Origin of the sequence: Blautia sp. BCRC 81119 (assembly GCF_003184505.1) — a bacterium.
Taxonomy (GTDB): domain Bacteria; phylum Bacillota; class Clostridia; order Lachnospirales; family Lachnospiraceae; genus Blautia_A; species Blautia_A fusiformis.
The window spans coordinates 1-101551 of sequence record NZ_QJHD01000020.1; the positions used below are offsets into that span (position 1 = coordinate 1).

The 101551-nt window shown below is 41.9% G+C and carries 121 protein-coding genes, 3 pseudogenes, 2 riboswitches and 1 other annotated feature; of the genes and pseudogenes, 109 read left to right on the forward strand and 15 right to left on the reverse strand.

Annotated elements, in window-relative coordinates; translation table 11 throughout:
- Nucleotides 1-143: 143 nt before the first annotated feature.
- The 9 genes from DMI82_RS12275 (at nucleotide 144) to DMI82_RS12315 (ending at nucleotide 11208) form a co-directional block, all read left to right on the forward strand.
- On the forward strand, nucleotides 144-977 hold the full coding sequence (locus tag DMI82_RS12275) for a hypothetical protein (RefSeq protein ID WP_110103468.1): 834 nt from the start codon (nucleotides 144-146) through the stop codon (nucleotides 975-977).
- Nucleotides 968-1255, forward strand: a complete 288-nt coding sequence (locus DMI82_RS12280; protein WP_110103469.1) for a DUF1653 domain-containing protein — start codon at nucleotides 968-970, stop codon at nucleotides 1253-1255. The genes DMI82_RS12275 and DMI82_RS12280 overlap by 10 nt, the downstream gene beginning before the upstream one ends.
- A gap of 121 nt (nucleotides 1256-1376) precedes the next feature.
- Nucleotides 1377-1601: a hypothetical protein gene (locus tag DMI82_RS12285; protein ID WP_110103470.1), complete on the forward strand. Its 225-nt coding sequence runs from the start codon at nucleotides 1377-1379 to the stop codon at nucleotides 1599-1601.
- Nucleotides 1602-2003: 402 nt separating this feature from the next.
- Nucleotides 2004-3332, forward strand: coding sequence for an RNA-guided endonuclease IscB (gene iscB, locus DMI82_RS12290; protein ID WP_110103471.1), 1329 nt, complete (start codon nucleotides 2004-2006; stop codon nucleotides 3330-3332).
- A gap of 44 nt (nucleotides 3333-3376) precedes the next feature.
- Nucleotides 3377-4366 (forward strand): hypothetical protein, encoded by a 990-nt coding sequence (locus DMI82_RS12295; RefSeq protein ID WP_146207157.1) that lies wholly within the window; start codon nucleotides 3377-3379, stop codon nucleotides 4364-4366.
- Nucleotides 4367-4481: 115 nt separating this feature from the next.
- Complete coding sequence (locus DMI82_RS12300; protein WP_110103473.1) at nucleotides 4482-4847, forward strand: hypothetical protein; 366 nt, start codon at nucleotides 4482-4484, stop codon at nucleotides 4845-4847.
- 11 nt (nucleotides 4848-4858) lie between these two features.
- Entirely contained in the window at nucleotides 4859-9247 is a 4389-nt protein-coding gene (locus DMI82_RS12305) for a tail fiber domain-containing protein (RefSeq protein WP_110103474.1), read from the forward strand.
- Nucleotides 9247-9501 (forward strand): hypothetical protein, encoded by a 255-nt coding sequence (locus tag DMI82_RS12310; RefSeq protein WP_110103475.1) that lies wholly within the window; start codon nucleotides 9247-9249, stop codon nucleotides 9499-9501. The genes DMI82_RS12305 and DMI82_RS12310 overlap by 1 nt, the downstream gene beginning before the upstream one ends.
- Nucleotides 9502-9792: 291 nt before the next feature.
- The gene (locus DMI82_RS12315; RefSeq protein ID WP_158526462.1) at nucleotides 9793-11208 is read left to right on the forward strand and encodes a GH25 family lysozyme; all 1416 of its coding nucleotides are present in this window, start codon (nucleotides 9793-9795) and stop codon (nucleotides 11206-11208) included.
- A gap of 167 nt (nucleotides 11209-11375) precedes the next feature.
- Here the strand turns inward: DMI82_RS12315 and DMI82_RS12320 are convergent, their stop codons facing one another.
- Nucleotides 11376-12077, reverse strand: coding sequence for a LytR/AlgR family response regulator transcription factor (locus DMI82_RS12320; RefSeq protein WP_110103477.1), 702 nt, complete (start codon nucleotides 12075-12077; stop codon nucleotides 11376-11378).
- 243 nt (nucleotides 12078-12320) lie between these two features.
- Entirely contained in the window at nucleotides 12321-13151 is an 831-nt protein-coding gene (locus DMI82_RS12325) for a hypothetical protein (protein ID WP_110103478.1), read from the reverse strand.
- Nucleotides 13152-13780: 629 nt separating this feature from the next.
- Here DMI82_RS12325 and DMI82_RS12330 point away from each other — a divergent pair.
- Nucleotides 13781-13972 (forward strand): hypothetical protein, encoded by a 192-nt coding sequence (locus tag DMI82_RS12330; protein ID WP_110103479.1) that lies wholly within the window; start codon nucleotides 13781-13783, stop codon nucleotides 13970-13972.
- Here the strand turns inward: DMI82_RS12330 and DMI82_RS12335 are convergent.
- Nucleotides 13941-14315 carry a DUF6173 family protein gene (locus DMI82_RS12335; protein ID WP_110103480.1) on the reverse strand — a complete coding sequence of 125 codons (375 nt, stop codon included), beginning with the start codon at nucleotides 14313-14315 and terminating at the stop codon, nucleotides 13941-13943. The genes DMI82_RS12330 and DMI82_RS12335 overlap by 32 nt on opposite strands.
- 8 nt (nucleotides 14316-14323) lie before the next feature.
- Nucleotides 14324-14668, reverse strand: coding sequence for a helix-turn-helix domain-containing protein (locus DMI82_RS12340; RefSeq protein ID WP_110103481.1), 345 nt, complete (start codon nucleotides 14666-14668; stop codon nucleotides 14324-14326).
- A gap of 195 nt (nucleotides 14669-14863) precedes the next feature.
- Between DMI82_RS12340 and DMI82_RS12345 the strand changes: the two genes are divergently transcribed.
- From DMI82_RS12345 to DMI82_RS20335, 49 genes and pseudogenes are all read left to right on the forward strand, one after another.
- Nucleotides 14864-15079, forward strand: a complete 216-nt coding sequence (locus DMI82_RS12345; protein ID WP_199579970.1) for a helix-turn-helix domain-containing protein — start codon at nucleotides 14864-14866, stop codon at nucleotides 15077-15079.
- Nucleotides 15080-15090: 11 nt separating this feature from the next.
- Complete coding sequence (locus tag DMI82_RS12350) at nucleotides 15091-15831, forward strand: phage antirepressor KilAC domain-containing protein (protein ID WP_110103482.1); 741 nt, start codon at nucleotides 15091-15093, stop codon at nucleotides 15829-15831.
- A gap of 13 nt (nucleotides 15832-15844) precedes the next feature.
- Nucleotides 15845-16255, forward strand: coding sequence for a hypothetical protein (locus DMI82_RS12355; protein WP_110103483.1), 411 nt, complete (start codon nucleotides 15845-15847; stop codon nucleotides 16253-16255).
- A gap of 311 nt (nucleotides 16256-16566) precedes the next feature.
- The gene (locus DMI82_RS19800) at nucleotides 16567-16743 is read left to right on the forward strand and encodes a hypothetical protein (protein ID WP_158526463.1); all 177 of its coding nucleotides are present in this window, start codon (nucleotides 16567-16569) and stop codon (nucleotides 16741-16743) included.
- Complete coding sequence (locus DMI82_RS12360) at nucleotides 16740-17042, forward strand: hypothetical protein (protein WP_110103484.1); 303 nt, start codon at nucleotides 16740-16742, stop codon at nucleotides 17040-17042. The genes DMI82_RS19800 and DMI82_RS12360 overlap by 4 nt, the downstream gene beginning before the upstream one ends.
- Nucleotides 17042-17203, forward strand: a complete 162-nt coding sequence (locus DMI82_RS19805) for a hypothetical protein (protein ID WP_158526464.1) — start codon at nucleotides 17042-17044, stop codon at nucleotides 17201-17203. Before DMI82_RS12360 ends, DMI82_RS19805 begins: the two co-directional genes overlap by 1 nt.
- 134 nt (nucleotides 17204-17337) lie before the next feature.
- Nucleotides 17338-17484: a hypothetical protein gene (locus DMI82_RS19810; protein WP_158526465.1), complete on the forward strand. Its 147-nt coding sequence runs from the start codon at nucleotides 17338-17340 to the stop codon at nucleotides 17482-17484.
- On the forward strand, nucleotides 17484-17735 hold the full coding sequence (locus DMI82_RS19815) for a hypothetical protein (protein ID WP_158526466.1): 252 nt from the start codon (nucleotides 17484-17486) through the stop codon (nucleotides 17733-17735). The genes DMI82_RS19810 and DMI82_RS19815 overlap by 1 nt, the downstream gene beginning before the upstream one ends.
- Nucleotides 17692-18315, forward strand: coding sequence for a single-stranded DNA-binding protein (locus DMI82_RS12365; protein ID WP_158526467.1), 624 nt, complete (start codon nucleotides 17692-17694; stop codon nucleotides 18313-18315). Before DMI82_RS19815 ends, DMI82_RS12365 begins: the two co-directional genes overlap by 44 nt.
- Entirely contained in the window at nucleotides 18281-20275 is a 1995-nt protein-coding gene (locus DMI82_RS12370; RefSeq protein WP_110103486.1) for a hypothetical protein, read from the forward strand. Before DMI82_RS12365 ends, DMI82_RS12370 begins: the two co-directional genes overlap by 35 nt.
- 158 nt (nucleotides 20276-20433) lie before the next feature.
- Nucleotides 20434-21378 (forward strand): recombinase RecT, encoded by a 945-nt coding sequence (locus DMI82_RS12375; protein ID WP_110103487.1) that lies wholly within the window; start codon nucleotides 20434-20436, stop codon nucleotides 21376-21378.
- Nucleotides 21379-21826: 448 nt separating this feature from the next.
- A complete protein-coding gene (locus DMI82_RS19820; protein WP_158526468.1) occupies nucleotides 21827-21988 on the forward strand; it encodes a hypothetical protein in 162 nt (53 codons plus the stop codon).
- Between the two features lie 13 nt (nucleotides 21989-22001).
- Nucleotides 22002-22610 (forward strand): DUF6273 domain-containing protein, encoded by a 609-nt coding sequence (locus DMI82_RS12380; protein ID WP_110103488.1) that lies wholly within the window; start codon nucleotides 22002-22004, stop codon nucleotides 22608-22610.
- Between the two features lie 2 nt (nucleotides 22611-22612).
- On the forward strand, nucleotides 22613-23212 hold the full coding sequence (locus DMI82_RS12385; protein WP_110103489.1) for a hypothetical protein: 600 nt from the start codon (nucleotides 22613-22615) through the stop codon (nucleotides 23210-23212).
- Complete coding sequence (locus DMI82_RS12390) at nucleotides 23212-23583, forward strand: four helix bundle protein (protein WP_110103490.1); 372 nt, start codon at nucleotides 23212-23214, stop codon at nucleotides 23581-23583. Before DMI82_RS12385 ends, DMI82_RS12390 begins: the two co-directional genes overlap by 1 nt.
- A gap of 193 nt (nucleotides 23584-23776) precedes the next feature.
- The gene (locus tag DMI82_RS12395) at nucleotides 23777-24796 is read left to right on the forward strand and encodes a reverse transcriptase domain-containing protein (protein WP_110103548.1); all 1020 of its coding nucleotides are present in this window, start codon (nucleotides 23777-23779) and stop codon (nucleotides 24794-24796) included.
- Nucleotides 24793-25182 carry a hypothetical protein gene (locus tag DMI82_RS12400; protein WP_110103491.1) on the forward strand — a complete coding sequence of 130 codons (390 nt, stop codon included), beginning with the start codon at nucleotides 24793-24795 and terminating at the stop codon, nucleotides 25180-25182. The genes DMI82_RS12395 and DMI82_RS12400 overlap by 4 nt, the downstream gene beginning before the upstream one ends.
- Before the next feature lie 50 nt (nucleotides 25183-25232).
- Nucleotides 25233-25403, forward strand: coding sequence for an MBL fold metallo-hydrolase (locus tag DMI82_RS19825; RefSeq protein WP_158526469.1), 171 nt, complete (start codon nucleotides 25233-25235; stop codon nucleotides 25401-25403).
- Nucleotides 25404-25433: 30 nt separating this feature from the next.
- Complete coding sequence (locus DMI82_RS12405) at nucleotides 25434-25982, forward strand: hypothetical protein (RefSeq protein ID WP_110103492.1); 549 nt, start codon at nucleotides 25434-25436, stop codon at nucleotides 25980-25982.
- Nucleotides 25983-26097: 115 nt separating this feature from the next.
- Nucleotides 26098-26484 (forward strand): hypothetical protein, encoded by a 387-nt coding sequence (locus DMI82_RS12410; RefSeq protein ID WP_110103493.1) that lies wholly within the window; start codon nucleotides 26098-26100, stop codon nucleotides 26482-26484.
- 4 nt (nucleotides 26485-26488) lie between these two features.
- On the forward strand, nucleotides 26489-26839 hold the full coding sequence (locus DMI82_RS12415; protein WP_110103494.1) for a hypothetical protein: 351 nt from the start codon (nucleotides 26489-26491) through the stop codon (nucleotides 26837-26839).
- 1 nt (nucleotide 26840) lies between these two features.
- Nucleotides 26841-27257 (forward strand): single-stranded DNA-binding protein, encoded by a 417-nt coding sequence (locus tag DMI82_RS12420; RefSeq protein ID WP_110103495.1) that lies wholly within the window; start codon nucleotides 26841-26843, stop codon nucleotides 27255-27257.
- Between the two features lie 11 nt (nucleotides 27258-27268).
- Nucleotides 27269-27685: a hypothetical protein gene (locus DMI82_RS12425; RefSeq protein ID WP_110103496.1), complete on the forward strand. Its 417-nt coding sequence runs from the start codon at nucleotides 27269-27271 to the stop codon at nucleotides 27683-27685.
- Nucleotides 27686-27691: 6 nt separating this feature from the next.
- On the forward strand, nucleotides 27692-28273 hold the full coding sequence (locus DMI82_RS12430; protein ID WP_110103497.1) for a GIY-YIG nuclease family protein: 582 nt from the start codon (nucleotides 27692-27694) through the stop codon (nucleotides 28271-28273).
- Between the two features lie 29 nt (nucleotides 28274-28302).
- Entirely contained in the window at nucleotides 28303-28524 is a 222-nt protein-coding gene (locus DMI82_RS12435; protein WP_158526470.1) for a winged helix-turn-helix transcriptional regulator, read from the forward strand.
- The gene (locus tag DMI82_RS12440; protein ID WP_110103499.1) at nucleotides 28521-28781 is read left to right on the forward strand and encodes a hypothetical protein; all 261 of its coding nucleotides are present in this window, start codon (nucleotides 28521-28523) and stop codon (nucleotides 28779-28781) included. The genes DMI82_RS12435 and DMI82_RS12440 overlap by 4 nt, the downstream gene beginning before the upstream one ends.
- Nucleotides 28781-29143 (forward strand): hypothetical protein, encoded by a 363-nt coding sequence (locus DMI82_RS12445; RefSeq protein WP_110103500.1) that lies wholly within the window; start codon nucleotides 28781-28783, stop codon nucleotides 29141-29143. Before DMI82_RS12440 ends, DMI82_RS12445 begins: the two co-directional genes overlap by 1 nt.
- Nucleotides 29144-29151: 8 nt before the next feature.
- A complete protein-coding gene (locus DMI82_RS12450; protein ID WP_110103501.1) occupies nucleotides 29152-29403 on the forward strand; it encodes a hypothetical protein in 252 nt (83 codons plus the stop codon).
- Between the two features lie 92 nt (nucleotides 29404-29495).
- Nucleotides 29496-30002, forward strand: a complete 507-nt coding sequence (locus tag DMI82_RS20325; RefSeq protein ID WP_242981836.1) for a hypothetical protein — start codon at nucleotides 29496-29498, stop codon at nucleotides 30000-30002.
- 39 nt (nucleotides 30003-30041) lie between these two features.
- Nucleotides 30042-30329: a site-specific DNA-methyltransferase gene (locus tag DMI82_RS20330; protein WP_242981837.1), complete on the forward strand. Its 288-nt coding sequence runs from the start codon at nucleotides 30042-30044 to the stop codon at nucleotides 30327-30329.
- Between the two features lie 61 nt (nucleotides 30330-30390).
- Nucleotides 30391-30573, forward strand: coding sequence for a Lar family restriction alleviation protein (locus tag DMI82_RS12460; RefSeq protein WP_158526471.1), 183 nt, complete (start codon nucleotides 30391-30393; stop codon nucleotides 30571-30573).
- Entirely contained in the window at nucleotides 30566-31129 is a 564-nt protein-coding gene (locus tag DMI82_RS12465) for a hypothetical protein (protein WP_110103503.1), read from the forward strand. The genes DMI82_RS12460 and DMI82_RS12465 overlap by 8 nt, the downstream gene beginning before the upstream one ends.
- Before the next feature lie 12 nt (nucleotides 31130-31141).
- Complete coding sequence (locus tag DMI82_RS19830; RefSeq protein ID WP_158526472.1) at nucleotides 31142-31315, forward strand: hypothetical protein; 174 nt, start codon at nucleotides 31142-31144, stop codon at nucleotides 31313-31315.
- Between the two features lie 64 nt (nucleotides 31316-31379).
- Nucleotides 31380-31715, forward strand: a complete 336-nt coding sequence (locus DMI82_RS12470; protein WP_110103504.1) for a DUF551 domain-containing protein — start codon at nucleotides 31380-31382, stop codon at nucleotides 31713-31715.
- 2 nt (nucleotides 31716-31717) lie between these two features.
- Nucleotides 31718-31891, forward strand: coding sequence for a hypothetical protein (locus tag DMI82_RS20100; RefSeq protein WP_199579971.1), 174 nt, complete (start codon nucleotides 31718-31720; stop codon nucleotides 31889-31891).
- A 112-nt stretch (nucleotides 31892-32003) separates the two neighbouring features.
- Entirely contained in the window at nucleotides 32004-32315 is a 312-nt protein-coding gene (locus DMI82_RS12475; protein ID WP_110103505.1) for a hypothetical protein, read from the forward strand.
- A gap of 3 nt (nucleotides 32316-32318) precedes the next feature.
- On the forward strand, nucleotides 32319-32603 hold the full coding sequence (locus DMI82_RS12480; RefSeq protein WP_110103506.1) for a hypothetical protein: 285 nt from the start codon (nucleotides 32319-32321) through the stop codon (nucleotides 32601-32603).
- Nucleotides 32596-32976, forward strand: coding sequence for a hypothetical protein (locus DMI82_RS12485; RefSeq protein WP_110103507.1), 381 nt, complete (start codon nucleotides 32596-32598; stop codon nucleotides 32974-32976). Before DMI82_RS12480 ends, DMI82_RS12485 begins: the two co-directional genes overlap by 8 nt.
- Entirely contained in the window at nucleotides 32977-33411 is a 435-nt protein-coding gene (locus tag DMI82_RS12490; RefSeq protein ID WP_110103508.1) for an XF1762 family protein, read from the forward strand.
- Nucleotides 33412-33425: 14 nt separating this feature from the next.
- Nucleotides 33426-33863, forward strand: a complete 438-nt coding sequence (locus DMI82_RS12495; RefSeq protein ID WP_110103509.1) for a hypothetical protein — start codon at nucleotides 33426-33428, stop codon at nucleotides 33861-33863.
- Nucleotides 33853-34134, forward strand: a complete 282-nt coding sequence (locus tag DMI82_RS12500) for a hypothetical protein (RefSeq protein WP_110103510.1) — start codon at nucleotides 33853-33855, stop codon at nucleotides 34132-34134. Before DMI82_RS12495 ends, DMI82_RS12500 begins: the two co-directional genes overlap by 11 nt.
- Before the next feature lie 167 nt (nucleotides 34135-34301).
- The gene (locus DMI82_RS12505; RefSeq protein WP_110103511.1) at nucleotides 34302-34682 is read left to right on the forward strand and encodes a hypothetical protein; all 381 of its coding nucleotides are present in this window, start codon (nucleotides 34302-34304) and stop codon (nucleotides 34680-34682) included.
- Between the two features lie 4 nt (nucleotides 34683-34686).
- Nucleotides 34687-34914, forward strand: coding sequence for a hypothetical protein (locus DMI82_RS12510; protein ID WP_110103512.1), 228 nt, complete (start codon nucleotides 34687-34689; stop codon nucleotides 34912-34914).
- 115 nt (nucleotides 34915-35029) lie between these two features.
- Nucleotides 35030-35188, forward strand: a complete 159-nt coding sequence (locus DMI82_RS20805) for an HNH endonuclease (protein WP_442857650.1) — start codon at nucleotides 35030-35032, stop codon at nucleotides 35186-35188.
- Complete coding sequence (locus tag DMI82_RS12520) at nucleotides 35181-36083, forward strand: phage replisome organizer N-terminal domain-containing protein (protein WP_158526473.1); 903 nt, start codon at nucleotides 35181-35183, stop codon at nucleotides 36081-36083. The genes DMI82_RS20805 and DMI82_RS12520 overlap by 8 nt, the downstream gene beginning before the upstream one ends.
- Nucleotides 36049-36822 carry an ATP-binding protein gene (locus DMI82_RS12525; RefSeq protein ID WP_158526474.1) on the forward strand — a complete coding sequence of 258 codons (774 nt, stop codon included), beginning with the start codon at nucleotides 36049-36051 and terminating at the stop codon, nucleotides 36820-36822. Before DMI82_RS12520 ends, DMI82_RS12525 begins: the two co-directional genes overlap by 35 nt.
- Nucleotides 36819-37349 carry a hypothetical protein gene (locus DMI82_RS12530; RefSeq protein WP_110103516.1) on the forward strand — a complete coding sequence of 177 codons (531 nt, stop codon included), beginning with the start codon at nucleotides 36819-36821 and terminating at the stop codon, nucleotides 37347-37349. Before DMI82_RS12525 ends, DMI82_RS12530 begins: the two co-directional genes overlap by 4 nt.
- Entirely contained in the window at nucleotides 37342-37557 is a 216-nt protein-coding gene (locus tag DMI82_RS12535) for a hypothetical protein (protein ID WP_110103517.1), read from the forward strand. The genes DMI82_RS12530 and DMI82_RS12535 overlap by 8 nt, the downstream gene beginning before the upstream one ends.
- Before the next feature lie 308 nt (nucleotides 37558-37865).
- A pseudogene (locus tag DMI82_RS20335) lies at nucleotides 37866-38981 on the forward strand (recombinase family protein); the annotation flags it as partial.
- Between the two features lie 488 nt (nucleotides 38982-39469).
- On the opposite strand, the pseudogene DMI82_RS20700 reads toward DMI82_RS20335, so the two are convergent.
- Nucleotides 39470-39655 (reverse strand): annotated as a pseudogene (locus DMI82_RS20700) (small, acid-soluble spore protein, alpha/beta type); the annotation flags it as partial.
- Between the two features lie 475 nt (nucleotides 39656-40130).
- On the opposite strand from DMI82_RS20700, the pseudogene DMI82_RS12545 reads away from it, so the two are divergent.
- The 5 genes and pseudogenes from DMI82_RS12545 to DMI82_RS12565 all read left to right on the forward strand — a co-directional run.
- A pseudogene (locus tag DMI82_RS12545) lies at nucleotides 40131-40757 on the forward strand (DNA/RNA non-specific endonuclease); the annotation flags it as partial.
- A 175-nt stretch (nucleotides 40758-40932) separates the two neighbouring features.
- Nucleotides 40933-41328: a methylglyoxal synthase gene (locus DMI82_RS12550; protein WP_015524908.1), complete on the forward strand. Its 396-nt coding sequence runs from the start codon at nucleotides 40933-40935 to the stop codon at nucleotides 41326-41328.
- A complete protein-coding gene (gene rsmD / locus DMI82_RS12555) occupies nucleotides 41325-41873 on the forward strand; it encodes a 16S rRNA (guanine(966)-N(2))-methyltransferase RsmD (RefSeq protein ID WP_015524909.1) in 549 nt (182 codons plus the stop codon). The genes DMI82_RS12550 and rsmD overlap by 4 nt, the downstream gene beginning before the upstream one ends.
- A 15-nt stretch (nucleotides 41874-41888) precedes the next feature.
- The gene (gene coaD, locus DMI82_RS12560; protein WP_015524910.1) at nucleotides 41889-42383 is read left to right on the forward strand and encodes a pantetheine-phosphate adenylyltransferase; all 495 of its coding nucleotides are present in this window, start codon (nucleotides 41889-41891) and stop codon (nucleotides 42381-42383) included.
- 12 nt (nucleotides 42384-42395) lie between these two features.
- Nucleotides 42396-43034, forward strand: coding sequence for a hypothetical protein (locus DMI82_RS12565; RefSeq protein WP_015524911.1), 639 nt, complete (start codon nucleotides 42396-42398; stop codon nucleotides 43032-43034).
- Here DMI82_RS12565 and DMI82_RS12570 read toward each other — a convergent pair.
- Nucleotides 43011-43946, reverse strand: a complete 936-nt coding sequence (locus DMI82_RS12570) for a sporulation integral membrane protein YlbJ (protein WP_021651491.1) — start codon at nucleotides 43944-43946, stop codon at nucleotides 43011-43013. The genes DMI82_RS12565 and DMI82_RS12570 overlap by 24 nt on opposite strands.
- An 82-nt stretch (nucleotides 43947-44028) precedes the next feature.
- Here DMI82_RS12570 and DMI82_RS12575 point away from each other — a divergent pair, with 82 nt between their 5' ends.
- The 20 genes from DMI82_RS12575 to putP all read left to right on the forward strand — a co-directional run bounded on the left by DMI82_RS12575 (nucleotide 44029) and on the right by putP (nucleotide 65327).
- Entirely contained in the window at nucleotides 44029-45474 is a 1446-nt protein-coding gene (locus DMI82_RS12575; protein ID WP_110103519.1) for an aminoacyl-histidine dipeptidase, read from the forward strand.
- A gap of 279 nt (nucleotides 45475-45753) precedes the next feature.
- A complete protein-coding gene (locus DMI82_RS12580) occupies nucleotides 45754-46566 on the forward strand; it encodes a GTP pyrophosphokinase (protein WP_015524915.1) in 813 nt (270 codons plus the stop codon).
- 46 nt (nucleotides 46567-46612) lie between these two features.
- Entirely contained in the window at nucleotides 46613-48487 is a 1875-nt protein-coding gene (locus DMI82_RS12585) for a YgiQ family radical SAM protein (protein ID WP_110103520.1), read from the forward strand.
- Entirely contained in the window at nucleotides 48450-49070 is a 621-nt protein-coding gene (locus DMI82_RS12590) for a hypothetical protein (protein ID WP_110103521.1), read from the forward strand. Before DMI82_RS12585 ends, DMI82_RS12590 begins: the two co-directional genes overlap by 38 nt.
- 12 nt (nucleotides 49071-49082) lie before the next feature.
- Nucleotides 49083-50051, forward strand: a complete 969-nt coding sequence (locus DMI82_RS12595) for an RluA family pseudouridine synthase (protein ID WP_021651486.1) — start codon at nucleotides 49083-49085, stop codon at nucleotides 50049-50051.
- Complete coding sequence (lepB, locus tag DMI82_RS12600; protein WP_022426337.1) at nucleotides 50035-50592, forward strand: signal peptidase I; 558 nt, start codon at nucleotides 50035-50037, stop codon at nucleotides 50590-50592. The genes DMI82_RS12595 and lepB (DMI82_RS12600) overlap by 17 nt, the downstream gene beginning before the upstream one ends.
- 12 nt (nucleotides 50593-50604) lie before the next feature.
- The gene (locus DMI82_RS12605) at nucleotides 50605-51138 is read left to right on the forward strand and encodes a Holliday junction resolvase RecU (protein ID WP_015524919.1); all 534 of its coding nucleotides are present in this window, start codon (nucleotides 50605-50607) and stop codon (nucleotides 51136-51138) included.
- 110 nt (nucleotides 51139-51248) lie between these two features.
- Nucleotides 51249-52370 (forward strand): ATP phosphoribosyltransferase regulatory subunit, encoded by a 1122-nt coding sequence (hisZ, locus tag DMI82_RS12610; protein ID WP_110103522.1) that lies wholly within the window; start codon nucleotides 51249-51251, stop codon nucleotides 52368-52370.
- Nucleotides 52370-53008, forward strand: a complete 639-nt coding sequence (gene hisG, locus DMI82_RS12615) for an ATP phosphoribosyltransferase (RefSeq protein ID WP_015524921.1) — start codon at nucleotides 52370-52372, stop codon at nucleotides 53006-53008. The genes hisZ and hisG overlap by 1 nt, the downstream gene beginning before the upstream one ends.
- A 50-nt stretch (nucleotides 53009-53058) precedes the next feature.
- On the forward strand, nucleotides 53059-54369 hold the full coding sequence (gene hisD / locus DMI82_RS12620; RefSeq protein WP_015524922.1) for a histidinol dehydrogenase: 1311 nt from the start codon (nucleotides 53059-53061) through the stop codon (nucleotides 54367-54369).
- Complete coding sequence (gene hisB / locus DMI82_RS12625) at nucleotides 54369-54956, forward strand: imidazoleglycerol-phosphate dehydratase HisB (RefSeq protein ID WP_110103523.1); 588 nt, start codon at nucleotides 54369-54371, stop codon at nucleotides 54954-54956. The genes hisD and hisB overlap by 1 nt, the downstream gene beginning before the upstream one ends.
- 18 nt (nucleotides 54957-54974) lie before the next feature.
- The gene (hisIE, locus tag DMI82_RS12630; protein ID WP_092070566.1) at nucleotides 54975-56255 is read left to right on the forward strand and encodes a bifunctional phosphoribosyl-AMP cyclohydrolase/phosphoribosyl-ATP diphosphatase HisIE; all 1281 of its coding nucleotides are present in this window, start codon (nucleotides 54975-54977) and stop codon (nucleotides 56253-56255) included.
- Between the two features lie 171 nt (nucleotides 56256-56426).
- Nucleotides 56427-57386, forward strand: coding sequence for a M14 family metallopeptidase (locus DMI82_RS12635; protein ID WP_015524925.1), 960 nt, complete (start codon nucleotides 56427-56429; stop codon nucleotides 57384-57386).
- A 284-nt stretch (nucleotides 57387-57670) separates the two neighbouring features.
- Nucleotides 57671-57859, forward strand: a riboswitch (cobalamin riboswitch).
- A gap of 184 nt (nucleotides 57860-58043) precedes the next feature.
- On the forward strand, nucleotides 58044-58982 hold the full coding sequence (nikB, locus tag DMI82_RS12640; RefSeq protein WP_021651480.1) for a nickel ABC transporter permease: 939 nt from the start codon (nucleotides 58044-58046) through the stop codon (nucleotides 58980-58982).
- A complete protein-coding gene (gene nikC / locus DMI82_RS12645) occupies nucleotides 58983-59813 on the forward strand; it encodes a nickel transporter permease (protein ID WP_021651479.1) in 831 nt (276 codons plus the stop codon). It abuts the gene before it with no gap.
- Between the two features lie 58 nt (nucleotides 59814-59871).
- The gene (locus DMI82_RS12650; RefSeq protein WP_059085713.1) at nucleotides 59872-61440 is read left to right on the forward strand and encodes an ABC transporter substrate-binding protein; all 1569 of its coding nucleotides are present in this window, start codon (nucleotides 59872-59874) and stop codon (nucleotides 61438-61440) included.
- Between the two features lie 14 nt (nucleotides 61441-61454).
- A complete protein-coding gene (locus DMI82_RS12655; RefSeq protein WP_059085714.1) occupies nucleotides 61455-62240 on the forward strand; it encodes an ABC transporter ATP-binding protein in 786 nt (261 codons plus the stop codon).
- Nucleotides 62233-63198 (forward strand): ABC transporter ATP-binding protein, encoded by a 966-nt coding sequence (locus DMI82_RS12660; protein ID WP_110103524.1) that lies wholly within the window; start codon nucleotides 62233-62235, stop codon nucleotides 63196-63198. Before DMI82_RS12655 ends, DMI82_RS12660 begins: the two co-directional genes overlap by 8 nt.
- A 179-nt stretch (nucleotides 63199-63377) precedes the next feature.
- Nucleotides 63378-63575, forward strand: coding sequence for a hypothetical protein (locus DMI82_RS12665; RefSeq protein ID WP_146207159.1), 198 nt, complete (start codon nucleotides 63378-63380; stop codon nucleotides 63573-63575).
- A gap of 219 nt (nucleotides 63576-63794) precedes the next feature.
- A complete protein-coding gene (gene putP / locus DMI82_RS12670) occupies nucleotides 63795-65327 on the forward strand; it encodes a sodium/proline symporter PutP (RefSeq protein WP_110103526.1) in 1533 nt (510 codons plus the stop codon).
- Nucleotides 65328-65441: 114 nt separating this feature from the next.
- Here the strand turns inward: putP and folK are convergent, their stop codons facing one another.
- From folK to DMI82_RS12700, 6 genes are all read right to left on the reverse strand, one after another.
- Nucleotides 65442-66272, reverse strand: coding sequence for a 2-amino-4-hydroxy-6-hydroxymethyldihydropteridine diphosphokinase (gene folK, locus DMI82_RS12675; RefSeq protein WP_092070551.1), 831 nt, complete (start codon nucleotides 66270-66272; stop codon nucleotides 65442-65444).
- A 9-nt stretch (nucleotides 66273-66281) separates the two neighbouring features.
- Nucleotides 66282-67088: a dihydropteroate synthase gene (gene folP, locus DMI82_RS12680; RefSeq protein ID WP_015524933.1), complete on the reverse strand. Its 807-nt coding sequence runs from the start codon at nucleotides 67086-67088 to the stop codon at nucleotides 66282-66284.
- Nucleotides 67089-67099: 11 nt separating this feature from the next.
- Nucleotides 67100-67576 (reverse strand): HD domain-containing protein, encoded by a 477-nt coding sequence (locus DMI82_RS12685; RefSeq protein WP_021651470.1) that lies wholly within the window; start codon nucleotides 67574-67576, stop codon nucleotides 67100-67102.
- Nucleotides 67576-68133 carry a GTP cyclohydrolase I FolE gene (gene folE, locus DMI82_RS12690; RefSeq protein WP_015524935.1) on the reverse strand — a complete coding sequence of 186 codons (558 nt, stop codon included), beginning with the start codon at nucleotides 68131-68133 and terminating at the stop codon, nucleotides 67576-67578. The genes DMI82_RS12685 and folE overlap by 1 nt, the downstream gene beginning before the upstream one ends.
- Before the next feature lie 144 nt (nucleotides 68134-68277).
- A riboswitch (THF riboswitch) is annotated at nucleotides 68278-68374 on the reverse strand.
- 219 nt (nucleotides 68375-68593) lie between these two features.
- Nucleotides 68594-68869 (reverse strand): hypothetical protein, encoded by a 276-nt coding sequence (locus tag DMI82_RS12695; protein ID WP_015524936.1) that lies wholly within the window; start codon nucleotides 68867-68869, stop codon nucleotides 68594-68596.
- A complete protein-coding gene (locus DMI82_RS12700; RefSeq protein WP_022426549.1) occupies nucleotides 68866-69222 on the reverse strand; it encodes a hypothetical protein in 357 nt (118 codons plus the stop codon). Before DMI82_RS12700 ends, DMI82_RS12695 begins: the two co-directional genes overlap by 4 nt.
- 106 nt (nucleotides 69223-69328) lie before the next feature.
- On the opposite strand from DMI82_RS12700, the gene DMI82_RS20470 reads away from it, so the two are divergent.
- Nucleotides 69329-69463, forward strand: coding sequence for a hypothetical protein (locus DMI82_RS20470; RefSeq protein ID WP_022426548.1), 135 nt, complete (start codon nucleotides 69329-69331; stop codon nucleotides 69461-69463).
- Between the two features lie 19 nt (nucleotides 69464-69482).
- Here the strand turns inward: DMI82_RS20470 and DMI82_RS12705 are convergent, their stop codons facing one another.
- A complete protein-coding gene (locus tag DMI82_RS12705; protein ID WP_015524939.1) occupies nucleotides 69483-69782 on the reverse strand; it encodes a hypothetical protein in 300 nt (99 codons plus the stop codon).
- 174 nt (nucleotides 69783-69956) lie between these two features.
- On the opposite strand from DMI82_RS12705, the gene DMI82_RS12710 reads away from it, so the two are divergent.
- From DMI82_RS12710 to DMI82_RS12780, 15 genes are all read left to right on the forward strand, one after another.
- On the forward strand, nucleotides 69957-71225 hold the full coding sequence (locus tag DMI82_RS12710) for a cell wall hydrolase (RefSeq protein WP_022426547.1): 1269 nt from the start codon (nucleotides 69957-69959) through the stop codon (nucleotides 71223-71225).
- Nucleotides 71226-71302: 77 nt separating this feature from the next.
- On the forward strand, nucleotides 71303-71791 hold the full coding sequence (gene rnhA, locus DMI82_RS12715; protein WP_022426546.1) for a ribonuclease HI: 489 nt from the start codon (nucleotides 71303-71305) through the stop codon (nucleotides 71789-71791).
- A 194-nt stretch (nucleotides 71792-71985) separates the two neighbouring features.
- Nucleotides 71986-72306 (forward strand) — a binding site (T-box leader).
- 48 nt (nucleotides 72307-72354) lie between these two features.
- Nucleotides 72355-73581 carry a tyrosine--tRNA ligase gene (tyrS, locus tag DMI82_RS12720; RefSeq protein ID WP_015524942.1) on the forward strand — a complete coding sequence of 409 codons (1227 nt, stop codon included), beginning with the start codon at nucleotides 72355-72357 and terminating at the stop codon, nucleotides 73579-73581.
- An 86-nt stretch (nucleotides 73582-73667) separates the two neighbouring features.
- On the forward strand, nucleotides 73668-76310 hold the full coding sequence (gene alaS, locus DMI82_RS12725) for an alanine--tRNA ligase (RefSeq protein ID WP_110103527.1): 2643 nt from the start codon (nucleotides 73668-73670) through the stop codon (nucleotides 76308-76310).
- 165 nt (nucleotides 76311-76475) lie between these two features.
- Nucleotides 76476-76652 (forward strand): 30S ribosomal protein S21, encoded by a 177-nt coding sequence (gene rpsU, locus DMI82_RS12730; protein ID WP_004222305.1) that lies wholly within the window; start codon nucleotides 76476-76478, stop codon nucleotides 76650-76652.
- Nucleotides 76653-76733: 81 nt separating this feature from the next.
- The gene (gene cls, locus DMI82_RS12735; protein WP_110103528.1) at nucleotides 76734-78308 is read left to right on the forward strand and encodes a cardiolipin synthase; all 1575 of its coding nucleotides are present in this window, start codon (nucleotides 76734-76736) and stop codon (nucleotides 78306-78308) included.
- Between the two features lie 100 nt (nucleotides 78309-78408).
- Nucleotides 78409-79836 (forward strand): tRNA (N6-isopentenyl adenosine(37)-C2)-methylthiotransferase MiaB, encoded by a 1428-nt coding sequence (miaB, locus tag DMI82_RS12740; RefSeq protein ID WP_110103529.1) that lies wholly within the window; start codon nucleotides 78409-78411, stop codon nucleotides 79834-79836.
- Nucleotides 79837-80049: 213 nt separating this feature from the next.
- On the forward strand, nucleotides 80050-80382 hold the full coding sequence (locus DMI82_RS12745) for a metal-sensing transcriptional repressor (RefSeq protein ID WP_110103550.1): 333 nt from the start codon (nucleotides 80050-80052) through the stop codon (nucleotides 80380-80382).
- Between the two features lie 36 nt (nucleotides 80383-80418).
- The gene (locus DMI82_RS12750) at nucleotides 80419-82980 is read left to right on the forward strand and encodes a heavy metal translocating P-type ATPase (RefSeq protein ID WP_110103530.1); all 2562 of its coding nucleotides are present in this window, start codon (nucleotides 80419-80421) and stop codon (nucleotides 82978-82980) included.
- Between the two features lie 262 nt (nucleotides 82981-83242).
- Nucleotides 83243-84655, forward strand: coding sequence for an amidophosphoribosyltransferase (locus DMI82_RS12755; protein ID WP_110103531.1), 1413 nt, complete (start codon nucleotides 83243-83245; stop codon nucleotides 84653-84655).
- A gap of 205 nt (nucleotides 84656-84860) precedes the next feature.
- A complete protein-coding gene (locus DMI82_RS12760) occupies nucleotides 84861-85541 on the forward strand; it encodes an HAD family hydrolase (RefSeq protein ID WP_158293339.1) in 681 nt (226 codons plus the stop codon).
- Nucleotides 85538-86341 (forward strand): bifunctional hydroxymethylpyrimidine kinase/phosphomethylpyrimidine kinase, encoded by an 804-nt coding sequence (gene thiD / locus DMI82_RS12765; RefSeq protein WP_110103533.1) that lies wholly within the window; start codon nucleotides 85538-85540, stop codon nucleotides 86339-86341. Before DMI82_RS12760 ends, thiD begins: the two co-directional genes overlap by 4 nt.
- A 4-nt stretch (nucleotides 86342-86345) precedes the next feature.
- A complete protein-coding gene (locus DMI82_RS12770; protein ID WP_110103534.1) occupies nucleotides 86346-88136 on the forward strand; it encodes an aminopeptidase P family protein in 1791 nt (596 codons plus the stop codon).
- Nucleotides 88137-88237: 101 nt separating this feature from the next.
- Nucleotides 88238-89236 carry an adenosine deaminase gene (gene add, locus DMI82_RS12775; protein ID WP_110103535.1) on the forward strand — a complete coding sequence of 333 codons (999 nt, stop codon included), beginning with the start codon at nucleotides 88238-88240 and terminating at the stop codon, nucleotides 89234-89236.
- 212 nt (nucleotides 89237-89448) lie between these two features.
- On the forward strand, nucleotides 89449-89847 hold the full coding sequence (locus DMI82_RS12780) for an IS5 family transposase (RefSeq protein WP_227574064.1): 399 nt from the start codon (nucleotides 89449-89451) through the stop codon (nucleotides 89845-89847).
- A gap of 273 nt (nucleotides 89848-90120) precedes the next feature.
- Here DMI82_RS12780 and DMI82_RS12785 read toward each other — a convergent pair whose 3' ends face one another.
- A complete protein-coding gene (locus tag DMI82_RS12785) occupies nucleotides 90121-90915 on the reverse strand; it encodes a hypothetical protein (protein WP_110103536.1) in 795 nt (264 codons plus the stop codon).
- Nucleotides 90912-91451 carry an RNA polymerase sigma factor gene (locus DMI82_RS12790; protein WP_110103537.1) on the reverse strand — a complete coding sequence of 180 codons (540 nt, stop codon included), beginning with the start codon at nucleotides 91449-91451 and terminating at the stop codon, nucleotides 90912-90914. Before DMI82_RS12790 ends, DMI82_RS12785 begins: the two co-directional genes overlap by 4 nt.
- 745 nt (nucleotides 91452-92196) lie before the next feature.
- Between DMI82_RS12790 and DMI82_RS12800 the strand changes: the two genes are divergently transcribed.
- From DMI82_RS12800 to lepB (DMI82_RS12845), 9 genes are all read left to right on the forward strand, one after another.
- The gene (locus DMI82_RS12800; protein WP_110103538.1) at nucleotides 92197-92736 is read left to right on the forward strand and encodes an RNA polymerase sigma factor; all 540 of its coding nucleotides are present in this window, start codon (nucleotides 92197-92199) and stop codon (nucleotides 92734-92736) included.
- Nucleotides 92730-93836: a DUF4179 domain-containing protein gene (locus DMI82_RS12805; protein ID WP_110103539.1), complete on the forward strand. Its 1107-nt coding sequence runs from the start codon at nucleotides 92730-92732 to the stop codon at nucleotides 93834-93836. Before DMI82_RS12800 ends, DMI82_RS12805 begins: the two co-directional genes overlap by 7 nt.
- Before the next feature lie 521 nt (nucleotides 93837-94357).
- The gene (asnB, locus tag DMI82_RS12810; RefSeq protein ID WP_110103540.1) at nucleotides 94358-96217 is read left to right on the forward strand and encodes an asparagine synthase (glutamine-hydrolyzing); all 1860 of its coding nucleotides are present in this window, start codon (nucleotides 94358-94360) and stop codon (nucleotides 96215-96217) included.
- A 478-nt stretch (nucleotides 96218-96695) separates the two neighbouring features.
- Nucleotides 96696-96935: a hypothetical protein gene (locus tag DMI82_RS12820; RefSeq protein ID WP_110103542.1), complete on the forward strand. Its 240-nt coding sequence runs from the start codon at nucleotides 96696-96698 to the stop codon at nucleotides 96933-96935.
- 21 nt (nucleotides 96936-96956) lie between these two features.
- Nucleotides 96957-97508 (forward strand): hypothetical protein, encoded by a 552-nt coding sequence (locus DMI82_RS12825; RefSeq protein WP_110103543.1) that lies wholly within the window; start codon nucleotides 96957-96959, stop codon nucleotides 97506-97508.
- A 575-nt stretch (nucleotides 97509-98083) separates the two neighbouring features.
- The gene (locus DMI82_RS12830) at nucleotides 98084-98641 is read left to right on the forward strand and encodes an RNA polymerase sigma factor (protein WP_110103544.1); all 558 of its coding nucleotides are present in this window, start codon (nucleotides 98084-98086) and stop codon (nucleotides 98639-98641) included.
- Complete coding sequence (locus tag DMI82_RS12835; protein ID WP_110103545.1) at nucleotides 98638-100026, forward strand: DUF4179 domain-containing protein; 1389 nt, start codon at nucleotides 98638-98640, stop codon at nucleotides 100024-100026. Before DMI82_RS12830 ends, DMI82_RS12835 begins: the two co-directional genes overlap by 4 nt.
- A gap of 155 nt (nucleotides 100027-100181) precedes the next feature.
- The gene (locus DMI82_RS12840; protein WP_110103546.1) at nucleotides 100182-100619 is read left to right on the forward strand and encodes a helix-turn-helix transcriptional regulator; all 438 of its coding nucleotides are present in this window, start codon (nucleotides 100182-100184) and stop codon (nucleotides 100617-100619) included.
- 10 nt (nucleotides 100620-100629) lie between these two features.
- Nucleotides 100630-101187, forward strand: a complete 558-nt coding sequence (gene lepB / locus DMI82_RS12845; protein ID WP_110103551.1) for a signal peptidase I — start codon at nucleotides 100630-100632, stop codon at nucleotides 101185-101187.
- Nucleotides 101188-101551 lie beyond the last annotated feature (364 nt).

Consider the following 101551-nt stretch of genomic DNA (forward strand, 5'->3'; position numbering starts at 1 on the left):
ATAAGCCTGCTCCTTAGATTAGATTTAGAGTTTTTAGAGTCAACTCCCAAAACTCTAATCAATAGTTTACATGCAACAGCCAGAAATTTCGATACACCCTCTTATTGGACGCTTACGAATTAAAAGCGACAGGATATCTTGTTGTGGATAAGAAAAAACCTTGTAAAGAAGAGGGACGATCTAAGTTTGAGTACATTTATAATATTTACGAAACGCCGCAGGAAGTGCCAAACAATGATATTATTCAAGAGTCGCCTCAGCAAGGCATAGAAAACCTACCCCTAGAAACTCCAGGGGTAGAACATCACCCCCATAATAAAAGAACTGATATATCAACTACTGATAAATCAATTACTGATACATCTAAAGACTTTATTTTATCAAATAAAGAGACAAAGACTTTATCAAAGAATGATAAAGGTTCAAAGACTTCTGCTCCTAATAATATTAATATACTAGATATAAATAATATACTAGATATAAATAATATACCCTCACGGACAACTGAGCAGAAGGAAGCGTACCGCAAGCAAAAACAGAAAAATCGTTCTGAGAAGTACCGGGACGAAGATGTACCACAGATTTTGTACAATAAGTTTAATTCGCTGTATGGTGAACAGGAGAACATTCTGGAAGATCATGACATCTGTCTGGCCATGGCAGTTATCACTTATTACTTCAAGCAGTACCGGGAACACATGGGTGAACAGCATATAATGATTTCTGCCGAATACGCAGATCAGTTCATGGGTGTTATCATTGGCGATGATTCACCGCTTCTGAAAGCGGACGTGGAAGAAAAGGATGAGCTCCGGTTCTATCAGGACATGATAGACGAGTTTTTTAAATCAGACATTGGTCAGCGAAATGGAAAAGATTTTGACCGTCATATCTGGTTATTCTTCTCAGAGAGAAATCAAGACATTTTGTGTGAACGAGTAAAACAGAAATGGGAGGAGGAAGTTGAATGTCAGTAGACAGACCATTATTCATGCCAGGAGACATCGTAAAACATTTCAAGAGAGAAACAATCTGTGATCCGCAGAGCAATGATTATCTGTATGCCATCATTAGCGAAGCGACGCATACGGAGACTGGAGAACCACTGATGATTTATCAAGCCCTGTATGGCGAAAGGAAATTGTATGCCAGACCGCAAAAGATGTTCTACAGCCTGGTGGATAAAGAAAAATACCCGAATATTTTCCAGAAGTATCGATTTGAAAAATACAGAGGAACGATTTACATTGAATAAAACAGTTGAAAAAACGTCTGAAATACCGTAGGTGATAATTTCCTCACGCAAACGATTCAAATTGATTCAAGCCAAAAACATTACAGTAATTGATTACAAATTAAATATACAGGAGAAACGCATGGACTTTAAAACAAAATACTTTGCTATCTGGCAGGAAGTGTGGGGATTGCACAAGAAATACTGGCGGATTCCACTGGACGATTCCGGGCTGTGGGGACAATTCGCAGTTGAAGCAGAAGCCCTCAGAAGCAGATACGTGGGAACGCCGGAAGAACATTTTGTGGGAAAACTGATTCTTGCTGTGACAAATGAAGTAGAAAACGCTTCAAAAACACTTGAATGATAATTTCCTCACATGGCACATAAAAATGGATTCTAGGCGAAAATCCTAAATCAATTATCGTGATTCTCATTGTAGTTTCATGAGCGTAGATGTATAATTGAACTATCAATCCAAGGGAGGAAGAAGTAAGTCAATAACCCACGACTAAAGTCGCGGGCTTGCAAAAGCCCTTATTGACTAGCCTAAGTGTTTCGGGCACTACGTTAAGAGAGAATATATAGTTACCAAAGGGTGTTATACCTAGCCCTCTGCTCTAAGGTCGGGGCTAAACAGTTCTGATGGGTAGGAACAGTGCTGCCGATATAAAACCTCTCATTAACATAGGCGAAGGTATTTTACAGTCTGATATGTACTGGCTTACAGCATAAAACATATCACTATCAAAGAAAAGGAGTGCCTGTTATGGTATATGTACTTAATAAAGAAGGACAACCACTTATGCCGACAAACAGGCATGGTAAAGTAAGAAGGCTTTTAAAAACCAAAAAAGCCAAAGTCATTAAGCGTTGTCCGTTTACGATACAGTTGTTATATGATACGACAAATCATACTCAAAACATTACATTAGGTGTAGACGCAGGTTCTAAGCATATCGGATTGTCTGCAACTACAAAAAATAAAGTATTGTTCGAAGCCGATGTAGAGCTTCGCAATGATATAAGCAAACTGCTTGAAGCGAGATATACATTTCGTCGTTCAAGACGAAATCGAAAGACCCGTTGCAGAAAGAAACGATTTGACAATCGAGTATCCAGCAAGCACAAAGGCTGGCTGGCTCCAAGCATCGAGCATAAGATCCAGTCCCATTTTGCGATGGTTGAAAAAGTGCACAGGATATTACCTATTACGAAAATTGTAGTAGAAACAGCGTCGTTTGATACACAGCTGCTTAAAGCACAGCTGGAAGGCAAACCCATCCCGGAAGGAACAGACTACCAAAATGGCGAGCTTGCAGGCTGGAACATCAGAGAATATATCTTTCACCGGGACAACTATACCTGCCAATGGTGCAGAGGCAAATCGAAAGACCCGGTTCTTGTAACACACCATCATGCATACTGGAAAGGCGACCATACAAACAAGCCTTCAAGTCTTATTACGCTCTGCAATACCTGCAATGATAGCAAATATCACAAAAAGGAAGCTAACAGACTCTGGGGCTGGGAACCGAAGATAACAAACTCTTACAAGCATGCAGTTTTCATGGGTGTTACGAGATGGACGTTCTATAATCGGTTAAAGGAAATTTATCCAAATGTTTCTATGACTTATGGATATATTACGAAAAATACCCGTATAGAGAATAATCTGCCAAAAACTCATTATGTGGACGCAAGATGTATTAGTGGTCACCCAGAGGCTAAAAGCAATGGAGAATATTTTTACTACAAAAAGGTCAGATGCCATAACCGTCAGCTGCATAAAGCCAATACGTTAAAAGGAGGTATCCGAAAACGTAACCAAGCTGAATATACAGTCAAAGGATTCAGGCTCTTTGACAGAGTAGAATACCAGAATAACGAATATTTTATATTTGGCAGAAGGACCTCTGGTTTCTTTGACATTCGAACTTTGGATGGACAAAAGGTCAACAAAGGCTCTATCAGCTTTAAGAAATTGAAACTAAAAGAAACAAACAAAACTTATTTAATTGAAAGGAGGATGGCGGATACAGGAGTTAGCTTGGCTCCTCTCACGACTGAAGTCACGAGTCTCCGCCAAACAGGCTGATGAAAAGGTGGAAAAAGTTTTCAGTGATTTTGCTGGCAATGATTATGGCACTTGCCATGGCGGTTCCGGCATCGGCGGCAATGTTCCCGATAGACATAGGAACCACCGATGATGGCGATTACATCATAGGGAGAAATTTGACGGTGGTAAGTGGCTTCGAAGTAGACAGAAATATGTATATTAGTCCGGGCGGCTCGTACACATTTTACGGAGAACTGACAGTTCACGGAAACCTTTACGTTTTAGGCGATTTTTATAACCACGGAACAATTAACGTTGATGGTAATATCTTCTGCCTAAATTATTACCAAGGGGGATACTTGCTAGAACGTGCAACACAGGATGATGGAAACGGCAATATTCAGTATTTCGACAACGGAAATTTCCACAACTATGGAGATATATCATCGCCGCCATATGTGGATGCAAATTATGCATTCATAGAGATTCCTACAGTTTGGTACTGCACGCATTCTTCTGTTTCAAAAGCAACATGTACTAAACCAAAAAAATGCAAGGATTGCGGAAAAGTTTTAAGCGGAGCACTTGGACATAATTGGAGATCAGCTACTTGCACATCGGCAAAAAAATGTAGCCGTTGCGGTAAAACTGCTGGGAAAGCATTGGGACATAAATGGTCCAGATGGAAAAAAGCTAATAAAGCAACTGTATTCAAGAAAGCAACGCAAGCAAGAATTTGTTCAAGATGTAAAAGAAAACAGATTAGAAGTGTTGGAAGTAAGCTAAAACCAATACTTAAATTCAACCGTAGAAATGTAAATATGAATGCATATAGCTCCACAAACGTAAGGGTTACGCTGGCAAATGGAGATCGTATTAAATCTGCAAAACCGCAAAATAGATCCATGCTTACAGTGGGAATCACGAACAAACAGATCAATATTTACGGAAATGGAAAAGCAGGAAAGACTAAAATCTTGGTTACTCTTGCTAGCGGAAAGAAGGGCTATATAACAGTTACGATAAAGAAACCGGCGTATACGATAGAGGATCCGGGCGATTTGTTTGAATGAACATCATATGTAAAAATATGGAATCATATTACGTCAAAAAAGTATAATGAATAATCATAAAGCGTCTATCTTTGATAGGCGCTTTTTTCATGCGCAAAAATGAGGTGATTATTCAATGGCAGACGTTTTTATAAAAATTAATGGTGCAGCGATGCCTTGTCCGTCCTCTTTCACATGGGGACTTCAGGACTTATCAGCGCCAGAATCCGGGCGTACTGATGACACGATCATGCATAAGAATCGTATTGGACAGAAGAGAAAACTGGCAATCGGTTGGAACGCACCGGAATGGGAAAAAGCTTGCAAAATCGTGCAGGCGGTCAACCCAGAGTACATTTCTGTTGAATATCCCGATCTCTTGTCTGGAAACAAACACGAAGTCCGAACCTTTTATGTTGGCGACCGGTCCGCTCCTTTTAAATGCTGGTGGGTCGGGAATCAGCGGATGGAAGGATTGCAATTTGACTTGATCGAGAAATAGGAGGTGAGAGATTGAGAGATATTTCAGACAGATTTAAGAATGAACAAACTAACGATAACAGGAATTATTTAAAATACGCTGACATAACGCTGACGGATGGGACAGTTATCAATCTTACCAACGCTGAATTTTGGTCAAATGGTATGAAGTTCGAGGATTCCGTGTCTGACGACAACACGTTTAACATCGGGTCCGCAAATATCAATACTTTGAACCTATCAATCAATAACTTTGATGGAAAGTATACAGATTATGATTTTACGGATGCTACGGTGATCTGCTACGTAGGAATCGAACTTGAACCGGAAGATACCAGCGCATTGCTTGATACCACTGGTGATAAGATTCTGGATACGACCGGTAACGAAATCATAGTGCACAAAAATGCTCTGATAGAAAAAATCCGAATATGTACAATGACAGTCATAGATACTCCGTACCAGAATACTACGATTATCGAACTGGAATGCGAAGATAACATGCGGAAGTTCGACCGTGATTATTCTGCAAGTAAGCTGAAATATCCGGCGACAAGGAAACAAATCATACAGGATGCTTGCAAGGTGTGCGGAGTAACACTGGACACACTTAATTTCTATCAGGATTCTTACCAGATACCGGCAAGGCCTGATGATGAAACGCTGACCTTCAGACAAGTTATTGCATGGACATGCCAGATCGGATGCCAGTACGCCAGATGCGATAAATACGGCAGATTGACTATAAAATGGTATGACACGGAAATTACCGATGCGAACAGAGTAGCTATAAATTCCACGAATGGCTTTACCCCAAACTTGGACGATGTAGTGATAACCGGTGTGCAGGTAACAGAGTATCTGGAATCCACATCTACGGACGAAGAAGCAAGTTCGTATCTGTACGGAGAAGAAGGATACGTTCTGAAAATCAGTGGAAACAAACTGATTCCGCAAGGAACCGGAGAGGTTGTTGCAAACATAATCGGTGAAAAATGCGTCGGGATGTCTTTTCGACCGTTTGAAACAGAATGCTTGACTGATATAGTTCTTGAAGCCGGTGATGCTGTTCTGATTACCGACCGAAAAGGGAATAAGTATAAAAGCTATTTGACAAATGTCGTGCTGCAACCGGGGTCGTTTGAACAGATTTCCTGTAATGCTGAAAGTGCAGCCCGGAATAGTTCAAAGACCTATTCGCTTGTGACACAAGCAGCTGTCGATGCAAGAAAATCCGTTTGGAGAGAGCGAACCACCCGAGAGCAGGCATTGCAAGAGTTTAAAGACCGACTGGACAATTCCACCGGTGTTTACACTACAGTCCAGACTCAGCAGGATGGCAGCCAGATATTTTACTTACATGATAAACCCACACTTGCGGAATCAAAGGCTGTTTGGAAGATGACCGCAGAAGCATGGGGCGTTTCAACAGATGGCGGACAAACATGGAATGGCGGAATGACCGTTGATGGAGATACGATTGTAAGAATTTTGAACGCAGTTGGTGTTAATGCTGACTGGATTAATGCCGGAGCAATCACGGTAACAGATACCGATGGAAGCATCATCTTCTCTGTGGATATGGACACAAAATCCGTATATCTTGACGGAAGTGTTCAAATTGGTGGGGGAAAATCTCTTAATCAAACATTTGCAAACTATCTCCAAGAAAGTAAGGATTATTCAGACGGAAAACTATCTGATTACGCCGAAACGGTCACTGGCTCACTGGGAGATTTGCAAGACCAGATAGATGGCCAGATTGAAACATTCTACTACGATTATGAACCTACGCTTCAAAACAAACCTGCATCTAATTGGACAACAACAGAAGAACGGAAAAAGCATGAAGGAGATTTGTTTTTTTGGAAGCCGAACAAAGAAACTGGTGAAGGCGGATATGCTTACCGGTTCTTTTATGATTCGACCGTAGGTAAATGGGAATGGGTTCTTGTACAGGACACCGATATCACAAAAGCTCTTGCGGCGGCTCAAAACGCACAAGATACCGCGGACCATAAGCGCAGAGTGTTTGTGACAAAGCCGCAGCCACCTTACGATATCGGTGATTTGTGGTCACAGGGAGAAGATGAAGGCGGAGATATCCTTACCTGTACAGTTTCAAGAGCAAAGGGAGCATCTTATGTTCAGTCGGATTGGCAGAAACTGAATAAATATACGGATGACACAAAAGCAGAAGAGGCCCTTGAAGCGGCGTCCTTAGCCAGAAACATGACCATGCAGCTTGATAACGACTATCAGGGCATCCCGGTTGACAGCGACGGCAACTATACAGAGTTCCCGGAGTGCACCACAACGGCGACCGTCATGTACGGCACACAGGATATTACGGATAACTGTACGTATACGATTACGACATCCCAGAATATACAGGGAAGTTGGGACAAGGAAAACAAAACCTATACTGTCACCGGGCTGACCGCAGACAGCGGATGGGTGAACATCAAAGCCGCATATCTGAATAACCTTGTCGTATCGAAACAGTTTTCGCTTGCGAAACAGTACGCCGGCAAAGACGGAGCGAACGGCATCCCGGGAAAAGACGGTAAAGACGGAAAGACACAGTACACGCACCTTGCTTATGCAAACAGTGCGGATGGAAAGAAGGACTTTTCGGTATCTGATGGAAATCGTGAGTATATCGGCATGTACGTGGATTTCGTGGAAGCTGACAGCACTGACCCGGCGAAATACACTTGGTCACTGATTAAGGGAGCGGATGGTGCACAGGGTGTACCGGGAACACCAGGAGCGGACGGAAAGACACCGTACTTCCACATCGCTTACGCCAACAGTGCGGATGGAAAAACCGGATTTTCTGTGGATAACAGCGTTGATAAACTGTATATCGGGCAGTACACCGATTACACACCGAATGACAGCACTGACCCAACCAGGTACAGTTGGACAAAAATCAAAGGCGAGCAGGGAAATGCCGGAAGGACTTACTTCTTTCAGAGTAATGCAGATGTGTTACTGATGGGGGCAGATAAGAAGATAACACCGGCGCCGCTCATTGTAGATTCGTTTTACAGGGACGGCAACGGCGAGATTGCACAGTCGCAAAAAGGTTGGTGGAAACTTGAAAAATCCACCGACAACGGCGCTACATGGTCAGCGCTCACGGTATCGCAGACTGCGGCACTTGATCGGTTGAGTATTAATGTCAATAACCTGTCACTCAAGGCTCACAACATGCTCAAGGTTTCGCTGTACTTCGACCAGGCAAAGACGAAGCTTGCAGACTATCAGACGTTTCCCGTGGCGGTTGATGTGGCATCGCTGACACAAGAGCAGATAGTTGATATCCTATCAGACGGCGGAAAATTCAAGGGTCTGTATTATGGCAAGGATGAGAGCGAAAACACGACACTGTATATATCTTTCAATGCCATGAAAGGTGGCATTATCAGTCTTGGCGGCATGAATAACGGAAACGGTCAGCTGAAGATTTACGATGCTGACGGAAATCAGATATCGAGATTAGGATATACTGGATATGTCGTGCTTAACAAAAACACCGGAAACCCAATGGTATCTCTTAACACTGCCGGATTGCGACTGTATACGGACTACACAGATGCAGACAACTACAATGCGCTGATGCTTGGAAAATATGGACTGTATGCACAGAAAGTCCAAAACAAAGTGCTTGAACTTTGGATGGAAGGTGATACGAGCAAAAAATGGGAAGGCTACATTGTTCGCTATCTGAACAACAAAGTTCGAATAAATACGAACTCACTTTTTACGGACGGATGCGAACTTGGAGCAAACATTTTGACAAATGGAAGTCTCACTGTTGAGAGGGCCGCTGGATTGAAAGGCGGCGCTTATGTACAGGGAAGTTTCTCTTTCGAGGACTCGGAGCAAACCGATGAAAGAAGCCCTGTCAGAAGAAGACCTATAGCTACACTGGGAACTGTTGGAAAAAAGGTGGCGTTTATCGGATGCGGTCAAACACAGACTGGAGGTACCGACATTGGAACTAGCTATAAAAACTATATCGAAGTTAGAGGACAGTTTACTGGTGCTAAAAATTTTGTAACAAGTAAATTCTATTCCGGTTCAGCCCCGTCAGACATCCGCCTAAAAGAAAACATCGAAAACAGCGAAACAGGCGCCCTCGAAACGGTCAATCGCATGAAAGTCCGTCAGTTCGACTGGAAAGAGCGGATGGGCGGATGGCATCAAAACATCGGTTTCGTGGCAGACGAACTGGAAGAAATCGACCCGAACTTGGCTCTGGGCGGCGGATATGACGAAAACGGCGAGATGGATATTAAACAGATTAACAGTCCGTATCTTCTCAATTACGCCATTAAAGCCATACAGGAACTTAGCGCAAAGGTTGACGAGCAAGAAAAACGTATCAAGGAATTAGAAAGGAGATTACAGTAATGGGTAAATTTAATGAGTATTCACAGAAAGCAACACCAGAGGATGCGGATTCTTTAATGATTTACGATGCAGCGACAAAGGCAAACAAGCTTTCGCCGTTCAGTGGAATCTGGAACTGGATTGTTGAGAAGCTGACCAATGCGGTCATTAGCAACTTGCAGACGAGCAACAAGACGGTACTGGGGGCGATTAATGAATTAAATAGTAAAACTTTAAGCGCACTAAGACAAGTAGATGTTAATGTTGAAGATTAGAATAACATTGCTTCTCCTGGTATATACTCAGGAAATGGTTCTACATCCAAAAACACGCCGATTGAAGACACAATATGGATAAACGCTTTTGTAGTTCCATCTAACGGTAATTTAAAATATTTAACTGCGTATGCTATTACTGACAAAGGTATTTTTTTCAGGAATATGAACAATGGAAGATGGGAAGCATGGCTTCAGATAAAATAGCAACAACGCAATAAGTAAATATAAAGACTTCCCATTTTGTTGATTAAGAAACTTTGAAAATTTCATAAAAAGGAGTTGATAGAATTGGAATTTAAAGGAATTGACGTATCATCTAACCAAGGAAAACCGGACTGGGCGAAAGTAGCTAAATCCGGCATCAAATTCGCAATCTTGAGAATCCATCAGAGGTCCGGCATTGACGGCTCATTCGAGTACAACTACAAGGGGTGCAAGAACAACGGAATCCTTATCGGTGGGTATAAGTATTCATACGCTCTGACACCAGCTCAGGCTATTGACGAAGCGGAGGATGTGATTGCTGCACTGAATGGAAGAGGATTGGATTTCCCGGTGTTCTATGACCTCGAGTGGTCTAATCAACGAAAGCTCGGTAAACAGGCAGTCGAAAATATTGCCGTAGCATTTCTGACTAGAATGAAGAAAGCCGGTTATAAGGTCGGTATCTACTGCAATCTGGACTGGTATAATAACGTTTTGACTGATGCACTCAGAAAGTATGAGTGCTGGATTGCACGTTATCCAGCGGATGATAACGGCACTGTCCAGACAAGGCTGAAGCCATCGGTCGGAATCGGCTGGCAATATTCCAGCAAAGGAAAAGTATCCGGCATCAGCGGAAATGTTGATATGGACGTGTTCTACAAGGACTATAGAGGAACAACACAGAAAGGAGAAACAAAAATGGTAAAAATCAGTAACTGCGGACATGATGAGAACGGGAGATACGCAGGCGGGAAAGCAGGAGATCAGACCGGTACAGAATATCGGATCATGAACTGGTATAGCAGACCGTGGCTCTGTGTCCTGAGATTCAATGACGCCAAAATCGCAGCCATGATCGCAGACATGGCGACAAAAGCGGCGCAGAATAATCTCATTGGGTACGATCAGGGTACTGCCGGAAACAGTAATGACCGGTATTCATTCTGGCAGCACTTAAAGGCAAGTAACTATGATCCGGCGCAGATTACGGTAGCTTGTGAATCCGATTGCAGTGCGAGCACAGCTGCTATTGTCAAGGGGGCTGGGTATCGCTTAAATAACGCAAAGCTCAAGGCGGTCAGCATCTATCTGACAACACGAAACATGAGAGCCGCAATGAAAGCTGCCGGTGCGAAAGTACTGACGGATAGTAAGTATCTGACATCCGGTGACTATCTAAAGGCAGGAGATATCCTCTTGAATGATAACCACCACGTGGCTATCGCCGTTACCACCGGCGCAAAAGTAAGTACGCCTTCAACCACGCTCACCGGTACTTTCCAGACAAGACTTCCGATTCTGAGAAAGGGCAGTTCCGGTACAGCTGTGGCAATGCTTCAGGCGATGCTGGGAGTGGAAGTTGACGGACAGTTCGGGAATGACACATATGATTCCCTCAAAGTTTTCCAGAAAAATGTTGGTGTAAAGGCAAATGGAACTTGCGGCATTGATACCTGGAAGAGAGTGATTGAGCACATGAAAGCCAACACGAAATGATGTTCTGATTGATTTATCATTCAAAACAGGTTATACTACCAATAGTCGCACAGGGATTGAACTTATGATGCGTATAGTACCCTGTGTGGCTAGCACAAGTTAAGAGTGCAGCTTGTCAACGTAAGGCAGTCAAAGAAAGAGTTGGGCATAAAAACCCGACTCTTTTCTTATTCTTCGAGATATTCCTGATATATCTGTTCTATTTCTCTTTTTCGATTCTGGGATATTGAAACGATATCACCGGAAATCATCTTGATGTCAGATTTAATGTTTGCAATATAATCCATGTTTACGATATAGCTACGGTGGCACCGTACAAAACGCCGATCCAGAACTTTTTCTATCTCATGCAGACGCCGGTGAAAGCCATACTGATGCCTGTCCGTGCAATGGATGATGCACATTTGACCACGGCTTTCTATATATTCGATGTTACGGAAGAAAACCCTGTGGAAATCACCCTTGAATTTTACAGTAAGCATCCGTTCTTTCAATCTTCCGAGCGTAGTATCAATTACGGAAAACATCCTTCCATCTTCATGCCCTTTGATAACATACTGTGTTGCTCGAACATCAAAAGCATCACGCATGTAGCCGGCATGAGCTGTCCAGAACATCAGGCTTCCGGAATAACCAGAGCCACGCAATTTATATGCTACATCAACACCACTTTCACCATCTTTTAAAATGATGTCCAACACGATCAAGTCAAACCATTCACCGTCTTTCACATCGTCCACAAGAGGGACACCAGAAGTGTATTCTGAAATCTGATACGAACGGTCGCCCTTTTTCTTCAAAAATGACTCAGCCTTAGCTTTGAAATAATCAATATGAAGCTGGTTATCGTCAAGTATCGCAATTCGCATTTATATCACACCCTTTTTTATTATGTGAAAACCCACTATTTATTCAATTTACCAATTTTTACGGTGAAATGTTGTATAATTTACAATGTAGATAGTATTTATACAGATATTATACTACAGCAGTTTAATACTGTAAATGGGCTGAATTGCCGGAAATTTATCAAAGCTGCTCTCCTGTGTTAATAAAAGTGCTTAAAAATCCGGCAGTCAGTCCATAAATAAAAGATATGAGAAAATTATATTTTACTTCTGATATGATATTAAATCTGTAGTATATTCACCTTCATATTCAGCCAACGGTCTGATTGTTAATGCGAAATCTACTTTTGATATTTCAGAAATCTCGTTCATTGAAAGGAAATCGTCAGTTGGAGTTAAGGTTATAATTGTTTTACAATTATTCAGCAAATATTTGTTGCACAGTTCATAATTCACATCGGAAGTTGTAAAGTCATTATAAGTTTCAGAAACTACATCGTAAACAAAATATTGACCAGTTGTATTCGTGATGCAAAACGTGAAACTGTTCTCTTTTGATGATACAAAATCAACGCTAATACCATCTTTATCATATATGTTTTGAACGTTGCTTAACACAGGTGAAGATGTTTCCGTGGCTCCAGTTACATCAACATGCACCTGACCACTATCGAAAGCTTTAAAGCTTTTTGAATTATCATAAGCCCACAGCAAAATATCGAAGCTGCTCAATTCATCCATTTGATAATCTTTATAAAAATTGGTTTTTTCCCAAGCGCTGGTAAGTTCTATAGTAGAATTTGCTTTTTTACCTGGTGCAACATCGGCAGAATTAAGACCATATTGGTCACCACCAGCCATGATGCCGTTTATGGCATATGCGTAAGGTGCAATACCTAAATTCAGATCAGAATTGTTTTCGATATACAAACCAATGGTTCCTTTTGATGGCGACTCTGTTAAGCCTTTTGTTTCGACGTGTACTCCGTTTTCATCATATAAAACAAAGTCTTCTGCAAACGTCGAGATAGAAGTGGATGAAACCAAAATACTTGTGACACCAAGTGCCGCTAATAATTTTAAATGCTTTTTCATAGTAAATCCTCCTTAGTAAAATTTGTATATATTATATCATTTAAAGCACAAGTAGTATAGTGAAATATAATAAAATTCGAGGTGTTATCATTGAAAACATTCAAACAAATTCTAGCCATTATCGGAACTATATTATACGTCAATTACATCATCAGTTCACCGGTATGCGTAGAAGAATATACAAACAGAGGTACTAGCATTTGTTCCGAACAACATATGCACAGACAACCAACAGTCAAAAGAAATGTCACGAAACAGATGCAGCATATTCCTATGTTTGTATTTTATTTTGCTCCAAAGAGGAATGATTTTACTTTTGCTATCACGAATAATTTCTATGCGATTGTAAATATTCCGGTATACCATTGGCAATTACCTCGTGGAAATATCATTTCATCCCACTTATTCCGTTTTATTAGGATATAATGCAAACATAAGTTCGTGGTATGCTATCTGCTAATCGAACATATACTTTAATGTAGGCAGTAGTTTGCAAACAGGGAGGACTATTTTATGGACTATAAGAAAGAGATTATAAAAATGATAGATGGAATTGAAAGTCAAAAGATTTTACGTTATATTTATATTATCGTAGCTGATATTTACAATGATTTACGGAGGTAGGACATATGGACAAAGATTTATTATATTCCGAAGAAGAGCAAAAGAAAATAATCGCAAAGATGGAAGACCCATCAAACAAAGCAGGTCTTCCATCAGCAGCACTTATGTATGTAATCATTGATATGCTTGGTGCACAAGCGAACATGATTCAATCGTTGCAAGAATCTATTCAGCGGTTGGAATCAAAAATCCGATAGGTTTTTTGGGACGGTCATTTTCTTTTGGAACAGATGTAAGCAAAAAATTCAGTTGATTAATGTGTTGAATAAGCGTTGACATATTCCCGTCAACATATCCCTTAAAGATCATAAGTACGGACTTCTCGTATCCTATTTCAGTGACGTGCATAGTAACTGATTGACCGAAATTGGTAAGCAGAAGTCCTACTTCATGTTCAGAATCAAGCTTCGATTCAAATTCTTTGATGTATTTGCAGAGAATTTCAAATTGCGTATCTGAATATGAATACGCCAAGGGAATCGGCTCGATATCGCCAATTTGTTTCATAGCAGTTTCGTAAATGGTTTTAGTATCTAACATAACGCACCTCACTCACTTAAAAGATTAATTAATTCAATAACGTGTTTCTTTTTGGCATCGGACAGCCCGAAGTATTTCTTTAACGCATCGGACAGTTCGGTGTCTTTTCTTATTTGCGCAGTCAAATGTGCAGATTCATCGGAAAAATCTTGTTCCGGCTCTTTCCCTGTCATCAGATAATCTACGGATACGTGGAAGAAATCTGCGATTTTTTGGAGCTTATCTTGCTTTGGAGTATACTTCCCTTTTTTCCAACTGGTTAATGTAGCAGTAGAAATTTCAGTTCCTCTGGAAACCTGACTGGGAGTTACTTCTCTTTCTTTACATAATCGTTCAAAGTTCTCGTAATACATGGATTTTCTCCTTTGTGAAAAGAACTAAGAAATCTTAATTTAATTATTGACATACTAAGAAAACTGTGCTATTCTTTAGAAGAACTAAGAAACCTTAGAAATATCGCAGTAAAAAATTAAGAAATCTATATAATTGTTTGTTGGTAGCTTCATTATATAAGAAATCTTAGTTACTGTCAAAAAAGGAGTGAGAACTTGTTTAACTATATGGTTTTCGAAAAACTTTGCAAGGATGCAGGAGAAACTACTTATCAGGTTTGCAAAGATACGGGGATTAAATCTTCTACAATCGCTAATTGGAAAAAACATTCAGAAACAAATGGCAAAAATGGATATGTTCCAAAAGCGGATAAGATTCTGTTAATCGCAAATCATTTTAATGTTTCTTTGGAAAAATTTATAGAGCCATAGAAAGGAGACTAATGGGCGAATTAATACCGATTAATTACGATGGCGAACAGCCTACAGTGTCAGCAAGAGAATTACATAAGGGACTGGAAATTAAAAGCAAATATGCAGATTGGTTTAAAAACATGTCAGCGTACGGATTTACTGAAAATATCGACTATTTTACGGTTTCTAAAAATTTAGAAAACGGTGGAAGAACGATAGAACATGAGATTTCTGTAGACATGGCAAAGCAGATCTGTATGATCCAGCGTTCCGAAAAAGGAAAGCAGTATCGCCAGTATTTCTTAGATCTGGAAAAAGCCTGGAACACGCCGGAACAGGTATTTGCCAGAGCGTTGAAGATGGCAGACCAGACTATTGCGAAGTTGAAAGATACAAATAAGTCTCTTACGGAGAAAATCGAAGCAGACAGACCGAAAACAATTTTCGCAGATGCTGTATCTGCAAGCCACACGTCAATTCTTATTGGTGACTTGGCGAAACTTATTTGCCAGAACGGATACCAGATAGGACAGAAACGACTATTCCAATGGATGAGAGATAATGGCTATTTGATGGTTTCTGGAAGTTCACGAAATATGCCGAAGCAGAAATACGTTGAGCAGGGATTATTTGAAATCAAAGAATCCAATGTTCAGAATCCAGATGGTTTAGTCAGAATCACACGCACGACAAAAGTCAGCGGAAAAGGGCAGTTGTATTTCGTGAATAAGTTTCTGGGACAGGAAATTGAAAAGACATACGGTGATTGAAAAAGGAGAAACAATGGCATTTAAAGATGTTTCCAATTATTCAAACGAGGAAATCTGCGAGATGATTTACAACTTAAACAATTGGAATTGGGACGAAAGAGTAGGAGAAAAGCCAGATGGATTCGACCGGATGCCATGGTACAACATTCACTGGTGGCACAGGCTGATAAAAAGAAAAACGAAGGACGATTACATACAGCCTGCTATGAGATATTTGCAAAAGAGGGTAACAATGAAAGAATTTTATTTCTATGCAAATGTAACTCACAGCAAGCGCATGACATCAGAGCAGTTTGAGAAATGGTGGAAAAAAGAAAAAAACTTTTTATGGTTCGCTTTCCCTCATTGCTTCCAAAAGGGCAACGAAAGCTATGAGCGTTGTAATCACATTGATGATGCAAATGCTCAGAGCAGTTTCTTATGAGAAAGAGAGAAGATTAAATGGATTTGTACGATGTAGCACTTTTCTTTTCTATTGCAGCAATTATTTTAAATATAATCACTTTTTTCTTAAATCGAAAGTGATCAAAGAAGATTAATTGCAAAGGAGTGAATTTTATGAGTAAAAAAAAGAAAAAGAAAAAGGCTTCCAAGATGGTACGAACATCAAAGAAACCTGTTTCCTTATCATGCTTGATTAAGAAGAAACCTATTTGCCAGATGGATATTTTTCGTTGAATGCTTCTAGCACAGATTCATAAGCATCTAAAGAAACAATCAGGAGGTAAAAATCAGATGATTAAATGCGAAAAAGGAAACGTATCAATCAACGGTGCGGGAAATGAAGTTATCCATGATCTTTCGGAAATCATATCTCGTACCTACAGTTCCTTTTCAAAAGCGTTCGGAGAGGAAAAAACAAAACAGATGATTTTTAAGGCGGTAAACGCCGGGATGGGAGCGGACAAATGACAAAAGCAGAGAAATTTAACATTTATGCTGATACCTTATACGGAATGTGCCGGAAAGCACAGGACACAGTTCCAAAAGCGTGTGTGAGTTTTGAATGTAGGGTTTTCAGCAGAAAAAAATTAGGAAGGTATCGCACGATATACGTCGGCATCACAACGGCTGAAGGAAGCAGAAAATATTACGATGTGTGCGAAGCGTTACGTGATATGGAGGAAAGCTTTGAATCCGTAAAGGCAATACTGAACAACCTGTTACTTGATGCTCCGTGCCCATACTGTGAAAAGGAGGAAGAAGATTGATGGCTGTAGAAAAAGAAAGCTCCGTGGATTTTGTCCCGGAGACCATTGAAGAAGAATATGCCATGATGGCAGGCAGATTGAAAGCTGTTGAAGCTTATCTTGATGCTTCAGATAGCGATTACGTAGACAAAAACGTTCTGGCTGCCATGTTAGGCATTTAAGTTGTAAGAAGCCCCGGCGGTGCAGGAACACCAACCGGAGCACGTATCTAACTTAGCTTGAGTAAGTTAAATACAGGTTGATTATATCACACCTTCCTGTATTTGACAAATAAAAACACAGGAGGGCATTTTTAATGTCTAAAATCACTAAGGAAACTGGCAAAACACTTGCTTCTGAGATCATCGAAGACCTTGAGAAGGAAGCAAGGAACAAAGATCTGGTAATCATTGCTCTGCTGACTACAGTGCTGGCAATGAGATTGCTGGGGAAAGGAAAATAATGAGAACTTATTTAGAAGGGCTTGCAGTGTTCGGAGTTTCTGGCCTGGCAATCGTGTTCTTTGCCGTATGCTGGGCTGTGACTGATTTGGATGCACTCACAATTCTGGCGTTGGATTATATCTTAATGAGTACAGTCGGGCTGGCAGTGATGCTTAAAATCAATGACTTCGTACACGACATTAAAAGGAAGGAAAAAGAAAGCAAAAATGCAAGATTTAAACAAAGCAACACTGACCGGATTTGTAACTGATCCGGCAGAAGTCAAATTTAAGCCAAGGAAGGGCAAAAGCTTTCTGGTCGTCAGAAGTGACCGCTTCAGTGGAACACCGGACGATATCATCGTGGAAATCCCGAACAGACTTAAAGGTACATTTCGGGAATGGAATTGGATAAAGGTTTCGGGAAGAATCCGTTCCAAATGGGTCAGAGCGGACCACCAAGAGAAAAAGTATATGTATCTGGAAGCATATGATGTCAGCACGGAAGGGACGCTTCTTGTGAATACGGTAGAAATGACTGCAAACATTTGCAAGAAGCCGGTGCTGAGAAAAACGCCATTAGGAAAGACAATCTGCGAAGTTTGCGTGGCAATTAATGGATACAAGCGGTCAGAATACATCTCCTGTATTTGTTGGAGAGATCTGGCGGTGAAAGCTTCTGAATGGAAAGTGGGTACAAAAGTTAGATTAAAGGGACGTATGCAAAGCCGTGATTATTGGAAAAAGCAGCCAGATGGTTCTTATGTTAGAAAAACAGCATACGAAGTTTCAATAATGGAGATGGAGGAAATCAAAGATGAAAAAGGTAACTTTGAAAAAACTGAGCGTTGAAAACTATAAGAAATTTGAAGCAAGAGAATTTGATTTCGCAGGAAGAACAGAAGTTTCCGGAAGAAACAGACAGGGTAAAACTTCTCTGATGGACGCATATTTTGATGTCCTGACCGGAAAACTGGCAGATGGAACACTTCCGAACAATATCCGCCGGAAGGTTGACGGTGAAGAAGTTAATGATCCAGTGGTGAGAGAACTGGTTATTGACGTTGACGGAACGGAATATGTTGTCCAGAAAAAGACCAAGAAAGGAAAATCATCAAATACGGTTGAATATTACGTCAACGGAATTAAGCGGAACAAAACCGAGTATATGGAGATTCTTAAAAGGATTGCCGATCCTGATACGATTGCCATGTGCAGCAACGCCAGAGTGTTTTTGAATGAGATCCAGAAAGCAACAGCAAAAGCAAGGGAAACACTGGGGGGAATAGCTGGATTCAGTGAATCACAGTTCAGAGCAGAGCATCCGGAATATGAATGGATAAAGAACGAAGGTGTGGAAGGAGATTCTATCGAAGAAATCTTAAAAGCCCGCAGAAGAGACCTGAGAAAAGCCAAGTCAGATGTTGATGATATTGCAAAGCAGATCAGAAAAGAGCAGGGCCGACAGGTTGAATGCGATGAAACACTTCCGGCACAGAGGGACGACCTTCTTGATCTGCTGAAAGAAAACGAGAAGCAGGAAAAAGCACTCTGCGATGCTTCAAGGGAATACGACCGGATTTCTATTGAACTGGCAGGACTGAAGCGTTCACGTGACGCACTGGTTGAGAAAGCTGGTAAAACAGCCAGAGAAAAACACGACAGAATAACTTCCTTATTATATACGCTGAAATCCGACAAGAAAAATGCCGAGAACAAATTAAGACTTGCTGAAATGGATCTGGAACACGCTAACAAAGGAATTGAACGCCACAAAGCAGCACTGGCACAGGCTAAAAAGAAATATACGGAAGCATTAAAAGAGAAGTGGGACGGCGATACCGAACTTACTGCAATCCGTGGAGAAGAATTTGACCCGGCATTAGCTATTTGTCCGACATGCGGACAGACGCTTCCAGAAGAACAGGTGGAAACTGCGAAACGCAAGTTTGAGTTTAATAAGCAGTCCAGGATATCCAAAAAATTAGGAGAGAAAGAACAGTTTGAGAAAAATAAACGCACCAAACTGGAGCAGATCGCTGAGGACGGCAACGAAGCTTCCGAGGGATTGAAAACGGCGAATAAAACTAAGAAAGAAGCAGAAACAGTTATCGAAGCTACTAAGAAAGAAATCACATCTCTGGCGCTTGAAATCGCAGAAACAGAGAAGGAAGCAGAGAAACCGATTCCAGAACCGGATATGTCTGGCGATGAAGAATACAAGGCAGTTTGCGGCAAAATCTCAGCACTGGAAGAAAGTCTCAATGGCATCGGAAACGGCGAAAATGACAGGATTTTATTAAGCAACAACCGTCATTCTCTGGAAGCAAAACTCAGAGATGTTGAAGCAAAGATTAAGACTCAGACCGCAAGGCTTGAGGAAAAAGCCAACAACCTTGAAGCATTACAGGAAGAACAGAAGAAGCTTTCACAGAAGCAGGCGAACATTCAGCAGAAAGTAGATCAGCTGACGGAGTATTCCATTGAGAAGAACAAGGCACTGGCAACAGTGATTAATCCGCACTTCAAACACTTCCAGTTCCAGTTCCTTGACTACACGCAGGATGGAGAACCGATGGAAATTTGCCGGATGATTTGCAATGGTATTGATTATGCAAACGGCCTGAACCATAGCGACCGGATCCTTTGCGACATTGACCTTGTGATGGGATTACAGGAGATGAACGACTTACGGCTTCCGGTTTGGGTTGACGACACCGAAAGCATAAATTCGGACAGGATTCCAAGATTAGATACACAGATGATTCTGTTGAAGGTTTCAGATGGGGAATTAAGTGTGAAAAATATTTAAAAATAATTCGAACAGATTCGCAAAGGAAGAGCTTCGATAGGAGTAGCGGTGGAATAGAAGCGCATTGATGAGATCGCAAAGGAATAGCAAGTCAAGGAAAAGCAATACAATGGCGTAGAAAAGCAAGGAAATCATTAGAAAAGAAAAGGAGAATTAAAATGGCAAACAAAACGCAGGTAGCAACAGTAGGAGAACAGCAGGCAGCAGTTGTGATTAACAATCAGTTTATTGACGGATTGACAAAACAGCTTGAAGAAAAATGTAAATATGGTCTTTCTTTTCCAAAAGACTACAATCTCAGCAATGCACTTATGGGAGCGTATCTGGTGCTCAAGGAAACAAAAGATAGAAATAATAAGCCGATTTTGGAATCTTGTAGTCAGATTAGCATTGCAAACAGTCTTATGAATATGGCGACACTAGGGCTTTCAGTGCAGAAAAAACAGGGATATTTCGTTAGTTATGCCGGTCAGTGCCAGTTCCAGAGATCATATTTCGGAAACATTACGATTGCCAGAAGATACGGAATGAAAGACATTCACGCAGAGATTATCTACCAGGGAGATAAATTCAAATATCATATTGAAGATGGAAATAAGGTTCTGGATTCTCACGAACAGGATTTTATGAACATTGATAATGAAAAAATCCTTGGAGCATACGCAGTTGTGCTGATGGAAGATGGAACAAAACATCTGGAAGTAATGAACATCAAACAGATTAAACAATCTTGGTCACAGGGCTTCGGATACAAGGAAAATGGGAATGGTACACACCAGAAATTCACTGATCAGATGGCGAAGAAAACTGTTGTCAATCGTGCTTTAAAGCAGATCATCAACACTCATGGTGATGTTTTTGTACAGGAAGCGGACGATGATACAGAAACAGTTTCAAGAGATGACGCTTTTGCAACTGATGTTGCATATGAAATCGAGCAGAACGCTAACACTGAAGAATTTATCCCAGAGCCAATGGCGATCGAAGAACAGCCGAAGCATCCGACGGTCGCAGATGTTGTCCAGACAGCAGAGAAAGAACCGGTCCCGGCAGCAGGTAAAGAACCAGAGATTCCAGATTTTATGAAGCAGGAGGAAATTTAAGCAATTAAATATATTATCAAACGTGAGTAAATATACTCAAAGATACTTAAAATCCATAGTATTAGTTGGTAACTTAAAACCACTGAAATCATAGGAAAGAAAATCCAGTGCAAGTTGAAACAGTCTTGCTAACTATAGGGTAGAACCTTGATGGTAATGATTGAGTAATGGTAGAAGTCCATGAAAACCAAATGGCAAAAAAACAAAATTTTAGAAAGGAAAAGCTATTTAGATGAACCTATATCTAATCAATAAAAAAGAATTTATAGGTATGTACCGATGGCTTAGTCGGGAATTTACGACTGTGGAGTGTACAAGAACTTGTGAGTAGTGTGTCACTTGCGACCACCAAAGCATACACGATGAAGCAGTAACTACAAATTGTGAGATTGTAGCGAATCATCTAGCATATACATTTGTATATGTTTTTAGTAGCAGGAAATGTGATATGAGTTTACATGATGTATTTACAGCATTATGCGTGATTGCTTATATCGTCTTCGTTGCACTTGCAGTATACGCCATTAAGAAGAAAAACACTTTACCGATGCTGGTTGCGCTGGTAATTTCAAACTTCTTCGACTTAATGGTTTCACTTACAGCAAAATAAGGAGGTGCTAAAAATGAGCAATAGTGAAATTTTAAAGAAAGCAAAGGAACTGGTTGAACTTCTGGAAAAACAGGAAAAATCTGGCAAGGTGGGATTATTCGAACTGAAGCCGGGAGATATCTTTCAGACTACCGGAAAGCGAAAATACAAAGTTCTGGAACAGTACACAGAGCATACCAAGATCATTTCACTCGGATTTGTGAAAGAGAATGTGAAATTCGATGATGATACAACTGACTATAACAAATCATCCTTGAAAAAACTCTGTGATACTGAAATTCTGAAAGATTTTGAAGAAGAGTTCGGAGAAGAAAGCATCGAAACTGATGTGGCAGATCTGATTACTGTGGATGGTCAGAAGATCGGAGAAGTGAAATGCAAAGTTCGACCACTGACGTTTGATGAAGCGCGTAAATACACAGAACTGACGCCAAATGATGAATTGGATGATTCCTATTGGACTTGCTCCGCATGGAGCACAGTGGAAAGAGGATGGAAATATGCGCTTGTCGTTGTTGCGCCTTCTGGCAGCGTCTGCAGCGTTGACTACTACAGCGGTATCGGTGTTCGCCCAGTTTGTATCTTAAAATCTAATCTCTTTGTATCTAAAGTGGAGGAATGAAAATGAAGAAAAATTTGAAATATTTTGAAAATGAATTAAACCGGATCAACAAAGAATTTGCTGAATATAAAAAGCAGCATATGAAAAAACCGGAAATTGGTAAAGCGGTAGAAATCGCCGGAATGGAATGGATGATTTTGGACAAGACAGAAAAAGGATATTTTGCCGTTTTGAATGGATTTGATGGAAAAGAAAGAGTATTTGATTCGGATTCAAATAACTGGATTTCAAGTAAACTTCGAGAAGAATTAAACACTAAATTCTTGAAAAAGATTGTGGACGAATTAGGAGAAGATGCAGTCATCGAATTTGATCGTGATTTACTTTCTCTGGACGGGCAGACAGAATACGGACATTGCAAAGATAAGATTTCACTTTTAACTGTGGATGAGTACCGGAAATATCGTAAATTACTGCCGAACATGCCGAAATGGTGGTGGTTGATTACGCCATGGAGTACACCAGTAAATGATTACAATTCAACGCTTGCCGTTGTTGCGCCTTCTGGCGACTTCATCAGCGGTGGCTACGGCAGCAGTCTCGTTGTTCGCCCAGTTTGTATCTTTTCTTCTTCAATCTTTGAATTGGAAAGTGATGATTAATGGCAAATGAAGATTTAAAGGTAATAACAAAAGCTAAGCAGCTTGCAAAGCATACATTAATAGTTACGAGTAATGCCAGGCGATATCCGAAGAAATACAGATTTTCACTTGTAGATAAAATGCAAAATAAAGCATTAGAAATCTACGAACTGCTTTTTGAAGCCAACCGAACTGATCTGAAAGATTATAAAAGAGAACGATTAGAGCTTCAAACAAAAGCCATTACTCATTGTGATGAGTTGATGTACTTTATAGAACTTTCATATGAATTAGGAATTATCAACTCCGGTGGAATGGAGTCATGGTCACAAATGGTCAAAGATATAAAGTACATGACTATTTCATGGAGAACAAAAGACAGAAACAGGTAACAACTTGGGTTATGCGTTGCAATACCGTTGTTTCGCCTTCTGGCGGCATCGGCGGCGATTACTACAACGACAGTGTCGGTGTTCGCCCAACCTGGATCACAGGCAGACAGAGTAAGCGCAAAGCTGAAATCAGTAAAGATACAAGTAAATGCATAACCTTTCCGGAATGGATAAATATAAAGGAACAAAAACAATGGATAAAGAAATTGTTGCAAATTTTGAGAATTTATATCGTTCTTACAAGAAGGTTAAAAGCGGTAAAAAATTTAACTCAGGCACTGCAAGGTTTTCTAATTTATCTCTTGAAGGCATTCACCTTCTAAAAGAACAGTTGGAAAGCCAAACGTATACCATAAATCCATATAATAAATTTCAAATCCATGAGCCAAAAGAACGGATAATAGAATCATGTGCATTTAAGGATAAAGTAGTGCAGCGATGCTTTTCTGATTATATTCTGACGCCGAAGCTTGAAAAAATTCTGATTAAATGGAATACCGCTGGACAGCGGGGAAAAGGACAGCATATGGCGATGGACGGATTAAAGGAACAAATGCTTGATTTCTACAAAAGGAATGGAATTAATGGCTGGATTGTAAAATGTGATATTCATAAATACTTTTACAGCATAGACCATGAAATAATGAAAGATGTACTGGACTACTATTTTGATGATAATTTTACAATCTGGCTGAACCATTTATTTATTGATAGTACAAGCAATCCAGGACTGCCATTAGGAAACCAGGTCAACCAGAAATATGCATTACTGCTACTTCATTCGTTGGATCAGATGATAACGATTGAGTTTGGAAAACCATATTATGGACGATACAATGATGATTTTTATGTGTTGTGCAAAACAAAAGACATCGCCAGAGAAATTCTTGAAGCAATTCAAATGATGGTTAAAAGCCTCGGATTGGAATTGAACCCAAAATCGCAAATTGTACCGTTCCGAATGGGACTGTGTTATCTTGGATTCCACCATTACGTGACTGATGAGGGAAAATATATCAGAAAATTACGTGGTGACAGAAAAAGAAATACTCAGAAAAAGGTTCGTAGATGGGTTCGTGCAGTAAACGAAGAAAAGATGCCAGTGAAAAAATTTAACGAAAAATATGGAGCATGTAGGAATCATATGCTTCATGGAAACTGTATTAAATTATGCCACAGTATGGATTTGGAAATTGAAAGGAGAATGAAATGAGATTAATTAGTCAGACGGGAGATATTGATATCCCATACGAAACAACATCATTAAGCAGAACTGAAAACATCATAAGGGCATACGTGTCGATGGATGGCGAAATAGGAATGCTTATGGCTGTTTACTCAACAGAAGAACAGGCGAAAGAGGCAATGAGTATGCTTATGTATGCACATATTTCAAACAAGCCAATATTCATTCTTCCAAAAGAAGGAAAAACAAAATTGGAATCGACTTTTTTGGGAAGATACGAATTAAAACTTCTTAGAGAAAATCTTCCGAATGTAATGGATTTAAAAAATGAAAATGGAGACTACGTTCTTCCGCGAAAAATAAGAGATAGCATCAAAGAAATTGCCGCAGCTTTAAATGTATCGGGATTATAAAATAATAGGTATTAATTTTATAGAAATAAAAGGAGGTGATTCCAGTGTTCATGCGAGTAATTTCAACAGGAAGTGCCAAAGGAAACTGCTACGCTTTGCAGTCAAGCACAGGCGAGATTGTTCTTCTTGACTGCGGATGCAAGTATAAGAAAATCCTCAGAGGGATTGACTACCAGATAAGCAACGTTTCCGGTGTGTTTCTTTCACATGAACACGGTTAAGGCGATCACACCGAAGCCGTTCATGAAATCATGAATGCCGGAATCACGGTCTATACCGGAGCAGAAACAATCAGTGACTTAGGCATAACGGACGGAACTATGAAAGCTGTTGCTGAAAAGAAATACTTCAAAATCGGCTCGTTCAGCGCAGTTCCGTTCAGCCTGCCGCATACATCTGCAAATGAAGAACCGTGCCCGAACTTCGGGTATCTAGTGGAACATGAGGAAATGGGAAAGCTTCTTTACCTGACAGACTTTGAGCATTGCCGGTACAAATTCAAATCAATGGAACTTAATCACTTGGTTATTGGTTGTAATTACTGCGAGGAACTGATAGACAGAAACAACCCGAAGTGGAAGCACCAGATCACAGGACATTGTTCTCTGTCAACTTGTAAGCAATTCATTAAGGAAAATCTCACAGAATCGCTCAAAACGATAACACTGGTACATTTGAGCGGTGATGCTTCGGATGCTGAAAAAATGCTTAAAGAAGTCAAAGAAGTTGCTGGGGATGATGTTCTGGTTCAGATTGGACGAGCTGGACTGGAAGTTGATTTGAACTTGTTTCCATTTTGAAAGGAGAAGGGAATATGGAAATGACAGATTGTAGCAAATGCAGATTCCGTAATTGCTGCACATTAGCTTGGGATTACGGATCACTGTACTGTAATGATTACGAGGAGGAATAAAATTGAAAGAATGGACAGAAGAACTTTTACTGGCGGATGGATATAAACTTCAAAACGCTGAAATTACAAATGTATCATTAAATTTCAGAGATCACGGAGTGCTTTCACTTGACCTTACGCTGAACGGTGGCGGATGGGGAGTCGTTTACGGCGGCTATGTTCTTGGACATGGATATTTGGGAGCCAAAGAATTTAAAGGTTCTGCTTCTGGAATGGAAGCAATCATGCGAATTATGGATGTAGTTGGCGTTGAAGATCTTGTGGATTTAAAAGGAAAGCATGTTCGGGTCGCAACAAAGGGGTGGGGAAGTTCAGTAAAAATCATCGGGCATTTTATCAAAGACCAGTGGTTTGATTACTTGAGTTTTTACGAGGATAAAAAGGAGTGACAGGATGCAGATTTTAATTAATGCTCTGGACAAAATCAAAAAGGAAATATCTCCAGCATCCAGTCTGTACGACAGAGGATGGAATGATGCACTGGAAAAGGCAAAGGAATGTTTCACATCCTATAATCCGGTGATTGAATGGATTCCGACAGAATTAATGTTACCACCGGAGCCAGACGAAGATGTTGATATCGAGGAACTTCCGCAGTACACGGTAACAATCAAGGGTGCTGAATGGCCAACATCTCTGAGATATATTGGAAACGGCGAATGGGCAGATGTTGGAGTCGGAAGAGAGATAAAATATACGGTTTCGGCGTGGATGCCGATGCCGGAAGCTTATAAGGAGAACTAACATGAACAAAGTAATTTTGATCGGTCGATTAGTGAAAGACCCGGACATACGTACCGGAACCAATAACATAATCATTGCCAGATACACTCTTGCAGTAGAAAGACAGTATCGTAAAGATAATGAGCGGAAAGCAGATTTCATAAATTGCGTTGCACTTGGTAAAAATGGAGAGTTTGCTGAAAAATACCTGCATAAGGGAATGAAAATTGCAGTCATCGGCAGCTGGCAGACCGGAAACTATACGGACACTGATGGAAAGAAGATTTACATGAATGACTGTCTGGTAGAAACACATGAGTTTGTGGAAAGCAAGGGTAGAAGCAACCAGCCTGAAAGCACCGGCGCAGTTCCACCGTCAGCACCTGCAAGTGACACATTTGTTGAACCGGCTTACGATCCGGATTTACCGTTTAGCTAAGGAGTGATTATATGAAACCGATTTTAGAAAAAAGATTCAATTACAAAGGGCATCCATGCGTAGTCTTATTCATGCCCGGAGCGTACCGGTGTGGATATGTTGGAATCCCAAAAGCACATAAGTTAGCCAAGCATGGGGCTGATTTAGATTCAATTAGCTGCCATGGCGGAATTACTTATTCTGAATCTAAACTGCATTGCTGTGATGACGAGGACACATGGTGGATTGGATTTGATTGTGCACATTTCGTCGACGGATACGACATTGAAACTGCAAAGAAGTATTTCGGAGATGATCCAGACTTCAAAATGAGCTTTTCGATAATGAAAGATCTGTGGGAAAGTACAAATGAAGAGCACAAATTCCAGTCATTAAAAGATGTACAGGACGGATGCAAGGAAATCGTAGACCAGATTGAAAGGATGTAATTTCAGTTGGATTACAAGAAATTCAGACAGGCGAAAGCCATTGAAGCTAGCAACAAGAAGAAACTTCTGAAAGTAAATCCGAAACTGGATGAAGAAACCGGAATATATATACTCTGGCGTACCGAAACCCATGGATATATCGGGCAGTCAGTAAAACTTCTTACCAGACTGGCACAACACATGTCAGGATACGAGCAACATATTGATCGTTCCATGAAAGCACATGGGCTGTATTCGGAAGAGAATAAGAACGGCTACAAGATTGACTTCTTTCACTGTCCGGTATCGCAGCTTGATGAAAAAGAACGAGAATACATCCAGAAAGCCATTGATGCCGGATGGATTGTGAAAAACAAGACTGGTGGTGGACAGGATGAAGGTAAAGAAAAGATTGCTGATTACCGACCGGCAAAAGGATATCGTGATGGTATCCAACAAGGCAAGAAAACACTGGCCCGTGATTTATCGCACATCATTGATACTCATTTGCAAATCACTCTGAAGCCAGAAAAGCAGAACAACAAAACTTCAATCAAAGCTTTCGAAAAATTCAAAGAAATGCTTGATGAAAGGAACTATGAGAAATGACTATACGTGAAATAAAGAGCAGAAAGCACATGGAATACAAACAGAATCGTAAAGATATTTATTATTTCATCGTAAAATACGAAAAACGCAAAGGCAAAATGCCACAGATCAAAACGATAGCTGAGGAATTGGACTTAAGCCCCAGTGCAGTTCAGAGACATTTACGCCAGTTTGCGGATGATGGACTGATTGAATTTTCGGGGAGCAATTCTCACAGAAAATACCGGCTGATAAGAAAGAACGAAAGATGAAGCTTTACGATCTGTACACCTTAGATGGGACGTTCGTAGATACGCTTACCCGGAAAGAAGCCGTTGAGATGTTCAATCTTTCCGGGTGGGGCTTCAAATCAAAAATAGACTGCAGAGAGCCTATCAATGGTGAATATTACTTGGATGATTCGGAAGACGATATCACTGTTAGAAAACACAAGGACAAAGACATGCTTGCACAGTTTGACTTACTCACATCGAAGTTGAGAAAAATATTAAAAGTGGAGGGAAAATAATGGCAGAGAATTGTAACGAATGTAGTATCGCATGGATACGTGGAAGTGATTATGCTGAGGTATCGGCGTACAACGGAAGTACTTTAAAGAATCGAACACTTAAACTGAAAGAAGAAAACCCGGAAGATGTGAAGGTCATCGCAATTAACAAAGATGGCTCGATTTTCGCTCATGTTCCGAGGAAATACGTCCCAAATTTACGAGCCCCGAGAAAACTGACAGAAGAACAGAGGGCAGAACTAATTAAGCGAGGAAAGAACATGTCGAAATGGAAAGTAACTGATGTAGAAGAAACACCAGATTTCGATTTTGACGATGAGGATGTAGAAATCCTCGATAGTGAAGATAAAATCGGTTTTTAGGAGAAGAAATGAGAGTAGATGTTCAGATGAGGAATAATGCCATAACGATTCAAGAATTGAGGGTGTATCTGGCAGAAAGGTACGGGATCCGCAAAGGAAACCGTATCAAGTACACAGAACGCGGAGATGAAAAAGTGGAACACATTTACGAGGTCGATGCGATTTATCCGCATTGTGTGTTGCTGCGAGATATTTTCGATAACACAAGGATTTGTCCATGTTACGGAAAATTAAGAATGATGTTGAATGAAATCGAGTAGGAATACCAATGCAGAGCTAAATAATAACAAATAATACAGAAAGGAGCCAGCCTCCGGCCGGGGCAAGGGTATACCGGGCTTCTTAGAAAAAAATGAATTTAAAATGTGAAATATATCGTGATTCTATGCAGAATTATAAAAAATATGCAATTCCAAGAGCACAACTTGTAATTGCGGATGTACCTTACAATGTTGGAAACAATTTTTATGGCAGTAATCCAATGTGGTACACGGGCGGAGATAATAAGAACGGCGAAAGTAAATTAGCTGGAAAAGCAGCTTTCAACTCTGATTTCAACTTTAATTTGTATGAATATTTTCATTTTTGTTCAAAGATGTTGAGGAAAGAGCCTAAAAAGGAAGGGGTAAGAGGAAGAAGTTCAGACGCACCATGTATGATCGTATTTTGTTCGTTTGAACAAATTCAAATTCTGATCAATGCGGCTGCGAAACATGGATTCATCCACTACATACCGCTTGTGTTCATTAAAAATTACAGCCCGCAGGTACTAAAAGCTAACATGCGTGTGGTAGGGGCTACCGAATACGCACTTGTGTTTTATCGAAATAAGCTTCCAAAGTTCAGAAATGGAGCGTAGACGGATGAAAACGGAAAGACTATTCGCGGTACTGGAAAGATGGTTTTTAACTGGTTTCAGTGGGAAAAAGACGGAAAGGATATTCCTAAAATTCATCCCGCACAAAAACCAGTAGTAGTTCTGAAAAGATTAATTGAAATATTTACCGATCCCGGCGATGTAGTGATTGACCCATGCTGTGGAAGTGGAAGCACATTGAGAGCAGCCATGGAACTTGGCAGAAACGCATATGGATTTGAGATTGATAGAAATTTCTATCAGAGAGCTAAAGATGAAATGATTGTTTTAGAAAGAAACCCGCAAATGAATATCAAAGATTTTATTTAGAAATCATGGAGGACTGCACAATAACGTGTCAGTTGCTTACATGGGGAAAGTGAGGATGAAAATGGATAAATTAAAACCGTGTCCGTTTTGCGCAGGAAAAGCAGAAATGCTGATTAATGAATATAACGATTCAAGAAAAGAATATCTTGTAGCTTGTACAGAATGCGATGGAATGGTGGAACGTTGGAGAAAAACAGAGGAAGAAGCTGTAGCACAGTGGAACAGGAGGGTAAATAATGAGTGAAATCAAATTCAGTGACGGAATGCCAGCAAGAGAAAGACGTTCTAGCACAAGCATTTATCCAGAGGAATTGTTGGATAAAAAATGCGGTGGCTGTATGAGATGCCAGCCAAGAGGAAGAAAGGGTGAAACAGGCTATCATTGTACAACACAGCCGTACATCAAAGAAATTTCACCAGAAGACAAAGCCTGTATCATTTACTGGGATAAAGAAGAGGAAGAGAAGTACAAGGCGTTAATAGCGCAGGACGAAGAAAACCGCAGAAAAGAACTCTGGAACATCTATTCGAAGCGAGAGCCGATCAAACTCCCTATCGTAAATGATGGTTACGGAATGATTCCGGAATGTCCTATTTGCGGAGAGATGCCATATAGCACTAAGCAGTGCCACTGGTGCGGTCAGAGATTCATTCAAGACGAAAAAGTGAAAGAATATGCAAAACCACTGACAAAAGAGGTAACTTGTTTTTCGTGCGGTAGAAAGGTAATAGCAAATGTAAGTAAGTATAACGGACATATTAGTTACCATTGCCAGTGCGGAACAAGTTTCATTGAATAAGGAGGACACAAAATGTTAATCAGAAGTCAGGACAAGGAAATTTTAGCTAATATGGAAGGCCCGATTGCTATAGAGGTTTTAAGCGACGGTAAGGGACATGCAACCATGTATTGGAAAGATAGCTATGCAGCTATGCGCTTGGGGCTTATTCATCGAAGGAAAAAGCAATCAAAGTACTGGATATGATTCAGGGAGCCTATGTAAATGGACATATTGATTATCAGATACCAGCAGATAGTGAGGTGGAAGAATGAGTCATATCAAAGATAGATTAAAGCAGTACAAGGATAAATATTCGGACTGCTACAAATACGCTGGGCTGTATGTCAAAGTTATTCAAGATATGATTGAGCAGCTTCTGAATGATCTTGAACAGGACGAGAAAGAAAATGGTTGGATTTCGGCCGGCGAGAGATTGCCGGAAGCAAGCGGCACGTATCAAGTGACTTGCATGGACGGAAGAATATATCGTTCAACCTATGCGAAATTTCAAAGCAAGTTGAAACGCTGGGAGCTAACTGGTGCTAGGTCATATTGGAAAGTCACAGCATGGCAACCACTTCCAGCACCGTATAAGGAGGGCTGAACATGGTAAAAATAACACAATGCCAAGGTAAGGGGCAAGGAACCTGTAAGAGATGCAATGACAAGGGAATCTGGAACAGAGAATGGATGTGTTTCCTATACAGAATAGAAGGACTTGAAGGTTGTTACTGTAGAGAATGTGTAAAGGAAATAATGCGTGAGGAGGAAAAATCATGATCACATTCATATTAGGATTCACCCTTGGAATCATAGTCGGAGTAACTGGTCTTGTGTGCGTGGCAATCATGTACGACAAACACCACCCGGACGATTAGAAAGGAGCAACAGTATGCTGACAAGGAATAAAAAGCTGAAAGACTACGGTATTCCGGCAGAAGACATTGAAAAACTGAATACGATGCTGAAAGACTTCCCGGCAGAGTACGGATACCTGCTTTCCGGTGCCGCCTTGTCAGCTTGCCCGGAAAACACGGTGATAGCGGATATGGTTATTGAAAATATCCTACACCGGAAAAGCTACAGGAAAATCAGCAAAGAAAGATATATCCCAATGAATCCGAAAGACTTCTACGGATACAGACGCAAGACCGTCGCTGTACTGTATGAGAGAATGCGGTTATTGGGAGTGTGGGAGGAATAAAATATGAGTAGACTAATTGATGCGGACGACTTAATTGAATATATTAAAATATGGGATATTGGAAATAGCATTAGTTCTGACCAGAAAGAGTTTATTGATTGTGTCAACAGGCAGTTTACAGCTTTTAATGTGGACAAGGTTGTGGAGCAATTAAAAGATTTAAAGGTGAGATACTTCCTAACAATTGCAAATACAGGCGATGCAGACAAAGATTGTGCTTACAAAAATATTGCAAATACAATTGATAAAGCAATTGAAATTGTGAAAGGTAGTGGAGTAGATGATTGATCTGGCAAATAAATGCGTATTAGTCAGAACACATGAAGAGTATGAAAATATTCTGAAAGCAGCAAAGAAACAAGGATATAGATGGTACGGTGGAAAAGAAGTGTATCCATATCCTTTTGAAGAGCAGCAGATCCCGGATATATTAAAGTTCTATAGCAATAAAGAACTAACAAGAAATTCCAGTCTTGCACCGGGATATGAATTGCTAGAAGCATCAGACGTAACTGAAAATGAGAAGGAACTCAAAGATGCTATAAGCCTTGTCAGAACATTCACTAAATACCCAGACAGAACAGCATTGACGGACTCATTTATTAAGTCTTTGAAGCTACTTGCAGATACTGTAGAAAGCCAGATGAAAGAGGTGAAGTAGATGGAAATAAGACCGATTACATTTAGAGAAGCAAGCGATTTTATAAATCGTAATCACAGACACCATAAAGCTACGGTAGGATGTAAATTTTGCATCGGTTTATATAATGGCGAAAAGCTAATAGGCTCTGCCGTGTGTGGAAGACCTGTTAGTAGATATCTGGATAATGGTTTGACATGTGAAATCAATCGAGTATGTACAGATAGAACGAAAAATGCTTGCAGTATGTTATATGGTGCTTGTTGTAGAGTGGGAAAAGCAATGGGATATAAAAAAATAATAACATACACTTTGGAATCTGAACCTGGGACAAGCCTTAAAGCGAGTAATTTTAAAAATGATGGAGTAGCAGGCGGAGAAATTTGGACAGGAAGCAGAAAACGGGATAACGGAGTGCCTAAAGAAAGAAAAATAAGATGGAGTAGAGAACTGTAAGCGAGGTGAAGTAGATGGAGAGATTAACAGAAAGATACATTCCAAATGATGAAAAGAAAGGGATTGCAGGGATAAAGGTATTTGAATCTGAGAATAAAACACCTCTTGTTAAAGTATTAAGCGGAGAATATTTATATCCTGCAATTGAAAAGCTTGCTACTTATGAAGATTTAGAAGAACAGGGCTTGTTCGTGAGGTTGCCAGTTGCGACAGGAACTAATGTGTATGTAGTAGGATCATTTCTTGATTGTATTTATGATTATGAACATTGTGAAGCTACTCAAAAATGGAAATGTGAAGAATATGTTCAATGCGAATATGAAAAGAAGAAATATTATGTAAAAGAAATTAAGTTTACTTCAATTATGAAGAATTCTATAGGAAAATCTATTTTTCTCACCCGTGAAGAAGCCGAGAATAAGTTGGAGGAGATGAAGAAGAATGAACAATAGTTATTGGAATTATGAAGACGATGAAAATATAATCTGCCCTTATTGCGGCAAAGAATACGAACCTTCATACGAAGATACGTACATTGGAGGGGAATCGGTTGATTGTTACACAGAAGAAAATGAAACCTACACTTGTGATAAATGCGGCAAGAAATTCACCATGTACGGCTATCAGGCAGGATGGAAATATTACACAGAAACCATTGACGGAGAAGCAACAGATGAAGAAGTAGAAGATTTGCAGAAACTGGAGGAGACGGAAAATGAATAAATGTCGTGCTAGTCAAGACGGTATATGCAGAAACGTTATCCTATTCGGGACTAAATGTGATGGGCACAAAGAAAGATGCACGCTGAGACCGGCTTATAGTACTCTTGAACGAACAGTGAAAAATTATCAGCATAGTTTAAGAAAAATGTTTGGAGTGGAGGATTAACATGAAGTCAGAAGAAACAATCGAAATCTTGCAGAAACGCATTGACTTAATCAAACAAGACTGGCCATATATGCCTGACCTTGTGGAATATCAGAAAGCATTGGAACTGGCGGTTAAGGCATTGAAGAAACAGATCCCGAAGAAAGTTTTATACGAAGATGTTGGGTTTGACTGTCATCGTGATGTAAACTTGTACGCCTGCATATGCCCGCCGTGCGGATTGCATATCATTGATTTTTCGGACGATGATGTAGATTCTAAATGTAACAGTGATAACCCAGAAGATATGTTTCATTCCAGTATGGTATATCATGCGTATATTGGTATGAATAATTATTGTAACAGGTGCGGGCAGAAATTAGGTTGGAGAGAAGAGGAATAGATAAATGGCACAGAAACGAATGTTTACGATGAAAATTGTTGACAGTGACGCATTCTTAAGTATGTCAGCCAGTGCGCAATGTGCATATTTTCATTTGTGTATGCGATCAGACAATGACGGATATTTAAGAAATTGGAAACGGATTTTTCAAATTATAAGTATAACTGAAAAGGATATATTTGAGTTGATTGAAAATGGGTATTTGAAAAAAAACGACAAATGGTATATATAAATTGCCTCTGTTTAAAGAAACCACAGGATATGGAGAACGAGAAAGAGAAAGACATACGAAAGAATATAGAGAATGGCGAAAAAAAGTCTTAGAACGTGATAAATATATTTGCCAGATGTGTGGAAGACCAAAATCAAACATAGCTCACCATAAAATAAGATTCAGAGACTGCTATGATAATGAAAATATTGCTCATGATGTAAACAACGGAATTTGCTTATGCAAGAGATGCCATAAGATGGTGCATGGAGGTGGAAATTATATTAATGGCTAAAGTAAGCTGGATCAAAATTGAAACAGAGATGTTTAATAATGTTAAAATTGGTCATATCAGAAAACTTCCAGAAGGAAACAACATAGTTCTTATTTGGGTTATGCTTCTGACAATGGCCGGAAGATGCAATGCTAATGGGCTTATCTTTCTGACAGAAAACATTCCATATAATGAAAAACTGCTGGCAGATGAACTTGGCTTTGACGAAAGTGTAATACAACTTGCATTGACTGCTTTGGAAAATTTTGGAATGATTACCAGAGATGGAAATATGCTTGCAATTCCAGGATGGGAAGAACATCAGAATATCGAAGGTATGGACAAGATCAGAGAACAGAATAGAATTAGGAAACAGAAACAGAGAGAACGGCAGAAACTTGCAATTGAACAAGATATGTCACGTGACAGTTCACGTGACGTCACGCAACAGAATAAGATAAAGAATAAGAAAGAAGAATTAGATAGAGATAAAGAAAAAGATAATAATTTAATAGTATCTAAAGATACTATTCGTCAGACGGATGTCCGACGTGTTATCGAGGAATGGAACAAATTACAGGATGTTGGCATTGCTCCTATCAGGGATATCAAACCAGCATCAAAAAGATGCCAGATGCTCAAAGGACGAATAAGAGAGTATGGCATGGACGATCTCTTAAAGGCTATGGACAACATTCGCCACAGCGATTTTCTGAGAGGCGAAAACAAAAATGGATGGATGATTACTTTTGACTGGTTTGTAAAACCAAATAATTTCTTAAAGGTTTTGGAGGGCAACTACAATGGGGACAGGAAACATGGATCTGGTGCAAAAACTCAGAGAAAAGTCGAACCACTTATCCCATTCGGAACACTCAGTGATGATGGAGGATCAGACACATTGCCGTTTATGTGATGATTCCGGATGGGTATGGAGCCGTGATCAATACGGAGTTCCGTACTGTCAGGAGTGTTCCTGTGGTATTCGCCAAAAAATGATTCATAGAAATCAGCTTAAGTTTGCAGAGATTCCAGATATCTACAAGGGCGCAATGTTTAATAATTTCAGGTCGGCAGTATATCAGCTGCCGGAGAGCAAGGAAACAATAAAGCAAGCTGCAAAAGCTATTCGATACTGGATAGAAAATATCGGCGATATGCAAAAGCAGGGAATTGGGCTGTATTTTTACTCTAGCACGAAAGGTTCTGGAAAAACCCGAATGGTATGCAGCCTGGCGAATGAACTGATTGAAAAACATCAGAAACAGGTAAAGTTTTCAACGTCTATGAGGATTCTTGACGAGATTAAGTCCACATGGGGAAAAAGGTACAGCCCGGGCAAAACGGAAGAACAGTTGATTGATGAACTGTCCAGAGCAGATATTCTCATCATTGATGATTTCGGCACAGAAATTGAAAAAGACTGGGTAAATGAAAAATACTATGAAATTATCGACGGACGCTATACAAGCCGAAAAATCACGATTTTCACAAGTAATTACTGTATTTCTCGACTAAATTATGATGAGCGTATTGCCAATCGGATTCTGGAGCGGTCACTTGAGATACCATTTCCGGAAGAATCTGTTCGGGAGCACATAGCGGAAACAATGAAACAACAAATGATAGCAGGTATCATGGGAGAGGGAAAATGAATAGTACAGCATTAAAAAGAAAATTCACAGGGAAACCGACGGTTGTTCCCTGTTCGGCTGTGAAGATTGAAAGAATGCAGCGGATGTTTGACGAGTCCAGAGAAAAAGTTTTGGCAGCCAGAAATGAAGAGATTGAAAAAGCGTACCAGAAAGGCAAGGAAGACGGGATCAATAGAACCGTGAGCGTTTTGAACAAAGTTGTAGAAAACGCAAGGGAAGAAGAAAGAGAGAAAAGCTACAACGCCGGTTTCGAACAAGGATTTACGGACGGACAGGACTGGGCGAATGTTGAGAACAGCGTGACATTACTTTTGGCACTGCATAGAGCATACGACTTTGAACCGGATCAGCTGATGAACGTAGTGGAAAAGAGTAACAAATATGTGCATCAGGCAAATGAAGGAAAACCGACTATCGGCACTCTTGCACGGCAGTTGTACAATGAATGCCAGATAAAGTTGTGCGAACACGAAGTGGAAATTTTGAGAAAGCACAGTTTGTTTGAAGAGGGTGACCCATATGATTAAGATAAGCGCAATGTACAAAGATTCCGGCGGAACAAATCCGTATCACAGATGCGATGAATGTTTACGGTACCGTCCTGGAAAACATCCGAGGTGTCTGAACTACAATGGAGATGTGGATTGGAAACCAAATTACATTGCTTGCAAATTTTTCACAGATGAAAAGGAAGATGAAATCAAAGGGCAAATGGATATATTTGATTTGTTGTAAATTAAAGTAATTGATTGACTAAAAAACGCTAGAATCCATTTTATATAAGTTCACATAGAAATATATGCCTAAAATGTTTTAAAAGGATTTTGAACCTTTTCGTCAAAGAAAGGAGTGCGACATGAACAAAGCGTTATTACTGGCGTTGAACGAACACATATACCTTCAGGGACTGATCAGCAGAGAAATGAAAGAAAAAATTGATATTGAGATTCTTTCCGAAAATTAAACCAAACTATTGAGCGGAGATGAGATTGAAGGTATAATAATCTTATCTCTGCTCTTCCGACTAGAAGGGAGAACGGGGCATGAACGTTTATCGTACTAGAGAAATACTGAAAACTTGCAGCATTTTTGATTTGAAATTAAAAGTGGCTTTTTATGCAAGGGTAAGCACAGAATCAGAAGACCAGCAAGTTTCTATACACCACCAGGATGAATATTACAGAAACTTCATTGCTCAAAATAAAAACTGGGTATTTGTTGGTGCGTACATTGACAATGGAATATCGGGAATACGAACAGAGAAAAGGGACGAATTTCAACGCATGATGGCAGATGCCAAAGCCGGGAAAATTGATATGATTGCAACGAAAGAAATTACCAGATTTGCAAGGAATACGTTAGACAGTATAAGATACACAAGGGAATTACTAATGTATGGCGTATGCGTATGGTTTCAAAATGACAACATTAATACGATTGACGAAGATAGTGAATTAAGACTTACCATAATGTCCGGAATTGCCCAAGATGAATCAAGAAAACTCTCCAATCGAATAAAATTCGGACATGCACAGTCAATAAAAAATGGTGTAGTCCTCGGATCACGAATATACGGTTACATCAAGAAAGACGGAAAGCTTACAGTTGATCCCAAAACAGCTCCGATGATAAAAGAAATATTTGAAAAGTATTCTACCGGAGAATGGTCTACGTCCACTATTGAGAAATACCTGTACAAAAAAGGATATCGAAATTACAAAGGCGGAAAACTCAGCCGAGATAATATCAAAAAGATAATCAAGAATCCGAAATATAAAGGCTATTATTGCGGCGGTAAAGTAAAAGTTGTCGATATGTTCACTAAAAAGCAAGAGTTTTTGCCAGAGGACGAATGGACAATGTATAAAGATGACGGGAACCATGTTCCACAGATTGTAGATGAATCTGTATGGAATAAGGCAAATGTCATTATGCAAACACGGAGCGATGCAATCAAATCCCACAGAACGTCTTTCAAACAGAACAATTTGTTTACCGGATATATCTTTTGCGGTAATGATGGAGCACCGTACTGGATGAAGCAGCACACTATAAGAGGGCGTGAAGATGCAAGATGGGTATGCAGCTATCGCATAAAAAACGGAGCGCAAAGCTGTAACTCTTTCGGTATACGTGAGAAAGAATTAAGGGCAATGCTTGCGGACCTTATCAACAAATCTGGTGATATCCAAGCAGCTATTGAAAAATATATAAGTTTGGTCGAAAAGAACATAGACTTCAGCAACGATAGGGCTGAGATAAACCGGCTTAAAAATATGATTCTTCAGCTAGAGAAAAAGAAAGACAAACTTCTCGACCTTAATCTGGATGGAATTATAACGAACTCTGAATATCTTGAAAAAAATGAAAAATTCAAGAATGAAATCCAAGACATAAGCAATAAACTTTCCGAACTGGAATCGAAAGAAGAAGTCAATAAAGATTCCCATTTGAAATTAAAAGAAATCGGAAAGATATTAAATGATTTGCAAGGAGTTGGCCCAGAAGATATTACCAAAACGGTTTTGGGAGAATTTCTGGACAAAATAGTAATAAACCCAAAGCGCCCGCAGGAGTGCGAAATTTTGTTCTTTTTAAAGACCGGAGATGTAAAAAAAAAGTCAATAATCGAGCGGGGTAAACAGAGCTGTTCTGAATACTTTTTTTTGACCATATATCCACCTACGGATCCGTTCTGTTTGGAAGTCAGGTTTCCGTTGTATCCGTCTGTAAGCGGAACACCCAGCTCGTTTGCTACCTCATATTTGAAACGGTCAAGTGCGCCCTTTGCTTCCGGTACAACTGCTTTGTTAGAAGAAGTGTTACTTGGCATAATTCATTTCCTCCTTGGTTGTTATTTGGTTTACTGTTACATTGCTAGTATGTGAAAACCATAAAATAATACACTGGCAGTTAAAGGAAATTTAACATATAAAAATATTTCCGTTCATAAATTATACCGCAGTAAAAAAGCGAATGTATGGTTGCTTTTTGACTAGAATTGCGGTTATAATAATCTCCGCATCACATATAATATCTGTCAGACAAAAAAGTAAGGGGAGCCCGTGAAAAAGAAGCGTTATCCTACATACAAGCGAAAATATAAACGAAAAAAACAGCCCAGGCGAAAAATACTCACAGCCATTATCCTATGTGTCATCCTTGCAGTATGTAATGGCTGGATGCCGCCGCGGAGCCTGAAAGAGGTAAAAGATCAAAGCCGGATCTTCGGACAGGTATTTCTTACATATATAGAAGAAAATGCGCAGATCCTCTGGGAAGATGTTTCGGAATCCGCTTCCGATGCAGTGACAGGATTACTGAAACAATCTCAGACGAAGACAGGAGGGCAGACAGAATCTGTTTCTCTGGATCAGATTCCGGAATACAGCGGCAGTCCATATGTGGAGATCAATGGAAATATACCCTCTTTTTCTGATGAAAAAAGCGCAGGACCTGCATACGAATTTTATAGTGAACTGGATTCCCTGGGACGCTGTGGTTATGCAGAATCCAAGGTCACACCGGAGCTGATGCCTGATGAAGAGCGAGGAGCGATCGGAATGGTGAAGCCTACAGGATGGCATACTGTAAAATATGAAAATGTAGATGGCAGGTATCTGTATAATCGCTGCCATCTTATCGGATATCAGCTGACTGGAGAGAATGCAAACAGGAAAAATCTTATCACAGGAACCAGATATCTCAATGTGACGGGAATGCTTCCTTTTGAAAATGAGGTTGCAGATTACGTGCACAGTACAGGAAATCCCTGCATGTATCGTGTAACTCCGTTTTTTAAGGGAGATGAACTGGTAGCCCGGGGTGTGGAAATGGAAGCCGAATCCGTTAAAGACCAGAAGATATCTTTCCATGTTTTTGTTTATAACATACAGCCGGGAATTGAAATTGATTATACTACAGGAAACAGCTGGGAAGAATAGAGTATATGGAGTAACGCCGGGGAAAATATTAATTTTTCATGAATTTACATGAATTAAATTGCACTTTTTTGGGCGTTATGCTAGAATCAGTTACAGAGTTATATGATTTTACCTATATAAAGGGGAAAAAGGGATGTAACCCAAGGGCAGAATGGAGAGGTGAATTATGAATTTAGGAATTATTGCGCATAACAGTAAGAAAGTTCTGATTGAAGACTTCTGTATTGCATACAAGAATATCCTTGCCAAACATGAAGTATATGCAACCGGAACAACAGGAAGAAGAATTGAGGAAGCAACCAGTCTTCACGTTCACAAGTTTCTTGCCGGAAGTATAGGCGGAGACAAGCAGTTTATGGAGATGGTAGAGCGTCAGGATCTGGATATGGTGATCCTGTTTTATAACCCTGTCATGATGGACCCGGTAGAGCCGGATATCATGAGCATTGTCAAACGCTGCGACCAGTACAACATTCCGGTTGCTACAAATATTGCCACTGCGGAACTTCTGATCCTTGGACTGGCCCGCGGTGATCTGGATTGGAGATTAAATCTGAAATGAGAGTCATAGCAGGAAAAGCACGTAGATTAAACTTAAAAACCATTCCCGGAAATGAGACACGACCAACAACAGACCGTATTAAGGAAACTCTTTTTAACATTCTCCAGCCTGAAATACCTGGTTGTCGGTTTCTGGATCTGTTTTCCGGAAGCGGAGCGATCGGTATTGAAGCTCTGAGCCGTGGAGCCGAGTATGCCGTATTTGTGGAAAAAAATCCCAAAGCATGCACTTGCATCCGCGAAAATCTTTCATTTACAAAACTCACGGATGGTGGTAAACTGCTGAACATGGATGTGCTTCAGGCACTGCGTTCACTGGAAGGCGGAGAACCATTTGACTGTATTTTTATGGATGCACCATACGAACAGCATCTGGAACAACCAGTCCTTGAGTATCTGGCTGACAGCACTCTTGCAGATGAAAACACGCTGATCGTTGTGGAGGAAGATCTACATACGGATTTTTCTTATGTAGAGGACCTTGGATATCATCTGGTACGTTCCAAGGAATATAAAACCAACAAGCATGTTTTCCTAAAAAAATGAAAGAGAGACAGACATATGATAACAGCAGTATACCCGGGAAGCTTTGACCCGGCAACCTATGGCCATCTTGACATCATTAAGCGGGCAAGCATTTCATTTGACCGGGTTATAGTGGGAGTTTTGCATAATTCTGCAAAAAGTCCGTTGTTTTCTGTAGAAGAACGTGTTAAGATACTAACAAAGGCGACAAAAGATATCCCGAATGTGGAGGTGAAAGCATTCGAGGGCCTGTCAGTGAACTTTGCCAGGGAAAACCATGCCCAGGTGATTGTTCGAGGGCTTCGTGCTGTCACGGATTTTGAATATGAACTGCAGATGGCCCAGACTAATCGTGTTCTGGCACCGGATGTGGACACCGTTTTTCTTACAACCAGTCTGGAATATGCATACTTAAGCTCCACGATCATGAAAGAAGTTGCTAATTTCGGAGGAGATCTGAGCAAATTCGCTCCACGTGAGATTACGGATGCAGTCGAAGAGAAATTGAAAAAAAGAGAAACAGAGAAATAAGGAGAGTGTATTATGAGCAGCAGAATTGAACAGATTATTCAGGAGATTGAAGAGTATGTGGACAGCTGTAAATTCCAGCCTCTTTCCACTACCAAGATCGTAGTGAACAAAGAAGAGATTGAGGAGTATTTACGTGAACTTCGTCTGAAAACTCCGGATGAGATCAAACGTTATCAGAAGATCATCAGCAATAAGGATGCGATCCTTGAGGATGCTCAGGCTAAAGCTGACAGTCTGATCGCAGATGCTCAGGCCAAAGCTCAGGAACTTGTTACACAGCATGAGATCATGCAGAAAGCATATGCACAGGCAAATGAGACCATAAATGCTGCAAACAAGCAGGCTCAGGAGATTCTTGATTCTGCAACACAGGATGCAAACAGCATTCGTCTCAGTGCGATCACATACACAGATGATATGATGGCTAATATCGGTTCTGTCCTGAATCAGACACTTGAAGATGCCGGTGGTAAATACAAAGCATTTATTGATGCTCTGCAGAGCTGCCTTGAGGTTGTTAATCATAATCGTCAGGAGCTTGCACCACAGACTGCTCAGGCAGCGGCAATTTCCAATACCTTCCAGGATGATGACAGTTCTTCTATAACAAAAGAAGACGAAGATCTGTTAGACGATATCGGAGAAAACTAGGATCAGGAATATCGCACTGGCGTTCAGACATTTTGAAATAGCGTAGGGGATCAGTGACAAACTGTTTTCCAATACGCTTTTTGTCTGAGCCATGACGCAAAAGCCACCAAAAGAAGTCAGGAGCATAGAAGCAAGGTATCTGCTTTTCCATGGCAGTGGTGCGCCGGCAATCTGTTTCAGCCCGGTAGTTAGTTCCAGTGGTGCTGTGAACAGCATACAGCTTTGTGCATGAAATGGCCAGTAAAAGCTGATACTGGCGAGTATCAGTGAGAAGAGGAGAATATAGCCCCCGAGACGTGTGATGGTTTCAAATCCGTCCATGATCGAGACATCCAGGATGACTCCTATGGAGTCCTGTTGGTATGTCTCTTTTTTTATCTTGTTTACGCAGACAGAGTCCACGGTATGCCCGCGATATACAACGAAACGAAAAAACAGCATACAAAAGAGATCTGCCGCCAGAAAAGTGAGGATCATCTGTACTGCTGATATCTTATTTTTCAAGAGTATCCCGGAAAGATAGGAAATGATAAATGCGGGACTTGCATTACAGCTAAACGTAAGAAGATATTCCCCTTCTCTGCGGGAAATCTGCTGGTCTATGTACAAATCATGTGCCAGTTTGGCTCCCATAGGATATCCGCATAACAGACCCAGGATCAGAACATAGGCTCCAGCAGGTGAAAGCCCGAAAAACGTTTTCCAGAAGAAAGCAGATGGTTTCAGAAGCTTCCGGATATTTCCAGTTTTTAATAATGCTCCTGTCAGGATCAGAAATGGCAGCAGAGTGGGAATCATGATATTCAACCACAATCCAAGTCCATTTTTTACTCCGGTAAGAGCTTCTTTTGGGTGAAAAAGCAGAAAAAACAACAGGCAGATATAGAAAAATATGATTATTTTTCGTTTCATAAAAACAGGTCCTTGCTTTTTTTACAGTATATGATTATTATAAAAGACAAATGAATTTATGAAGCAGAAGGAGGCAGAATTTATGCCAGTATTAGAAAATTGTGAACCAAAGAGAGTTTTTCATTATTTTGAAGAAATCTGCAAGATTCCTCATGGTTCCAGAAATACAAAACAGATCAGTGATTTCCTTGTGGAATTCGCGAAGGATCATGGATTCAGATATGTACAGGATGAGCTGAATAATGTAGTGATCTACAAGCCAGGCACACCAGGATATGAGAATTCTCCCACAGTGATCATCCAGGGCCACATGGACATGGTATGTGAAAAACGACCGGATGTAGATCATGATTTTACAAAAGATGGTTTGAACATCTCTGTAAAAGATGGTTATATCACAGCCAACGGAACAACTCTTGGCGGTGATGATGGTATTGCAGTTGCTTATGGCCTTGCCCTTCTTGACAGTACAGATATTCCACACCCTCCTCTTGAAGTACTGCTCACTGTTGATGAGGAGATTGGTCTTCTTGGTGCAGTCGGTCTGGACTGCAGCGTGCTGAAGGGAAGAAGATTTATCAATCTGGATTCTGAAGCGGAGGGAAGTCTCTGGATCAGCTGTGCCGGCGGTCTTTCCGGTATCAGCCATATCCCTGTCCAGCGCGTAGAAGGAGAAGGAGAAAAGGTACAGGTCAAAGTCTGTGGACTTATGGGCGGACATTCCGGTGCCGAGATTGACAAGAACAGAGCGAATGCCAATAAACTTATGGGACGGTTTCTTTACGGACTTAAGAAAAAAGCGGAATATGCCCTTATTTCTCTTACAGGCGGACAGAAAGACAATGCCATTACAAGAGAGTGCATCGCAGAATTTCTTACGGATTCCGTTGCTGAGGTAAAAGCTTACGCAAAAGAGCTCCAGGAGCAGCTCCGTGAAGAATATACTGGTTCTGACGAAAACATTACTTTTGAAATAACAGAAAAGGGTACTGCAACAGCAGAGGTTCTTCATCCTACAAGTCAGGAAAAGATCGTATTTTATCTGCAGAATGTACCATTCGGAATCCAGAAAATGAGCGGAACCATCAAAGGCCTGGTGGAAACCTCCAGCAATATCGGTATCCTCCGTCTGGATAGGGACGAGCTTTTTGCAAGTTCCAGTGTAAGAAGCTCTGTAGACGCTGCATGCAGTGCATTATCTGATAAGATTGAATATCTCACAGAATTTCTTGGTGGTGACTATGAAGTACAGGGTGCATACCCGGCATGGGAGTACAGAAAGGAATCTCCATTACGAGATAAAATGGTTGCAGTTTTTGAGGAAATGTACGGACATAAGCCTGAAGTCGTAGCGATCCACGCAGGCCTCGAATGCGGGCTTTTCTATAAAAAAATGGAAGGACTGGACTGTGTATCCCTTGGACCGGATATGAAGGATATCCATACATCCGAGGAGGTTCTCAGCATTGCTTCCACAGAAAGAGTATGGAACTATCTTGTACAGGTTCTCAAAAATCTGAAAGACTGATCCTGTTCGGAGTATGTTCGAACTTTTACCCTGGAGAGACGTAAGGTTTCTCCAGGGTATTTTTATGCCCTGATAAAAAAATATTCATAAAATACAGAATTATACATATATATAGATTTGTGAATGCATCACACAAAAAGGAAAATAATTCTATATTTTTTTAATAAAAAATTGATAAACAATCCCTTTTTTTTCAAAACATATGTTATAATAAAAAATGTATGCCGCTGTCACCAAAACCAAAAAGAGACTGGCGGCAGATGATAAGGAGCGAGCAACATGGAAATACAGTTATGGCGAAGTATTTTGTGCCCTTACGAGCTGGCTGTCAAAGAACTGACAGTCAAGTTTAAACATATGATAGAAGAGTATCACGAAAATGATCGTTATTCTCCCATTGAACAAGTCAGTGGAAGAGTAAAAAGCGTTTCCAGTATCCTGGAGAAAATGCAGCGTAAAGATATCCCGATCGAACAGCTGGAAACAGAAATGGAAGATCTGGCAGGAGTACGGATCATATGTCAGTTTGAAGAAGATATCGATACCGTTGCTGCGATCATCCGAAAAAGAACAGATATGGAAGTCAAAAGTGAAAAGAACTATCTGACGCATATCAAGCAGAGCGGTTACCGGAGTTATCACATGATCCTTTATTATACAGTGGAGACTATTCATGGGCCGAAACGGCTTCAGGTAGAAATACAGATCCGTACCATGGCAATGAATTTCTGGGCAACGATCGAACATTCCCTTCAGTATAAATACAAAGGTGATATGCCTCCTCATGTAGCAGAACGTCTTAGTAAAGCATCCGATGCGATCATTTCGCTGGATCATGAAATGTCTTCTGTGCGCAATGAGATCATGGATGCCCAGAATTCATCTCAGATGCAGTCCAATCTTGTAAAGGATATTCTGAATAATATTGAAAATCTCTACCGTGTTTCCAGTGAACGGGAAGTCAGCAAAATACAGGATGAGTTCCTGCGGGTATTCAAAACCAAGGATCTGCGTCAGCTGGAACGCTTCCACAGGCAGCTGGATATCATTGCAGAGGGTTATCGTGCCCAGGCAGTCCATCACAGCATATGAACACAGGGCAGACAGTACTAATACACATACATACGAGGAATTATAAATGCAGGATTTTTTACCAGTTACAAGAGAAGATATGAAGTCAAGAGGCTGGGATGAGTTGGATTTTGTCTACGTGACAGGAGATGCCTACGTGGATCATCCGTCTTTTGGATCTGCGATCATTGGACGTCTTCTGGAAAGCAGAGGATATCGTGTAGGCATGATCCCTCAGCCTGACTGGCGAAAGAAGGAGAGCATCCAGGTGTTCGGGGAACCGCGCCTGGGTTTTCTCGTTACAGCAGGAAACATGGATTCCATGGTGAATCATTATACGGTTTCCAAAAAGCACCGAAGCACAGATGCCTATTCTCCGGGAGGAAAAATGGGATTAAGACCGGACAGGGCTTCTGTTGTATACAGCAATCTGATCCGGCAGACCTATAAACATACGCCTATCATTCTTGGCGGGATCGAAGCCAGCCTTCGAAGAATGGCACATTACGATTATTGGGAAAATAAGGTCAAGCACAGTATTCTGATCGATTCCGGTGCGGATCTGATCTCTTATGGAATGGGGGAACATTCCATCCTGGAGATCGCAGAAGCCCTGCAAAGCGGGATTCCGGTCCAGGAGATCACATATGTGGCAGGGACGGTTTTTAAAAGCCACGATATCAGCAGGGTTTACGATCCGGTGGTCCTTCCGTCATTTGAACAGGTACAGACCGATAAAAAAGCTTATGCGGACAGCTTTGCCATTCAGTACCGAAACACAGATCCATTTACAGCAAAGCCTCTGGCAGAATCTTATGGGAACCGTGGATATGTGATACAGAATCCACCATCTCAGCCTCTGACGCAGATGGAAATGGACGATGTTTACGATCTGCCTTATACAGGACGATATCATCCCATGTACCAGAAAGAAGGCGGGATTCCGGCACTGAAAGAGATCAAATTCAGTCTGACCAGCAACAGAGGATGCTTTGGAAGCTGTAATTTCTGTGCGCTGACCTTTCATCAGGGCCGTATCCTTCAGACAAGAAGTCACGATTCCATTCTGAAAGAAGCTAAAAAGATGACGGAGGATCCGGATTTTAAAGGCTATATCCATGATGTAGGAGGCCCTACGGCTGATTTTCGTTATCCTTCCTGCAAAAAGCAGCTGACAAAAGGAGTCTGCAAGGAGCGGCAGTGCCTGTTTCCTTCTCCGTGTAAGAATCTGACGGTAGACCACAAGGATTATCTTCAGCTTCTCAGAAAGGTCAGGAATATCCCAAAAGTTAAAAAAGTTTTTGTCCGTTCCGGCATTCGGTTTGATTATCTGATGGCAGACCCGGATAAAACTTTTCTTAATGAGCTTGTGAAATATCACATCAGCGGTCAGCTGCGAGTAGCACCGGAGCATGTTTCTGATGAAGTCCTGAAGTTTATGGGCAAACCCAGGCACGAGGTTTATGAGGGCTTTCTGAAGGAATATGAAAAAGCAAATGCGCGGACTGGTAAGCAGCAATATGCCGTTCCGTATTTCATGTCGTCCCATCCCGGGTGTACAATGAAGGAAGCCGTGAAGCTTGCGGAATACGTCCGTGATCTTGGATTTACGCCGGAGCAGGTTCAGGATTTTTATCCAACGCCATCAACACTTTCTACCTGTATGTATTACACAGGAATCCATCCGCTGACAGGCGAAAAGGTATATGTGCCGAAAAATCCACACGAAAAAGCAATACAGCGAGCACTGATGCAGTATAAAAATCCGGAAAATCGCGAACTGGTCCTGGAAGGACTTAAGATGACCGGACGTATGGATCTGGTCGGCTTTGGACCGAAATGTCTGATCCGTCCCAGAGAGCTTCATAAAAAAGCCAAAAAAACACAGACAAGGAGTTCGGCACATGAAAGATACCAGAAAAAGAAAAACAAAAAAAGGTGATTTCGGTTATTTTAACAGCGAAAAAAAACGAAGACTCCTGATCACCGCAGGATTATTTTCGCTTCCACTGCTCATTTTCTTTGTGGCGTGGGCCGTCAACGGAACAAGAATGACAGTCTGGACGGTTCTGACCGTAGTAGGCTGTCTGCCAGGATGTAAATCCATGGTAAGCCTGATCATGATCCTGTTACGTCATCCTATGGATGAAAAGCTCTATAAAGAGATCCGCAGGCATGCCGGTGACCTGGTCATGTCCTATGAAATGTACATGACTTTTTATGAGAAAAGCGGTTATCTGGACGCTGTTGCCGTGTGCGGAAATACAGTAGTGGGTTATACCAGTGATCCAAAAGCAGATATCGCCTACCTTGCAGAGCAGTCACAGAAAATCATCCGTAAAAACGGATATAAAGTAGATGTAAAGATCCTGAGGGACCTGAAACCCTATCTGGAACGTCTGGATTCCATGAATGAGCACAAAGAATCTTTGAGAAACGGGATTAAATTCACGCCGGATGAGCGATACCCGGATCTTTCCAGGGAAGAACTGATCAAACATACGATCCTGGCAATCTGTCTGTAGGAGCATTATATAATGAAAGAATTTATCATTAACGAAAACGAGGCCGGACAGCGTTTTGACAAATATCTGGCCAAGCTTCTTCGTGAAGCTCCAAAGAGCTTTTTCTATAAAATGATGAGGAAAAAAAATATCACGCTCAATGGAAAAAAAGCCACCGGGAATGAAAAGCTGTTTTCAGGAGATCATGTAAAACTGTTTTTAAGTGATGAAACATTTGAAAAATTCAGCGGAAATGATTCTGCTCCACGGGCACATTATGCTCTGGATATCATTTACGAGGATGAAAATATCCTGTTGATCAACAAACCGGCAGGAATGCTTTCTCAGCCTGCTGATGACGGAACCCCTTCACTGGTAGAATATCTGACTGGCTATCTTCTGAAAAATGGCTCTCTTACAGAGAATGATCTGAGAACCTTTCGTCCTTCCGTATGCAACCGCCTTGACCGCAATACCAGCGGACTTATAGCGGCAGGCAAAAGCCTTTCTGGTCTGCAGGAACTTTCAGGGATGTTCAAGTCCAGGGAACTTCATAAATATTACCTCTGTCTTGTGGAGGGAGTTTTAAAAGAAGAAAGATATATCAAAGGTTATCTGGCAAAAGATAAAAAAAGCAACAAAGTAACCATCTATAAACAAGAGAAAGAAAATGCCCTGCCAGTGGAAACAAAGTATTATCCGTTGGGGACCAATGGAACCCGTACCCTTCTTAAGGTTGAACTGATCACAGGACGTGCACATCAAATCCGAGCTCACCTTGCTTCGGAGGGACATTCGATTGTTGGTGATCCCAAATATGGAAAAGCCGATAAAAAACTGAAAGGACAGCTGCTTCATTCTTTTCGAATGGAGTTTCCATCTATGAAAGGAAGCCTGTCATATTTATCCGGGAAGGTCTTTACGGCACCGCTTCCGGAAATCTTTCTCAGAACACTAAAAGAGGAAAAGTTGGAGGAGAGTTATTATGAAAATCTGGAATGAAATATGGGATTACGTCAAGATGATCATCATCGTGGTAGTTGTAGTCCTGGTTATCAACAATGTAGTACTGATCAATGCAAAGATCCCGTCAGAATCTATGGAAAATACCATTATGACCGGAGATCGTATCTTTGGCTATCGTCTGGCCTATGGTCTGAATATGGATGTATTTGGTCACGAGATCTCAAAAAAATGGAAAGATCCAGAACGCTTTGACATTGTGATCTTCAAATATCCGGATGATGAGTCCCAGCTGTTCATCAAACGTATCATCGGTCTTCCCGGAGATAAAGTAGAGATCAAAGATGGTAAAGTTTATATCAATGATTCAGAGACACCTCTGGATGATTCCTTTGTGTCGGAAACTCCTCTTGGAAGCTTCGGACCATACGAAGTACCGGAAAACTGTTACTTTATGATGGGAGACAACCGTAACAATTCCAAGGATTCCCGATACTGGCAGAATACATATGTACAGTTTGATCAGATCGTCGGAAAAGCGGAGATCCGTTATTTCCCATCCATCAAACTTCTAAATTAAAGGGCAGACTTTATGGCAACATGGAACAGCAGAGGACTTCGTGGTTCTACTCTGGAGGAACTTATCAATCGTACCAATGAGCAGTACAGGGAAAAGGGACTGGCCCTCATCCAGAAAATTCCGACACCTATCACTCCGGTTAAAATGGATAAAACCTCCCGGCATATCACGCTGGCATATTTTGAACAGAAAAGTACCGTAGATTATATCGGAGCAGTACAGGGAATCCCTGTCTGCTTCGATGCAAAAGAATGCTGTGTAAAAACTTTTCCCCTTGCGAACATTCATCCTCATCAGGTAGCATTTATGGATGAGTTTGAAAAGCAGAAGGGGATTGCTTTTTTTCTGATCTATTTCAGCGCAGATAATGTTTTTTATTATCTTACCCTTCGTAAGCTGAAGGAATTCTGGAAAAGGATGGAAGATGGCGGGCGAAAAAGTTTTCGTCGGGAAGAGCTGGACGAGGAATTTTATCTTTCCGGAAAAAATGGATTTCTGGTTCCTTATCTGGAAGGGATCCAGAAAGATCTGCAATTACGGGATTGACTTTTGGAAAGGTTTCCTATATAATCAAATTTAAGTTTTTCTGTGGTAGCATGGTAGCGAATTAAAGTGGAACGCAGAAAATCTCAAAACGTGTTACGGAGGAAATGAACATGCAGCGTATTTTTCATACACCTGAAGGTGTGCGGGACATTTATGGAGAGGAATGCAGCCGCAAAAAACGGCTCCAGAGGGAGCTCCACCAGGTGTTTTCAAGATATGGATATGAAGATATAGAAACACCGGGATTTGAGTATTTTGAAGTGTTCAGCAATGAAGTAGGAACGATCCCATCCAAGGATTTATATAAATTTTTTGACAGAGAGGGAAACACACTTGTCCTCAGACCTGACTTTACACCGTCTGTTTCCAGAGCATGTGCAACTTATTTTGATCCGGAAAAAGGACCTGTAAGGCTTTGTTATACCGGAAATACATTTATCAACAATTCCAGTTACAGAGGTCAGATGAAGGAAAATACTCAGATGGGTGTTGAGCATATGGGAGATGATTCTGCAGCAGCAGATGCTGAGATCCTTGCTATGACCGTGGAGTGTCTGAAGGCAGCAGGACTTACCGAATTCCAGGTTAGCGTAGGCCAGGTAGATTATTATAAATCCCTGCTTGCAGAGGCAGATCTGGAGCCGGAGATAGAAGAGCATCTTCGTGAGCTGATCTCTCAGAAGAATTATTTTGGTGTGGAAGAGCTTCTTAAGGGACAGAATTTAGGCGATAACCTTTCCAAGGCTTTTGCTGAACTGCCTCAGATGTTCGGTTCAGCAGAAGTGCTGGAAAAAGCAAAAAAGCTCACCTCCAATCCGGAAGCACTTTCTGCAGTAAAACGACTGGAAGAAATTTATGAGATCCTGAAAGTATACGGCTGTGAGAAATACATTGCTTTTGATTTTGGAATGCTCAGTAAGTTCCGTTATTATACAGGGATCATTTTCCAGGCTTATACATATGGAACCGGTGAACCCCTGATCAAAGGCGGACGCTACAACGAATTGATGAAGCATTTCGGAAAACCGGCTTCTTCCATTGGATTTGCCATTGTGGTCGATAACCTGATGCTCGCGCTTTCCAGACAGAAGCTGACCGTTCCGGCTGGCGATAAAACCATTGTGATCACTTATGATCCGGGAAATCTGAAAAAAGCGATTCAGGAAGCAATGGCGCTTCGAAATAAAGGTAAAAAAGTGGCATTGTGCCCGGCAAAGGAGGAGCAGGACTGATGAGATATCTTACATTTGCCCTCACAAAAGGGCGTCTGGCCAGCAAAACACTGGATATGTTTGAGAAGATCGGTATTACATGTGAGGAGATGCGTGACAAAGATTCCCGAAAGCTGATCTTTACCAATGAGGAACTGAAGCTGAAGTTTTTCCTTGCAAAAGGTCCGGATGTGCCGACTTATGTAGAGTATGGTGCAGCAGATATCGGTATCGTAGGTAAGGATACCATTCTGGAAGAAGGAAGAAAGCTATATGAGGTTATGGATCTTGGATTTGGAGCATGCCGCATGTGCGTATGCGGCCCTGAAAGCGCCAGAGAAGTCCTGAATAACAATCAGCTGATCCGTGTAGCTACAAAATATCCAAATATTGCAAAGGATTACTTCTATAACAAAAAGCATCAGACTGTGGAGATCATTAAGCTGAACGGTTCCATCGAGCTTGCACCGATCGTAGGACTTTCCGAGGTTATCGTGGATATCGTGGAAACCGGAAGCACCCTTCGCGAGAATGGCCTGAAGGTGCTGGAAGAAGTCTGCCCGCTGTCTGCACGTATGGTAGTCAATCAGGTCAGCATGAAAATGGAAGATGAACGGATCCGCAAACTGATCACAGAACTTCGAGGTGTGATCAAATAAACTGAATAACAGATGAACCTCCAAAATACAGAAAGAAGGCAGAATTTATTATGCGTAAGGTAAAACTCACCAAAGAATCTACAAAAGATATTCTGGAAACTCTCTTAAAAAGAAGCCCTAATAATTATGGAAAATACGAGGATGCAGTAGCAAATATCCTTGCCAAAGTAAAAGCAGAGGGAGATACCGCGTTATTTGCATTTACCAGAGAATTTGATAAAGTCGAAGTGACAAAGGATACGATCCGTGTAACCCCTGAGGAGATCGAGGAAGCATACAAGCTGGTAGATCCTTCCCTGATCGATGTGATCAAAAAAGCATTGGTGAATATCCGCAGCTATCACGAAAAGCAGCTTCAGAACAGCTGGTTCACAAGCACAACAGACGGAACCATGCTTGGTCAGAAGGTAACCGCTCTGAACTGTGTAGGTGTTTACGTTCCCGGTGGAAAGGCTGTATATCCGTCTTCCGTGCTGATGAATATCGTTCCTGCAAAAGTTGCCGGTGTTGACCGTATTGTAATGACAACACCTCCTGGAAAAGACGGAAAAGTAAATCCAAGCACACTTGTTGCTGCCAACGAAGCCGGAGCAGATGAAATCTATAAAGTGGGTGGTGCACAGGCCATCGGAGCACTTGCATATGGAACCGAGAGTATTCCAAAGGTTGACAAGATCGTAGGACCCGGAAATATTTTTGTTGCGCTTGCAAAAAAGGCAGTTTATGGATACGTAAGCATTGATTCTATTGCCGGCCCAAGCGAGATCCTCGTTCTTGCAGATGAGACTGCAAATCCTCGTTATATTGCAGCAGATCTTCTTTCTCAGGCAGAACATGATGAGATGGCATCTGCGATCCTGATCACAACAAATGAGGAATTTGCAGATCAGGTAGATAAAGAAGTCAGAGGTTTTGTTGAGGTACTTTCCAGAAAAGCCATTATTGAGAAATCCCTGGAGAACTTTGGTTATATCCTGATCGCAGAAGATATGGACGAGGCCATTGAGGCTGCCAATGAAATTGCTTCTGAACATATGGAGATCGTCACAAAGAATCCTTTTGAAGATATGATGAAGGTACGAAATGCAGGTGCGATCTTTATCGGAGAGCACAGCTCTGAACCCCTTGGAGATTATTTTGCAGGACCAAACCATGTGCTTCCTACCAATGGAACTGCCAAATTTTTCTCCGCACTTTCTGTAGATGATTTTATCAAAAAATCCAGTATTGTATATTATTCCAGGGAAGCACTCCGAAAGATCCACAAGGACATTATCCAGTTTGCCACATCGGAACAGCTGACTGCACACGCAAATTCCATTGCAGTCCGTTTTGAGGAAGAGGACAAGGAGAACGAATAATGGCAAGAGAAGCACTGATCGAAAGAAACACAAAAGAAACGCAGATACGTCTGCAACTGAATATTGATGGAACAGGAAGTTCCGATATTGATACAGGCATTGGCTTTTTTGACCATATGCTGGACGGTTTTACGCGCCATGGACTGTATGATCTTACGCTGAGAGTCCACGGTGATCTGAATGTAGATGATCATCACACCATTGAAGATACAGGGATCGTCCTTGGAAACGCTATCCGTGAGGCAGTTGGCGACAAAAAAGGAATCAAACGTTACGGCAGCTGTATCCTTCCTATGGATGAAGTGCTTGTGCTCTGCGCAGTAGATCTTTCCGGAAGACCTTATCTTGGATGGGATGCAGCGTTTTCTACGGAAAAAATAGGAGATATGGCTACAGAGATGGTAAGGGAATTCTTTTATGCAGTATCCTATTCCGCAGCAATGAATCTTCACATCAAGGTTCTTTCCGGAGGAAACAGCCATCATGTGGCAGAGGCCATGTTTAAAAGCTTTGCGAAAGCCCTTGATGCAGCAACACAGTACGATTCCCGGATCACAGACGTGCTTTCTACCAAGGGAAGCCTCTGATACAGAAGGAGACCACTTATGAACAAACAGTTGATCCCATGCCTTTATCTTCATTCAGAAAAGGCGGTAACCGGATTTGGACAGAGAAATCTTTTCGGAGACGGAAATGTAGAAACACTTGCAAAATTTTACGGTGACAATGGGGCAGATGAGCTTCTGGTATTTGACTTTTCTTCCGCAGATGCAGAGCATGACCGTGCGATCGGAAAAATCCGTGATATCTGTCAGGTATCTGAGATCCCGGTGATCGCAGCGGGAAATATCAAACGTATGGAAGATGTAAAAAAGCTGATCTATGCGGGATGTGCCAAAGTTGTACTGAATTTTTCGAAAGAGAATAATATCAAGCTTCTGGAAGAAGTATCCCGGCGCTTTGGAAAAGAGCGTATGATGATCAGCATCTCTGATCTGAGAGAATTCACAGAAAATCAGGATCTGATCGAAACATATGCAGACACTGTTCTGGCTTTGGACACTGTCGAAAATGAAATTGCAGAGATTTCTCAGATTTCCATTGTTCTTCATACCGATGAAAACAGATCTGAGAACGTTCTGGAGCTTTTAGGAGAACCAGCTGTGTCCGGACTTTGCGGTGCTTATGTAAGCAGTCTTGAAAATGATCTGCATACATTTAAGGAAACCTGCGAAGAAGCCGGAATTCCGGTAAACACATATAAAAGTAATATTGCATGGTCGGACTTTAAATTAAACAGTGACGGAATGGTTCCGGTTATTGTCCAGGATTACCGGACGGATGAAGTACTGATGCTGGCCTATATGAATGAGCTTGCTTTTAACACAACATTGAAGCTTGGAAAAATGACATACTGGAGTCGCAGCCGGAATGAGCTCTGGACCAAAGGTCTGACATCCGGACACGTACAGTATGTAAAGTCTCTTACTATTGACTGTGATAATGATACGATCCTTGCCAAAGTGGAGCAGATTGGCGCAGCCTGCCATACAGGAAACCGTACCTGTTTCTTCAAACCGCTGCTGAAAAAAGAGTACGATGATACCAACCCACTTCACGTGTTCCAGAATGTGTATGATGTGATCACTGACCGAAAAGAACATCCAAAGGAAGGTTCCTATACCAATTATCTTTTTGATAAGGGAATTGACAAGATTTTGAAAAAAGTCGGTGAAGAATGCACAGAGATCGTCATTGCAGCCAAAAATCCAGATAAAGAAGAGATTAAATACGAAATTTCAGATTTTCTTTATCATATGATGGTACTTATGGTGGAAAAAGGAGTCAGCTGGGAAGAAATCACCAAAGAATTGGTAAAAAGATAAATTATATATCATTCAGGAAAAAAGCTTTTGTACGTCGGATCAGAATGAACGGTTACGAAAGCTTTTTTCTGTTTTCCCGGAATCTTAAAAGAATATGTACAATTTCGGTTAGGCATGATATACTTATCGTCAAAAGTGCGGAAATATAAAAAAGGAAAAGGGAAACAACCAATGATCAAAATTGATGACTGGGTGATTGAAAAAGGAGAGAAGGCACAGGGGAAAATTAAGATCACAGGATACGGCATAGCAATGCCGGCAACTGTGATATGCGGAGTGAAAGACGGACCGACGATACTGATCACAGCGGGAATACACAGTGCGGAGTATGTAGGAATCCAGGCGGCAATGGAACTTGCAAAAGAATTTCAACCGGAAGAACTGAAGGGAAATGTGATCATCGTTCCACTGGTCAATGTCAGTGGCTTTGAGCATCGCACCATGAGTCTGGTCTATGAGGATGGCAAGAACCTGAACCGCGTTTTCCCCGGAGATCCTGAGGGAACAGCTGCAGATCGTATTGCCTATGCTATAGTGACAAAGCTTTTTTCCATAGCAGATTATTATATCGACCTGCATAGCGGAGATGGGTTCGAACAGCTTCATCCCTATGTTTATTATGTAGGGGTTGTAGATGAAAAGACAGCAGAGAAATCATTACATATGGCACGGCATATCGGCGTAAAATATGTGGTCCGTTCCACAACCGCCACAGGTGGCGCCTACAATTATGCTTCTTCTCTTGGAATTCCAAGTATTCTCATCGAAAGAGGCGGACACAGCTACTGGACCTGGGAGGAAGTAGAACAGGATAAAAGAGACGTCCGTCACCTTGTTTTTCATCTCCAGGGAAAGAAATGTCATGGTCTGAAGCATTACCGTCAGATGCTTCTTGAAAATGTAGTCTATGAATATGCGCCGTATACCGGATGCTGGTATCCATCCAAGAAGCCTGGAGAGTACTTCTTTAAGGGAGAAGAATTGGGTGAACTGAGAGATTACTATGGAAATTTACTTTACACATCTATTGCAACTGAAAACGGAGTCGTACTTTATCAGACAGCCAGTCTGAACATTATTGAAGACGGACCAATGATCGCATATGCAGCGATCACGGAGACTCTGACCTGATAGTAAACAACCTTTTCAGAACGCTTCTGTCTGAAATCATATTGAAACAGTAAGAAAACCGGGTTTTACCATTTGCTATTCTATTTGTAAAAATAGCGAGGTAAAATCCGTGTTTTTTTAGCAGATCAGATAAATCCAATTGTCAAATCCCCCATGGGGGATATATACAATTCAAGCATCTTTAACAAAATTTATGAGTTTTCTAAAAATATAACATTTTTCCATAGACATAAACTATAGTTTTATCATATAATGTTTCAGTAATTTGACAGCATTTGCTGATTTTCACATCAGCCGTTGTAAGTTCTGAGAGGATTAATAGGGAAACCGGTGTAAATCCGGTACGATCCCGTCACTGTAAGGGGAAATCCTCAGACAAAGTACCACTGGTCGAGTGCGTGAGAAATAGACCGGGAAGGTGTCTGAGGGTAAGGATCCTAAGTCAGGAGACCTGCTTGCAATTGTTTTAAAATGATTCTTACGGAAGATAGGAAGCATATTTATTTTGTGTGCCCGTATTTCGTCACGGGCTTTTTTCGTGCAAATTTTCTAAAATTCCATGCATATTCTGCATATTAAGAATCCAATAGTTTCTTTTATCTAACTAAATTAAAACGGCAATGTTAAAATCGCATCAAATGAGGAAAGGAGTAAAACGTGACAAAGAAACAAGTAGGAAAAAGATTTCTCCAGATCATCATTGTATTATTTGGAATCAGCTTTTTCACATTTGGACTGACCTACCTGTCACCTGGTGATCCTGCGGAGATCATGCTGACAGAGTGTGGTAATCTTCCTACACCAGAGCTTCTGGAACAGACAAGACATGAGCTTGGCCTTGATCAGCCCTTTCTCGTGCAGTATGGTTCCTGGCTGAAGGGTGTTGTTACAGGAGATATGGGACAGTCCTATTCTTTCAAAATGCCGGTAACAGATAAACTGGTATCCTGTTTCTGGCCGACGCTGAGGATGTCGTTGCTGGCACTTCTGATGATGGTCATTATTTCCATACCGCTTGGAATCCTGGCCGCTGTATATCAGAACAAATTCCCGGATTATTTTGTGAGAGGAATTACCTTTGTGGGAGTATCTGTTCCAAGCTTCTGGCTGGGCCTGATCCTTCTCAGCATCTTTGGTGTTCAGCTTCGCTGGATCAATGTTGCAGGAGGCAGTACGGATTTTAAATCCATGATCCTCCCGGCGCTGACTCTTGCACTTGCCATGTCTGCAAAATATACCAGACAGGTAAGAAGTGCAGTGCTGGAGGAACTTCATCAGGATTATGTCACAGGTGCAAGAATGCGTGGAATCAAGGAAAGCGTCATTCTCTGGAAACACGTCCTTCCTAATGTTATGCTTCCGCTGGTAACGCTGTTGGGACTTTCCCTTGGAAGTCTTCTGGGAGGTACTGCAGTTGTAGAGATCATTTACAACTGGCCTGGAATGGGAAATATGGCAGTAAAGGCGATTTCCTGTCGTGACTATCCTCTTGTACAGGGCTATGTACTTTGGATCGCGATCCTGTACATGTGCATCAACCTGCTTGTGGATCTGTCCTATACTTATCTCGATCCAAGACTTAAGGAGGATAGATAATTGAAAAAGGTATTACGAACATTCAAAGAAAATAAACAGTTCACTCTTTTCTTCATTCTGGGTCTCGTGGTGATCGGAATTGCGATCTTTGCGCCGCAGCTCTCACCATATGATCCACTGAATGCAGTTATGACCGAATCACTGCAGGAGCCAAGCTCCGCTCATCCGTTCGGAACGGATAAGCTTGGACGAGATCTTCTTTCCCGTGTTATCTTCGGAACAAGAACCTCTCTGATCATGACCTTATGTCTGGTTGCAGTGATCTTTGTCATCGGTACATTTTTAGGAGTTATTGCCGGATATTTCGGCGGCGTTGTGGATGCAGTGATCATGCGTATCGCAGATATGATGATCTCCTTCCCTGGGCTTGTACTGGCCATTGCCATTGCCGGTATGCTTGGACCAAACCTGGTCAATGCCGTTATTTCCATTGCGGCTGTAAGCTGGACAAAATATGCCCGTCTTGCACGAAGTATGGTCTTGAAAGTCAAGAAGAGTCTTTACATAGAGGCAGCTATAGTAAACGGAACAAAGACCTGGAAAATTCTTCTTGTACACATTCTTCCCAACATGGTAACCCAGATGGTGGTAACTGCGGCAGCAGATATCGGAACTATGATGCTGGAGCTGGCTTCCCTTTCATTCCTGGGATTTGGTGCAACTGCGCCGACACCGGAGTGGGGACTGATGCTGAATGAAGGAAGAACCTACATGGCAAAGGCGCCATGGCTTATGATCTACCCTGGTATCGCTATCGTGATCTGTGTTGTTGTTTTCAACATGCTTGGAGACAGCATCCGTGATGTACTGGATCCGCGCCAGGATCAATAAAACAACTCTGTAACAAACCAACACCATATGATCAGTATATTATCTTTAGGAGGATGAAATGAGAAATAATGTAGTTAAAAAAGTGCTGGCTGCTACACTTGCATGTATGATGACTTTTTCCATGACAACAGTGGCTCAGGCAAAGGGTGACAAAAAAAGTGATAAGGAAATCACCATCGGAGTAACAAGCTTTGCAGATACACTGGAGCCGACAGAGCAGTATTTCAGCTGGGTTGTATCCCGTTATGCGATCGGCGAGTGTCTTACAAAATTCGATGAGAACGGTGAGATCGTTCCATGTCTTGCGGAAGAGTGGGAAAACAGTGACGATGGAAAAACATGGACCTTCAAGATCCGTGAGGGCGTAAAATTCTCCAACGGTGACGATATGACACCGGAGATGGTAAAAGCCTCCATCGAACGTACCGCTGAAAAGAGTGACCGTGTTCCGGAATTCTTTGATCTCGACAGCCTCGAAGTTGACGGACAGAACCTGATCTTCCATCTGAACAGAGCAAATGCAAACATGGCCGGATGCCTTGCAGACCCGCTGTTTCTGATCGTAGATACAAATGTAGATGATTCTACATTTGCCATGGAAGGACCGATCTGTACAGGACCTTACGCAGTAGAATCTTTCAGCCCGACGGATTCCTGTATCGTAGTAAAAAATGAGAACTACTGGGATGGAGAAGTTCCCCTTGATAAAGTTACACTGAAATGTGTGGATGACCAGACAACACGTTCCATGGCTCTTCAGACAGGTGAGATCGATATCGCTTACAACCTGAAAACAGAGAACCTGGTTGAGTTTGAGGGAAATGACAATTACGACATCCAGGAGCTTCAGTCTCTTCGTTCCACCTATGCATTCATGAACCAGAACGAGGATCATGCACTCAGCGATAAGGCTCTTCGCCAGGCACTTCTTCGTGGTCTTGACAAGGAAACATACTGCAACACTCTTCTCGAGGGTGGTGCAACAGCTGGTAAAGCACCGGTTCCTCCAACACTTGACTTTGGATTCGATGATCTGAAGGATGAGAATTCCTATGATCCGGACAGCGCAAAGAAGATCCTTGATGAGGCCGGATACAAAGATGTTGACGGTGACGGATTTGTAGAAACTCCTGACGGAGATCCTCTTGTTCTTGATTTTGTTATCTACACAAGCCGTGCCGAGCTTGGTGTATACGCACAGGCAGCACAGGCCAGTCTGAAGGAGATCGGTATCAACGTAAACCTGAACACAGTAAGTTATGAGACACTTCTTGACATGAGAGATTCCGGTCAGTATGACCTTCTGATCTGGAACGTGCTGGTAGCAAACACTGGAGACCCTGAGAACTACTTAAGAGAGAACTGGTACAGCTCCTCTGCAAACAATACTGCAGGATACAATAACCCGGAGGTTGACAAGCTTCTTGACGAGCTTGCGCAGACATTTGATGAGGACAAGAGAAAAGATCTCATCATCGATATTCAGCAGGATATCATGGATGATGCTGCAACTGTATTCTTTGGTTATGAGACAACCTACCTCTTCTCCAACAAAAAGGTAACAGGTGTTAAGATGTATCCGATGGATTACTACTGGCTGACAAAGGATATCACTCTTGCCGAGTAAAGGAGCGCTTATTTATGCTTGAGATCAAGGATCTTTCCGTTCAGTACGGAAAACAGGCACCTACCATTGAACATTTCAACCTTTCCATGAAGAAGGGGGAGATCATCAGTGTGGTAGGCGAGAGTGGAAGTGGAAAAACAACCGTGATCCGTGCTGTCCTCGGCGCACTTGCCGGAGGTGGCCGGGTCAGCACCGGAGATATTCAGTTTCACGGACATTCTCTGCTTTCCAATACAAAGGATGAATGGAGAAATTTAAGGGGTACCCGCATTTCCATGATCTTCCAGGACTGCGGCGGAACCCTGAACCCTATCCGTAAGATTGGAAGTCAGTATGTGGAATATATCTGTACACATACGGATATATCCAAAGCAGAAGCATGGAAGAAGGGATGCTCCATGCTTCAGAAAATGCGTCTTCCTGACGCGGAAAATATCATGAAAAGTTATCCTCACCAGCTTTCCGGTGGTATGCGCCAGCGAGTTGGTATTGCCATGGCCATGACTTTTAACCCGGAGCTGCTTCTTGCAGATGAGCCGACCAGTGCGCTGGATGTTACCACACAGGCACAGATCGTACGCCAGATGATGGAGCTCCGTGATGATTTCGGAACCGGTATCATCATTGTTACCCATAACATTGGCGTAGCAGCCTATATGGCTGATCAGCTTGTTGTTATGCAGAACGGAAAAGTTGTGGATCAGGGAACACGAGATGAGGTCATGGAGCATCCGACCAGTGACTATACAAAGAAACTGCTGGCTGCAGTGCCGGAAATGGAGGGACAGCGTTATGTTTAATGAATCCGATATCGTACTCAGTGCAAAACATATCGTAAAACAGTTCCCGGCTTCCGGCGGCAGAACTTTAACAGCCTGCAACGATGTGAACCTGAACGTTTATAAAGGAAAAACTCTGGGAATCGTAGGAGAAAGTGGCTGCGGTAAATCAACCTTTGTCCGCATGGTCATTTCTCTTGACAAGCCGACCAGCGGAGAGATCCTTTACCATGGAAAAAACCTCTCTGATCTTTCCAAAAAAGAAACCTGGCTGAACCGTCAGAACATGCAGATGGTATTCCAGGATCCGCTGGCGTCCTTTGACCCCAAAATGAAGATCGTGGATATTCTCACAGAACCCCTGATCAATTACGGAAAACTGAAAAGAAGCGAAAAGGAATCCAAGGCTAGAGAACTTCTGAAAATGGTAGAGCTTCCTGAAGATTTTACAGACCGCTATCCACATAACATGAGTGGCGGACAGCGTCAGCGTATCAGTATTGCCCGGGCACTTTCCCTGGAACCGGAGATCCTGGTGTGCGATGAGGCTACCTCTGCACTTGACGTTTCCGTACAGGAGTCCGTGATCCGGCTTCTGGTACGTCTCCAGAAGGAGAAAAACATCAGCATGCTTTTTATCTGCCATGACCTGGCTCTGATCCGTTCCTTTGCCCATCAGATTGCTGTCATGTACCTCGGGAATATCGTGGAGGTAATCCCGGGAGAGGATGTTACGGAAAAGTCTCTTCATCCATATACACAGGCTCTTCTGGGGGCACAGTTTTCCATTCATATGGATCAGAACAAAAAGATCGAGAGCATCGAAAGTGAGGCCCCCAGCCCTCTGGATGTTCCTCATGGCTGTCCATTCCAGAATCGTTGCGAACACTGCATGGAGAAATGCAGGACGATCCGTCCTGTGCTCACAGAAGTAGAGTCCGGACATGAAGTAGCCTGCCATTATGTAACGGAAAAATAAAGAAATGCACAAAACAGTATGATTTTTAAAAACTTTAAAGTACTGGGCATTCTGTTGTTGCTGCTTGCCGTTTTTACAGTTGGCGGAAAAAAGTTTCTGCTGCTGTCGAAGACGGAGATATCCAATATACAATAGGTGTTGTAGTATATAATCAAGACAGCCCGGAAATGAACATGTTCATGAATTATTACAGAGAATACATCGCGCTGACAGGTGGTTCCTCCGTAGGAAACTACATGCATCTTCAGAAAACGATCGGTGTTCTGAAAGCTCTGGCTGAGAAGGATGGGCTGACTTATTCCGAGGATGTTGAGAAGCTTGCATATACAGTGGAAGATGTGCAGAGGCGTATGGAAAAAAATAAACAGAGATTTTGAAAAAGAGCTGGGCCGCCTTATATGGTTCAGCCCTTTTTCTTCATATAAAATACTTTTTTATGTAAAAAAACGAAAAATCCTCTTTACTTTCTAAAGTTAATATAATAAAATCTATAAATATGTGTAAAACTGGTTTAAAAGCAGAAAGCATGGGGATGCATAAGCAAAATCCCTCATGTTTTGTGATTTTAAAGCAGAAACATGGAAGGGAGAGAAACAATGACAACAGCACATATTTGTATAATGGCAGCCATTATCGTCTATCTGGGTGCAATGATCTTTGTAGGTTATCTTTGCTCCAAGAACAATAATGACAGTTCTGATTTCTATCTTGGAGGACGAAAGCTTGGACCACTTGTCACAGCTATGAGTGCAGAGGCTTCTGACATGAGCAGCTGGCTTCTGATGGGCCTGCCGGGACTTGCTTATCTTACCGGTATTGCAGATGCAGGCTGGACAGCCATTGGCCTTGCGATCGGAACTTACGTAAACTGGAGGATCGTGGCAAAAAGAATCCGCCGCTACACACATGTGGCAGGAAATTCCATTACATTGCCATCCTTTTTCAGTAATCGTTACAGAGATGAGAAAAAGATCCTGCAGTCTATCGGAGCGATTTTTATCGTGATCTTTTTTATTCCGTATACAGCTTCCGGATTTGCAGCCTGTGGTAAACTTTTTGCAAGTCTCTTCGGTGTAAAATATCTGCCAGCTATGATCATCAGTGCACTGGTCATCGTTGGATACACCACACTGGGAGGATTCCTGGCAGCATCTACCACGGACTTTATCCAGAGTATCATCATGTCCATCGCTCTTGTGATCGTATTTGTATTCGGGATCAGCACAGCAGGTGGTATTGAAGCAGTTGCAGACCATGCAAGATCACTGCCCGGATATCTGACTATGTTTACTACATATGATCCAACAACCGGAACAGAACAGGCATATCCACTGCTTAATATCATTTCCATGCTTGCATGGGGACTTGGATATTTCGGAATGCCGCATATTCTTCTTCGTTTCATGGCGATCGAAGACGAAGAGAAGCTTACACTTTCCAGAAGAGTAGCAACTACATGGGTAGTGATCTCACTGGCAGTAGCAGTACTGATCGGTGTGGTAGGACTTGGAATGACAGCAGCAGGAGAGTTTGACCTTCTGGAAGGCTCCGCATCTGAGACAATTATCGTTCAGATCGCAGATCTTCTCAGTAAACATGGTGTAATTGCAGCAATCCTTGCAGGACTCATCCTTGCAGGAATCCTGGCATCCACCATGTCAACTGCAGATTCTCAGCTCCTGGCAGCATCCTCAGCAGTTTCTTCCGACCTTCTCGGAAGTATCCTGAAGGATAAAGAAACAAAAAAAGAAAGCATGGTAGCCGATAAGATCACGCTTCTTCTCATCGCAGTAGTAGCCATGTTTATTGCCCGCGACCCGAACAGCTCTGTGTTTACTATCGTATCCTTTGCCTGGGCAGGCTTCGGAGCCGTATTCGGCCCGGTGGTACTTCTGGCATTATTCTGGAGACGTTCCAACTGGCAGGGAGCCCTGGCAGGAATGATCTGCGGCGGTTCCATGGTATTTATCTGGAAATACGGAATCAGCACGCTCGGCGGCGCCTGGGGAATCTATGAACTTCTTCCCGCATTCCTGGTGGCTATTGCAGCAAACATCATCGTCAGCCTCATTACCAAGGCACCATCCAAAGAGATCACCGACGAATTCGACCTGGTAAACCAGAAATAAAATATTTTTCGATAATAGTCAATAATTCACACTGATACAAAACAAGCCCGATACAGATTGTAGTAAAGATATCTGTATCGGGCTTGTTATCTTTTTATTATTTAATAAATAAAGTCACACCGCCAAAGTTTTTCCCTCAAGCTTTTTTAACAACTGCTCCATTGTTAAATTCAACACCGGATGCCGAAGATACGGTGCAATCTCCACCATAGGCTTCAAAACAAAATCCCTGTTTTCCATATCAATATGAGGCACATGTAGTTCCACTGTATCAATGATCTCATTATCGTAAAACAGAATATCCAGATCCAGTGTCCTTGGTCCCCAGTGAATGATCCTTTTCCGGTCCGCAGCCTGTTCCAGCACATGCAGCCTGTCAAGAAGCTCCTCCGGAGAAAGCAGCGTCCGGACTCTTAAGGCTCCGTTGAGAAACTCATCCTGCTCCACATCCCCGTAAGGCTCCGTTACAAGATACTCGGAAACCTTTTCAACAACAATCTCTTTCATATCCCGAAGACCCTGGATCGCATTGTCCAGGTATTTCTTCTTATCCCCCATATTGGAACCAAAAGCAATATAAGCCGTATGCCAGCCTCGGGTAATTTCCACAGCAACGGTTTTCAGCGGAAGGCCTACCGGAGCCCAGGGCTTTTCAATACGGAGGGTGATCTTTTTAAGAAGAGGGAGTGAAAGCAGCAGCGTCTCTGCCAGATTCTCCACAGCAGCCTCCAGAAGTTTATAAGTATTTTTCTGAAGAAAATCGGTGATCATATGACTGACTTCTCCATAATTGATGGAAGCAGAAAGATCATCTGTCAGCCCTGCCGGACGTGTTTCTGTATACATAACAGCAGAAACAACAAATTTCTGTCCGAGAGCTGTTTCTTCCGGAAACACGCCATGGTTTGCAAAAATCTCAAGATCTCTGATTTCGATTTTATCCATCAGTTCCTCCTAACGTCCCAGAATAGCTTCTGTCATCTGGATGACGCGTTTATTTTCTTTGATGTCATGAACACGGACAAATGCACAACCCTTCATAACACCGATCACCGATGTGGCAAGAGTTCCCTCTACACGCTGATCTACAGGAAGATCAAGGGCAAGTCCGATCATGGATTTTCTGGAGGTACCAAGAAGCACCGGATATCCCAGCTTCCGGAAAAGCTCCAGATTATCCATGGTCATCAGGTTCATCTCATATGTTTTACCAAATCCGACACCAGGATCAAGGATGATCTTATCATCGGCAATACCGGCACGTTTGGCAATATTGACACATTCCTGGGTTTCTGCCAGCATATCCACAATAAAATTATTGTATTCAGTATTATCTTTGTTATGCATCAAACAGCAGGGAGCTTGATATCTGGCAATGACAGGAGCCATTTCAGGATCATATTTCAGTCCCCAGATGTCATTGATAAGATCTGCTCCGTGTTTCAGGGCTTCTTCCGCAACACATCCCTTATAGGTATCTACAGAGATGGGGATATCAAAACGCCCTTTTACTGCTTCGATAACAGGAAGAATACGCTCGATCTCCTCCTGTGCATCAACCGGTGTATGTCCCGGACGTGTGGATTCCCCACCGATATCAAGAATATCAGCACCTTCGGCGATCATAGCTTCTGTATGTTTCAGGGCATGATCCATATCGTTCCATTTTCCGCCATCTGAGAAAGAATCCGGTGTGACATTTAGGATACCCATAATATATGTTTTGTTTTTTACATCAAACTCACGATTTCCGATTTTCATGGAAAAACCTCCTAATATTGGATCGTCATATTTTTTTTAGCAGGAGACCAGTAACATTCCGGCTCTGCTTTACAGGAAAAACAGTTTCTGGAGCTTTTGTCCGCAGTATAGAGCAGTTTTCCAAGAACTGTCGGATCCGTCTGAGCTCTGTGACCACGTATTGCCGCAATGATTGCTTCCATTTCTTCCATAGAAAATCCAAGCTCGTTTAAGATCTGTCCTGCGATAGCAGCACCGGCCTCATCATGAGGAGTGCCATCTTCATACTGTCTGGCCCGTCCGATATCGTGAAGAAGGGCAGTACAGTAGATCAGTTCCTTTGAAACAGGAGCATTTTCCTCAAGTGCCCGGATATAGGCAAGGCGTGCCACATCCAAAAAATGCTCCGGTGTATGTCTGCAGAATTCACGGTCAGTCTCCAGAAGCTGAAGCTTATTAAGCTCATTCTGATAGAGCGGATGATTCCAGATCTGATTCACTCTGTCCATCAGTCCTTGACCATAGCAAGGAACTGTTTCTGAAGCTCCATATTTTCTTTAAATTCACCTCTGGTAACAGTCGTAACCGTTTTGCTTCCCGGCTTTTTGATCCCACGCATGGTCATGCAGGTATGCTCCGCTTCCAGCATAACCATGATTCCCTTAGGAGCGAGAACACGTTCCAGCGCATCTGCGATCTGCACAGTCAGACGTTCCTGGATTTGCGGTCTTCTTGCATACACATCAACGGTACGGGCCAGCTTGCTTAAGCCGGTAACCTTGCCATTTGGGATATATGCGATATGAGCTTTTCCGTAAAAGGGCATAAGATGATGTTCACACATGGAATAAAAGGTAATATCCTTTTCCAGAACCATTTCATTGTTCTCTACATGAAACTGTTTCTGAAGATGTTCATCCGCTTCATTATCAAGTCCGCCATAAATTTCCTCGCACATGCGGGCGATACGTTCCGGAGTTCCCTGCAGTCCCTCTCTGTTTACATCCTCGCCGATTCCCTCGAGAAGAAGCTTGATCGCCTCTTCAACTTTTGCTTTGTCTACCATAAATAACAACCTCCATTTGTTAAAAAAATCACGTTTTTCGGAGACTGTCTCTTTTATTTTTGCGCATAAAAAAAGATATCTCCAATTGTAATAGAACGTATGTCGAAAAAGCCCTACACAATATGAGATATTCTCTTATATTGCTGCAACGGGTGCGGATTTCATACCGTAAGACGTACTTTTCGTTCTGGCGACAACTCCCCATTCGCCAAACACTTGACGCATAAAATCCTATTTTGCATATCATTCATTTCACGGACAAGTATACCATATACTGATATAAGAAGAAAGGGAAAATGATAAAAAAATATCACAAAAATAGGGAATATGTTCTATGAATTATGCGATAGAATCTATGGATATGTCAGATTTTTGCAGATTATATTCCGACAAATATAAAAAGAATTACAAAGTAGAAAATCCCGGAACAGAAAACCGCTGTTCCGGGATCACAGAGCTGTTAATGACGTATCATTTTCATCAGATTCACAATTCTGTCAAGCTTAGCTGCCTCTGCCGGACTTTTCCCCATTTTCAGAACTTCTATGATAGTGGAGATCTCATCAGAGCTGAAATTTAAGCCCGCATTTTTTCCTTTAGAAGCTGCGCCCATGATAAAAGGCAGAAGTTCGGACGGATTTTTCCCCAATCCCTGATCTGCCAGACCCTGAAGCATGGAAAGCTTCTGAGGGTCCATTCCGGAAAGCCGGGGATTATTTTTCCAGTCATCACTCATGGATTCTCACCTCCTGACGAATCTTCATTCATGATCTGAAGCATCTGGATCGTAGCCATAAGACTGGTGATATGATCGATCTGACGGCGATTTTCTCCGCCACAGCACTTACGGATATCCTGCAGCATTTCCAGAGGATCGGTGCCGGAAAAACCGGTAGCCTGCAGATCGGCTGTTCTACGGCTGCTTTGAAAAAGCGACATGGTATTCCGAAGTTCCCGGACTTTCGTATACACAGATAAAAACCGCTGCCCGGAAGAAGGAAGGTACGGGATCATGGCTTTCAGCATCTGATCCTGGTCACTTTCCACCATTTCATCCAGAGCAGTACGTGCGATAGGCTCCTGTTCCATAAAAAAATCCTTTTTCCTGAAATCTATGAATTTGCAGAAAGAAATATGACAGAAACCTTCTCTGGTCATATTATATATAGAAGAAATTTTTCAAAGGAATGTGATTATGGAATCTGAAAAAAAACAGGAACTTGTCATTGATGGAAATTCTTTTTATGAAATAGATCTGAAATGTCTGGAAGAGAAAAAACAGAAACAGGAGGAAGCAAAAAAACGGCAGCAGAAAAGGCAGAGGAAATAACCTCTGCCTTTTCAAAAGATCAGCAGCAATTGTTGCAGCCGCATCCATTTCCGCACAAAAGCAGAAGAAGGATGATGATCCAACAGCTGTCGTTGCAGCCGTTGTTATTACAGCCACAGCCACTGTTGTTTCCACAGCAACACATCAGACAGATGATCCAAAGGATACAGGAGCAGCTGTTTCCACCGTTTCCAAACAGGGAATTTCCGCAGCCATTATTACAGCCACAGTTATTGTTACATCCACATCCTGTGCTACATCCGGAATCACAACCACATCCGCAATCACATCCACAATTGGTAGCCGCTAAGTCACTCATCGATAAGTCCTCCAGCAAATTTTATTTACACTTCATCATATGGCAGGAGTCCGTCCACAGTTACAAAAAAGTTGACAGTGTTTATTCATTACGATATAATAAACGAAATGTAACATTTTTGTAATTTTTGAGACAAACTAGCTTTTATATCTAAAACAGGAAATGGGGAAAATTATGAAGAGTTTCAGAACAAAAAAATGGCTGAAGGGTCTGATGCTTGCCATGCTGCTGATCGTGGGAAGCACAGTTTTTTCTGCTTCTGCAAAAGAGGTACAGGCTGCCACTGCAGGCTTTAAAACTATCGATGGAAAAACATACTACATAAAAAGTGATGGGAGCAAGCAGAAAGGCTGGATGACCCTGGGCGGATACAAGTACTACTTTAACACAAAGACCGGAGTACAGGTAAAGGGCTGGATGAAGGTCAATGGCAAATATACCTACTATTTTACAAAAGGCAAGGGTGTTATGGCAACCGGCTGGATGACAGATTCCAAAGGCCATAAGCGCTATTTCAATCCCAAAACAGGTAAGCTTACCACAGGCTGGGTAAACTGCAGCAAGGGAAGGAAACGTTATTTCACAAAAGGCGGAGGCATTATGGCAACCGGCTGGCTCACCAACAGCAAAGGGCAGAAACGTTATTTTTACAAAACTTCCGGTTATATGGCAACCAAATGGGTAAAAAACAAATCCAAAAATATCAGCTACTATTTTGCCACCAGTACCGGTTATATGTATACTGGTCTGAAGACGATCAATCAGAAGAACTATTATTTTAAATCCAACGGTGTCATGGCAGTAAGTACCTCCGTGACAGTGAATGGAATTACATACTCCATCGCAGCAGACGGAGTGGCCACTGCGAAGACTACCAAACCAAATCTAAATGTCAGCAATGGAGATGTCAAAGTTTACGATACCAAAAACAGCAGATATTACACTATGGTAAAAGAATATAAGAGCCATCCTGGAATAGCCAACGGCAAGACATCCGATGAAGCACTGCTGGCCGCACTTTGCGAATCGGAGGCAGGCGATCAGGGCAAGATCGGAATGGAAGCAGTAGCACTTTGTGTTCTGAATCGTACGATCAAATCAGACAAGGAATTTCCATCTACGATACGAGGTGTGATCTATGAGAATATCGGAAGCAGCACAACCCCACAGTATTCTGTAGTGCGGAACGGGGCCCTTCTCAAACGTCTCAATGGTCAGTTTGAAAATCGTACTCTTGCTTATCAGGCTGCAAGAGAAGCAATGACTATTTTCAATAAACATGTCACTTCCGGCAAAGCCAGAACACTCAGCGGATTTAAACAGAAAGATTTTAATTATATGTATTTCATGATGACCAGCTATTTCTGGAACCAGAATCTGAATTTCAGCAAAGTGAAATATGAAACTTATAAAGGCCATACATTTTTTGTAGACTGGGTATAAGCAACATAGTCTCCGGCAGTAAACTTTGAACAAACAGGCGTATGGACATAAAATTGAAAATTTAAGGAGAAGCAAATATGCAGGTAAAAATCTATACGGATGGTGCAGCCCGGGGAAATCCGGATGGACCGGGAGGCTACGGAGCAGTTCTTCAGTACATCGATACCAAAGGCCAGTTACATGAACGTGAACTGTCCAGAGGCTACAAAAAAACCACAAACAACCGGATGGAACTGATGGCAGCCATCGTAGCACTGGAAACACTGAACCGCCCCTGCCAGGTGGATCTGTATTCCGATTCCAAATATCTGGTAGATGCTTTTAATCAGCACTGGATCGATTCCTGGCTGAAGAAAAACTGGAAACGTGGAAAAAACGAAGATGTGAAGAACGTAGATCTCTGGAAACGCCTTTTAAAGGCCAAGGAGCAGCATCAGGTAAGCTTCCACTGGGTTAAGGGACATGCAGATAATCCGTTAAATGAACGGTGTGATCAGCTTGCCACATCAGCGGCAGACGGCAATGACCTTTACGTAGATGAAGGAATAAATGGCTTACAGAAATAAAAGTTCCACTTATCACTCACAGAAAACCCGAAACATACCGCGCGAATTTATGCGATCTGCGTAAATTCTGTGCATCGCGAAGCGTGTTACTGAGAACAGAGTAAAAAGTAACATTCTGCCACTTTAAGTTGTCAAAGCAATATTAAAATTTCTTGACAAACAAAAAAGCAGTTTGTATACTTCATATAGTATAGTAAAAGGCTTGGAAGGGAAAAAGTAGCTTGAGGAAAACCCCACAGAGAGCAGCCGGCAGGTGAGAGGCGCAGGGTAGAACTTTTGTGAATACATCCCGGAGCTGCGCACCGAATCGGGACTTGATACTGTAAATTATAAACTTTATAATAATAGCGTATTATAGATAGGCTGCGACGGAATGGCACCCGTTATTGTGCTGAAGTGGTTTTATATCTTGATATATATGGATATAACGGGATGTAGATTCACTTTATGAGGCAGGAAATGCGAGTTTTCTGTAAATTTAGGTGGTAACGCGGGACCCGGTTCTCGTCCTAAACGGACAGGAACCGGGCATTTTTTATATGACTATACAGGAGGAAAGAACAATGACAGTTTGGGAAGAACTGAAAGCACGTGGCCTGATCGCACAGGTTACAGACGAAGACGAGATCAAAGAGATGGTAAATAACGGGAAAGCCACATTCTATATTGGCTTTGACCCTACAGCAGACAGCCTTCATGTAGGTCACTTCATGGCTCTTTGCCTGATGAAGAGACTGCAGATGGCAGGAAACCGTCCGATCGCCCTTCTCGGCGGCGGAACAGGAATGATCGGTGACCCGTCCGGAAGGACCGATATGCGCCAGATGCTGACAAAAGAAACCATCCAGCACAATATTGACTGCTTCAAGCAGCAGATGAGCCGTTTCATCGATTTCTCTGATGGAAAAGCTCTTATGGTAAACAATGCTGACTGGCTTATGAACCTTAACTATGTAGAGCTTCTCCGTGAGGTAGGCGCTCACTTTTCCGTAAACCGTATGCTGACAGCAGAGTGCTACAAACAGCGTATGGAGCGAGGCTTAAGCTTCCTGGAATTTAACTACATGATCATGCAGAGCTACGACTTCTACATGCTGTACCAGAAATATGGCTGCAACATGCAGTTCGGTGGCGATGACCAGTGGAGCAATATGCTTGGCGGTACTGAGCTGATCCGCCGTAAGCTTGGCAAGGATGCCTATGCCATGACCATCACACTGCTTCTCAATTCTGAGGGCAAAAAAATGGGAAAAACACAGTCCGGAGCTGTATGGCTTGATCCGAATAAGACATCCCCGTTCGATTTCTACCAGTACTGGAGAAATGTAGACGATGCTGACGTTATCAAATGTATGCGTCTTCTTACCTTCCTTCCTCTTGAGGAGATCGACGAGATGGCCAAATGGGAAGGCAGCGAGCTGAACAAAGCCAAGGAGATCCTTGCATACCAGCTGACAGAGCTTGTACACGGTGAGGAGGAAGCCAAGAAAGCACAGGAGGGTGCCCGCGCACTGTTCTCAGGTGCAGATACTTCTCATATGCCTACAACAGAGCTTTCAGAGGAAGATTTTGACGAGGAAGGAAAAATCGACCTGATCACACTTCTTGTAAAAGCAGAGCTGGTACCAAGCCGTTCCGAGGGTCGCCGTGCGATCCAGCAGGGTGGTGTATCCATCGATGGTGAGAAGCTCACCGACATTTACCACACGGTTGAGAAGGATGCTTTTGCAGGGGACGGGATCGTTCTGAAACGAGGCAAGAAAAAATTCAAAAAAATCTGTGTAAAATAATTTCCCATATCTGTGACATTTCCGGGATAAAACTACCGCATTCCGGAAATGCTGACAGGTAGGGTTGACACAAGGAGGATAACAACATGAAAAAGTACGGAGTGAACGAACTTCGTAAGATGTTCCTTGACTTTATGGAAAGCAAGGGCCATCTTGTAATGAAAAGCTTTTCCCTGGTTCCTCAGGGAGATAAGAGTCTTCTGCTGATCAACGCAGGTATGGCTCCGCTGAAGCCATATTTTACAGGTGCTGAGAAGCCGCCAAGAACAAGAGTGACAACCTGCCAGAAATGTATCCGTACCGGAGATATCGAGAACGTAGGTAAAACCGCACGTCACGGTACTTTCTTTGAAATGCTTGGTAACTTTTCTTTTGGTGATTACTTCAAGAGAGAAGCCATCCACTGGTCCTGGGAGTTTCTTACAGAGGTTGTAGGACTTGATGCAGACCGTCTCTACCCATCCATTTACCAGGATGATGATGAAGCCTTCGATATCTGGAACAAAGAGGTAGGGATTCCGTCTGAACGTATTTTCCGTTTCGGAAAAGAAGATAATTTCTGGGAGCATGGAGCAGGTCCGTGTGGTCCATGTTCTGAGATCTATTATGACCGCGGAGAGAAATACGGCTGCGGCAAACCCGGATGCACGGTAGGCTGCGACTGCGACCGTTACATGGAAGTATGGAACAACGTTTTCACACAGTTCGAGAACGATGGAAACGGAAATTACACAACCCTGAAACAGAAAAACATCGATACCGGTATGGGACTTGAGCGTCTTGCTGTAGTTGTTCAGGATGTAGATTCTATTTTTGATGTAGATACAATTTGTGCACTTCGTAATCTTGTATGTGAGATCGCACATAAAGAATATGAGAAAAACTATGCAGATGATGTTTCCATCCGTCTGATCACTGACCATATCCGTTCCGCAACATTTATGATCTCCGATGGAATCATGCCCACCAATGAGGGACGTGGATATGTTCTCCGCCGTCTGATCCGCCGTGCAGCACGTCATGGACGTCTTCTCGGTATTGAGGGGACTTTCCTTGCCAAATTAAGTGCACAGGTAATTGAGAGCTCCAAAGCCGGATATCCGGAGCTTGAGGAGAAGAAAGAGTTCATCTTCCGTGTACTCACAAATGAGGAGAATCAGTTCAACAAAACTATCGATCAGGGACTTCGCATCCTTTCCGACATGGAAGAGGATATGAAAAAAGCAGGTGAAAAGACCCTTTCCGGTGACAACGCATTCAAGCTTTATGATACGTACGGATTCCCTCTTGACCTTACAAAAGAGATTCTTGAGGAGAAAGGCTACGGCATTGACGAGGAAGGCTTCCAGAAGGCAATGGAAGAGCAGAGAGTCAAGGCACGTACTGCCCGTGAAGTAACCAACTATATGGGGGCAGACGCAACCGTATACGATGATATCGATGTAAACGTAACAACAGAATTCGTCGGCTACGATCATCTTACCTTTGATTCCAAGGTTACTGTCCTTACCACAGAAACAGAGATCGTAGATTCTCTCACGGAGGGACAGAAGGGTACCGTATTTGTAGAGCAGACTCCTTTCTATGCAACAATGGGTGGACAGGAAGGTGATACCGGTGTGATCGAGACTGCAAACGGTAAATTTGTTGTTGAGGACACCATCAAACTCCGCGGTGGCAAATTCGGTCATGTAGGACATATGGAATCCGGTATGATTTCCTCAGGTGAGAAAGTATCCCTGAAGGTAAACGAAGAAGCAAGAAAAGATACCGAGAAAAACCACAGTGCAACACATCTTCTTCAGAAAGCACTGAAAACTGTTCTTGGTTCCCACGTAGAGCAGAAGGGTTCTCTGGTAACTCCGGACAGACTTCGTTTTGACTTTGCTCATTTCCAGGCAATGACAGCAGAAGAGATCCAGGCAACAGAAGATCTTGTAAACAAAGAGATCCTGGCAGGTCTTGATGTCCATACCGATGTCATGGATGTAGAAGAAGCAAAGAAATCCGGAGCAATGGCTCTCTTTGGTGAGAAATATGACCAAAAGGTACGTGTAGTATCCATGGGAGACTTTTCCAAAGAGCTCTGTGGTGGTACTCATGTAAAGAATACAAGCTCCATCTTGCTCTTTAAGATCGTTTCCGAATCCGGTATCGCAGCTGGTGTACGCCGTATTGAGGCACTTACCGGCAAAGCAGTTATCGAATACTACAGAAAGCAGGAAGAGCTTCTCCATGAGGCTGCAAAAGCATTAAAGTCCAATACAGCCGAGGTTGTAGAAAAGATCAGCCACCTGCAGGCTGAGGTAAAGGCTCTTCAGAGCGAAAATGAATCCCTCAAGAGCAAAGCTGCCCAGAGTGCACTTGGTGATGTCATGGATAAAGTCGTTGAAGTAAACGGCGTAAAACTCCTTGCAGCCAAAGTTGAGGGCGTTGACATGAACGGTCTCAGAGACCTGGGTGATAAACTGAAAGAGCAGCTTGGCGAAGGTGTTGTCCTTCTTACAGCAGTAAACGACGGCAAGGTTAATCTTCTTGCAATGGCAACGGATGCAGCTCAGAAAGCAGGCGCTCATGCAGGAAACCTGATCAAAGCAGTGGCAGCAATCGTTGGCGGTGGCGGCGGCGGACGTCCGAACATGGCACAGGCCGGCGGAAAGAATCCGGAAAAGGCTCAGGAAGCTATGGATGCAGCAGCAGGAATCCTTGAAAAACAGCTCACAAAATAACAAAGTTGTGCGTGATTTACAGTTTTGACATTTTTTTCATAAAAATCGAAAAAGATGTTGACGAAAGCACTTGTTATGCTATATAATAACACTCGTGCAAGAAAAATACCCAGACAGTTGTATTTTAGCACAATCTACAACTGGAGGGAGGTTAGGTGTGAGTCTATGTCAAACGTTATCGTAAAAGAGAACGAGACTTTAGATAGCGCTCTTCGCAGATTCAAGAGAAGCTGTGCTAAGGCGGGAATCCAGCAGGAAATCCGTAAGAGAGAGCATTACGAGAAGCCAAGCGTTCGTCGTAAGAAAAAATCTGAAGCCGCAAGAAAACGTAAATATAATTAATTGTGCGCAAAAATCCCTGGCTGTATGGTCAGGGATTTTTAATTAAAAAAAGATCAAGAGCGTTTGACAAGGGAAAAAAGTATGAATTTGTTTATTAAACTGATTATCAGACCATTGCGATCACTCCTTAAGTTATTATTTAATCGAATTTTTTATGTAGCTCTGGCTCTTGTTGTGCAGCTGGCATGGCTGCTGATCGCCCTTTTCCGGATTATGGAATACTCCAGATGGGTGACGATCGGAATGCAGGCCATAGGTTTTCTGGTTGTTCTGTGGATCGTAAATAAAAAGATCAATCCATCCTATAAGCTCGCCTGGACGATGCTGATCCTTATTTTTCCGGTATTTGGTGTTTCCCTGTACCTTCTTTTCGGTAAATCAAGGATCGGTACTGTGATGGAACAGCATTATCAGAATCTTATTGATGAAACTGCAGAATACCTAGAAGGATCAGAGCTCACAAGAAAACGTTTAAACGAAGACGACCGTTCCATGAGGATCCAGTCGGATTATATCTGGCAGTATTCCAGATATCCGGTTCACGAGAATACCACAGCAGAGTATTTTCAGGTAGGAGATGATATGTTTCCGGTTCTGGTGCATGAACTGGAGCAGGCAAAGCATTTTATTTTTATCGAATATTTCATCATAAATGACGGGGTAATGTGGCAGACGATCCTTAACATCCTTGAAAAAAAGGCTAAAGAAGGAGTAGATGTCCGACTGATCTATGACGGCTTCGGCTGCCTTACCACATTGCCATACAAGTATGATCAGGAGATGCGCCGGCGTGGGATCAAATGCGAAGTATTCAACCGGTTCCGTCCGATTCTTAATATTATCCAGAATAACCGTGACCACCGTAAGATCTGTGTGATCGATGGCTGGACCGGTTTTACCGGCGGCATCAACCTGGCTGACGAATATATCAATCAGCGAAAACGGTTTGGCCACTGGAAGGATACAGCCGTTATGCTGAAAGGAGAAGGCGTCTGGAATATGACAGCTATGTTCCTGTATATGTGGGGAATCGTTACCAGAACAGATACTTCTCTTGATTTCGGAAATTATGTTCCGCACAGGTGGCACCCCAACGAATTTCCGGGAAGCGGTTATGTCCAGCCATTCTGCGATTCCCCCCTGGACGATGAGATCGTAGGAGAGAACGTTTATCTTAATATTATCAATCGCGCCAAAAACTATGTTTATATCTGCACGCCATATCTGATCATAGATAATGAGATGATGACCGCCCTGTGCCTGGCTGCAAAAAGCGGTGTAGATGTCCGGATCATGACACCAGGCATCCCGGACAAAAAAATGGTCTTCCTGCTGACACAGTCTTATTATAAGCAGCTTCTGGAAGCAGGTGTAAAGATCTACGAATACCAGCCGGGATTTTTACATGCAAAATCTTTTGTCTGTGATGACAAAGTAGGCGTCGTAGGAACCATAAATCTGGATTACCGAAGCCTTTATCTGCATTTTGAAGATGGTGTCTGGATGTATAAGAATGATGTGATCCTGGACATCCGGGATGATTTTACAGAAACCCTGGAGTACTGTGATCCCATTGATCTGGCATTCTGCCAGAAGAGAAATATTGTGGTACGTGCCATTCAGAACGTACTGAGAGTTTTTGCACCTCTATTATAAAAACTCTTTGACAGACAACTGTAAATTCTGTATGATATATCAGACGGGAGTTAAATGCTCCCGTCTGATATTGTCTAAAGAAAAAAATTTATAGATACATATGAAATTTTTAGTTATTGGAGGAATTGATTTGAGCCAGAACAAAGAAACAGAGATCCAGCTTCAGTACATTGAAAAATGTAAAGAGCTTCTTGCCAAAAGCAGTACGAAACGTCCCACCTTCCACATCCAGAACGAAGGATGCCAGATGAACTCCATCCAGACAGAGTCTATTGCGGCCATCATGGAAAAAATGGGATATGAAATGGTAGATACCGAGGATGCCGATGCAGTTGTATTTAACACCTGCACAGTCCGTGAAAATGCCAATCAGAAGATCTATGGACATCTTGGACATTTAAAGAGCATCAAACGGGATCACCCGGATATGAAGATCGTACTGTTCGGATGTATGATGCAGGAGCATCACGTAGTGGAAAAGATCCGCAAGGATTATAAATATGTAAATCTTGTATTCGGAACCCATAATATCCACAAATTCCCGGAGCTTTTTTACCGGACGCTGCAGACCGACGACCAGATCATTGATATCTGGAAGGAATCCGATGAGATCGTAGAGGGCATGCCAACTTCCCGCAAATACTCCTTCAAAACAGGAGTCAGCGTAATGTTTGGCTGCAATAACTTCTGCAGCTACTGCATCGTTCCTTATGTCCGTGGCCGCGAAAAGAGCCGCGAGCCACAGGCCATCATCCGCGAGATCGAGGAACTGGTGGCAGATGGCGTTACTGAGATCATGCTTCTTGGTCAGAATGTAAACTCCTACGGAAAAACTCTGGAAACACCGGTGACCTTTGCAGAACTTCTGAAAGAAGTGGAAAAAATCGAAGGGCTGAAGCGTATCCGTTTTATGACTTCACATCCGAAGGATCTTTCCGACGAACTGATCCAGACCATGGCAGAGAGCCAGAAGATCTGTCACCATCTGCATCTTCCGCTGCAGTCCGGAAGCAGCAGAGTCTTAAAAGAAATGAACCGCCGTTACGACAAGGAGAAATATCTGGAACTGGTAGATAAGATCCGCAGGGCGATCCCGGATATTTCACTGACAACAGATATCATGGTCGGATTTCCGGGAGAAACAGAAGAAGATTTCCAGGAAACACTGGATGTTGTAAGAAAAGCAAATTACGATACTGCCTTCACATTTATTTATTCCAAACGAAGCGGAACCCCTGCAGCCGGCATGGAAAATCAGGTGCCGGAGGATGTGGTAAAAGACCGTTTCAGTCGTCTTCTTACCCTGGTACAGGAAAAGGGCCGGGAAAATTCCTCCCGTTTCCAGGGAAGTGTACAGGAAATCCTGGTAGAAGATGAAAACCGGGAGAAGGGCACTCTTACTGGCCGTACCCAACATAATCTTCTGGTTCATTTCCCGGGAGAAAAAGATCTCATCGGCAAATATGTAAAAGTAAGCCTGGATACCTGCAAGGGATTCTATTATTTCGGACATATCGTGGAAGAGTAAAATTGTAGACAAGTCCCCACCCACTGCTTATTGCTTTTCGTAACCCCGTTGGGGGCTTACCTGATTCAGTTAAATATAAGTTTATATTGCCCGCTCATTGCCAATATCGGATGAGCGGGCTTTTTTACTATAAAAAATACTGTTTTCTATTGACAAATACCCCACGAGGGTATATATTGTTCCATATAAAGAGGATACCCCATGAGGGTATTTATGAGAAAGGAGAGACAGCTTGTGTCTGAAAAGAAAGTCTGTCCCTGCTGCTGTGAAAAACACACTGCACGTTCAGAAGAGGAGAAAAAAAAGCTGATCAACCGTCTGAAACGTATTGAAGGCCAGATCAGAGGCATTATAGGAATGATGGAGAATGATGCCTACTGTAATGATATCCTAATCCAGTCTGCCGCAGTCAATGCTGCAGTCAATGCGTTCAACAAAGAGCTGCTTGCCAGCCACATCCGCACCTGCGTTGCCCGGGATATCCGGGAAGGTAAGGATGAGACCATTGATGAGCTAGTAGCAACCCTCCAGAAGCTGATGAAATAAAGGGACAAACTGAATTTTAGGAGGTATTGAAAGAAAATGGAACAATATAATGTAACTGGTATGAGCTGCGCCGCCTGCTCTGCCCGTGTGGAAAAAGCCGTATCAAAGGTTCCGGGGGTGAATAGCTGTTCCGTTAGCCTTCTGACCAATTCTATGGGAGTTGAGGGAACCGCTTCATCCGGCGAGATCATCGCCGCAGTGGAAGCCGCCGGATATGGTGCATCCTTAAAGGGCGGAGCTGCCGGAGCAAAGATTTCCATGTCTGCGGCAGAAGAAGCGCTGGAAGATCATGAAACTCCGATCCTAAAGAGACGTCTTATCACATCCGTGGGATTTTTGCTGGTGCTGATGTATTTCTCCATGGGGCACATGATGTGGGGATGGCCACTGCCGAAATGGTTTGACGGCAATCACGTAGCCATGGGACTGGTACAACTGCTCCTGGCTGGTATCATTATGGTGATCAACCAGAAATTTTTCATCAATGGATTTAAGAGTCTGTGGCACCGTTCCCCAAATATGGATACTCTGGTAGCTCTTGGCTCCATGGCATCCTTCCTGTGGAGCGTCTATGCACTGTTTGCCATGACAAGAGCACAGGCAGACGGAGATTCTGCTGCAGTTATGAATTACATGATGAATTTTTATTTTGAATCTGCAGCCATGATCCTGACATTGATCACCGTAGGAAAAATGCTGGAAGCCCGTTCCAAAGGAAAAACTACCGATGCCCTGAAAAGCCTTATGAAGCTTGCGCCAAAAACTGCGGTTGTAGTACGAAAGGGACAGGAACTTACCGTTCCTATTGAGCAGGTTCAGAAAGGAGACATCTTTGTTGTCCGTCCGGGAGAGAATATTCCGGTGGACGGAGTGATCCTGGAAGGAACCACCGCAGTCAATGAATCCGCACTGACCGGAGAGAGTATCCCGGTTGATAAAGAAGCCGGAGACATGGTCTCTGCGGCAACCGTGAACCAGTCCGGATTTATCAGATGTGAAGCAACCAGAGTCGGAGAGGATACCACTCTTTCCCAGATCATAAAAATGGTCAGTGATGCGGCAGCCACCAAGGCACCGATCGCAAAGATCGCAGACCGTGTTTCAGGCGTGTTTGTACCGGCAGTGATCACTATTGCAGTGATCACAACGATCATCTGGCTTCTTGCAGGACAGACCTTCGGTTATGCTTTGGCAAGGGGAATTTCCGTTTTGGTCATCAGCTGTCCCTGTGCACTTGGCCTTGCAACACCGGTTGCCATTATGGTCGGCAACGGTATGGGTGCCAAAAACGGAATCCTTTTCAAAACAGCTGTTTCCCTGGAGGAAGCAGGAAAAATCCAGATCATCGCACTGGATAAAACCGGAACCATTACCAGTGGTCAGCCGGAGGTAACAGATATTCTCCCGGCAGAGGGAATCACAGAAACAGAGCTTCTCACTCTAGCCTGTGCACTGGAGAAAAAAAGCGAGCATCCACTGGCAAAGGCAGTTCTCAAAAAAGCCGTGGAAGAGAACCTTGCCACAGGTGAAGTAACCGGATTCCAGGCACTTCCGGGAAACGGACTTTCTGCCGTGCTTGGAAGTGACAAACTGACAGGCGGAAGCATGAAATTTATCAGCAGCCAGACAAAGGTTTCCACAGACCTTAACAGGCGGGCCGATCAGCTTGCAGAGCAGGGAAAAACACCCCTTCTTTTCACCCGAAACGGAAAACTTCTGGGAATCATCGCAGTTGCGGATGTAATCAAGGAAGACAGTCCCCGTGCAGTAAAAGAGCTTCAGAACATGGGAATCCGTGTAGTTATGCTTACCGGTGACAATGAGCGTACCGCAAAAGCCATCGGAGCTCAGGCAGGAGTTGACGATGTGATCGCAGGAGTTCTTCCGGATGGAAAAGAAAGTGTGATCCGCGTTCTGAAGGAGCAGGGAAAGGTTGCCATGGTCGGTGACGGTATCAACGACGCGCCGGCACTTACAAGAGCCGATATCGGAATTGCCATCGGTGCAGGAACAGATATTGCCATTGATGCGGCAGATATCGTTCTGATGAAGAGCCAGTTAAGCGATGTTCCAGCGGCAGTACGTTTAAGCCGTGCCACACTTCGGAATATCCATGAGAATCTTTTCTGGGCATTTTTCTACAATATAATCGGCATTCCCCTTGCAGCAGGTGTCTGGATCCCGCTTTTCGGATGGACCTTGAATCCGATGTTCGGAGCTGCGGCCATGAGTCTTTCCAGCTTCTGTGTTGTAACAAATGCGCTGCGTCTGAATCTGTTTCAGGTCCACAATGCAGACAAAGACAAAACGATCAAAAATCCGGTAACATTACACATCAGTCATGATGAAAATATAAAAGAAGAAAAGGAGAACAAAACAATGGTAAAGGTAACGGTCAATGTAGAAGGAATGATGTGCGGACACTGTGAGGCACACGTAAACAAAGCCATCCAGGCAGCTTTCGGAGCAGAAGACGTAGTTTCTTCCCACGAGAACGGAACAACTGTATTCTCTGTACCTGAGAAGGTTGACGAGGCAAAGGTTGAAGAAGTGATCAAGGAAGCCGGTTACGAGTTTAAGGGAATCACCCAGGAATAAACCGGATTTTTAAACCACATATTTGCCAAATGGCCAAAAGAAACAGTTCTGCAAAAGCGGAGCTGTTTCTTTTGTCTCATACAGAAAAAATTTTCCACTTCTATAAATCCGGCTAATATCTTTATAGTTTATTCTGAAAAAGCAGGATTATCCGCCAAATTGGTTTTTATTTTCAATTCTCTTATGCTATACTGATAGCGATTATGGATATAGGAACGATAACAGAAATCGTTAACATCATAGTAGTAGAGAGGAGCGCATTATGAGCGGATTTTTTGGAGTAGCATCGAATGATGACTGTGTACTGGAGCTTTTTTACGGAGTGGATTACCATTCTCATCTGGGAACACGACGCGGAGGTATGGCGGTTTACGGAGAAAGTGGATTTGACCGTGCCATCCACAACATTGAGAACACGCCTTTCCGTACAAAATTTGACGGAGATGTGGGTTCCATGAAGGGAAATATGGGAATCGGATGTATTTCTGATTATGAGCCTCAGCCCCTTCTGTTCAGTTCCAGGATCGGCAGCTTTGCCCTCACTTTTGTGGGAAAGATCAATAATTATGATGAACTTCTGCAGCAGCTGTACAATACGACCAAGGTACATTTTCAGGAGATGACCAACGGAACAGTCAATGTGACCGAACTGATCGCTGCACTGATTTGTGAAAAAGACAATTTTGTGGAAGGTATCCAGTACGTACAGGGCCTGATCGATGGCTCCATGACTCTGCTTCTTATGACAAAAGACGGAATTTATGCAGCCCGTGACAAGATGGGACGAACTCCTGTGGAAATTGGCCACAAAGAAGGGTCATACTGTATTTCTTTTGAAAGTCATGCCTATATCAACCTTGGATACGAAGATTATAAAGAGCTAGGCCCTGGAGAGATCGTATTCGTAACAGCAGACGAAGTTAAAACTCTGGTTGAGCCTGGAAAGAAAATGAAGATCTGTTCTTTCCTCTGGGTTTACTACGGATATCCGACAGCCTCTTATGAAGGTGTAAATGTAGAGGAGATGCGCTACCGCTGCGGAAGCATGCTTGCAAAGAGAGACGGCGATTCCGTGCATCCGGACATTGTAGCCGGTGTTCCGGATTCCGGCATTGCCCATGCCATCGGATACGCCAATGAATCCGGCATTCCTTACGCAAGACCTTTCATCAAATATACACCAACCTGGCCCAGATCTTTTATGCCGACCAATCAGAACCAACGTAACCTCATTGCAAAAATGAAGCTGATCCCGGTACGTGCGCTGATCAAGGATAAAAAACTTCTTCTCATAGACGACTCCATCGTACGTGGTACCCAGCTCCGCGAAACAACTGAATTTCTGTACCGCAGCGGTGCCAAGGAGGTTCATGTTCGTCCTGCCTGCCCGCCGATCATGTACGGCTGCAAATACTTAAACTTCTCACGTTCCAAATCTGAGATGGAGCTGATCACACGTCAGGTGATTGAAAAAAGAGAAGGCCCCAACTGTCCGCAGGAAATTCTGGATGAATATGCAGATCCACATACAGAGAAATACGAGCAGATGGTACAGGATATCTGCAAGATGCAGAATTTTACCACTCTCCGTTATCACAGACTGGATGATCTTCTGGAATCCATTGGAATCGATCCTTGTAATGTATGCACATATTGTTTTAACGGTAAAGAATAAAAAATATTTTGAAAACAGAGAATTACTGTTTCAGATGAGCCTCATTAACTCCCGGTTGCATTTTGAGAATCTGCGGCTTATAATAAATGCGGATATATCTTTTGTGATATATCCGCGTTTTTTATGTCAGTTTTTATGTCATGGAAAATTATTTCGTAATGTTCCAATGACAGAGTATTACAAAAAAATTTCCAGGAGTATAAACATGATTTTTCCTATAAAAGCCATGATATTTGATGCAGATGGTGTCCTTCTGGACTCGCTTTCTGTCTGGAAGGAGCTTGGAAAACGATATATTACAGATCTGGGATATCAGCCGGTTGCGGGAATGGACGAAATCCTTTTTTCCATGAGTATGGAGCAGGGAGCGGCCTGGCTGAAAAGCAGGTTTACTCTTGAGTATTCCGAAGAAAAGATCGTGATGGATCTGAAAGCCCGGATCCGCAAATATTATTTTGAAGAGGTCCCGGCAAAATCAGGTGCCAGGGAGCTTCTTCAATGTCTTGCAGAACAGAAAATCCCGGCTGCGGTGGCAACCTCAAGCCCCAGGGAACATATCTGCCGGGCGCTGGAAAGAAACGGACTTCTTTCCTTTTTTGATAAAATCTATACCACCAGTGAGATCGGAGAAAGCAAACATTCTCCGAAGGTCTATTTTACAGCAGCAGTAGCACTGGGATCGGAGCCATCCCGGACGCTGGTTGTGGAGGATTCGCTCTACGCGTTGCAGACTGCCGGAAAAGCAGGATTTCTGACTGCCGGTATTTATGACGCATTGGGAGAACCGGATCAGGAACAGCTGAAAAAGGATGCCTATATCTACTGTCGGGATCTGACAGAGTTACAAAATCATATATTCACAGAAAATGGAGGAAACCAAAGATGAAAACAGCATTAACCATCGCAGGCAGCGATTCCAGCGGAGGAGCCGGGATCCAGGCCGATATTAAAACCATGATGGCAAACGGAGTATACGCCATGAGTGCCATCACCGCACTGACTGCCCAGAACACCACCGGTGTCACAGCTATCCAGAATGCAACCGCAGAGTTCCTGGGTCAGGAGCTGGACTGTATTTTTACGGATATCTTTCCGGATGCAGTAAAGATCGGAATGGTTTCCGAAAGTGATCTGATCCATATGATCGCAGGAAAACTCCGCTGGTATCGGGCAAAAAACATCGTGGTGGACCCGGTTATGGTTGCCACCAGTGGTGCAAGACTGATCAGCGAGGAGGCGGTGGATGTTCTGAAGGAGGAACTGTTTCCTCTTGCAGATCTTCTCACCCCCAATATCCCGGAAACCGAGGTGCTTACCGGACGGAAGATCAAAAGCGCCGATGATATGATCGAAGCTGCAAAACAGGTTTCCGAGCAATATCACTGTGCAGTTCTCTGCAAGGGCGGACATAAGCTCAATGATGCCAATGATCTTCTCTATGTAAATGGAACATATCAGTGGTTTGAGGGAAAAAGGATCGACAATCCCAACACCCACGGAACAGGATGTACTCTTTCCTCAGCCATCGCTTCCAACCTTGCAAAGGGATTTTCCATGGTGGAATCTGTAAACCGTGCCAAGGACTATATTTCCGGAGCCCTTGCTGCCATGCTGGATCTGGGAAAAGGAAGCGGCCCTATGGATCATGGCTTTGCGATAAAGAACAGTTATACAGAGGAGGCATAAGATTATGACAGTTACAGAACGTATCACAGCTCTTCGAAAACAAATGAAGGAAAAGGGAATCGATGCTTATCTGGTTCCGACCGATGATTTTCATGGTTCTGAGTATGTTGGAGATTATTTTAAATGCAGAAAATACATCACTGGATTTACCGGTTCTGCCGGAACTGCCGTGATCATGCAAGACATGGCCGGACTCTGGACAGACGGAAGATATTTTATCCAGGCTGCACAGCAGTTAGAGGGAACGCCGGTTACTCTGTTTAAGATAGGAGAACCGGACGTACCAACGATTCACAAATTCCTGGAAGAAAATCTGAAAAAGGGAATGTGTCTCGGCTTCGATGGCCGTACCGTAAGCGCAGAAGAAGCAGAGACGCTGGAAAAAATCCTTCAGAAAAAACAGATACGTTTTTCTGTAAATGAGGATCTCATCGGAAATATCTGGGATGATCGTCCGGCACTTTCCTGTAAACCGGTAATGGAATTATCCGAAAAATGGGCCGGAAGGTCCAGAGCAGACAAAATCCGGGAAATCCGCAGCAAACTGAAAGAGAAGGGGGCAGACCTCTTTATCCTCACTTCTCTTGATGACATTGCATGGCTTTTAAATATCCGCGGAAATGATATCCACTGCTGCCCGGTAGTTCTTTCCTATCTTGTGCTGGATGACAGCGAGCTCCGTCTTTTTGCCAATGAAAAAGCCTTTTCGGATTCTGTTAAGGAAGCACTTTCCAAAGACGATATTGCCATTTATCCATATGATGATATTTACACCTATGTACAGACGATCCCCGAAGAGAAAAAGGTATATCTTTCGAGAAGCAATGTAAACAGCCGACTGGTCAGCAGTATTCCGAAGCAGGTAACGATCCTGGACGGTGAAAATCTGACCCTTCTCCCAAAAGCCATCAAAAATGAAACCGAAGTCCAGAATGAAAAGACTGCCCACCTCAAAGATGGCGTTGCAATGGTGAAGTTTATCCACTGGCTGAAGAAAAATGTGGGAATGAAGAAGATCACCGAGCTTTCCGCTGCTGATAAGCTCTATGAATTCCGTTCCGTACAGGAGAATTTTCAGGGAAACAGCTTTGATCCCATCATTGCCTACGGTGCACATGGAGCCATTGTCCATTACAGTGCAACAGAAGAAACCAATATTCCACTGGAGCCAAAAGGACTGGTTCTGATGGATACAGGCGGACATTATCTGGAGGGCACCACTGATATCACCCGCACCGTTGTACTTGGCCCGGTTACTGAAAAAGAAAAAAAATATTTCACAGCAGTACTCCGTGGACACCTGCACCTGGCAGCAGCAAAATTCCGTTACGGCTGTACCGGCCTGAATCTGGATACCCTGGCCAGAGGACCTCTCTGGGCTATGGGAGAGGATTACAACCACGGAACAGGCCATGGCGTAGGTTATCTTCTCAATGTACACGAAGGACCGCAGAGCTTCCGCTGGAAAAGCCCTGCCGAGCTTCCGGCTCCTGTTCTGGAAGAAGGAATGATCACCTCCGATGAACCGGGATATTATGCGGAAAATGAATTCGGCATCCGTCACGAAAATCTTGTAGTCTGCAAAAAAGCTGAAAAAACATCCTACGGCCAGTTTATGAAATTTGAGCCACTGACCCTGGTACCATTTGATCTGGAAGGTATAGATCCGGGACAGATGGAAGCAGGAGAGCGCAAATTGCTCAATCAGTATCATGCCCTTGTATACGAAAAAATTTCCCCATATCTGAATGAAGAAGAGAAATCCTGGTTAAAAAAAGCCACACAGGAAATATAACTCGGAATTCACTTTAATATTTCATTCCGGCAGATACCTTAAGAAATATAAAATCATTTCCGGGATAAGAATAAATCCTGACAGGGAGGTACTTAACGCCTATGAAAACAGAAAATATCATTAATCACTACATCGATCTCCACGCACATCTGGACGGCTGCATTACCCCAGAGATAGCCAGAAGACTTGCCGCATTGCAGCAGATCACACTTCCGGCTGCAACAGATGAAGAGCTTCTTTCTCTCCTTTCTGTACCGGATACCTGCGAAAATCTCAATGATTTTCTGAAATGCTTTGACCTGCCTCTTTCCCTTCTTCAGACAGAAGAGGCATTGGAAGAAGCTGTTTATCTTATCCTTTCTGAAATGAAAGAAGACGGTGTGATCTACGCAGAACTTCGTTTTGCCCCACAGTTCCATACACAGAAGGAAATGACTCAGGAAACAGCGATCCATGCTGCATTACGTGGTCTGAAAAGAGCTCCCATCCCCGGTAATCTGATCTTATGCTGTATGCGCGGTGATCTTAACCAGAAAGAAAATCTGGAAACTCTGGAGCTGGCAAAAAAATATCTTGTTGAAGATGGCGGCGTGGTTGCTATCGATCTTGCAGGAGCCGAGGCACTCTTTCCAACAGAAAATTACGAGGCACTTTTTGCAAAAGCAAGAGAATATCAGGTTCCATTTACCATCCATGCAGGCGAGGCCGGAAATGCAGAGGATGTAAAAACAGCTGTCCATATGGGTGCGGTCAGGATCGGCCATGGTGTGAGGATTGCAGGAAATAAGGAAGTGATACAGCTTGTAAAGGATAAGGGGATTTTTCTGGAAATGTGCCCTACAAGCAATCGCCAGACAAAAGCTATGGAAGAAATGTCTGCTTATCCGCTGAAAACATTTCTCGAAATGGGACTTAAGGTAACCTTAAATACCGATGATCCGGCGATCGAAAGAACAACCCTTTCCCGGGAATTCCGATATATGGAATCTCTGTTAGATCTTACCCAGGAGCAGAAAAGGCTGTTGCTTCTGAATTCTGTGGAGGCAGCCTTTACTTCCAGGAACAGAAAATGGAAACTGAAAGAACAGCTTCTTTTCTGAACTGTATGAAAACTATCAGGCGAAAGGATAGCCCTGGACACCAATTTTGAACTGGAGCATGAAGATATGAGCCGTTTTTTTATTTCCGGGAATGGCACTGCACTGTCGCATGTATTGGAATGATCATAAAGAATAAACAGGACATCCGGATAGAAAATTTCTCATTACCCCATCTTGAACCCAAAATCCTTTTATGATAGAATTGAAAAATTATGTTGAGACGATACGAATTAACCGATGAAGAATGGATCCGTATAGCTTCATTACTGCCGCCTGAAAATTCTGGAAAACAGGGATGCCCACAAAAATGCAGCCGGACAATTCTGAATGGAATTGTTTGGATTGCTCGTAGCGGAGCTCCATGGCGAGACCTTCCAGAACGTTATGGCTCCTGGCAAACGGTTTATTCCCGTTTCCGTAAATGGATTGAAGACGGCACCCTTGATAATATTTTTCGTGTTTTGAGCTTAGAAGCCGAATTAACAGAACTGTCAATGGACGCTTCTATCGTCAAAGCTCATCAGCATAGTGCTGGAGCAAAAAAAGGGGGCCTCCAAACGAAATCGGACACAGCCGTGGTGGAGCCAGCACAAAAATCCATGCAGTTGTAGATGCATACGGTTATCCGGTTTATTTTATGATCCGTGAAGGGCAGCGTAACGATATCAATTACGCAATCCCTTTGCTGGATCATGTCAATCTAGGAAATGAGAGTACAGCTAATTGAATGAATCGAAAGGCTGTACTTTTATTTTAACTATAAAAGTTCTGGACAGCTACACTATCTGTAAATTATAACATATTATGCATCAGCTGCGATACAGGTATTTCCACAACAGTTACAAAAAGATGGTGAACCGGACTGAATCCACCATCTTTTTTCTTTATCTTCTGTTATTAATAACCTCTCTCGCCATATCTGCAAGTTCTCCGGCAGATAATTTTCCATCTATTTGCAGCAAATCATACTGGATGCCATCCTTATTCCAGTTAACGCTTTGAACCTGACTGACTTCAATCTGAGAAGCACTGTCATTGTAACTGAATATAACTTTTCCACTGGACTGGTCTTTTTTATCTTGTTCTGTCAATTCGTAATCATTTGATACCACTTTATTTATATAATGTACATAATACAAATTTGTTCCATTTACAGTGGCAATAATATCACCTGACGGAGTAAGTTTTGAGTTAAATTTCTGCTGTGCAAACGATACAACATCTCCATTCTTCTGATAATCAAAGGACACAGATTTAAAATTCTCAATTACATTTGCATTGCTATCCTTAAAACTGTTTTTTATAATATTGCCCTTTTTGAAGCAGTACCCGTTCTCAAAGGTATCAATCAATACCGGTCTATACCCAATATCCTTTGTAATCTGTTCTGACGTTGGAAGAGATGTATAATCAGCACGTGATGCAGATGAACCTGTCCACATTGAAATCTTTCCTGTTGCTGCCATAGCCGTAACTCCAATTGTAAGTGTTGCAGCTATCAACAAAGGTAATATTTTCTTTTTTGATCTCATAGTCGTTTGCTTCCTTTCTGTATCTGCGAAGTCAAGTTTTGCATAAACTCTCTGTCTGACATTCTCTGTATCAATATCAAGAGCATTGCAGGAAATATCTGCCTGTTTTTGTATTCCCAATTCTTTAAGCAAATTTTTTCTTCTCATAATTTTTCCTCCGCATCCGATAACATTTTTCTGAGTTTTCTTTTTCCTCTTGAAAGTCTGGTCTTAACTGTAGAAATATTAAGTCCCATTGCTTTTGAAATATCCTTGATTTTTTCATCAAATTTATACCGCCTTACAAAAATCTCGCTGTCAGGTTCGCCAAGGCTCATAACTGTTTCCCATACATAATTATTGTGAAAATTCTCTTCCATGAAATTTTTGCCATCTGACAGTTCAATATCTTCAAGAGATGTATGATCCATCTTTCTGTTTATCCGTTTCAGAGCAAAATTCCGGGCAACAACAGCAAGATATGACCGTAATGTACCTTTCTGCAAATCTATCCTCCCGGTATTCTTCCAAAGTACAACAAACACATCTGCCACAATTTCTTCAATATCCTCTTTCGGCAGTGAATTGCCGGTCATATGATACAAAACAGTACTCAAATACGGCGTATAAATTCGGATTGCTTCATCTATTGAATTTTTTTCTCTGTTCCTGAGACGCTGCAAAAGTTCTTCTTCATCTGTCATATCAATCCTACTTTCTTTTTAATATTTTCAAAAATTAAAAGCTTTTAACCTTTACATTCTTATATATCCTGTCAAAGAGCAAAAAGTTTCATTTTTGGAAAATTACGATATTGATACACCACTTTACAACTTTTTCATAAAAAAATATCGTACAGGACTTTCTGATGTATAATGAATTTGGCATAAAATATTACAAAGGAAAGTGAACCTGTACGGCAAAAACATTATACAGCGAAAAAACACTGATAGGCAGACTTCAGCAATATTTTTTGATCTATTTTGAAACTTTTTCTGTTCCGACAGCAGATACCTTATTTCTGCTGATATTATCTATACTGAGCCGCACACAACGGTTCCAACTATCTGAATGGACACTGCTTTGTGAGTGTCATGCTCTGCGTACCTGTCTGGAATGGGGATAAAGTATCTCATCTTTCATTGCACATATACAGAGAAACTGGGTGAGAAAACAGTAAAAGCATATCGGATTGATCTTAAGCAGTATTTTGTTTTTGTTGTCTGTGAAGAGCAAGACAAAGAGAAACTTGAGGAATATATTACGGAATTACATAAAAAATACAAACACAAACAGAACAGAGATTAAAAAAGTGGATATTTCGTTGGCAATGGAAGAGGCAACGGAAAAAATACTTTTATGAGAACCGATTTCCTTTCCGATGCATCTAATTAGTGTAAAAGTAAACATGAGTGGTAATCCAGCTGGACAAAAGGAGAAGACAAAGTTATGACAAAAGATGTATTTATTAAGGAGGTTCGGGATGCAGAAGCCATGCTGTATCATATATCAAAGTCCATTCTGAAGAATGACTCTGATTGTGGGGATGCTGTGCAGGAAACAATTCTTAAGGCATATGAAAAACTTTCCACTTTAAAGAAAGAAAAATATTTCCGAACATGGATCACAAGGATATTGATCAATGAATGCAAAGGGATTCTTCGGAAAAGAAAAAATGTTATTCCATATGAAGAATATATGGACAATATGAAAATGACTGAGGAGGACAGATACAGTCATTTGTATATGGCGATTATGGAACTTCCGGAGGATCTGAGGGTTTTGGTAACATTGTATTATTTAGAAGGATTTTCCTTGAAAGAGATCAGTGAGGCTCTGGATATTCCGGAAGGAACGATCAAAAGCAGACTTTCACGTGCAAGAGAGTTTTTGAAGGTGCAGTTATCCGAAGAAGAGAAAAGACCGGCAATTGGGAAAAACAGCAAGCAATTAAAGAGAATAACAGGAAAGGGGAAAATGTCATGTTAGAGAAGAAATGGAATAATATCGCACCGGAAGTACCACAGGATTTTCATAATAAATTTGAAGATACACTAAAACAGATTGAACAGGCGGATTCAGTTGATAAAAAATACAAAAGAAAAAAAATCAGTGGACGATTATTGATTGTAGCAGCAGTAATCTGTACTGGTATGGCTGTCACTGTGGCTGCAAAAGAGTTCTTTAAATGGAGTGATTACCTGGTGAAAAGACTGAATCCATCGGAGGAACAGCAGGAGACACTGCAGGAATCAACTTATATTCAGAATATAGACCAGTCTGTAACACAAAATGGTGTGACGGTTACCCTGACAGATTCTATTCAGGATCAGGGATTCCTGTATGCTTTTTTTGAAGTGAAAACAGATGACAGTATTTCTATGACTGATCATACTTCTTTTGAGGAGATGACACATTTTAAGATCGATGGAAAAGAAGTATATGCAGTGGACGATAACAGATTTGGAAGTTTCAATACTGGGGTAGGACAGGATGTGTTACTGAAAACAGATCAAAATTCTGCACATCTTAAATATTTTAACGCCTGTATATCTTATGACGGTGATTATGATCTGAGTAATAAAACAGTAGAAATCACATTAAAGAATCTTACGGAGGAAGGAGATTATGATACGACTGTTATTACAGATGGAACATGGGATTTTAAATGGACTCTGGGTGCAGTAAAGCCTCCGACAACTCTGGAAGTGAACCGGAAATGTGATTTTGGAGGTTATGAAATCACAGTGAAAAAAATGGAAGTAACGCCCCTTTTATGGTCATTATATCTTGATTATGATGAAGCTATGAAGGTGTATGAAGATGAAAAAAACAAATTTGAGTACGCAGGTACGGATTATGGCATGGATCTTTATGCCAGAACTAGTATTGACCAGGTGCGTTATAAAGATGGAACGGTTTTAACACTTGATAGGACCATGGGAGGCATCGCTGGCGGTGGAGAAAAACAGGATAAGGAAAATGGTGTCATGATCATCAGAAACAGCTTCCCGCAACTGGTTGATGTAGATAACCTGCAGGCGGTACATTTTGGGAACATTGACCAGTGGCTTGAAGTGCGGGAATAAAAGTTTTTTCGGTGATACAGAAAAATCCTCCCATAATTAGAGAATGAGAAAATACAAAAAGAACCGATACAAGGTCTTTGCAAGACTGATATCGGTTCTTTTTGGCTAAGTCTGCCAAGCCCATTACCTTTAGGTGATGGGTAGTTGACTAAATATAGGCAACCGTACAGTCGGAAAAATGACTCTGTAACAAAAGACCGTTTTTCCGGCTTTTCATTTTATCAGCAGTGAGGCATTCATACCGTTTGAAAATCTGTGAGATCTGAGTCATTGGGGTATGTCATGACGGGTAATCAAATATATGACATAGATTCTGCAATTGTAGAAAATGGGATTGACTTTCTAAGTCTACAGATGTAGAATTAGAGATGATTTCTACAAAAGTAGAAAAAGAAGGGAGAACACAAGCTGAGGCGCAGACTCACAGACCATTATGATTACGATGTGACCATGTGGGATTCACTTGTGATAAAAAAGTTGCTGCAGCGTATAAACTACATCAAATAGATACGGAGGATAAAATGTGCGGAATCTGTGGATTTACAGGTTACAGACAGGATCAGAAGACAGTAATTGAAAGGATGATGAAAGCCATTGAGCATAGGGGTCCGGATAGTGAGGGCTCTTTTTGCAGGGAGAAGATTACGCTGGGCTTTCGAAGACTTAGTATTATTGATTTAGAAGATGGGCAGCAGCCTATGGAAAGTGCGGACGGAAACCTTCATATTGTTTTTAATGGAGAAATCTATGATTATAAGGAACTGCGGGCAGAACTTGAGGCTTTCGGCATTTCTTTCTGTACCCATTCTGACACGGAGGTTCTGATAAATACTATTCAGCTGTATGGGGAGAAGGCACTGAATAAGCTCAGGGGAATGTTTGGGTTTGCTGTATGGAATGAACAGGAGCAGAGTTTGATGCTTGCAAGGGATTTCTTCGGAATTAAGCCTGTGTACTATGCCGAAATAGATGGACACTTTGTATTTGCTTCTGAAATTAAGAGTATCCTTGCATTTCCAGGCTATGAAAGGAAAGTAAATCAGAAGGCACTGGAGCAGTATTTGTCATTTCAATATTCCCCTCTGGAAGAAACTTTTTTCAGGGGGATTTATAAGCTTATGCCAGGTCATATGCTTTTATATAAAAACGGAAACTATGAGATAAAGACTTATTTCAAAACAAAGCTTGCACCAGGCCAATGGGACCGTAAGACGAATATGGAGCAGCTGCGGAATGAGCTTGCAGAGAATTTAAAGGATTCAGTGGAGCACCATATGTTAAGTGATGTGGAAGTCGGCGCGTTTTTATCCGGGGGAGTGGATTCCGGTTATCTGGCTTCTTCCTCTGGTGCAGATCAGGCATTTACAGTGGGATTCGATGAGGGAGACCGATATAGTGAAGTAAACAAAGCTGCCAAAGTGGCAGAAAAAGCAGGTTTGAAACACCATGTGAAAATCATATCCAAGCAGGAATTCTGGGATGCCCTTCCAGATGTTATGTATCATATGGATGAGCCCCTTGGGGATGCTTCCGCCGTTGCACTCTATTTTCTCTCAAAAGAGGCGGCAGGTCATGTCAAGGTTGTTCTTTCCGGAGAAGGAGCAGACGAGCTTTTCGGTGGATATAATATTTACAGAGAACCGGAATCACTGAAAAAAATTGACTGGATTCCATTTGGTGTCAGACGTGTAATTGGAAAACTGGCTGCAAAGCTGCCGGATGTGAAGGGACGGGATTTCCTTATCCGTGCAGGAATGAACGTGGAAGAACGTTTCATCGGAAATGCATATATTTACCGTGAAAAAGAGAAAGCGCAGATTTTGAAAAATAAAGTAACAGGACCTTCCACACAGGAATATTTAAGACCATTTTTTGAAGAACTTGAGTCAGAAAACAGAGGATCACTTCAAGACATGGAAAAAATGCAGTCTGTAGATCTGAGATACTGGCTTCCTGGCGATATTTTGCAGAAGGCAGATAAAATGAGCATGGCACATTCATTGGAAGTTAGGGTACCATTTCTGGATAAAGAAGTTTTTGACTTTGCAGCCAAGCTTCCGAAAGAAGCCAAGATTGCAGCGGGTACAACCAAATATATTTTCCGTAAAGCTGTTTCCCAATTCATACCACAGGAAACCGATGAACGTAAGAAACTTGGTTTTCCAATTCCAATCCGTGTGTGGCTGCGGCAGGATGACTGGTATCAGATGGTAAAGGAGTTATTTACCTCGAAAGAAGCAGAAGAGTTTTTTCATACAGATAAGCTTCTTTTACTTCTGAAAGAGCACAAAGAGAAAAAGGCAGATAACAGCCGTAAAATCTGGACAGTTTTGACATTCCTTATCTGGTATGATAGATTTTTTGCTACATGTTCGAAGTGAGAGAGTTGGTTATGAGACGGTAAAAATATAAATATACGAAAAATCCGTTGACAATGGTATTTGGGATTTTTATGATAAAACTCTATTTGTTTGTATAGAAACTTTCGGATTATTGGAGGAAGAGTTTAAGGAGTATGTGGGTGGAAATCTGAAAGATTTTACGGTTTTGGATGCTTTCGACTCATTGTTCTTAAATGGAAAGGCAAATCAGGAAGCGCAATTTCAGCAGTTTGCTTCCTTGGAAATCCACAATTGCAGTCTGTGGCATCTAGTAAAGGAGTTATATTACTATCCTGTATATTTGTTGGATTTATTCTTTTGTTACTTTACAGAGAAACATTTGTTCATCTTAGCATAATTTACAGAAGAGAAAAATATAGTGCAGGTAGTAGTGTAAGAAATGTGATCGAACCAAAAGACCTTGGGATGCAGTCCGATTGTGACGATGCATGTAACTGGGATGATAAGGAGAATATTTATGATTGAAGCTGTAGCAGTACTTCTTTTTTTTATAGTTGCAGGGACTCTATGGGGGATAATAGAAACTTTTAAATATAGGAAATTTTTTTCAAAAGACTGTGAAAACGGACAAATCTCCACTATTAAAGCGTACCGAATAAAGCGACGTGGATCCTGGCGGATTTTTGGTGACCGTATTCTAGATGAAAAATCGTTTCTGGTAATGAGGGAAAAGGAGTCAAAGTTAAAAATTCATTAATTCAATAGCGGGGTATTTTAAATGGCTGAACAAAATGTTTTTAATCTGATGCAAAACGATGAGATTGGGCTGTTGTGGAAAAAGATATATCAATTACATCAAAAAACCAAAATTTATCTACTTACAGCCGAAGAAATATCAGAAAATGGGGATGCATTGATTCAGCCATTAAAAGAGCACCGGGATGCATATGATCATATTGTAAGGATTTTTGCAAGCACAACCAAAAAAGTGCCGGAAGGATACGATTACTATTCTTATATCAAAGGAAACCTTGAGAAAGCATATGGACATGAGTATCGTGCTTTTTTTGATACGGCAGACTGGCTTGCATACAATCTGCGGCATAATTTAAGAGAGCGCATAAATGCGATTCCATATAATAAAAGAAATCAATTAATCCCAAATCGCAAAGAAACAATCAAATTATTGAACCAATACCCATTTGAAATTTCTAATCTACGAAATGACAAGGATATAGTAAAAGAGTCTGATTCGGATGAGACAATAAAAGAATATGAAAATTTGCTTAGGCAATTAATAAAGTTATATAAAGAAATTGATTCAATTTGATGTTGATACTAAAACAATTAATAGACTGATTGATCGTCGAAAGGTATCTGTTTGTCCATATCAGTGATATGTTACTCCATAAGGATAGTTCAGGAATATGTAGAATATTACACTTGCAAAAAAAATCTGAGTGCAGAAGTGGCAGACCTTTTTTACAAGTGTAATACGGTTTTGCTTTCAAGAGCGACTCAACGACTTGAATAATTGTGCGTCACATTCTCGTTATTTCAGTGATGAGTTAGACGTGCAAATCTTTTCTAAAAAATACAAATAGAGGGAGTTTTATTGGACTAAATATTTTATAACAGCAGTTGCAGCCGGTATCTCATGATATATAAAATGAGAATATCGGCTGCTTTTCATTACTTTTACCCCTAAAAGGTAATCTTCTGAAAATCAAAACTGTAGTTTGGATCTCAACTGAAAAAATTTAAATTTTTTTGTTACCATCCACTATTTTTTACGATATATAATATGAATGGAAATATTTTTATTCAAAAAGGCGCCTTATCTGTTGCTGGTCAGATTATGGACAGTGACTTTTATCTTAAAGAAACCCGGAGGACAACCTGTAAATGAATGATGATGAAATTATAAACCTGTTTTTGAAAAGAGATGAGAATGGAATTATAGAATTGAGTACTAAGTATCATCCCTATTGCTACAAGATTGCCTGGAATTTATTGGCGAATAGAGAAGATGCCGAGGAATGTCTGAATGATACCTGGTTTTCGGTATGGTCACAGATTCCTCCTACGCATCCTCCTGTATTGGCACATTTTTGCGGTCGGATTACAAGAAATCTTAGTATTGACCGTTTGAGAAAAAAGTTTGCAGGCAAGCGCCCGGATGTTCATATGGCAGATGTTATGGATGAAATGGAGCAGCTAAATGTAACTTATACAGTGGAAGAACAGCTGGCAGAAAAAGAACTGATGGAAACCATAAATCGTTTTTTGGAAGAAATGTCTCCAAGGGACAGAAATATTTTTGTACGAAGATACTGGTTTTTAGATCCTGTTTCTGCAATATCCAAAAGACATCATATGTCAGCGGGAAGCGTGAAAATGAATTTATACAGAAACCGGAAAAAGCTGTTGAAACTGTTGGAAAAAGAAAGAGGACGTATATGAAAAAATTTGATTTTTCAAAAGAATTTGGTAATATTGATCCGAAATATATAGAGGAAGCAGAGCGGGAATGGAGTGAAAAAAGGGAAAACCGGAGACCAAAAGGGTGGAGCAAAGCAGCAGCTGCCTGTGTGATCGTCACCTTGGGTTCTGTTATCTTTTCTAATCCACATATCCAGGCTGCAATAAAAAATATTACATTGTCCATAGGAGAAACCCTTGGTTTCCCAAAAGGTATTGAATCTTATACGGAAGTGTTGAATACCTCTAAGGAAGACAAAGGAATTACTGTAACATTAAAAGAAGTTGTTCTGGATAAGGGGGTTCTGTTAACAAAGGTGCATGCAGAAAAAACATCTTCCGGGCAAAAGGGCACGGATGATATCCAGGATGCCTGGACCTTTGCCAATACACAGCTTGACATTGATTATCAGAAAACTACAATAAATGGACAGAAAATTGAAGAATACGAAAGCGGACACTATCTGCCATATTCGGACGAAGATTTGCTAAATACTGGACTGGATGAAAATGTCTATGATGCTGTTCTGGAATCTCGATTTTCCCTTGATGGTGATTTGGGAGAAAATCCGGAAGTACATTTGGTACTCGGCGCCTATCAAAATGAAAATCTTGGCGAAGATTATTTTGCAGAGTTTGAGTTTGATTTTTCTATTCACCATGAGGAGCTTATGAAACAGACAGTTCATAAAAAGCTGGAAGATGTTTCTGTTAAAACAGAAGAAGGAACCGTAAAATTAACAGACTTTTCCATGAATAAACTGCAAAGTATAATTAAGGCAGAAATTCCGGAAGAACTTGAGGAAAAGCTGTATAATGGTAATGAGATGATGCTTATGGGGACAGACAGTAAAGGAAATCAGGTACAGTATGAACTGCGCAGTAATTCGGCAGATGGTAAATCTCAATGGAGTTTTAAAACCAGTTTCTGGGGTATGTATCAGCTGGATTCTGACGGCCCGGTTCTTTTGCTCCCGGATATTGACAGCGATTATCTGGAATTACAGCTTTATACCAGAGAACCTTACATGGCTGCTGCAGACACTGTCTGGGTTGATGACGATTTTGTAGAAATTGGTGAGACTACAGAAGAGGTAGAAGAGGTTCCGGAGGATACCTTGGAGGAAAAAAATCCGTCAGATGCAGAGGATCAGGTTGAAACTCAAATTATCGGAGGGGCAGATGCTCCCACAGAAGTAAGGCTTCAAGACGATACAGACCAGAAAGAAAATACCGACGCAGCAGATAAAACGGACGAAGATTACGGAACCGAAGAAAGCACATATTATGATGGAGCTACAGGTGAAATCACTGCAGAATCCGGTTGGACACCTGTCGGGGATAAAATAAGGATTCAGATTAGGTAGAGAAACGTGAATCTGTTTTCAAAAATCCTATGTCAAAGAAGCTTTGCATACCTGTTTTTTCACTGTAAAAGGTAAATTGCTTTTCATTTGGCAGAAATTTTTATATAATCCAGGTGAGAAAGCAAAACCGATTGGAAGAACAGGAGCAGAGCAATATGAACATTGGAACGCAGATATTAAAAATACGAAAAGAAAAGGGACTGACCCAGGAGGAATTTGGAAAAATATTTCATGTTACCAGACAGACTGTGTCTAATTGGGAAAATGAAAAGAGCTATCCGGATCTGCAGATTCTCATAGACATCAGCAACCGTTTTGATATTTCTCTCGATGTCTTAATAAAGGAAGATGTCAAAATGGTAAAAACCATGGATAAAGAAAGAGTGCTTGGATCATTGAAACGGGAAAAGTCTGTTATTGACTTTTTTACAGGTGCAGGAACTGGAATTGTAATTAGCTGCCTGTTTTCAGCCGATACAATGGCCAGAACGATTACCATTGTATTAGGCGTGGTCATGATCGGAATTGGATGGTATCGCGAAGCAAAATATGACAAAAGATTGTTCAGATATATGAATGATGAAGAACAGTGAGGTGGAGAATATGAAAATCTGGCGTGAACTGTTAGGCTATGTGAAATTGATTGTAATAGTAGTGGCAATTACCCTGGTTATCAATAATGTTGTTTTGATTAACGCAAAAATCCCTTCACCCTCCATGGAAAAAACACTTATGGTGAAAGACCGCCTTTTCGGCTTTCGGCTTGCGTATGGAATCAATCTTAATCTGTTCGGTTATGAAATTTCTGAAAAGTTCAAGGACCCGGAGCGATTTGATATTGTAATATTCAAATACCCAGATGATGAAAGCCGTCTTTTTATCAAAAGAGTGATCGGACTGCCGGGAGAAGTAGTGGAAATTAAGGATGGGAAAGTTTACATTGATGGTTCACCCACTCCATTGGATGACTCTTTCATTCCGGAGAAAATGATCGGAAGTTATGGTCCATATACAGTTCCGGAAAACTGTTATTTCATGCTTGGTGACAACCGGAATGATTCGAAGGATTCACGTTCATGGAAAAATAAATTCGTGCGATTTGACCAGATTGTGGGGAAAGCTGTTGTAAGATACTATCCATCTTTCAAGTGGTTAGGATAATAAGAAACGCGAATATCAGTGGCTTATTAAGCACTGGAATATTCGCGTTTTTTATTTGATAATGGAAGTCGATTTTTGTCCTGTCTTGTGTATCCCAAAAGTGCCTGTTTTACAGGCTTTCCGGGGTATCAGTCATTTTGTCTGGTATTGTAAAGCAGTGTCAGATTTGTCGTAAATGTCGTAAATTTGTGGTCAAAAAATGATGAGAAATGGAGAGTGCTAACAAAATGAAACTAACGTATACGAAGTAAGCGTCAAATAAAACAGTGTATAGAAAAATAACCGTCAGCCTTTTATACTAAAAGGTCAACGGTTATCGACAGAATTCTTTTACAAGAGGATTCCAAGGCAGATAATCATCCAG

Bases quoted from the DNA above. Each gene is read 5' to 3' on its own strand.
- DMI82_RS12280 (WP_110103469.1), top strand. From the start codon at position 968: ATGTCAGTAGACAGACCATTATTCATGCCAGGAGACATCGTAAAACAT.
- DMI82_RS12285 (WP_110103470.1), top strand. From the start codon at position 1,377: ATGGACTTTAAAACAAAATACTTTGCTATCTGGCAGGAAGTGTGGGGA.
- iscB (WP_110103471.1), top strand. From the start codon at position 2,004: ATGGTATATGTACTTAATAAAGAAGGACAACCACTTATGCCGACAAAC.
- DMI82_RS12295 (WP_146207157.1), top strand. From the start codon at position 3,377: ATGGCACTTGCCATGGCGGTTCCGGCATCGGCGGCAATGTTCCCGATA.
- DMI82_RS12300 (WP_110103473.1), top strand. From the start codon at position 4,482: ATGGCAGACGTTTTTATAAAAATTAATGGTGCAGCGATGCCTTGTCCG.
- DMI82_RS12310 (WP_110103475.1), top strand. From the start codon at position 9,247: ATGGGTAAATTTAATGAGTATTCACAGAAAGCAACACCAGAGGATGCG.
- DMI82_RS12320 (WP_110103477.1), bottom strand. From the start codon at position 12,077: ATGCGAATTGCGATACTTGACGATAACCAGCTTCATATTGATTATTTC.
- DMI82_RS12325 (WP_110103478.1), bottom strand. From the start codon at position 13,151: ATGAAAAAGCATTTAAAATTATTAGCGGCACTTGGTGTCACAAGTATT.
- DMI82_RS12330 (WP_110103479.1), top strand. From the start codon at position 13,781: ATGGACAAAGATTTATTATATTCCGAAGAAGAGCAAAAGAAAATAATC.
- DMI82_RS12335 (WP_110103480.1), bottom strand. From the start codon at position 14,315: ATGTTAGATACTAAAACCATTTACGAAACTGCTATGAAACAAATTGGC.
- DMI82_RS12340 (WP_110103481.1), bottom strand. From the start codon at position 14,668: ATGTATTACGAGAACTTTGAACGATTATGTAAAGAAAGAGAAGTAACT.
- DMI82_RS12350 (WP_110103482.1), top strand. From the start codon at position 15,091: ATGGGCGAATTAATACCGATTAATTACGATGGCGAACAGCCTACAGTG.
- DMI82_RS12355 (WP_110103483.1), top strand. From the start codon at position 15,845: ATGGCATTTAAAGATGTTTCCAATTATTCAAACGAGGAAATCTGCGAG.
- DMI82_RS19800 (WP_158526463.1), top strand. From the start codon at position 16,567: ATGATTAAATGCGAAAAAGGAAACGTATCAATCAACGGTGCGGGAAAT.
- DMI82_RS12360 (WP_110103484.1), top strand. From the start codon at position 16,740: ATGACAAAAGCAGAGAAATTTAACATTTATGCTGATACCTTATACGGA.
- DMI82_RS19805 (WP_158526464.1), top strand. From the start codon at position 17,042: ATGGCTGTAGAAAAAGAAAGCTCCGTGGATTTTGTCCCGGAGACCATT.
- DMI82_RS19810 (WP_158526465.1), top strand. From the start codon at position 17,338: ATGTCTAAAATCACTAAGGAAACTGGCAAAACACTTGCTTCTGAGATC.
- DMI82_RS19815 (WP_158526466.1), top strand. From the start codon at position 17,484: ATGAGAACTTATTTAGAAGGGCTTGCAGTGTTCGGAGTTTCTGGCCTG.
- DMI82_RS12365 (WP_158526467.1), top strand. From the start codon at position 17,692: ATGCAAGATTTAAACAAAGCAACACTGACCGGATTTGTAACTGATCCG.
- DMI82_RS12370 (WP_110103486.1), top strand. From the start codon at position 18,281: ATGAAAAAGGTAACTTTGAAAAAACTGAGCGTTGAAAACTATAAGAAA.
- DMI82_RS12375 (WP_110103487.1), top strand. From the start codon at position 20,434: ATGGCAAACAAAACGCAGGTAGCAACAGTAGGAGAACAGCAGGCAGCA.
- DMI82_RS19820 (WP_158526468.1), top strand. From the start codon at position 21,827: ATGAGTTTACATGATGTATTTACAGCATTATGCGTGATTGCTTATATC.
- DMI82_RS12380 (WP_110103488.1), top strand. From the start codon at position 22,002: ATGAGCAATAGTGAAATTTTAAAGAAAGCAAAGGAACTGGTTGAACTT.
- DMI82_RS12385 (WP_110103489.1), top strand. From the start codon at position 22,613: ATGAAGAAAAATTTGAAATATTTTGAAAATGAATTAAACCGGATCAAC.
- DMI82_RS12390 (WP_110103490.1), top strand. From the start codon at position 23,212: ATGGCAAATGAAGATTTAAAGGTAATAACAAAAGCTAAGCAGCTTGCA.
- DMI82_RS12395 (WP_110103548.1), top strand. From the start codon at position 23,777: ATGGATAAAGAAATTGTTGCAAATTTTGAGAATTTATATCGTTCTTAC.
- DMI82_RS12400 (WP_110103491.1), top strand. From the start codon at position 24,793: ATGAGATTAATTAGTCAGACGGGAGATATTGATATCCCATACGAAACA.
- DMI82_RS19825 (WP_158526469.1), top strand. From the start codon at position 25,233: ATGCGAGTAATTTCAACAGGAAGTGCCAAAGGAAACTGCTACGCTTTG.
- DMI82_RS12405 (WP_110103492.1), top strand. From the start codon at position 25,434: ATGAATGCCGGAATCACGGTCTATACCGGAGCAGAAACAATCAGTGAC.
- DMI82_RS12415 (WP_110103494.1), top strand. From the start codon at position 26,489: ATGCAGATTTTAATTAATGCTCTGGACAAAATCAAAAAGGAAATATCT.
- DMI82_RS12420 (WP_110103495.1), top strand. From the start codon at position 26,841: ATGAACAAAGTAATTTTGATCGGTCGATTAGTGAAAGACCCGGACATA.
- DMI82_RS12425 (WP_110103496.1), top strand. From the start codon at position 27,269: ATGAAACCGATTTTAGAAAAAAGATTCAATTACAAAGGGCATCCATGC.
- DMI82_RS12435 (WP_158526470.1), top strand. From the start codon at position 28,303: ATGGAATACAAACAGAATCGTAAAGATATTTATTATTTCATCGTAAAA.
- DMI82_RS12440 (WP_110103499.1), top strand. From the start codon at position 28,521: ATGAAGCTTTACGATCTGTACACCTTAGATGGGACGTTCGTAGATACG.
- DMI82_RS12445 (WP_110103500.1), top strand. From the start codon at position 28,781: ATGGCAGAGAATTGTAACGAATGTAGTATCGCATGGATACGTGGAAGT.
- DMI82_RS12450 (WP_110103501.1), top strand. From the start codon at position 29,152: ATGAGAGTAGATGTTCAGATGAGGAATAATGCCATAACGATTCAAGAA.
- DMI82_RS20325 (WP_242981836.1), top strand. From the start codon at position 29,496: ATGAATTTAAAATGTGAAATATATCGTGATTCTATGCAGAATTATAAA.
- DMI82_RS20330 (WP_242981837.1), top strand. From the start codon at position 30,042: ATGGTTTTTAACTGGTTTCAGTGGGAAAAAGACGGAAAGGATATTCCT.
- DMI82_RS12460 (WP_158526471.1), top strand. From the start codon at position 30,391: ATGGATAAATTAAAACCGTGTCCGTTTTGCGCAGGAAAAGCAGAAATG.
- DMI82_RS12465 (WP_110103503.1), top strand. From the start codon at position 30,566: ATGAGTGAAATCAAATTCAGTGACGGAATGCCAGCAAGAGAAAGACGT.
- DMI82_RS19830 (WP_158526472.1), top strand. From the start codon at position 31,142: ATGTTAATCAGAAGTCAGGACAAGGAAATTTTAGCTAATATGGAAGGC.
- DMI82_RS12470 (WP_110103504.1), top strand. From the start codon at position 31,380: ATGAGTCATATCAAAGATAGATTAAAGCAGTACAAGGATAAATATTCG.
- DMI82_RS20100 (WP_199579971.1), top strand. From the start codon at position 31,718: ATGGTAAAAATAACACAATGCCAAGGTAAGGGGCAAGGAACCTGTAAG.
- DMI82_RS12475 (WP_110103505.1), top strand. From the start codon at position 32,004: ATGCTGACAAGGAATAAAAAGCTGAAAGACTACGGTATTCCGGCAGAA.
- DMI82_RS12480 (WP_110103506.1), top strand. From the start codon at position 32,319: ATGAGTAGACTAATTGATGCGGACGACTTAATTGAATATATTAAAATA.
- DMI82_RS12485 (WP_110103507.1), top strand. From the start codon at position 32,596: ATGATTGATCTGGCAAATAAATGCGTATTAGTCAGAACACATGAAGAG.
- DMI82_RS12490 (WP_110103508.1), top strand. From the start codon at position 32,977: ATGGAAATAAGACCGATTACATTTAGAGAAGCAAGCGATTTTATAAAT.
- DMI82_RS12495 (WP_110103509.1), top strand. From the start codon at position 33,426: ATGGAGAGATTAACAGAAAGATACATTCCAAATGATGAAAAGAAAGGG.
- DMI82_RS12500 (WP_110103510.1), top strand. From the start codon at position 33,853: ATGAACAATAGTTATTGGAATTATGAAGACGATGAAAATATAATCTGC.
- DMI82_RS12505 (WP_110103511.1), top strand. From the start codon at position 34,302: ATGAAGTCAGAAGAAACAATCGAAATCTTGCAGAAACGCATTGACTTA.
- DMI82_RS12510 (WP_110103512.1), top strand. From the start codon at position 34,687: ATGGCACAGAAACGAATGTTTACGATGAAAATTGTTGACAGTGACGCA.
- DMI82_RS20805 (WP_442857650.1), top strand. From the start codon at position 35,030: ATGTGTGGAAGACCAAAATCAAACATAGCTCACCATAAAATAAGATTC.
- DMI82_RS12520 (WP_158526473.1), top strand. From the start codon at position 35,181: ATGGCTAAAGTAAGCTGGATCAAAATTGAAACAGAGATGTTTAATAAT.
- DMI82_RS12525 (WP_158526474.1), top strand. From the start codon at position 36,049: ATGATGGAGGATCAGACACATTGCCGTTTATGTGATGATTCCGGATGG.
- DMI82_RS12530 (WP_110103516.1), top strand. From the start codon at position 36,819: ATGAATAGTACAGCATTAAAAAGAAAATTCACAGGGAAACCGACGGTT.
- DMI82_RS12535 (WP_110103517.1), top strand. From the start codon at position 37,342: ATGATTAAGATAAGCGCAATGTACAAAGATTCCGGCGGAACAAATCCG.
- DMI82_RS12550 (WP_015524908.1), top strand. From the start codon at position 40,933: ATGAATTTAGGAATTATTGCGCATAACAGTAAGAAAGTTCTGATTGAA.
- rsmD (WP_015524909.1), top strand. From the start codon at position 41,325: ATGAGAGTCATAGCAGGAAAAGCACGTAGATTAAACTTAAAAACCATT.
- coaD (WP_015524910.1), top strand. From the start codon at position 41,889: ATGATAACAGCAGTATACCCGGGAAGCTTTGACCCGGCAACCTATGGC.
- DMI82_RS12565 (WP_015524911.1), top strand. From the start codon at position 42,396: ATGAGCAGCAGAATTGAACAGATTATTCAGGAGATTGAAGAGTATGTG.
- DMI82_RS12570 (WP_021651491.1), bottom strand. From the start codon at position 43,946: ATGAAACGAAAAATAATCATATTTTTCTATATCTGCCTGTTGTTTTTT.
- DMI82_RS12575 (WP_110103519.1), top strand. From the start codon at position 44,029: ATGCCAGTATTAGAAAATTGTGAACCAAAGAGAGTTTTTCATTATTTT.
- DMI82_RS12580 (WP_015524915.1), top strand. From the start codon at position 45,754: ATGGAAATACAGTTATGGCGAAGTATTTTGTGCCCTTACGAGCTGGCT.
- DMI82_RS12585 (WP_110103520.1), top strand. From the start codon at position 46,613: ATGCAGGATTTTTTACCAGTTACAAGAGAAGATATGAAGTCAAGAGGC.
- DMI82_RS12590 (WP_110103521.1), top strand. From the start codon at position 48,450: ATGAAAGATACCAGAAAAAGAAAAACAAAAAAAGGTGATTTCGGTTAT.
- DMI82_RS12595 (WP_021651486.1), top strand. From the start codon at position 49,083: ATGAAAGAATTTATCATTAACGAAAACGAGGCCGGACAGCGTTTTGAC.
- lepB (WP_022426337.1), top strand. From the start codon at position 50,035: ATGAAAATCTGGAATGAAATATGGGATTACGTCAAGATGATCATCATC.
- DMI82_RS12605 (WP_015524919.1), top strand. From the start codon at position 50,605: ATGGCAACATGGAACAGCAGAGGACTTCGTGGTTCTACTCTGGAGGAA.
- hisZ (WP_110103522.1), top strand. From the start codon at position 51,249: ATGCAGCGTATTTTTCATACACCTGAAGGTGTGCGGGACATTTATGGA.
- hisG (WP_015524921.1), top strand. From the start codon at position 52,370: ATGAGATATCTTACATTTGCCCTCACAAAAGGGCGTCTGGCCAGCAAA.
- hisD (WP_015524922.1), top strand. From the start codon at position 53,059: ATGCGTAAGGTAAAACTCACCAAAGAATCTACAAAAGATATTCTGGAA.
- hisB (WP_110103523.1), top strand. From the start codon at position 54,369: ATGGCAAGAGAAGCACTGATCGAAAGAAACACAAAAGAAACGCAGATA.
- hisIE (WP_092070566.1), top strand. From the start codon at position 54,975: ATGAACAAACAGTTGATCCCATGCCTTTATCTTCATTCAGAAAAGGCG.
- DMI82_RS12635 (WP_015524925.1), top strand. From the start codon at position 56,427: ATGATCAAAATTGATGACTGGGTGATTGAAAAAGGAGAGAAGGCACAG.
- DMI82_RS12650 (WP_059085713.1), top strand. From the start codon at position 59,872: ATGAGAAATAATGTAGTTAAAAAAGTGCTGGCTGCTACACTTGCATGT.
- DMI82_RS12655 (WP_059085714.1), top strand. From the start codon at position 61,455: ATGCTTGAGATCAAGGATCTTTCCGTTCAGTACGGAAAACAGGCACCT.
- DMI82_RS12660 (WP_110103524.1), top strand. From the start codon at position 62,233: ATGTTTAATGAATCCGATATCGTACTCAGTGCAAAACATATCGTAAAA.
- DMI82_RS12665 (WP_146207159.1), top strand. From the start codon at position 63,378: ATGAATTATTACAGAGAATACATCGCGCTGACAGGTGGTTCCTCCGTA.
- putP (WP_110103526.1), top strand. From the start codon at position 63,795: ATGACAACAGCACATATTTGTATAATGGCAGCCATTATCGTCTATCTG.
- folK (WP_092070551.1), bottom strand. From the start codon at position 66,272: ATGGATAAAATCGAAATCAGAGATCTTGAGATTTTTGCAAACCATGGC.
- folP (WP_015524933.1), bottom strand. From the start codon at position 67,088: ATGAAAATCGGAAATCGTGAGTTTGATGTAAAAAACAAAACATATATT.
- DMI82_RS12685 (WP_021651470.1), bottom strand. From the start codon at position 67,576: ATGGACAGAGTGAATCAGATCTGGAATCATCCGCTCTATCAGAATGAG.
- folE (WP_015524935.1), bottom strand. From the start codon at position 68,133: ATGGTAGACAAAGCAAAAGTTGAAGAGGCGATCAAGCTTCTTCTCGAG.
- DMI82_RS12695 (WP_015524936.1), bottom strand. From the start codon at position 68,869: ATGAGTGATGACTGGAAAAATAATCCCCGGCTTTCCGGAATGGACCCT.
- DMI82_RS12700 (WP_022426549.1), bottom strand. From the start codon at position 69,222: ATGGAACAGGAGCCTATCGCACGTACTGCTCTGGATGAAATGGTGGAA.
- DMI82_RS20470 (WP_022426548.1), top strand. From the start codon at position 69,329: ATGGAATCTGAAAAAAAACAGGAACTTGTCATTGATGGAAATTCTTTT.
- DMI82_RS12705 (WP_015524939.1), bottom strand. From the start codon at position 69,782: ATGAGTGACTTAGCGGCTACCAATTGTGGATGTGATTGCGGATGTGGT.
- DMI82_RS12710 (WP_022426547.1), top strand. From the start codon at position 69,957: ATGAAGAGTTTCAGAACAAAAAAATGGCTGAAGGGTCTGATGCTTGCC.
- rnhA (WP_022426546.1), top strand. From the start codon at position 71,303: ATGCAGGTAAAAATCTATACGGATGGTGCAGCCCGGGGAAATCCGGAT.
- tyrS (WP_015524942.1), top strand. From the start codon at position 72,355: ATGACAGTTTGGGAAGAACTGAAAGCACGTGGCCTGATCGCACAGGTT.
- alaS (WP_110103527.1), top strand. From the start codon at position 73,668: ATGAAAAAGTACGGAGTGAACGAACTTCGTAAGATGTTCCTTGACTTT.
- rpsU (WP_004222305.1), top strand. From the start codon at position 76,476: ATGTCAAACGTTATCGTAAAAGAGAACGAGACTTTAGATAGCGCTCTT.
- cls (WP_110103528.1), top strand. From the start codon at position 76,734: ATGAATTTGTTTATTAAACTGATTATCAGACCATTGCGATCACTCCTT.
- miaB (WP_110103529.1), top strand. From the start codon at position 78,409: ATGAAATTTTTAGTTATTGGAGGAATTGATTTGAGCCAGAACAAAGAA.
- DMI82_RS12745 (WP_110103550.1), top strand. From the start codon at position 80,050: ATGAGAAAGGAGAGACAGCTTGTGTCTGAAAAGAAAGTCTGTCCCTGC.
- DMI82_RS12750 (WP_110103530.1), top strand. From the start codon at position 80,419: ATGGAACAATATAATGTAACTGGTATGAGCTGCGCCGCCTGCTCTGCC.
- DMI82_RS12755 (WP_110103531.1), top strand. From the start codon at position 83,243: ATGAGCGGATTTTTTGGAGTAGCATCGAATGATGACTGTGTACTGGAG.
- DMI82_RS12760 (WP_158293339.1), top strand. From the start codon at position 84,861: ATGATTTTTCCTATAAAAGCCATGATATTTGATGCAGATGGTGTCCTT.
- thiD (WP_110103533.1), top strand. From the start codon at position 85,538: ATGAAAACAGCATTAACCATCGCAGGCAGCGATTCCAGCGGAGGAGCC.
- DMI82_RS12770 (WP_110103534.1), top strand. From the start codon at position 86,346: ATGACAGTTACAGAACGTATCACAGCTCTTCGAAAACAAATGAAGGAA.
- add (WP_110103535.1), top strand. From the start codon at position 88,238: ATGAAAACAGAAAATATCATTAATCACTACATCGATCTCCACGCACAT.
- DMI82_RS12780 (WP_227574064.1), top strand. From the start codon at position 89,449: ATGTTGAGACGATACGAATTAACCGATGAAGAATGGATCCGTATAGCT.
- DMI82_RS12785 (WP_110103536.1), bottom strand. From the start codon at position 90,915: ATGAGAAGAAAAAATTTGCTTAAAGAATTGGGAATACAAAAACAGGCA.
- DMI82_RS12790 (WP_110103537.1), bottom strand. From the start codon at position 91,451: ATGACAGATGAAGAAGAACTTTTGCAGCGTCTCAGGAACAGAGAAAAA.
- DMI82_RS12800 (WP_110103538.1), top strand. From the start codon at position 92,197: ATGACAAAAGATGTATTTATTAAGGAGGTTCGGGATGCAGAAGCCATG.
- DMI82_RS12805 (WP_110103539.1), top strand. From the start codon at position 92,730: ATGTTAGAGAAGAAATGGAATAATATCGCACCGGAAGTACCACAGGAT.
- asnB (WP_110103540.1), top strand. From the start codon at position 94,358: ATGTGCGGAATCTGTGGATTTACAGGTTACAGACAGGATCAGAAGACA.
- DMI82_RS12820 (WP_110103542.1), top strand. From the start codon at position 96,696: ATGATTGAAGCTGTAGCAGTACTTCTTTTTTTTATAGTTGCAGGGACT.
- DMI82_RS12825 (WP_110103543.1), top strand. From the start codon at position 96,957: ATGGCTGAACAAAATGTTTTTAATCTGATGCAAAACGATGAGATTGGG.
- DMI82_RS12830 (WP_110103544.1), top strand. From the start codon at position 98,084: ATGAATGATGATGAAATTATAAACCTGTTTTTGAAAAGAGATGAGAAT.
- DMI82_RS12835 (WP_110103545.1), top strand. From the start codon at position 98,638: ATGAAAAAATTTGATTTTTCAAAAGAATTTGGTAATATTGATCCGAAA.
- DMI82_RS12840 (WP_110103546.1), top strand. From the start codon at position 100,182: ATGAACATTGGAACGCAGATATTAAAAATACGAAAAGAAAAGGGACTG.
- lepB (WP_110103551.1), top strand. From the start codon at position 100,630: ATGAAAATCTGGCGTGAACTGTTAGGCTATGTGAAATTGATTGTAATA.